Below are 109,427 nucleotides of genomic sequence, written 5' to 3'. Positions count from 1 at the left end.
AGAGACCAGATTGCCGCACGTGACAGCCGGATCGCCGGTCCAGCTTAACGCCTGCCCTGCGCGCAGGGTTCTGCGCCGCGCGAGGGCGTGCAGCGCTGCAAGCGCGTCATCCCCCAACCCTGAGCATAGCGACGTGTTGCGTGCAGCGCAGGCGGCACAGCGCGCCGGCAGGTCAGACGGCATTGCTAAACCGAGCCGCGTCACCGGTACGATAAAAATCAAGCGTCGCGGCAATGGCGCGCGCGTAGGGCCGTGCGTCGTCCGTCAGATCCAGCCGCGTGCCATGCCAGCGGATCAGCTTGGCATCTTCGAAGCGTAGCAGCCGGGCGCGAATGCCCTCGCGCTCGGGTATGTCGGTGAGGTCTGCAACGCCTTGGCACAGGATCGCCTCGATCGCGCGCCCGCGCACGCGGTCCTGCACCGTCCGACGCACACCTCTTGCCGTCGCGAAGCGCGCGGTTCGGACCGCGGCGTGCCAACCGCCGACGTTCTTGTCGTTCTGGAGCAGCCGGTCGGGAAACTGGGTTATTGCGCTTGCGCCCATCCCGATCAGCACATCCGCCTGATCTTCGGTAAAACCCTGGAAGTTTCGGCGAAGCGTGCCATCCGCCGCAGCGCGGGCCAGCGCATCACCTGGGACTGCGAAATGGTCGAAACCTATGCTGCGATAGCCCGCGGAGGTCAGCCGTTCATGCGCCTGCGTCGCTTGGCCAAACCGGGTCGCCGCATCCGGTAGCGCCCGCGCATCGATCCGGCGCTGGCGCGGAATCAGGTGAGGGACATGCGCATAGCCGAACACCGCCAGCCGCTCGGGCTCGAGCGCAAGCGCGGCATCGAGTGTTGCCGACAGCGCGGCTTCTTCCTGTCCCGGAAGGCCGTACATCAGGTCGAAATTGATCGAACTGACGCCCGCATCGCGCAGCAGGGCTACTGTTCGGACGATGTCCGCTTCGGGCTGAACCCGTCCGATCACCGCCTGCAAGGCGGGGTCGAAGGTTTGCACGCCCAGGCTGGCGCGTGTGACGCCGCTATCCGCGACCGCTGTCGCCCACCCGGCGTCGAAGCCGCGCGGGTCGAGTTCGACCGACAGCACCGCGTCGCTGACATCGAAGGCAGCAACGACATGATCGACCAGTGCGACGAACGCTTTCGGTGAAACGGCATTAGGACTGCCACCCCCGAACGCGATCCGCTTCACTTTGCCTTGACGAGCCAGCCGTGCCGCGACCAGCGTGATCTCGTCATGCAGCCGTGCGAGATAGGCGTCTAGACGCGCTGTCCGGTTCGCCGCGCCTGTATTGCACCCGCAATACCAACAGATCGCGTGGCAATAGGGGATGTGCAGGTAGAGCGAGACCGGCGTATCGCGGCCCACCGCATCGAGCGCCGCGGCCATGTCATCATGGCTAACGGTGCCACCGAATTCGGCAGCGGTAGGATAGCTGGTGTAGCGCGGTACTGGTCGGGCGAGCAGATCGGGATGGAAGGTCCACATGGTATCGCCAATTGCGACGAAACGCCTTTACCGACTTTGATCGTCGTCAAATCCGGCCTTGTTCGCGGTCAAGGCGAGGCGGGCATCCCGCGCCTACCCGGTTGCCCAGATCGAACCACAGGAGATCTGGCGATGAAGACGTTCAAGGGTATGGCTGCCCTGCTGGCACTGGCGGTCGCAGGCACAGCAGCGCCTGCTATGGCGCAGGCGGATGCCAAAGCCGTGCCGGATGCGGCGCGCGTGGGCATCCGCGCTGGAGACGTGCTGCTGCGCGCCCGCACCATTCTGGTCGCGCCCAACGAGGACTCGGGCAGCGTTCTGCCCGCATTTCCCGGTGAGCGCGTGAAGATAAACGACAGCTTCATGCCGGAGATCGATGCGACGTACATGGCGACCGACCACATCGGTTTTGAGCTGATCGCATCGACCACCAAGCACAAGGCGGGCGGCACCAGCGGCACCACGGGTAGCATCGGCAAGCTTGCCAGCACCTGGGTGCTGCCGCCGACGCTGACTGCGCAATATCACTTTACGCCACTGTCACATGTCCGCCCCTATGTCGGTGCGGGCATCAACTACACGATATTCTGGAACGAGAACGCGTCTGCGGGGCTGGAGGCGGCGGTCGGCCCCACTCGCGTCCACATGAAGGACAGCATCGGCTGGGCCGCGCAGGCCGGCATCGATGTCGATATCACGCCCAAGGTCTTCGTGAACCTGGACGTCAAGTATATCGACATCGATACGACGGTCCGGCTCGATACGACCGCGGCGGGGGCACAGCGGGTGAAGCTGGGACTTGATCCGTTAGTGTTCGGCGTGGGAGTAGGAATGCGGTTGTAACCGCCCGCCCCGCCCCGGCCAACAAACCTGTCCAGCGCAGTGACCACCGCGCCGGGCAGGACTTATCAGCATCCCCGGACGAAGATGCCGCGATCTTCAAGCCGTAACCGGCACCGACGCATCGATCGCGTCGGTTTGGCGATACGTCTAGCGCCCGTCACGCAGGACAAGAACGAGTCCTGTTAACGAGAGCGCGGCAAGGCCGAACCAGGTGATGCTGTAGATCAGGTGGTTGTTGGGAAAGACCAGCACCGTCATTCCGCCGCGCGGCCACACGGCGCTATCCTGGCCAGCATCCGCGTCGATGAAATAGGGAGCGGTCCACCGCAACCCGCGGGCGTGTGCGATCGCGGCGACGTCGCGCGAGAACCAGCGATCCTGCGCCGGCTGGTTCGTTCGCAGCATGCTTCCTCCCGACTCGCTTGTCCGAAGCAACCCGGTGATGCGCGTCATGCCATCCACCTGTTTGCGCGCCGCGGAGCCAGCGCGCTCCGTCGGCACGAAACCGCGATTTACCAGCACCACGAAGCCGGCGTCGCTCCGCAGTGGTGTCATCACCCAGAAGCCCGCACCGTCTTCGGTTAACGCCTGCACCAGCGTTTCGCGATCGTTGAGGAAGCGACCCCGGATCGCCACGTGGCGATAGGCGTCCCGTCGCGGCTCCATTGTCCGCCAAGTACCTGGCGGCGGAGCCGGCCGTGGCGGTGCGTGCACTCGCTCATCCACGGCCGCGATCAGCGCCAGCTTCCAGGCGCGGCGTTCGACCTGCCAGGTGCCGAGTGCCAGGAACCCTAGCGTGGCGAGCAGGCTTATTGCTGCGAGCGCGCGGCGCTTGCCCGCTTGCCTGCCCTTTCGTGCGCTCAGCGCACTGGCCCCATCGTACCACCCGGCATCGGCATCATGTTGGTGTTGAGGTGGTACATCACCCAGATCGACCCGCCGATAGTCAGGACGACGATCACCGCGGTGAAAAGGAAGGCGAGCAGTGTCCACCCGCCCTCAGACTGCGTATCGAGATGCAGGAAGCAGACGACATGTACGACGATCTGGATGAGCGCCATCGCGAAGATCAGCAGCGCAGTGGTCTGGGCATCGTGCAGCGCGCCGGACATCACCAGCCAGAACGGTATGGCTGTCAGCAGGATCGAGAGGATCGTGCCGATCCGGTAGCCGCGCCGGCTGCCATGCCCGTGCGGCCCGTCATGCGGATGCAGCGCTGGATCGAGAGGGGTGCTCAACGGAGGACTCCATACAAATAGACGAAGGTGAAGACACCGATCCAGATGATGTCCAGGAAATGCCAGAACATCGACAGGCACATCAGCCGGCGCTTCATCGGCAGGCTGAGGCCGTGCTGCCCGATCTGGGCGAGCATGGTGACGATCCAGATCAGGCCGACCGTTACGTGCGCGCCATGCGTGCCGACGAGCGTGAAGAACGCCGACAGGAAGGCGCTGCGCTGTGGCCCCGCCCCTTCCGCGATCAACTGAGAAAATTCGTACAGTTCGATACCGACGAACGCCGCGCCGAGCAGCCCGGTAACGGCGAGCCAGAAGCGGGTAGGACCCACCCGGCCCGCTTCCATGTGCGGCATCGCTTGCCCGAAAGTGATCGACGAGGCGAGTAGAAAGGCGGTGTTGAGCGCGACCAGCTTGAGGTCGAAGATCTCGCGCGGCACGGGCCCACCAGCGTAGCCAGTGCTCACCACGCCGTACATCGCGAACAGCGAGGCAAAGATGAGCGCGTCGCTCATCAGGTAGATCCAGAAGCCGAGCAGGGTGGCGCCGTTGCCGCCGTGGTCGTGGTCCTCTTCCTCGGCGAGGTGCCACGTCGGGGCCCTCGACTGTCCTGGCTGAAGAGCGTGATCGGTCATGTCAGATCCCTTCGGCAAGCGGCAGGCGCTTAGCTTCCGTCCGCGCGACCTCGTCGACGGGAATGAAATAGTCGCGCTTCATGTTGAATGTGTGCCCCACGGCCACCACCACGAGTCCGGCAAAACACAAGGCCGCCAGCCACCAGATGTACCACACCATCGAGAAGCCGAGGGCGAGTGCCAGTCCCGACAGGATCACGCCGGCCCCGGTGTTGCGTGGCATGTGGATCGGCCGGAAGCCACTGGCCGGGCGCTCGTAGCCGCGGTTCTTCATGTCGTACCAGGCGTCGAGATCGTGCACGACCGGCGTGAAGGCGAAGTTGTAGGCAGGCGGCGGCGAGGTCGTTGACCATTCCAGCGTCCGCCCGCCCCACGGATCCCCGGTCGTGTCGGCCAGTTCGTGACGCTTCACGAAGCCCATGATGATGCTCATCACGAAACCGAGAATGCCGATCAGGATGATCACCGCGCCGATCGCGGCGACGATGAAATAGGGCTGGAGCGTAGGGTCGTCGAAATGGTTGACCCGGCGCGTGGTGCCCATCAGCCCGACGATGTAGATCGGTGTCCACGCAATCCAGTAGCCCGCAACCCAGCCCCAGAACGCGACCTTGCCCCAGAACTCGTCGAGCTTGAAGCCGAAGGCCTTGGGGAACCAGTAGACCATGCCGGCGAACAGGCCGAACACCACGCCACCAATGATCGTGTTGTGAAAATGCGCGACCAGGAACAGCGAGTTGTGCAGCACAAAATCGGCAGGCGGAATGGCGAGCAGCACGCCGGTCATGCCGCCGACTGTGAACGTCAGCATGAAGGCGACCACCCACATCATCGGCAGGTCGAAACGGATGTCGCCCTTGTACATGGTGAACAGCCAATTGAAGATCTTGGCCCCGGTCGGGATCGCGATCACCATCGTGGCAATGCCGAAGAAGCTATTGACGCTCGGCCCTGCTCCCATCGTGAAGAAATGATGGAGCCAAACAAGGTAGGACAGGATGGTGATGACGACGGTCGCATATACCATCGACGAATAGCCGAAGAGCGGCTTGCCCGAGAAGGTCGCGGTGATCTCCGAATAGATCCCGAACGCCGGCAGGACCAGGACGTAGACTTCCGGGTGCCCCCAGATCCAAACCATGTTCCAGTACATCATCGGCGCACCACCAAGCTCGTTGGTGAAGAAGTTGGTGCCGACATAGCGATCGAGCATCAGCAAGAAGAAGGCAGCCGTCAGCGCCGGGAAGATCGCGATAGCGAGTACGTTGGAGCAGAGCGCCGTCCAGCAGAACACCGGCATCTTCATCATGGTCATGCCGGGCGCGCGCATCTTGATGATGGTGGCAACCATGTTGATCGCCGACAATGTGGTGCCGACCCCTGCAATCTGCAGTGACCACAGATAGTAATCCACCCCCGTGTCCGGACTGTAGGCCAGCCCCGCGAGCGGCGCATAGGACAGCCAACCCGTCCGCGCGAACTCGCCGACGAAGAGCGACACCATCGTCAGGATCGCGCCCGCGGCGGTCAGCCAAAAGCTCAGGTTGTTGAGAAAGGGAAAGGCAACGTCCCGTGCACCGATCTGGAGCGGCATGACGAAGTTGACGATGCCGACAACCAGCGGGATTGCCACGAAGAAGATCATGATCGTACCGTGGGCGGTGAAGATCTGATCGTAATGGTGCGGCGGCAGGTAGCCGGGGTTGCTCCCGAACGCGACGGCCTGTTGCGCGCGCATCATGAGCGCATCTGAAAACCCACGCAGCAGCATGATAATGGCCAAGATGATGTACATGACGCCGACCTTCTTGTGGTCGACGCTGGTGAACCATTCCTTCCATAGATAGCCCCACAGCCGGAAGCGCGTGATCGCACCGACGATGCCGAGGCCGAGCAGCGACACGACGAGGAACGTCGTGAACAGGATCGGTTCGTGGATTGGGAAGGATTCCCAGGTCAGACGTCCGAAGATCGTCTTGAGGAGGCTGTTGTCGGTCATGATGGTCCCGATTCGCTGGGGATCAGGTCCGCACGGCGCGCGGAGCGCTGGCGGCTGAGATGGGTTCGACGGCAGACATGTCGCGGTTGCGTTGGTCGCCGGGATTCTGAGGGCCGGGTGCAGCGCCCGGGCGTCCTGGCTTGGTGACGTTGGGGCCGGTGCCCTTGTCCTCCGGCGCCTTCTGCAGCGCAGGCGTCGGCTTTTCGCCATCGGGGGCGGTGTTGCGGCCCATCGGCATGCCGCTGCCGATCCGGCCGTTGGCAGGATTGCCGCCGCCACGCTTCATGTCGTGGGTCATGACGTCGATCATGCACGGCCTGGCGGGCGCCACGCAGCCGTTGAGCGCGCGGTTGAACAGTCCGGGCGACACGGATGAGAAGTGCACCACCGGCACCTTCTCGCTTGGCTTCTCCAGCACGACGTAGCTGGCCGGTGCAAGGCCGCCCTGCCCGCTTGCCTTCACCTGCGCGACCCAGGCCCGGAAATCGGCCGGCGCCATCCCACGCAGCTTGAAGCGCATGTCGGAATAGCCGCGGCCGGTATAATTGCCCGAATAGCCCCAGCTCTCGCCCGGCTTGTTCAGCACGGCGTTCAGCTGCGACTGCATGCCCGGCATGGCATAGATCATGCCGGCCATCGTCGGAGCGTAGAAGGTGTTGAACTGGCTCGTCGAGGTGATCGAGAAGTGGACCGGCACGTCCACCGGCAACGCCAGCTCATTGACGGTCGCGATACCCAGCTCGGGATAGATGAAGAGCCATTTCCAGTCGAGTGCGACCACCTGCACCTCGAGCGGCTTTGTGTTGGCGGGAACCGGCTGCCCCGCGGACAGTCGGGCGAGCGGCCGGAACGGATCGAGTAGGTGGGTGCTCGTCCAGGTCACAGCGCTCAGTGCAACGATAATCAGTAGCGGGATCGCCCAGATCGCCAGCTCCAGCGTGGTCGAATGATCGAAACCGGGGTCATAGGTCTTCTTCGCGTTGCCACGTCGATAGTGCCACGCGAACAGCACCGTCATCGCCATGACCGGCACGACCACCAGCAGCATGATCCCGGTCGAAAACAGGATTAGGTCACGTTGCTGGACGGCGATGTCGCCGGTTGGGTTCATGACGACCATGTCGCAGCCGCCGAGCAATGCCGGCATGGCGACCAATGGAAGGCGTGACGCCCATGGGATGAGGGGTGATCCTGATCTGCGCATGCCTCGCCGATAGTCCGGCACCACCTGCCCGCATTTGACCACGGTCAAAGTGCCGCGATTTGCTAGACGGTAGTGTCAGTCATCATCAGCGCGGATCGTCGCACGGCATGTGTCGGGGCAAGCCTCGCATCGGACGGGTCGGAACAGAGGACAAACGGATGGCAGCCAGAAACTTGAAGGCTGGGAATTCGACGCCGTTGGAGCGTGATGCCCGGTTGATCAATGCGCGCGACCATCGCGTCCGTCCTGGCGAGATCGCGGTCGGCGTCATCATCGGACGATCGTCCGAGTTTTTCGACTTCTTCGTCTATGCAATCGCCTCGGTGCTGGTGTTTCCGTCGCTGATATTCCCCTACGTCGATGCGCTCACAGGGACAGTCTACTCCTTCGCCATCTTTGCGCTCGCCTTCATTGCGCGGCCGTTCGGGGCGCTGCTGTTCATGTGGCTCGACCGCAAGCATGGCCGCGGGGTCAAGCTGACTGTCGCGATGTTCCTGCTCGGCGGATCGACCGCTGCGATGGCGTTCCTGCCCGGCTACGCGCAGATGGGCAGTGGCGCCGTGGCGCTGCTCGCGCTTTTCCGGATGGGTCAGGGTTTCGCGCTAGGCGGCACCTGGGATGGGCTCCCCGCCTTGCTGTCGCTCAACGCACCACCCGAACGCCGGGGCTGGTTCGCAATGATCCCGCAGCTGGGGGCGCCGGTCGGGTTGTTCGTCGCCACTGCGGTGTTTGCCTTCCTGCTGACCACGCTTACCACCACCGACTTTCTTGAATGGGGATGGCGCTATCCCTTCTTCGTGGCCTTCGTCATCAACGTGGTAGCGCTGTTTGCACGGCTCCGCCTGATCTCGACACCTGAGTTTCAGGAGCTATTCGAAAGCCGCGAACTCCAGCCTTCGTCGGTTTCCGAACTGTTCCGTAACCATGGCAAGGTCGTCCTGCTGGGTGCCTTTGCACCGCTTGCCAGCTTCGCGCTGTTTCACTTGGTGACGGTATTTCCGTTGTCCTGGTTCGTGCTCACCTCGGGCGAGCCGCCGGTGCGTTTTCTCAGCATCGAGATGGTCGGTGCAGCCGTGGGGCTTGTAGCCGTTGCCCTCTCAGGCATCCTCGCCGACCGTATCGGCCGTCGCAAGCTGCTCGGCATTTCCGCGGTGCTGATCGGTGCGTTCAGCCTCTTCGCACCGCGCCTCCTCGGCCAAGGAGCCGACGGTGAATGGATCTATATGATCTTGGGCTTCGTCCTCCTCGGCCTCTCGTTTGGACAGTCGTCGGGCGCGGTGAACGACCGCTTCCCGCCCCGCCATCGCTATACCGGTGCGGGCACTACAGCGACCGCGGCTTGGTTCATCGGCGCGGGGTTTGCGCCGCTTGCAGCACTGCTGCTGGCCAGCAACTTCGGGCTGATCGCGGTCGGTGTCTACCTTTTGTCAGGCGCGCTGTGCACGCTGGGAGCACTGGCACTTAACCGTGAGTGGGGAAGCAAAGTCGCCGGGTGATTGTGGCTTCGGAGACAAGACGCGCCGTCACCATCTCCTAATGTCGCAGAATGCATGACTTCCGCGACAATCCCGCGAAAGCCCTGTGTGGTAGGGACGTTAGGTGCCTCGCTCAGATGGTGATCTCGCCCTCGTCGCTACCATCCCAGTAGCGGATCGCCTTTGCATCGATACGAATCATCACGACACCGGGTGTGTCGATACCCTCGGGAAAGTACCGATCGAGATCCTTTGTCCAATGATCGGCGAACGCGGCTTTGTCTTCGATCAGCGCAGCGGCGCCTTCGACAGTTACAAACAGCGGGGGGCCGCCGAGCATGCCAACCGCACCGGTATAGCTAAGCGTAACGTGCGGATCGGCGCACAGGTCGGCAATCTTTCGCGAGTTCTGATAAGCGAAGAAGTAGCTGTCGCCTCGATATTCGACATTGCCGTTGTTGCTCATCGGGCGGGCTGTCAGGGTGCCGTTGGGTGAGCGAGTGGCCATCATTGTAAAGTCCAACTTTGCCATCTTCTTTGACAGGTCATCTAGGCTGAGGTTCGACATGGTGTTACTCCTTCAGTTTGGGCCAGGAAGTATGCTCAAGCGGTTATAACGAATGTAGCGACGTATCGGTCGCGCGAGCCAATGCGACCATCGGCTGAGGGTCCCCCGGTTTCTCATCCAAGTCGAGGGTGAGCATCCGGCGTTCATTCGGCCGCGATCTTGGCCGCGGCGGCAGCATATTCGACCGGCGTCAGCCAGCCAAGCGATGTGTGAGGACGGCTCTCGTTGTAGTCCCGTCGCCAGGCCTCGATCTTGGCCCTGGCGTCCTTCAGCGACAGGAACCAATGCGTGTTCAGGCACTCGTCCCGAAGGCGGCCGTTGAACGATTCCACGAAGGCATTGTCCGTCGGCTTGCCCGGCCGGCTGAAGTCCAGCGTGACGCCATTCTCATAGGCCCAGCGGTCGAGCGCCTTTGAGATGAACTCCGGCCCATTGTCCACCCGAATGGTCCGTGGCGCGCCGCGGATCGACGAGATCCGCGCCATCACCTCGACCACCTGCTCACCCTTAATGCCCTGGTCGACGTCGATCGCCAGCGCTTCGCGCGTGAACGCATCGACGACGGTCAGCGCCCGCAACCGCCGGCCATCGAACAGCGCGTCGGAGACGAAGTCCATCGACCACATCTCGTTGGCCGCCGATGCCGCAGGCTGCCGGTCTCGGTTGGCAGCGCTGACGTTGCGCCGGGGTTTCTTGAGCCGAAGGCTCAGTCCATCATCCCGGTAGAGCCGGTAGACGCGTTTGTCGTCTAATCGGTCAAGCCGTTTCCCAAGGTGCTCGTAGTCGATCTGCTTTTGCGCATCGTTGTCGTCTTCGAGGTCAGGACGGGTCCAGCCTCAGCATGGCGCCAGATCGCCGGCCTCTCGATGTGGTTCCCGTGTTCCAGATGGTCACGAAGCGAGTCACGAGATGGCCGTGGCCGCACCCTGGCAGGGCGGCAGCTCCAGAAGCGGGTATCAGGTCATGGCAGCCACCTTCGGGTCAAAGGCTCGCCCGTCGATCCACATCCGGTGCAGTATCACTGCCAGCTTGCGGGCCAGCGCAACGCGCGCCTTCCAGAAGCCCGATCTCCGGCCGATGGCGGCAGCCCAGTCCTTCAGCGGCAATGCCTGCGAGGTCCGCGACAGCATGACATTGGCCGCTTCGAACAATAGCTTGCGGGTGAGGCGATCTCCGCACTTGGAGATGCGGCCGTTGATGTCGACCTCGCCCGATTGGTAGCGGCGAGGGGTAAGACCGAGATAGGCGCCGACATCCTGCGAGCGTCGGAACCGGTGAGGATCCTCGATGGTGGTCATGAAGCTGACGGCCGTCAATGGACCGACACCGGGCATCGTCATCATCAAGCGGCAGGCGCCGCTTTGCCGGGCAACCCGCCCGAGCTGCTTTGCAATGGCAAGCTGTTGCTCCCGCAATGTGCCCAGCATCGCTAGCAGGCTCTCGAACAGTGCGGCGACGACCGGATCGTCCGGCAGCGTTGCCCGGACCTGACGTTCGAAGGTGCCACCCTTTCCGGGTCCGACCAGAATGCCAAAAGTCTTCGCCAGGCCGCGTATCTTGTTGATGAGCGCGGTGCTCATGCCGACCAGTTGGTCTCGCGTGATCAGGAGCGCGCGCAACCGGTGTGTCTCCATCGAGCGAACAGCGACCGGCCGGTACCAGCCCGAGCGGACCAGCCGTGCCAAACCAAACGCGTCGTTGCGGTCCGTCTTGTTCATCTGCAGCTTCAGCGCTGCCGCAGCATGCCTGGCATGAAGACACACAACCGGCAGCTCTCGCTCGGTTAATGCGTGCCACAACCACACGGTCATCGGGCCTGTCTCGATACCGATCCTCACGGCTCCTGCTGCCCTCAGCGCCAGCACGGCCGCGACAGCGTCGGGGTCCGTCCGCGACTTACCGTCCCATATGCGATCGCCCATTTCGTCCACGACGCAGATCGCGGTCTCCTTCATCGACACATCTAGGCCAACATAGCAGGTCATCTTCCATCCTCCTCTTCAGGGGACGACAGGCTATCCCAGGGAGCACCGCTCCTGATTACGCCATGTGGTTCACCAACCAGCCCTCCCTGCGCAGCAGGATGTAGATGCGGAAGTAGCCGTACCGCGTCCGCGTCGCGGCCAGATCGCGGATGCGCAGCATCAGCGGCGCCTGATCCGGGCGATGCGACACGTAGCGCACCGACGACCGGTCAACGCCCAGCGCCGAGCAGCTGCGCCGCTCGCTGACACCGTGGGACGCCTGGACGTGCGCGACGAGTTCGCGCCGTCGTCCAGGCGTCAGGGCTTTTTTGACAGCACGTCCTGCAGGATGTGCTTGTCGAGGCTCAGGTCCGCGACCAGCTGCTTGAGTTTGCGGTTCTCCTCCTCAAGTAGCTTCAGGCGACGCAGCTCGCCGACGCCGAGGCCGCCGTACACCTTCTTCCAACGGTAGAACGTCTGCTCCGAGATCCCCATCCGGCGGATCACCTCCGACACCGGCGTGCCCGTCTCTGCCTGCTTCAGCGCAAACGCGATCTGCTCCTCAGTGTGCCTCGTCTTCTTCATGTCCCAGCTCCTTGCCCGAAGGCTTCAAAGGGCCGGAAAACTCTCACTCAGCTTGGATGAAAAAACAGGGAGGACGTCAACCCCGCTACTACCCTTCGAACAATCCAGCCAAGTAACCTCAAGCGCGGCTGCGGTCCGCTTGTTTCGTATGTGCCTGAGTGCTCGACGCTGGGTAACAAGGTCGGCCTCGCTTTTAAGCATACTCGACAAGAAATGACGGGTGTGGCGATCTGGTATAACGGTCGCTTCTCTCGTATATTCGGAATGTCCGAGCAGGACATTGCGTCAAACACTGCGCCTCCAGCTCAGGACGTCCCGCTACGAAACCATTCGACTCTGCTGTCACTACAAATCGACTCAGAAGGCAAGGTTGTCCAATGTGCGGTCGCCAATGGGAGCGGTAGTGCCAGTTTGGATGCCAAAGCTTGTGAGGCAATGTCCGCGAAGGGCAGATTTGTACCTGCCACGGATAAAAGCGGCCGCCCGATACGCTCGGTCAAGCAGTTGCGTGTCACGTGGCCCATGGGCCAATAAGTTTGAGCGTCCCGGCTTACTGCCTCATTGCGATGTTAGTTTCGCCGTGCGCTCAAGCAAACGAGATGCCGGCGGACGATCGCTATCCGATCCTTCCGAAGATGACGCTAATTCGTGAGGATGCTCGCCCTTCTGCTAGCTTCATGCTGTCAACTCGGGAGGTGACATGGAAGCAATATCTCCAATCCGTTGATGGAGCGCGCTGCCCAATGCCGCAGACATCGTCGGGCAAAGATCAGGACGCTCTAAGCGCCCGGGACCCACGGATTAGAGACGATTACCCGGTTACTGGCGTCAGCGCGGAGCACGTGAGATGCTACATTGCATGGTTGAACCGGGCCACCAACTCGGCTTTCCGGTTGCCTACGCTCAGAGAGTGGCAGGTAGCCGCGCGGACTGCACAACCGCGTCTATGGTCATCTTGGGAAAGGGCAAGAGCTGCTTCCCTGGTGCGCTCGGACCCTCGCGCAAGCGTTCGCGAGGCTACAGTACAAGTCGTCGCCGGGGGACCTGCTACCTCTGAGGGCATCTTCGACCTTGAGGGCAACGCCGGGGAGTTGGTGTCCGATTTGCATCGCTTATCAGGACAGGAGCTGGAAAGGTGCGCGGGCGCGGAGCCGGACGTTCCGTTCGTCACAGGGCTCGGAGGGTACTCTGTCGAACGTGGCAGCGGCAGGGAAATTCCTAGTGACTTTCGGGCTGTCTCACACTCGATATGTGGTGGCGCAATGACCAGCGTCGGGTTCAGGCTTGCCGCTTCGCTGTTGCACGCACCGACCCACCCAAAAACGCGCTAAACTCGCGGCTATCCGCGAGAAGAGCATAGGATGGGTAGGTTGCCGCTTTCGGGAGCTGCCGTTGCGACGTTCAACGTCGCAAAGAGCGTTTTCAGTCTGGCCGCTTCGGCGGTGCCTGATCCGGCTTCTTCAGCCGTGGGTACATAACGGCAGCCATCATTAGCGTTCCGACCCCATAGGCAATTCGACCAAGAGCAAACGCGAGCAGCGCCACGCACACCAAAGTACCAGTCACGACACGTGCGTTTGTCATCGATTGATTCTGACGCATGGATAGGTCTTCATCAAGTGTCAGAACCGGTGCGGATCACCGTCCACCGCCTCTTGATGCGCTGCCAGAACAACAGCTTGTCAGAAACGTCGGAATGTTCGCTGTTGCGCGTTAGCGACCAATCGGCCTGTCCCGGTTGGGATCGAGAAAAAGGAAGCGAGCTTCGTTCCCAAATACGATTGCTAGAAAGCTCTTGCCTTAGCTGTCCGCAGCATCAGCCAAGCTCAAGCGGACACCACGCGCAGGGCGGACGCTATAGGGCGCGGGACAAATCGTGCGTTCGTAAGCAGACACGCCTTGATCTCCGCGCTGCGAAGCGGTTTGCTGAAGAGGTAACCCCGCAAATGGGTGCACCCGGCCTCAACCAGCGCCGCCATCTGTTCCGCTGTCTCGACGCCCTCGGCAACCACGCCCATGCCGAGTTTCGTCCCCAATCCCACGACCGCCTGAATGATTGCGGATGAGGCCTGGGAGGCGAGCATCTGCCGCACGAAGCTCTGGTCGATCTTCACCTTGTCGAACCGGAACCGCTCGAAGTAGCTGAGCGAAGAGTAGCCGACGCCGAAATCGTCCATCAGGATCTGGATGCCGAGCGTGCGCAGCTGGTCCAGCTCGCGGAACGTGTGGTCGATGTCGCGCAGGAACAGTCCTTCGGTCACCTCTAGCTGAAGGCGGCGCGGAGACAGGCCGCTGCTGGTCAGAACGTGGCGGACGACCTTGAACAGATCGCCTGCATGAATCTGCATCGGGGAGATGTTGACCGCGACTTTGATGTGTTCCGGCCAATCCGTCGCCTCCTCGCAGGCGATGCAGAGAATGCGTTTCCCGAGTTGCGCTATCAACCCGCCTTCCTCGGCAATCGAGATAAACAGGTCGGGTGGGATCGGCCCCCTGACCGGATGGTGCCAGCGGGCCAGGGCTTCCACGCTCGTGATCTGCCCGGTGCTAGCGGATACTACGGGCTGGTAGGCGAGCGTGATTTCTCCGCTGTCGAGGGCAGTGCGCAGGTCGCGCTCCAGCTCGCGGCGATCCTGAGTGGCGCGGTCCATCTCGGCGCTAAAGAAGCAGACGATCCCGCGGCCCTGCTGCTTGGCGCGATAGAGCGCCAGATCGGCGTGCTGGCGCAGCTCCTCGGTCGTGGTGGCATCACCGGGTGCAAGCGCGATGCCGATGCTGCTCCCAAGCTGGACAGTCGCCCAGCGGGTGACGATCGGCGATGCCAGCGTGGCGACGACGGTCGCAGCGAGGATGCGGGCGCGCTCGGCGGGTGCGGCGCCGGTAACGATCATCGCGAACTCGTCGCCGCCCACGCGGGCGAGCGTCGTCGTTGCGGTCGTAACGGCGCGAAGGCGATCGCCGATCTGCGCGAGCACCGCGTCGCCAGCGAGATGGCCGAACTGATCGTTCACCGCCTTGAAGCGGTCGAGATCAATGCTGATGAGGGCGAACGGCGCCTGCGCAGCGATCAGCCTGTCCATCTCGTCGACGAAGGAACCCCGGTTGCGCAGCCCGGTCAGCGAATCATAGTGCGCCAGGCGCTGCACTTCTGCCTGCGCTATTCGGGTTTCGGTCACGTCCTCGGACATGCCGACGATATATTCGCGCTCGCGGTTCGGCCCGTCGACGACGATGCGCTTGGTGCGCAGCGTTACAGGGTCACCGCCAGGGCGCTCGAACTGGCTCTCGAAGAGGTGGACACCCTGAAGCGCCAGGGCGGCCTCGTCGCGTTGCTCATAGCCGGCGCCTTGGGCGAACAGCTCAAGGTCGGTCTTGCCGACCATATCGTTCCGGGAACGGCCCGTCAGTTCCTCGCCGGCACGATTGACCAGCAGGTAGCGCTTGGTTTCCGCGTCCTTGACGAACAGCACCGCGGGAAGATGATCGACGACCGTGTCCAGGAATGCCTTGGCCTGCTCCCGTTCACGTTCCAGCATCTTGCGAGCCGAGGCATCCCGGATGATGCCGGCGAAGTTGTGACCTGTCGCTACCGATCCCCAACGGGCGAGCGATAGTTCGATCGGAAACTCGCTGTCGTCGAAGCGCTTGGCGGTCAGCTCGACAGACTTGCCGACCAGGGTCGTGGGACCGCCCGCGGAGGCGCGTGCGAAGCCGCGATGATGAGCGGAAGTATGAGCCGGGGGTATAATGATATCGAGGGAACGGCCTACCGCCTCGGCAGACGAATAGCCGAACATCGCCTCCGCAGCCCGGTTCCAGAACGTGATCGTGCCCTTGCCGTCGACACAGAGGATCGCGTCCGAGGTGACATTGACGACCTGGGTCGCGATCTCGCCGATCTGCCGATAGCGACGAGCCTCGATCAGGCCGATGACGATCCCGGCAAGATCGGCAAGCGCCCTGAGTTGGTCGGGCCGCACCTCAGCCCGTGGCTGGCGATCGAGGACGCACAGCGTGCCGAGACAATGGCCAGCCGAGGTGATGATCGGCGCACCGGCATAAAAGCGAAATCCGTCATGACCGAGGGTCAGTGGGTTCCCTTCACATCGTGCATCGGCGTGGGTGTCGAGGATGACGACCGGCTCGGCTGACTCCAGCGCCAGAATGCAGAAGGCATGTTCTCGGGGCGCTTCCGTATCTGGAATGCAGACGCGCGACTTGAACCAGGCGCGCCGGTCGTCGACCAGACTGACCGCTGCGCTTTCGCTGCCAAGCGCGAGAGCCGCCAGCCGTGTGACCTCATCGAAGTCCCGCTGGGTAGGCGTATCGAGGATCGCCATGCTCCAGAGCGCGGTGAGCCGACCCATCTCGGCCGCATCGCTCAGGGAGCTGGTGAAGGTCATAGCTGCATTAATGGCATTGGGGTGTTGGTAACTTATTAACGCGTCACCTTTGTCTGACTCCGCGTCGCCGGTCAGCCGGTGATCATCTCGCTAACCCGTCGTTCCAGTTCGAGGACGTTGAAGGGCTTGGTCAGCACCGCCATGCCCTCGTCAAGATGCCCGGCGCCCACCGCCGCGTTCGCGGCATAGCCGGTGACGAACAGGACCTTCAGGTCCGGTCGCGTGACACGACCGGCATCAGCGACCTGGCGCCCGTTCAAACCGCCAGGCAGCCCGACATCGGTGACGAGGAGATCGATCCGCTCGTCGGATTGCAGCAGCGCGACGCCCAACGGGCCATTGCTGGCCGTCAGCACACGGTAGCCGGCGTCACCCAGAATCTCGCCGACCAGCTCGCGAATCGCGGCTTCGTCCTCGACCAGCAGCACGGTCTGACCTTGCTCGGCACGATGCCGTACCGCTGGAGCCTGCTCCAGTTGGGCAAGGTCGTGGGTGCCGACGAGGCGGGGCAGATAGAGGCACATCGTCGTGCCCTGACCGACCTCGGAATAGATGCGGACCTGTCCACCCGATTGCCGGACGAAGCCGTAAATCATCGATAGACCCAGGCCCGTGCCCTCGCCAAGCGGCTTGGTGGTGAAGAACGGATCGAATACCCGCTCGATGACGTCCGGCGACATGCCGGTGCCGGTGTCGGTGACGCACAGCGAGACGTAGTCGCCTTGCGGCAGGTCCTGCGCGGCCGCAGCACGAGCATCGAGCGTCTTGTTGCCGGTCTCGATCGTCAGGCGACCGCCATCGGGCATCGCGTCGCGCGCGTTGATGCACAGGTTGAGCAGCGCATTCTCCAGCTGCGGCGCGTCGACCAGCACCGGCCACAATCCCGCCGTGGCGGCGAAATGCAGCTCGATCGAGGGGCCGAGCGTGCGGTCGATGATCTCCGACATGCCCGCAACGAGCCGGTCGGTGTCCGTCGCGACCGGCGCCAGCGTCTGGCGGCGCGAGAAGGCGAGCAGGCGCTGGGTCAGCGCCGCGGCACGCTGCGCGCCGGTCAGCGCCATGCTCATGTAGCGATCGAGCTTGTCGTACTGCCCTGCGGCGAGGCGGTGGCCGAGCAGTTCCAGCCCACCAGTCACCGCGGTCAGCAGGTTGTTGAAGTCGTGCGCCAAGCCGCCGGTCAACTGACCGACCGCTTCCATCTTCTGGCTCTGGCGAAGCTGGTCCTCGGCCTTGGCGAGCGCCTCGGCACGCAGCTGTTCCTCGGTCACGTCGCGGCCGATGGCGACGATGCGGCCGTCACCCGGCCCGGCCGTCCAGGAGATGGTGCGATAACTGCTGTCCTTGTGGCGGTAGCGGTTCTCGAAATTGCGGAGCGCGGCACCCTGCAGGATGCCGGCCGTGCCTTCCAGCGTATGGGTCAGATCGTCCGGGTGGATCAGGTCGAGGAGGCTGCTACCGGCCAGCTCTTCCTCCCTCCAGCCGAGCACCTCCGTCCAGGCCGGGTTGACGGCTTCCATGGTGCCATCGAAGCCTGCGATGAGGATGATGTCGGCTGACATCTCCCACAGGCGATTGCGGTCGGCCGTACGCTTGGCGATCTCGGTCGCGAGCTTCTGGTTCTCGGCATAGACGTGCTGGGCGCGTTCGAAGATGCCGGTCTGCTCGGGGCGAAACTCCACGTCCGGTGCGCCAGTGTTGACCGCCTCACGCAGCCGCTCAAGCTCGGTGACGTCGATTGGATGCTGGAGGATAAGCGTCACCTTGCCATCCGCATCGAAGACGGGAGCGTGGGTGATGCTCCAGAACCGCCGCTCCATCCCGCCGCCCTCGGCGTCAGGACGAGGCACGTCGAAGCGCAGCAGCGCCATTGTGTCGGGCCTTCCCGTCGCCTTTACCCGTTCGAAGGAGTCGACCGCCTGCCGTACGGTCTCGGCATCGCTCGGGAAGGCGTCCCACGCCCAGCGACCGAGGATCTCGGGAAGCTCGCGCTTGACCGAGTTCAAATAGGCACGGTTGGCACCGGCGATGTTGAGATCGCGGTCGAGTACCAGATAGGGGTTTGGCGACCCGTCGAAGAGGCCGGCATAGTCGAGGTCGGGAAGGCTCAAGGGGTACTCGTCTCGGTTGTCCCCTTTGTCATCAAACCCCTTGGGGCTCGGGAACGTCCGGAGAAGCGGTAGTCAGGATGGCATTGATATTGCGATAACTCCTTGTCCGGCAAGCCGCTGACGAGCGGCTGGAAGGCGACCGTCGGACCGCTATATGGTCGATCCAGAGGGGCAGGGTTGTGGCAGGATGCTGAGTTTCATTCCGAATGATGGCGAGTTGGCTAATCGGATTCGTCGCCACCCTTGGGAAGATACACCGCTAGGTCCGCTCACCTCCTGGCCGCAATCGCTGCGGACGCTGGTCAGCGTCATGCTGGAGGCGAACCAGCCGATGTTCATCGTCTGGGGCCCAGAGCAGATGCTGCTCTACAACGATCGCTACGTGTCGATCCTCGGGGGCAAGCACCCGGATGCGCTGGGCCGTCCCTTCCTCGAGGTCTGGCACGAGATCGAGGCCGACCTGCGTCCCCTCGTGGACGATGCCTATGCCGGCATCCCGTCGCACACCGACGACATCATGCTGATGATGGAGCGCAACGGCTACCCGGAGGAGACGCACTTCGCCTATTCGTATACCCCGATCCACCATCAAGGTGGCGGAATCGACGGCTTCTTCTGCCCCTGCATCGAGACCACCGAGCAGGTGAAGATGGCGCGGGCCGTTCGGGAGAATGAGGTCCGCAACCGCCAGATCATGGACAGCGCGATCGACTATGCGATCGTCGCCACGAACCTCGATGGCAACATCACCCACTGGAACGAGGGCGCGACGCGCGTGATCGGGTGGAGCGAGGAGGAGATGCTGGGCGGTCCGATCGACCGCTTCTTCACCCCCGAGGACCGGGCGGGCAATCGCCCGCGTGTCGAAATGGAGATGGCCCTCAAGACCGGCCGCGGCACCGACGAGCGCTGGCATTTGCGCAAGACCGGCGAGCGCTTCTGGGCGAGCGGTGAAATGACGGTACTGCGCGATGCGGCCGACCAGCCGGTGGGTTTCGTCAAGGTGCTGCGCGATCGCACCAGCGAACGGAAGGCTGACGAGCAGCTGCGCGAGCTGAACGCCACGCTGGAAGAGCGCGTCGCGGCCGAGGTCGACACCCGCATGCGCACCGAGGAGGCGCTACGCCAGTCGCAGAAGGTCGAGGCGATCGGGCAGCTGACGGGCGGCGTCGCGCACGACTTCAACAACCTGCTCACCGTTATCAAGGGATCGGTGGACCTGCTGCGCCGGCCGGACGTGTCGGAAGAGCGGCGCAAGCGCTACACCGATGCCATCGCCGACACCGCCGACCGCGCTGCCAAGCTCACCGGCCAGCTGCTGGCGTTCGCAAGGCGTCAGACGTTGAAGCCCGAAACGTTCGATGCCGGTGAGAGCGTCGGCGCCATCCAGAGCATGATCGGCACGCTGACGGGATCGCGCATCCGCATCGTCACCGACATCCCCGCCGGCGCGCATCCGATCAACGCCGATCGCAGCCAGTTCGACACCGCCATCGTCAACATGGCGGTCAATGCCCGCGACGCGATGGGCGGCGAGGGCACGCTGACATTCGGCATCGGCACGGCGACCGTCATCCCGCCGGTGCGCGCGCACGATGCGATACCCGGCGACTTCATCACCATAACCGTCCGTGACACTGGCGCCGGCATTGCGGCCGACCAGATCGACCGCATCTTCGAGCCGTTCTTCACGACCAAAGGCGTTGGTGAAGGCACGGGGCTGGGTCTCAGCCAGGTGTTCGGCTTCGCCAAGCAGTCCGGGGGCGAGATCATCGTCGAGAGCAAGCCAGGTGAAGGCGCAGCCTTCGTCCTTTACCTGCCGACGGCGACCGCGGCTGCGGACATGGCGGCCATCGAGGTCTCGCCAGCCAACGATGGTCGCGGCGCCGGCGCCTGCATCCTGGTGGTTGAGGATAACGCGGAGGTCGGCCGCTTCGCGACCGACGCGCTGGCCGAACTCGGCTACAAGACGCTGCTGGCCAACAACGGTGCGAGCGCTCTTGCCGAGCTTGCGTCCGATGCGAGCCGGTTCGAGATCGTTTTTTCGGACGTGGTGATGCCCGGCATGTCGGGGATCGAGCTGGGCGAGGAGATCAGGCGGCTCGACCCGAACCTGCCTGTCATCCTGACGAGCGGCTACAGCACGGTCCTCGCGGAGAACGGCACGCACGGCTTCGAGCTGCTGCGCAAACCCTATTCGATCGATGAACTCGCCCGCACCTTGCGGACGACACTGGATGAGAAGCGGAGCAGGGCTGCAAGCTGATCTTCCTGCTTATAGAAACGGTCGATTGGGAAATCTTCTGCCGCCTTGTGACCGCATCGCTACATCAATGTGCTTCCTAAAGAAGCCGGTCGGTAGGTGTCCTTCCCGCTTGGTTAGCCAAATAGCAGCGCGACCGCTGCTCTGGATGTGTACGTGTTCTCGGCCTTTCATGATCCGCGAATGCGGCATGGTAGCCCTCAGACGTCGAACGGCGGAACGATCTTAGGCGACAGCGCAACGTCGGCTCGCTACCAAGACTAAGCTACCTGCATAGAACGGGAAAATATGGAAAACGGCTTCGGTGCCCTGTCAAACATCGTCCGCGACCAGGAAAGCGCCATAATCATGCGCTGGCGCGAGCTGCTCGCCGCTGCCGGTGGTGGTGCAGGTCGCATGAAGGATGCCGAATTGGAGACGCAGTGCAGGGACTTCCTCACGGCGTTCGCCACCGGCCTTGGTGCCGGGGCCACGACCGCTGCCGACCCGGCCTTCTCTCCCGCCCGCGACCTGCTCGGCGAGGTGTCGCGGTCGCGCGCCATCCAGGGTTTCACCCCGACGGAGACGGCGACGTTCGTGTTCTCGCTCAAGGAGCCGCTCTTCGAGCAGGTCCGTACGAGCTACCCTGACGATGCCGATGCGGTCGCGAGCATCGGCTGGCAGATGTCGCAGATTCTCGACCAGCTCGGGCTTTACACCATGGAGGTGTACCAGCGCAGCCGTGAGGAGATTGTTCGGCGCCAGCAGGACGAGATCGCGGAGCTGTCGACCCCGGTCGTCAAGCTGTGGGACGGCATCCTGGCGCTGCCGCTGATCGGCACGCTCGATTCCGCCCGCACCCAGGTGGTGATGGAGAATCTGCTTCAGGCGATCGTCGACCAGAGCGCAGACCTCGCCATCATCGACATCACCGGCGTGCCGACAGTTGACACGCTCGTCGCACAGCATCTCCTCAAGACGATTGCCGCGGCGCGGCTGATGGGCGCGGACTGCATCGTGTCGGGTATCCGCCCGCAAATCGCCCAGACGATGGTGCATCTCGGCGTCGAGCTCGACGTGGTGTCGAAGGCAACGCTGGCCGACGCGCTGGCACTCGCCTTCCAGCGCACCGGGCGCAGCGTCGTCCGCAAGGCCCCCAAGGCCTGAGTCCGGTGGATCGCATTCCCATCCTCAAGCTTGGCCGGGCGCTGCTCGTCAGCATCCAGGTCGACATCCACGACCGCCTAGCCAAGGCGCTTGAGGAGGACCTGTCCGAGCGCATCGTCGCGACCGGCGCGCGCGGCGTGATGATCGATATCTCGGGTCTCGAGATCGTCGACTCCTTCATGGGCCGGATGCTCGACAATATCGCGGCGGTGTCGCGCCTGCTCGATGCCGACACTGTTGTCGTCGGCATGCGGCCGGCGGTCGCGATTACCCTCGTCGAGCTTGGCCTGTCCCTTAACGGCGTGAAGACGGCGCTCAACGTCGAGCGCGGCATGGCCCTGATCGGCAGCGGCCAATATGAGGAAGTCGTCGACGACGCTCCGGAGAGCGACGATGATCGCCACGACGGATGAAACGCTGCGGATCGATCAGTCCGACGATGTCGTGCGTGTCCGTCAGGCGGTCAGGGCCCAGGCCATCGCTGCGGGGCTGGGCCTTGTCGATCAGACCAAGATCGTGACCGCCGCGAGCGAGCTAGCCCGCAACACGCTGGATTACGGCCATGGCGGCACGGTGCGGATCGAGACCTTCACCGACCCCTTCCGCCGCGGCGTACGGCTGACCTTCGAGGATAGGGGTCCCGGCATCCCCAATCTCGATTTGGCGCTGACCGATGGCTACACTACGGGCGGCGGCCTGGGGCTTGGCCTCAGTGGAGCGCGGCGTCTGTGCAGCGACTTCGATCTTCACTCCGTGGTGGGCAAAGGTACGCGCATCACGGTTGCGCGCTGGAAGTAGGGTGCGCGCCATCGAAGTGCGTGACGCGTCGCAGGTCGCCGAAGCCCGGCGCGCCGCGGTCACCTTGGCCAGCACCCACGGCTTCGACGAGCAAGAGGCCGGACGGGTCGCCATAGTCGTGACTGAACTTGCGACCAACGTGCTCAAGCATGGCGATGGCGGCTCGCTGCTTATCGGAAGCTACGAGGACGTCTCGGGTGCAGGCGTCGAATGCCTGGCGCTCGACAAGGGCGTCGGCATGGCCGACGTCGCCGCCTCGATCCGTGATGGGCACTCGACCGCCGGAACCGCCGGTAACGGCCTCGGCGCGATCGTCCGCGGATCGCACGTGATGGACATCTACTCAAGTCCCAGTTGCGGCACCGCGATCCTGACCCGCTTCCAACGGGGATCGGACAGGCCGAACCGCCAGCCGGGCGACCCCGATTACGGCGCAGTCAACATTCCCCTGAGAGGCGAGGAAGCGTGCGGCGATACCTGGTGTCGCAAGCAGGATGACGCCGGCATCGTCTTCATGGTCGCCGATGGCCTCGGCCATGGTCCTTCTGCGGCCGAGGCGGCGCATGCCGCCGCACGGTCCTTCCAGGCGTCCGCACCGCTTCTCCCCAGCCAGATGCTGGCCGCCATGCACGGTGCCCTACGCCCGACACGCGGTGCGGCGATCGGTATCGCCCGGTTCGACGCGAACAAGCGGCAGATCGTGTTCGCAGGCGTCGGCAACGTCGCGGCGACCCTCGTCGATGACCATGGTGGCGTTCGCCGCATGATCTCGAACAACGGCACGATCGGCCACATCGCGCGCCACATGCGTGATTTCAGCTATCCGATCGAGCGCACGACCCTGGTCATTCTTGCCTCCGATGGGCTGGCGACGAGCTGGGATCTCGATGCCTATCCGGGCCTCCGGGCGCACCATCCCGCGCTCATCGCCGGGGTGTTGTGGCGTGATTTCAGCCGCGGGCGCGATGACGTGACGGTGTTCGTCGCGCGGGTAGAACCGTCATGAGTGTGACCAACATCCTGACAGTCGCACTGATCGAGGAGGGCGACATTGTCGTCGCGCGTCAGCGCGCCCGCCAGATCGCCGACCTCCTCGGCTTCGAGGCGCAGGACCAGACGCGGATCGCCACCGCCGTGTCGGAGATCGCGCGCAACGCCACCACCTATGGGGGTGGTGGTCGTATCGAGTTCGCGATCGGGCAGCTGCCGCACCCGAGCCTCGTCATGCGCGTGCGCGACAAGGGACCCGGCATCGCCGATGTCGAGGCGATCCTTGAAGGACGTTTCAAGAGCACGACCGGCATGGGGGTCGGCATCTCAGGCACCAGGCGGCTGATGGATCGCTTCGAGATCGACAGCCACGTCGGGCAAGGGACCAGCGTCCTGCTCGGAAAGCGGCTGCCGCAGAGCATCACCTCCGTCGACAACGCCAGGCTTGCCGAGATCGGTAGGGTGCTGGCGTCGACCGGCGCCTCCGATCCGCTGGTAGAGGCGCGCAAGCAGAACCAGGAACTGCTCCACGCGCTCGCCGAGCTGCGGGCGAAGCAGGAGGAGGCGGACCGGCTCAACGCAGAGCTGGAAGAGACCAACCGTGGCGTCGTCGCGCTCTACGCCGAGCTCGACGAGAAGGCGGCGCAGCTCTCCTCGCTCAATGCCCATCTCGAAGAGCGCGTGGCCACGGCGGTTTCGGACTGCCAGCAGGCCAACGACGCACTCCGCCAGGCACAGAAAATGGAGGCGGTTGGGCAGCTCACCGGCGGGATCGCTCATGACTTCAACAATCTCCTCCAGATCGTCACCGGCAACCTCGAGATGCTGTCGCGTCGGCTGCCGGAGGGCGACGCCAAGCTGCGTAGGGCGGCTGACAACGCCATGTCGGGGGCCCAGCGCGCGGCGACGCTGACGCAACGGCTGTTGGCTTTTGCGCGGCGTCAGCCGCTTGCGCCCAAGCCGCTCGATCCCAACCACTTGGTTGACGGCATGTCGGACCTGATGCGGCGGACGCTTGGCGAGACCGTCTCGATCGACACGCATCTGGCCGGTGATCTGTGGCGGGTAGAGGCCGACGCCAACCAACTCGAGAACGCCCTCCTCAACCTCGCCGTCAACGCCCGCGACGCGATGGCGCCGGGGGGTAAACTGACGATCACGACGGCCAACGGCATCATTGGCGAGGCCGACGCCGAGGAGGACGCAGCGCCCGGCCACTACGTGTCGCTGGCTGTGTGCGACACTGGCGCCGGCATGTCGGATGATACCATGGCGCGCGTGTTTGAGCCGTTCTTCACCACCAAGGAGGTCGGCAAGGGCACCGGGCTCGGCCTGTCGATGGTATACGGGTTCGTCAGGCAGTCAGGCGGGCATCTCAGGATCGAGAGCAGCCTCGGCCGGGGTACGACGGTGACACTGTACCTTCCGCGGTTCACCGGCACCTTGACCCCGGAAGAGGTCGCGCTGGCGCCGACGGCGACGCCAGCCCGGGCCGGCGAAACGGTGCTCGTCGTCGAAGACGACCCGGACGTGCGAGCCCACACCTGCGATGTTCTTGGCGAGCTAGGCTACGGCGTGATCGCCGTTGAGGACGGCGCGTCCGCCATTGAGATTATCGACGGCGAGCAATCGTTCGACCTCATCTTCACCGATGTCGTGCTGCCCGGCTCGCTCACCGGCCGGGACATCGCTGTTCATGCGCACACCGCGCGGCCGAACACACCGATCCTGTTCACGTCGGGCTACGCACGCGAGACGATCGTTCAGAATGAGCGACTGGAAGAAGGGGTCGAGCTGTTGTCGAAGCCTTTCACCTATGGTGATCTTGCATCCAAGGTTCGCAGCGCCATCGATCGCGCTTGTGGAGTTGCAGGTTAGTCGGAGCAAACGTCGCATACACCTTTTTACAGGTCACAAATGCGGTGCTGCGACCAAGGCGCACCGTCCGATTTGGAACCGTCAGCGAGACGGGGCGAGGGTTCTCGGAATTGATGGTTGATCGGGACGCTTACCAGTGCGGTCTGACCTTATGCCCGGAAGATCGTGAGCGGGGCGCCGGTGTGGACCTACATCAGCGCCGTGCACGTCCGCTTCAGCTTAGGCTCCGTCACGAGCTGATTCACGACCACATGCCCGTGCGCAGGACGAGGCCGACAGCGACAGTGATCGCTGGAACTCAGAGGCGCGGGCCCATCATTGGTTGGGAGGCTTTAACCGCTCGCCCAGGACGCGGCTCTCACGGGCCATCTGCTCTTCCATCATCGCCCAAATCTGACGCGCGGCAGCGCGATACCCCTGCCAGTCTTTTTCGATAGCGGCCGACGACCATACCGTCACATGCTCGCTCGATTTCAGCCGCTTCGCGGCGAAAGCGCGTTGCATCTCCGTCAGCTCGCCTCTCAGCCGCTCATCCGCAACCTGTCGTACTTTTGGCACAACCTCGTCGACCACAAATTTCGATCGTGCTGCGCTCGCCTTGCTCAGCCGCAGCCGTGCAGCTCCTAGCCCGGCTACGTCCGGCGTCACCGCCTCGCAGTGGTGTCGGATCTCTGCGATCCCCGCCCGGATATTTGCATGGTGCTCCCCCAGCTTCCGAAACATCGCCTCGTCGTGCATGGCCGTCATTCTTCCATCACATCAGCGCGCAGAAAAGCTGGTTTTTCACCTATCGCACCTTTGCGCTTGCGCAGGCTCAATCCGCCGTATGGAAGGGTTTACGATTGGGATGCTATTGCGAGAATGCGTGCAGTCTCGCAAAAAAATGCCGTCAGGCCCCGATGAAAGGGGAGGAGCGAGAGCCGAACGCGAGCATCAACCTCATTGCGGAGCACGGATGGGCCAGCCCACGCGATCCTCGATCGGAATGCTGCCGCCGCTTCGGCTTTCAATTCTACCTCCCTGCGGTAAGTGGCCGGCCTATTCAAAGGGGGAAAGAATGACGAGAATTTACCTCGCGGCGCTCGTCGCGATGTCGGCCTTCGGTTTGGCTGGCGCAACTCTGGCCCAAGTCACCCCAGCGCCAGCCGATGGCGACTTGGCCATCTATGCTCGGCCCCAACAGCTCGTGACGCTCCCGGACGGACGACGCATGAACCTGTATTGCACGGGAAAGGGGGCGCCCACCGTTGTCCTAGAAGGGGGATGGACTACGACAACGATGTGGTGGCGCACGATCCAGTCCCGAGTTGCCGCCACTACCCGGGTGTGTAGCTATGACCGCGCGGGATACGGTTTCAGCGATGCAGCCGCCCTGCCTCGTAGCGCCGCCCCGATCGCCAAGGACTTGGGATTGCTGTTGAAGGCAGCTCGCGAGCACGGGCCGTATATTCTCGTGGCTCATTCTCTGGGCGGCCTTGATGCCCGTCTGTTTGCCGTCGACCACCGGCGCGAGATGAAGGGCATGCTGCTGATCGATCCGACCGTTCCCGGCCAGGTCCCGAAGATGGGCGCCGTATCGACATCGTACAAAGCCGACATGGACGGGCTGACCGGGGCGGTCGCGCGGTGCTCGCAGGGCATCATCGCGGGCACGATCAAACCTGATACTCGCGAGAGCCGTCCCTGTGTCGACCCCGCAAGCAAGTCGCTTCCCGAAGCCATCAATGCAGCACATCGAGCGCAGCAGCTGACAGCTGGCTACCAGCGGACCGCCGCCTCCGAACTGCAAAGCCTGGATGTCTCGGGTCGAGAAGTCGAAGCGGCTCAGCGATCCTACGGTACAATGCCGTTGATCGTGATGACCGCTGGCAAATCCAACTTCAATCCGGATTTGGCAAAGGCGGACCAAGCCAAGCTCGATGCCACTTGGTTTGGCCTCCACGAGCAGGTCGCGAAGCTGTCGAGCAATGGCCAGCACCGGACCGTCCCCGAGGCTTCGCATTTCATTCCCAAGGACGACCCTGACGCCGTCATCGCTGCGATCGATGAACTGGTCCGCCAAGCCAGGTAAACCATGTGGTTGAACGGCGGCTTCGACAACGGAGCCGTCGTGATGCCACGGCAAGGAAGGGGCGCGTGCTGTTCCGTCTTCCCGCAAACGAACCTGTGATGGGAATCCCGCCGCGCCGATCGGGCTGACGGCCGCCTTCGGGACCCGCTTTCCCGAAATCTGTTCCCGAATGCATTTCCCGAAACTATCGGGTGAAGACGGAGAAACGGGAAAGCTACAACCTTCCCAAGCGGTGCGTTTCGGGAACGCGAACGACGCGGTGAGCGGCCAAGATCGTCCATGTTGCGATCAGTCGCTCGACCGCTGCGAAGACCCAGATCCGGACGTCCGCCTTCGCTTAGGCCATCCCCGAAAGCGGTCGTTCGTTCACGTGCCGCCGGGCGGCTGGAACTGGGCCGTGCGCTGACCGCCAGACCGCAAGCTGGACTGAGAGTTCAGCATCGTCGGCGACGGCGTCGACGATGCGCTGCATGTCCCTGTCGGTGCCCCCGAATTGCCGCCAGAGCGTATGCGCCGCGCGGAGCGCCGTCAGCCGATCCTGCCGGTCGGTTCGCTCGCGCACATCGAGGATAAGCCAGTCGATGTCGGCGAGGCTCAGTAGCACCGGCCATCCAAGATGCTGGACGAACCAGATGTTGAGCTCGCCATCGTCACGCGCATACAAGTCGATCTGGTCCGCAGCGAATCAGCGCCGTGTCGAGGAGGTGCGTGCATGTCTGTGACACAAGGCGGACGCCGGCTGCCTCGCCCACGCCAGTTCTTCAATCCGCGACAAACCGCGGCGATCTACGAAGACCCGGCGACAGGCTGGCGCGAGGGCGTGCCGCATCTTGCCTGGCTCTGGCTCCTGCTCTTTGGCGGCTTCTATCTTGCCGCGCGGATGGTGTGGCGCCCCGTGATCTTCATGGCCATCGTGTTCCTGGTTTCCTTTGTGATCTTTGGCCTGTTCTCCATCGTGGTCATGCTCGGCTTCTGGATCGCGGCGTCCACCCAGGCTCAGAAGCTTTTCCGCGACCATTACCTGCGTAAAGGCTGGCATGAGATCGACCCGTGGGAGCAGGATGAACATGGCATCGACGGCCTGATCTAGCCCCTGCGGCAAAGGCCATGAGCGTGACGAAGCTATCTGCCTTGCGTCACGCCGTGGTCGGACCGTTCAGCCGATGGAAGCGTGCCTCCGCCTTACCGCTCGCCGGGCGATCTCTAAACGCCCGGCATTGAACGCATTCACCATCGCCTGGACATCCGCCAGTCGGTTCTCGATCTCGGTCGCAGCCGATTTGATATCCCTGCGGGCGTCCGAACGTCCCTGCGCTGGCAAGCGCACGCACACCTGCACACTGTGATCATCGAGGATGGCGTGCAGCGGTTGCCTGGCCGCCGCGCTGTCGACGCCGATCTTCCACAGCCGGTGATCGCCACTCCAGTGAGCAAAGCTCGTACTTTCCGCACGATCCTCCCAGGTATAGCGATCATCGATCTCGCTCCACCCACTCGTCAGCATCAGCGGTTGGAGGAGCAACCGCTCAGCTATCACTGCCGATGCAGCCGCAGCTGTTTGCCTTGGCAGTAGCAGCGCGCCTTCAGCGATATCACGTTCCACCGCAGCCAGCGTGTCTCCCACGTGCTGCTCAAGGAACGCGGCCACTGGTCGATAGAGGATGGGCGAACCGATCAACTCGCAGGGCAGTATATCCGACGCCTCGTCATCTGGCGGTCGGAAGTAGGCCAGCCCCGGCAAGCGGGACGAAAGGGCGCCAGCAGTCGGAGCCTGACCGTCGACTAACGCGAATACCTCGCCAGCATCGAGCCAGCGGCAAGTCGTGCGATAACAGAGCTCCTCCGGCAAAGTGGTGAAACCGCTTTGCGTAAGCTCGCGGTTGATACGATCCAGATGACGTTGTTGATTGTGGAAGTCGCGCGTTGCTCGTTTACGCCCTTCTACTTGGCCCAGATCCGCGTCAAGCTCATCACGATAGACAATATTCTTGTTTACAGCACCCAGCCTTTGCTTTAAGTAAACAAGATTATGGCACCTCCTGCACGACCAGGCTCCAGTCACGAAGTAGAGCGCCTGCACGCGACTCTGGCAGGAAAGGCAATGAAAGCTTTTCCGAACAACATGAGGATTGCGCCGCGTGCCGCTGACCATAACCGTCAGCACATCTCTCGCTGCTGCGATATTGGCCGAGCCGATAAAGGTGTAATCCAGCGTCATGCGCGTTCCGTCGAGCGCAACAAGGCTGCCCTTACCTACGACAGCGCCCTGCTCGTCACGCCATTCGCATCGCTCGCTGCCTGAGCGCAGGCTGCGCTCCGCTTCCAGGATATCGATCGCCGGGAACGCCTCACAATGAGGCTTGCCGCGGCGGGTAGTGCCCTGCTTCATCCTGCGCTCCTGCGACCGCCTCCCTTTTTTATACTCCGATAGTTTCGGGGGCGGCGAATCTAAATCCTATTGCATGCACTCGGCGATGCCGTTCGCGCGCTTTCACGAAAACCGCGAGGACAGCACGTGCGCATGATGCACTACGTGCGGATTTGAGAGACGCATGGCAGGGGATTAGGGCAGTCGAGCAGCAGTTCAGGCGTCTATAGACGCCCGCATTCCCTCGCAGGGTACTGAGAAAATTGTGGAATTTGCCGCGTAGCGTGGAAGTCTGTCGACGAAGTGGCGGAGAGGGAGGGATTCGAACCCTCGGTACCCGTAAAGGCACGCCGCATTTCGAGTGCGGTACAATCGACCACTCTGCCACCTCTCCGCAGAAGACGTTTCCGGTGCGAACAGCGCCGGTCGGTCGGTCGAGGGCGCGCCTCTAACGGGTTCGCCATGCGGTGGCAAGCACCGTTCCGCTTGTGCAGCGCGGAAAGAGGCTTAAATTGATCGCATGCCCCGCCACGACCCAACGGTTACGCCCCCCTTCGTCGAGATCGATGCGCCCGCCATCGCGCACGCCCGCTTCTCGATCGGCGATGTCGTGCGCCATCGCCTGTTCGATTTCCGCGGCGTGATCTTCGATGTCGATCCGGTCTTCGCCAACACCGACGAATGGTATGAGGCGATTCCCGAGTCCGTGCGACCGAGCAAGGACCAGCCCTTCTACCATCTGCTCGCCGAGAACATGGAATCGAGCTACGTCGCCTATGTCAGCCAGCAGAATCTGGTGGCCGACGAAAGCGACGAGCCGGTCGATCATCCGGCGATTTCCGGCCTGTTCACCGATTTCGCCGACGGTCGCTACGCGCTGCGCCGCGAACATCGCCACTGAGGCGGCAGGAATCCGGCCCACCGGCAAAAACGCGCCGGCGGGAGGTTGACAGAAGGGTGCGTTTTCCTTAGCTGCCGCCGCTCATCCCGCCGGGCATATCCTGCGCGGGCACATGTTTTTTGGGAAGTGACTAGAGCCATGTTCGCAGTCGTGCGCACGGGCGGCAAGCAGTACCGCGTCGCCGCCGGAGACAAGATCGTCGTCGAGAAGCTGGACGGCGAAGCCGGCGCATCGATCACGCTGGGTGACGTCCTGCTCGCGGGCGAAGGCTCCGAGCTCAAGAGCGTCGAGGGTCTGACCGTCGCCGCTGAGATCGTCGCGCAGGCGAAGGGCGAGAAGGTCATCGTCTTCAAGAAGCGCCGCCGTCACAATTATCGCCGCAAGAACGGTCATCGCCAGAACCACACGATCCTCAAGATCGTTTCGGTCGGCTGAGCCCAGCACGCGCGAACAGGAGTAGAGCAGCATGGCACATAAGAAAGCAGGCGGTTCGTCGCGTAACGGTCGCGATTCGGCCGGTCGTCGCCTCGGCGTCAAGAAGTTCGGTGGTCAGGAAGCGATCGCCGGCAACATCCTCGTGCGTCAGCGCGGGACCAAATTCTATCCGGGTGCGAACGTGGGGATCGGCAAGGATCACACGCTGTTCGCGCTCGTCGACGGCCGCGTGGCGTTCCACGAGGGCAAGCTCGGCCGTAAATTCTGCTCGGTGCAGATTATGGCGGAAGCCGCTGAATAACATCGGGTAACCAGCCGGGTTGCCCACCAGGGTGACCCGGTCGCACCGCCCAGGCGGTGCCAACCAAATCAGGGAGGCGGGTCACCCCGGCCTCCCTTTTTTCTTGCTCCCGACCCCGACTGTCCCTGCCGCGTCACAGGCGCGTGGCAGCGGCGTGGCCAAGGAGAGAGCAAGAATGTTCGCCAGAACCAAGAGACTGACGCTGCGGCCCGCATGGCCGGAAGACGCCCCCGCGCTGGCCGAGGCGATCGGCCATGAAGGCGTCGCCCGCATGCTGATGCGCGTCCCCTTCCCCTATTCGATCGACGATGCGCACGCTTTCGCCGCCGGCCCGCGTGCGAACCACGAGCCGCGCTTCCTGATCCAGTCGCATGAGGCCGGCACCCCGACCTTGGTCGGCGGGATCGCGCTCACCGACTTCGGCGGCGAAGCGGGGGTGGAACTCGGCTATTGGCTGACGCCATCCGCCTGGGGCCGCGGCTATGCCACGGAAGCCGGCCGCGCCGTGCTCGATATCGCCCGTCACGCGCTGCCGCTGACGCGGGTCGGCGCCTGGCATTTCGCCGACAATCCGGCATCGGGCGCCGTGCTGCGCAAGCTCGGCTTCCGCGCCACCGGGCGGACGGTGATGAAGCGGTCGGTCGCACGGACGGAGGCGGCACCGGCGGTCAGCTACGCCCTCGACCTCGACGAGGACCAAAGCGAACCAATGCGAATCGCGGCGTAGCCGCGGCGGCTTCGCAAGCTTCGTGCTTGCAGAGACACCGCCGCCCAACCGGGCGGCCTCCCTTCGATCATTCCTCCCCGTAAGGGGAGGTGGCGCCGCGAAGCGGGGACGGAGGGGGAGGTAAACGACGCCCCGTGCTTGTGGACAAACCTCTCCACCACCCCCTGCGCGGTCGCCCCCCCTCCCCCGGCTGCGCCGAGAGAGGACTTCGATCAGCGAAACCCCTAAGCCGCCCGCGGCATCACCGCGGCCTCATAGTCACTCTCCGCCAGCCCGATCAGCGCGCGGTCGTCGTGCTTCCACGGATGGAAGCCCGGCAGGAAATAGGCCGCCCACACGCCCGCAACCTTGCGCGCCATGCCGGGATTGCCGAACGCATACCACGCCAGCCGCGCCCACACCCGCGGTCCGCTGAGCCCGTCCTGCCGCAGCAGTTCCAACATGCCGCGCGTCCGCCCGGTGAAGAAGCGCCAGGTGGTGATCAGCATCACCAACGCCTTGATCCGCCAGCGCCGGAATCGCGACCAGCCCTGCGTCGCGTGCAACCACGTGTCGTAGGCGACTCCCTTGTGCTCGATCTCCTCGGCGGCATGCCACAGCCACAGTGCCTTGGCCTGTTCCTCGCCGCCCGCCAGATGCCGCGGATCGGCGATCAGTTCATGCGCCAGCATTGCGGTGAAATGTTCGAGCGCGGTGGTCGCGGCAAGGCTGGCGATCGGCGGCCGCCCCTTGGTCAGCGCCAGCGCGGCATCCACATCGCGGTCGAGCAGCGTCACGTCGTAACCCTGATCGGTGACATGGCGGTTGAAGGCGACATGCTCGCGCGTGTGCATCACCTCCTGCTTGATGAAGGCGTTGATCTCCGCGGTCAGCTTGGGCGGCGTGCCCTCGCGGAACCGGCGCACGCTGTCGACGAAATAGCCCTCCCCCTTGGGGAAGGTCACCGACAGGGCGTTGTAGAAGGCGGTGGCGATCGGATCGTCATTCAGCCACCAGCGGCGCATGGCGATGCCGCGGCCGAAGCGGCGGTCGCGCGGCTTGATGACCAGATCGGCGGGCGTGGTTGCTTTCGCCATGGATTCCTCCAAACACAAAGGGGCGCTCGGCGTTACTTACATTTCTGTAAATAGGTCATCCTCCTGTCCACCGCAACCCTTGGCAAGCGCCTGTCCCCCGCCCAGAGCCGCGATGCCGCGTTGCAGGCCGCGCAGAGCCTGTTGATCGAAAGCGGCCCGCAGGCGGTGACGCTGAAGGCAGTCGGCGCGCGGATCGGACGGACACACGCCAACCTGCTGCACCATTTCGGCTCGGCCGAGGGGCTGCAGCAGGCGCTGATCGCGCGCATGGCGGGCTACATCACCTCGACGATCCGCGATGCCGTGCTGAACAACCGCGCTGCAGCCGGCGGGGCGGAGCCCGATCCGCGGGCGATCGTCGACCTCGTCTTCGACGCCTTCGACAGCGGCGGCGCGGGCGGGCTGGCAAGCTGGATGATCCTGTCCGGCAATCGCGATGCGCTCGATCCAATCCTGTCGGCGATCCACGATCTGGTCGATGAACTCGCCGATGGCGTGCAACCCGCCGAACGGCCGATCCAGGACGAAACGCTGCACCTGGTCCTGCTGGCGCTGGGCGATGCGCTGCTCGGTGCCGCCATGGCCCAGGCGCTCGGCCTGCCGCGTGGCAAGGCGCGCGATCTCGCGGTGGCGATGCTCGCGAGGTCGAACGCATCCGCCTGACCGGTCCGGCCTGACACATGGGCAATGGTGTTGTGGCACCAGCGCAATGCCCTGCCCCCTCCAGCGTGCGTGGCTTGGGGGCTATGCGGACCTATCGATCGGATGGGTCAATGATGCAGTCATTCAAGCGCCTGGCGTGCGGGATCCTGGGTCACAAGCGCGTGCGGCGTCGCCTCCGGTCGGACGGATCGCGATGGAAGTCGGCTTGCGACCGTTGCGGGACCCCGTTGGTCAAGGCGCAGGGCAACGGCAAATGGATGCCGCTCGATCGAGCCGACCAGACGGTGCGCTGATCCGCGCACCCGTACGGCTGACGCCGATCGATGTCGCGACGGGGGTCCGCGGCGCCGATCGGCGGCTACCGCGTCGTACCGCGATGTGTCGGGGATGACAGGTGCAGAGCGCGATAGTCGCCGGGCGTGATGCCATAGGCCTCGCGGAAGGCGCGGCCGAGATACGCGGCATCGCAGAAGCCCCAGCGTTCGGCGAGGACCGCGATCGTCTGCCGGTCGCCGCCATCGCGCAGCGTGTCGGCGACCCGCGCCAGCCGGCGTTCGCGGATATAGGCCTGCACGCCGCCTTGGTCCCGCAACAGGCGGAACAACGTCGAACGCGAAACGCCGAGTTCCCGGCTCAGCCGCGCGGTATTCAGCGAGGGCGAACCGAGGTTGCGCTCGATCGTGTCGCGCAACTGCACCAGCAGCCCGCGCTGATGCTGTTCGGCGTCGGCGGGCGCCGTGCCCAGGCTCGCCGTTACCGTCATCGCCAGGAGGTCGATAACCGTCTGCGCCAGCACCGGCCCCGCCGTGGCGGGCAGATGCGCGGCCTGATCGTGCAGCGATGCCAGATGGCTGACCAGCAAGGCCGCCTGTGCCGGCGGCACGACAAGGCCGTGCAGCCGCTCCATCGACGGCAGAAAGCGTTCCGCCACCTCGCGCGGCAGGGCGAAACCTGTGCTGACCGACGCCTCGGAGAAATGGTGCATCGGCCGCGCCATGTCGGCGAGCATGATCGACCCCGTCGGCGCGATCACCCGGCGGTCGCCGGTGTCGACGCGCGCGCCGCCGACGTGACGAACGTTGACCACCAGCTGGTCGAAATCGTCGGCGATCACCTTCGCCTGGCTGCGGTCCCAATCCTGCGCGGTGATCCGCGCCTGCCCGAGGCCGAGCGTGCCGAGATCGAGCCAATCCATCGCAACGGTAAACGGTTCGTGCGGCACGGTGTCGTAGCGCGTCGCGAGGCCGGCGACATCGGCATCGCGCCACATCGCGTAGCGATCGGCCTGCGGCAACGGCGTCGTGTCGAACACCGGCTGCCAGGCTAGGCGGGGCATCGGATCGGTGGCAGAAGGGTGCGTCATCGTCACTGTCGGAAACCTTAGCCCGCTCCGGCGGGACGGTCCATCACCTGCCGCCGATGCGGAGTCGATCGCCCGGCGCGCCCCGGGGGCTGGCCGTTCGCGGCCATCACGCTAAAGAGGCGCCATGCATTTCCTCGACCAGGCCAAGATCTTCGTCCGTTCCGGTTCGGGCGGCCCCGGCGCCGTCAGCTTCCGCCGCGAAAAGTTCATCGAATATGGCGGCCCCGACGGCGGCAGCGGCGGCAAGGGCGGCGACATCGTGTTCGAAGCGGTGGCCGGGCTCAACACGCTGATCGATTTCCGCTACACCCAGCACTTCCGCGCGCCCCGCGGCCATGGCGGATCGGGCAGCAACCGCACCGGTGGCGGCGGCGACGACCTCGTGATCCGTGTGCCGGTCGGCACGCAGGTGCTGTCGGAGGACAAGGACGAGGTGCTGCTCGACTTCACCCGCGTCGGCCAGCGCGAGGTGTTCCTGCGCGGCGGCGACGGCGGCCGCGGCAATGCGAGCTACAAGACCTCGACCAACCGCGCGCCGCGCCAGCACGGCACCGGCTGGCCTTCGGAAGAGGCCTGGGTGTGGCTGCGCCTCAAGCTGCTCGCCGATGCCGGGCTGGTCGGCCTGCCCAATGCCGGCAAGTCGACCTTCATCAACGCCATCACCAACGCGCAGGCGAAGGTCGGCGCCTATGCCTTCACCACCACCCGGCCGCAGCTCGGCGTGGTGCGCCACCGGCAACGCGAATTCGTCGTCGCCGACATTCCCGGCCTGATCGAGGGCGCGGCGGACGGCGCCGGCATCGGCGACCGCTTCCTGGGGCATATCGAGCGCTGCCGCGTGCTCCTACACCTGGTTGACGCCAACGATGCCGATGTCGCCGAAAGCTATCGCATCGTCCGCGCCGAGCTGGAGGCCTATGGCGGCGGCCTTGCCGACAAGCCGCATGTCGTCGCGCTCAACAAGATCGACATGCTCGACGACGAGTTGATCGAGGCGCTGTCCGCCGAACTGGCGGAGGAGAGCGGCACCGAAGTGATCCCGCTGTCCGGCGCGGCCGGCACCGGAGTCGACTGGGTGCTCGACCGCCTGCTCGACGCCATTCCCGCCGCCGAACCGGTCGGCGACGAGGACGAAGGCGAGGACGAGATCAGCTGGTCGCCGCTGGGCTAGGCGATTAGGGCCGAACCGGATACGATGGCATCATGTTCTCCTCGCCGTCCTATCCGCCCCTCACCGCAGACGACTTCCTCCGCATGACGTTCGGTGAGAAAAAGGCGGAACTGGACGTGGGTGTCATTCGGATGATGGCTGGCGGTACTGCGCGCCACGTCCAAATCCAAGGCAACCTCCTGCGGACACTCGGCGCCTTGCTGCGCGGCAGCGGCTGCAAGCCGTATCCGTCTAGCATGGCGACACGGACGCACGACCGCTCGATCCGCTATCCCGACGTCAGCGTCTTCTGCAATCGTACCGACCCGGCCAACGATGATGCCAAGGCGTTCGACGATCCGCGCGTGCTGTTCGAGGTGCTGTCCGCCGGCACCGCACGCACCGACCTCAGGGTGAAGCTCGACGAATACAAGGCTCTGGACAGCGTCGACACGATCGTGTTCGTCGACATCGCTACCGAGCGGCTCCGCATCATCCAGCGCACCGGGCCGCATGCCTGGCAGGATGAGAGTCACCATGCCCCCGTCGACCTGTCTCTCCCGGCACTCGGCTTGGTGGTGCCGCACGACGAAATCTTCGCGCGCGATTGATCCGTTCGCGGCCGTCGGGCTAACGGCGGCGTGTGATGCTGTTCGCTCCCCCCTCCTGCCCGCGGCTGATCGTGAAGGTCGGCTCGGCCCTGCTCGTCGCGCCGGATGGGGCGGTGCGGCGCGAATGGCTGGCGACGCTGGTCGCTGACGTGGCGGCGCGAGTGGCAGCGGGGCAGCAGGTGGCGATCGTCTCGTCGGGCGCCATCGCCCTCGGCGCGAGGCGGCTCGGCCTCGCCAAGGGCGGCCGCGCCAGCCTGGAGGATGCGCAGGCGGCGGCGGCGACCGGCCAGATCGCCCTCAGCCAGACCTGGGCCGAGCTGCTTGGCGGCCACGGCCTCACCGCGGCGCAGATGCTAGTGACGTTGGACGATCTGGAGGATCGGCGCCGCTACCTCAACGCCGCCGCGACGCTGAATCGGCTGCTCGGCCTCGGCGTCGTCCCGGTCATCAACGAGAATGACAGCGTCGCGACCGAGGAGATCCGCTTCGGCGACAACGACCGGCTCGCCGCCCGCGTCGCGCAGGCAGCCGGCGCGCAAGGGGTGGTGCTGCTGTCCGACGTGGACGGCCTGTACGATGCCAATCCGCACACCAACCCCGCCGCGCGCCATATCGCGCGGGTCGAGCGGATCGACGCCGTCGCCGCCATGGCCGATGCGGGATCGGCATCCGGCATGGGATCGGGCGGCATGGTGTCCAAGATCGCCGCGGCGCGGATCGCGACCGGCGCCGGTGCGCACCTCGCCATCGCCAGCGGGCGGCACGACCATCCGCTGGCCGGCGAACCGCGACACACGCTGTTCGTCGCCGAGCGCACCGCCCCCGCCCGCAAGGCGTGGCTGGCCGGCGGCCTGACCGCGCGCGGCCGCATCCACGTCGACGCCGGCGCCGCCCACGCGCTCGGTGCCGGCGGCAGCCTGCTCGCCGCGGGCGTGACGGAAATCGAGGGCAGCTTCGCGCGCGGCGATCTGGTGACGATCGAGGGACCGGGCGGCATCGTGGCTCGCGGCCTGTCGGAATATGACGCGGGCGACGCGACGCGGCTGATCGGCACGCGGTCCGACGAGCAGGCGGCGATCCTCGGCTATGCGCCGCGCGCCGCGCTGGTGCATCGCAACCACCTGGCACTGGTGTGATGGCCGACAGCACGCCGCAGCATCCCCCTGCCCGCGCAGGCATCGCCACCCTCGCCATCACCGGCGCCACCGGCTTCGTCGGCAAGGCCCTGGTCGACCGCGCGCTCGCCGCCGGCCACCCCGTCCGTGCGCTCACCCGCCGCCCGCAGCCACCGCGCGCCGGCGTGACCTGGATCGAGGGCGCACTCGACCGGGCAGACACCCTTCGCACGCTCGCCACCGGTGCCGACGCGATCGTCCACGTCGCCGGCGTCGTCAGCACGCCGACCCGCGCCGGCTTCGTCGCCGGCAATATCGGCGGCACCCGCGCGATGCTCGCCGCCGCCGCGCACGCCGGGGTACGCCGCTTCGTCCACGTCTCCTCGCTGTCGGCGCGCGAACCCGGCCTGTCGATCTACGGCTGGTCGAAGGCGGAGGCGGAGGCGCTGGTGACGGCGAGCGGGCTCGACTGGAGCATCGTCCGCCCGAGCGGCGTCTACGGCCCCGGCGACATGGAGATGCGCGACCTGTTCCGCGCCGCGCGGCTCGGCATCGCCCTGCTGCCGCCGCGCGGAATCGTGTCGCTGGTCGCGGTGGACGACCTCGCCCGGCTGCTGCTGGCGCTGGCCGTCAGCGACGAACCACCCACGATCTATGAGGTCGATGATGGCCACCCCCTGTCGCACGCCGCCATGGCGCAGGGGATCGCCCGCGCCGTCGGCCGCCGCCGCGTCGCCGCGCTGCACCTGCCCAGGGCGCTGCTGATGCTCGGCGCCCGCCTCGATCGCGCCCTGCGGGGCACGGGTGCCAAGCTCACCGCCGACCGGGTCGGCTATCTGGCGCATCCCGACTGGTCGGTGCGCCCCGCCTTGCGGCCGCCGTCCTCGCTCTGGACGCCGCGGATCGCCCTTGACACCGGCCTCGCCGATACCGCGCGATGGTATCGCGCCCACGGGCTGCTATAGCGCCGCAACCCTGCCGCATTTGGCCGCCATTCGGATGACCATCATGACCGACCGCACCCAGATCCTCGACACGATCAAGAGCCAGATCGAACCGTTCAACAAAAAGGGCGTCACGCTGACCGAAGCGACGACCTTCCAGGGCGATCTCGAATGGGACAGCCTGACGGTCATGGATTTCGTCGCCGCGATCGAGGACGAGTTCGACATCATCATCACGATGAACATGCAGGCCGAGATCGAGACGATCGGCCAGCTCGCCGATGCGGTCGCCAAGCTGAAGGCGGACGCATGACCGAAACCGGTCTCCAGCCCGAGGCGCTCGATCTCACCCCGGCCCCGGTGCCGGCCGAACGCGACCTCATGTCGAAGTTCGACGGCCTGATCGCCGAGCGGCAGGCGCTGATCGACACCGGCGTCACCGATCCATTCGCGATCGTCATGGACGAGGTGCGCTCGCCGACCGAGGCGGTGATTTCCGGCCGCGAGACGATCCTGCTCGGCACCTACAATTACATGGGCATGACGTTCGATCCCGACGTCATCGCCGCCGGGCATGCAGCGCTCGACCGGTTCGGTTCGGGCACCAACGGCAGCCGCATGCTCAACGGCACCTTCCGCGACCATATGGAGGCCGAGGCCGCGCTGCGCGACTTCTACGGCACCAGCGGCGCGATCGTCTTCTCGACCGGCTATATGGCCAACCTCGGCATGATCTCGACGCTGGTCGGCAAGGGTGAATACGTCATCCTCGACGCCGACAGCCATGCCTCGATCTACGACGGCTGCAAGCAGGGCTATGCCGAGATCGTCCGCTTCCGCCACAACAGCGTCGAGGATCTCGACAAGCGCCTCGGCCGCCTGCCCAAGGATGCTGGCAAGCTGGTGGTGCTGGAGGGCGTCTATTCGATGCTCGGCGACATCGCGCCGCTCAGGGAGATGGTCGCCGTCGCCAAGAAGCACGGCGCCATGGTCCTGTCCGACGAAGCGCACTCGATGGGCTTCTACGGCCCCAACGGTCGCGGCGTGTACGAGGACCAGGGGCTGGAGGGCGAGGTCGACTTCGTCGTCGGCACCTTCTCGAAATCGGTCGGCACCGTCGGCGGCTTCTGCGTCTCCAACCATTCGAAGTTCGAGGCGATCCGCCTCGCCTGCCGCGCCTATATCTTCACCGCCAGCCTGCCGCCGTCGGTCGTCGCCACGGCCGCCGCATCGATCCGCAAGCTCAGCACCGCGCATGCCAAGCGCGAACAATTGTGGGCCAACGCCCGCCAGCTGCACGGCGGCCTCAAAGCGCTGGGCTTCAGGCTCGGCACCGAAGCGCCGGACAGCGCCATCGTCGCGGTGATCCTGGACGATCAGGAACAGGCGGTGACGATGTGGCAGGCGCTGCTGCACGCCGGCGTCTACGTGAACATGGCGCGGCCCCCGGCGACCCCGGCGGGCACGTTCCTGCTGCGCTGTTCGCTCTGTGCCGAACACACGACGGCGCAGCTCGATGCCGTCATCGCGCGCTTCCAGGCGGCCGGACAGGCCGTTGGCGCCATCGGCTGACATCCGTCCCGTCGACGCCGTGCGTCTTTCCATGACCGCCGAATCGCGGTAGCATCGCTGCCGTGATGCGGGACGACGCCGAAACGGTCCCGGGGGGGGCCCTGGGTGGCGACGCGGCCTGGCGGACGATCACGCTCGTCGTGATGGGTCTGCTCGGCGCGGCGGTGCTGGTCGCGCTGATCGTCACGCTCGGCGTCGCCAACCGCCAGCGCGATCGCGCGCTCCAAGCGCAGGCGCACAGTTACGACGTGATGATCCTCGCCCGCACCGTGTCGGGCACGATCGCGCGCGCAGAGGCGTCGCTCGGCCGCTATGTCATCAGCGGCAAGACCGAGCAGGAACTCGGCCAGATCTACGTCGACCAGTGGCGCCTCGCCGGCACGCAGCTCGGCCGGCTGGAGCAACTGACGCAGCCGACCGGTGAACAGAGCGCCCGCGTCGCGCAGCTGCGCAATGCCTATATGCAGCGCGGTGAAGAGCTGTCGCTGACTGCGCTCAGCACCACCTACGGCAAGAACAGCCAGGCCCTCGCCCGCTATTACAAGGCGCGCCAGTCGCCGACGCTGACCGCGATCGACCGATCGCTCGACGAGATCATTTCAGGCGAACGCGCCCTGCTCGACGCGCGCACCGCCGATGCGATGCGCACCGTCAGCAAATCGAGCCGGATCGCCGGCGTGCTGGCGGTGTTCGGCGTCCTGATCGTCCTCGGCGCGCTGGTGCTCGGCTGGTTCACCTTGCAGGCGGTCGGCGAACGGGCACTCGCTCGCGCCGAAGCGGACGCGGAGCGCGAACGCGCGGAAGAGCTGGCCGCCGCCGTAGCGCAGGCGACCGATGAGTTGCGCTTGCAGGAAGCCAAGCTGCGCCAGATCCAGAAGATGGAGGCCGTCGGCCAGCTGACCGGCGGCATCGCCCACGACTTCAACAACATGCTGGCCGTCGTTCTCGGCGGCTTGGAACTTGCTAAACGGGCGGTGACGAGCGATCCGGCGGCGGTGGCCCGCCACCTCGACAATGCAGCCGATGGCGCCAATCGCGCCGCCGCCCTCACCCGCCGGCTCCTCGCCTTCAGCCGAGAGGAATCGTTGAAGCCGGAACCGATCCGGCCCGGCCAGCTCGTGTCCGGCATGTCGGAACTGCTCGACCGGACGCTGGGCGATGCGGTCACCGTCACCACCCGCGACACCGCACCCGCCTGGCATCTCCGCGCCGATCGCGTGCAGCTGGAAAATGCCGTATTGAACCTGGCGGTCAACGCGCGCGACGCGATGAACGGACGCGGCGACCTGCTGATCGCGACGGGCGCGGCAACGCTGGCCGAGCATCAGGTCGATCATTGCGCCGCGGGCGATTACCTGACGATCGCGGTGACCGACACCGGCACCGGCATGACGCCGGATGTCGTCGAGCGCGTCTACGAACCCTTCTTCACCACCAAGGAAGCCGGCAAGGGCACCGGCCTCGGCCTCAGCCAGATTTTCGCACTGGTCCGCCAGCTCGACGGCTCGATCGCGATCGATACCGCGCCGGGGCGCGGCACGACGGTGACGCTGTACCTGCCGCGCGATACCGCGGTGGAGACGCCGGCCGCGGCCGCGCTGGTCGAGATCGCGCCGGTCGCCCCTGTGCCGCACGAACTGGTCGTGCTCGTGGTGGAGGACGATCCCCGCGTGCTCGCCGCGACGATGGGGGCGCTGGAGGAACTGGGCCACCACGGCATCGCCTGCGATGCGCCCGCCAAGGCCGCGGGATTGCTCGCCGAACGGCCGGATGTCGACCTCATCATCTCGGACGTGCTGATGCCGGGTCAGACCGGACCGGAAATGATCGCCGCGCTCGGGCCGCGCTATCCCCATATCGCCGTGCTCTTCGTCACCGGTTTCGCGGGCGAGGCCAATGCCGCCGAATTCGGCGACCACCATCTGCTGCGCAAACCGTTCACGCTGACCGGGCTGGAGCGCGCGATCGGCGCGGCGATGGCGCGCGAGCGGCCTGCCCCGCCGCAGCAGATCGCCGCCGAATAGGCCTACGCCTTTTTAGCTGACGCCCCGCGCCGCCACGCCTATACGCGAGGCTCCCCGTCCCGGCCCGAGCCCCTGCCCGCATGACCTCCCTCGACCGCTACATGGCCCGGCTGATCGCGCTGCCGCTATTCTCGACGCTGACGATCGCCGCCATGCTGCTGGTCCTCGACCGCATCCAGCGCCTGTTCGTCTTCGTCGCGACGGAGGGCGGGCCGATCAGCGTGGTGTGGCGGATGCTCGCCAATCTGCTGCCCGAATATCTCGGCCTCGGTATCCCCATCGGCCTGTTGCTCGGCATCCTGCTCGCCTTCCGCCGCCTTGCCGCCAATTCCGAACTGGACGTGCTGCGCGCCGTCGGCGTCAGCTACACGCGGCTGCTGCGCGTGCCGTACATGTATGCCGTCATATTGGCGCTGCTGAACATCGCGATCGTCGGCTTCGTCCAGCCCAAGGCGCGCTATTATTACGAGCAGCTCCGCTTCGAACTGCGCACCGGCGCGCTGGGTGCGTCGATCAAGGTCGGCGAATTCACGCATTTCGGCGACCGCATGACGCTGCGCATCGAACAGAGCCACGACAAGGGTCGCAAGCTCGACGGCATCTTCGTCTATTACAATGACAAGGGCACCAGCTATTCGGTCACCGCGCAATCGGGCCAGTTCCTCGCGACCGACGATCCCAACACGATCATCTTCCGCCTGACCAAGGGAACTTTGGTCCACAAGGCGCCCAACTTCACCGTGCCGCGCGTGCTGACCTTCACCTCGCACGATCTGCCGATCCCGCTGCCGCGATACGAGAATTTCCGCCAGCGCGGCGGCCGCAACCTGGAATTCACGCTGCCCGAACTCGCCAAACTGGGCCATAGCTCGCACAGCGAGGAACAGCGCGACAGCAGCCGGTCCGAATTCCACTTCCGCCTGGTGGAGGTGGCGACGATGTTCCTGCTGCCGTTGCTGGCGGTGGCATTGGGCGTGCCGCCGAAACGATCGAGTTCCGGCTTCGGCGCGTTCCTAGCGATCGTGATGATCGTCGCCTATCACAAGGTGAACGAATACGCCGCCTCGATCGGCGAACTGGGCAGGGTCGATCCGCTGATCGCGCTCTGGGTGCCCTTCTGCATCTTCGCCGGCATCATCCTGTGGATGTACTATCAGATCGCCTATGTTCCCGGCGGTCAGCCGATCGGCGCGCTGGAGCGGGGCTTCTCCAAGCTCGTCAAGCTGTTCGTCCGCTACATCCCCGGCCGTGGCCGCAAGAAGGGCATGGCATGACCGCCTTCTTCCCCTCGCGCATCGTCTCTTTCTACATGGTGCGCCTGTTCCTGACGCGCACCTTCGGCCTGCTCGCCGCGCTCGTGCTGATCCTGCAGACGCTGGACCTGCTCGGCGAATCGGGTGCGATCCTGGCGCATCCCGGCAACACCCAGGCGCAGGTTTGGACCTATGTCGGCCTGCGCGCGCCGCAAATCATCGCATTTTTGCTGCCCTTCTCGGTACTGCTCGGCGCAATCGCCACCTTCTTCACCATGAACCAAAACAGCGAAGTCATCGCGCTTAAAGCCGCGGGCCTGTCGGCGCATCAGGTGCTTGCGCCGCTGCTGATCGCCAGCCTGGGCGTTGCCGGCATCAGCTTCGCCTTCAACGAACGCATCGTCAGCCGCGCGACCGCGACGCTCGATCAGTGGAAGGACGTCGATTACGGCGCGCTGCCGATCGATCGCGGCGAGCGGACCAACGTCTGGGTGCGCGACGGTGACGACTTGATCGCGGTGCAGCAGGTGCGCGGCCGCGGGCAGGCGACCCGGCTCGGTAACGTCACGGTCTATGACCGCACCGGCGGCGAGCTCGTCGCGATCATTCGCGGTGCTCAGGGCCGCCATGTCGGCAATGGCTGGGCGATCAGCCCGACCACCCGCTTCGACGTCGCGACCGGCAAGGTCACCAACCTCGGCACGGTGACCGTCGCGCCGGGCGTACGGCCCGACCAGTTCACGCTCGGCAACGTCAACCCCGATGGACTCGATTTCGCGCAGCTTGCCGCGGCGATCGGTGACCTGCGCGATGCGGGCCGCCCCACCAAGTCGCTGGAGGGGACCCTGTGGCATAAATTCTCGAGCCCGCTGTCGGCGGTGCTGATGCCGCTGCTGGGCGCGGTGGCGGCGTTCGGCATCGCGCGCTCCGGCCAGCTGTTCGTCCGCGCGGTGATCGGCATGGCATTGGGCTTCGCCTATTTCGTCGCCGACAATTTCGCGCTCGCGATGGGCAATCTCGGCGCCTACCCGCCCTTTCTCGCGGCCTGGGCCCCTTTCCTACTGTTCCTGCTGATCGGTGAAGCCGTGCTGATCCGCACCGAGGAGTAAGTAAACGGGCAGCGGATTATGTCCGTATCGAGCATTTCGTTAACCATGACGCATTACATCCCCAGAGCGCCGGCAGGGAGAGCCTGCACGCAACCGGGGACACGCAATGCCGATAGCATCAAGCGCGCAGCCTGCGCATGGCTGACCTGATCGCCCGCCAACAGACCGCGTCACTGCTCGCCAAGACGCAGGTCGCCGCCCGCTACGGCGGCAACGGTGTGGCTGCTGCGGCCGCTACCCCGACAGCCACCGCTCCGAAGGACAAGGTCACTACGCCCAAGGGCGACGTGGCGACCATCTCGCTCGGCGCACGAAGGGCTGCAGCGCAACTCGCGGATGCGAGGAAGGACTTCGGCGCGTTGACCAAGGAGGTGCGCGCCTCGCTCGACTCCCGCAGCCAGGGCAGCACCGGGTTGGAGGCGCTGTCCGGACGCGCGCTGGCGGCGATCGCGCTCGATCACGGCAACCTCTTTTCGCGAACCGAAGTCCTGGCGGCAAAGGCCGAGTTGCAGGCGCGCGAATGGGAGGGCGTGACGAGCGCGATGCGCAGTGGCGGCGGCCTCGCCGGTCTCGCCACGTATAGCCGGACGCTGGTGTCGGATTACGACACCATGAGCAGCGAAGAACGGCAGGCGCGCGGCTGGAGCGACCGCACGCGCTCCGCAGCGGCCGCTCTGGTCACGCAGACCCTGGGTCAGACCCAGCCGAGCCTGTTCGACCGAATGGACTGACAGCAATCCGCCCGACGGGAGAGCCGGGCCGATAGGGGAGAAGATCATGGAAATCACCAACACGACTGCGGTAACCGCGAAGGGCTCGACGACAGGTACGTCCGCGTCGACGACCACCGGCGCCTTCGCCAAGGCGCTGGCCACGCAAACGCAGACGGTCACCGCACGCAGCAAGACGACGAAATCCGCCCGGGTGATGCGGCCGATCATGGTTCCCAAGGCCGCTTCGCCGAAGCAGACCAGCGGCACGGCCACTACCCAGACGCCGATGGCCGCGGCGCAGACGCGGGCCGCTTATGGCGAAGGCACCCTCGCCACCATCCTCGCGCGCATCAGGCGGGTCTGATCCGCACCCGGCCGCGGTTCAGCGCGGCCGGAAGGTGCTGCGAACGATCTTGTTCACCAGCCCCGGCAAACCGGCATAGCTCGCCTTGTGATAGGGCGATCCGTGTTCCAGCGCCGCGGTGATGCGGCGGTGCGCCTCACCCAGGGCATGATAGGGCAGGCTCGGCAGTAGGTGGTGCAGCGCGTGGTAGCGCAGCCCGACCGGCGCCCACAATGCAGGCAGCAGCGCCGGCGGCGGCACGTTGACCGAGTCGAGATACTGCGCGGTCACCGACATCGGCTCGCCGTCATTCTCCCACAGATGCGCGACCAGCGTGCGGACCTGGTTGACCACGGCGACCCCGGATCCGATCGCCAGGGCGATCAGCACCGACCGCAGCGGAAACACGCCGGTCGCGGTCAGCACGACGACGGCGATCGCCCACAGGCTGGCCGCCGCCTCCACGCGGTTCCACATCACCCGCGCCTCGCCCTCGGGCGCACGACGACGGAACGAGGGGTTGATGGCGAGCGCCGAATACCGCTCCATCACCGTCGTGCGCAGCTTCGGCGACAGCAACGACAGGGGCGCCAGGATCGCATAACGGATCAGCAGTCCGATCGGCGCCAGCGCGGAGATGACGACGAACGCTGGCAGCGTCCACGGCTTCATCAGCGCCAGCGGCAGATATTCGGGATCCTCCGACGTACCGTAGCGCGTCTTGGCGTGGTGCAGGTTGTGCACCCCTTCATACATGAAGCTCGGCACCAGCATCGGCACGCCGACCAGCGCATTCCAGCCGCCACGGAAACGCGGCAGCGCGCTATGCTTCATATGGCTGACTTCGTGGATGAAGCTCAGCGCACGGTACAACGCCAGCGCCGACACCACGGCCGCCAAGACCATCACGCCCGTTTTTGCGGCCGTCACCGCGACCGCCAGCGCGCCATAGCCGACCACCACCGACGCGATCAGATCAGCCCAGTAGATGCCAGGGCGCGGCGCGATCAGATCGCGCGTCGCCTCGGCCGCCGCGCGCAGCATCGCCTTGTCGTCGGCGATCCGCTGGCGCGCGGGCCGCGGCGCGGCTTCTCCGGCAGGCGCACGGGAGAGAGTCAGCGAGCTTTCCATGACGTGATCCATTGCCTCCAGATAGTGGCGACAGCGTGGCATTCACAGGTCTGCGGTCGGCCAACCCGCCGCAACGTTCCGATCACAGATGACGGAAACGTCACTCGCATCATCCCCGCGACCTGCTAGATCGCACCACCAAAACGGAGGCCCCATGAGCGACCTGACGATCACGCCCGTCACCACCAAGAGCGAGCGCAAGGCGTTCGTCGACCTGCCGTTCCGCCTGTACGCGAATGATCCCGCCTGGGTGCCGCCGTTGAAGGGCGAGGCGCTCGGCCTCATCACTCCGGCGAAGAACGGCTGGTACAGCCATGCCAAGGCGCAGCTTTTCCTGGCGCACGACGGTGGCCGGCTGGTCGGCCGCATCTCGGCGCATATCGACACCTTGGCGCTGACCATGCCGGCGGAACAGGGATTCGGGCCCGGCGTCGGCTTCTGGGGCCTGATGGAGGCCGAGCGGGAGGATATCTTCACCGCCCTGCTCGCCAAGGCGGAGCAATGGCTGCGCGATGAGGGGATGACCCGCGCGCTCGGGCCGGTGTCGCAGTCGATCTGGGAAGAGCCGGGATTGCTCGTCCAGGGGTTCGACCATGCGCCGACGATCATGATGGGCCATGCGAAGCCGGAATATCAGGGCTGGATCGAACGCGCCGGCTACGAACAGGTGAAGCAGCTCTTCACCTACGAACTGGATATCACCCAGGAATTTCCGCCGATCGTGAAGCGGATCATCAAGTCCGGCGAGGCCAACAAGCGGATCGTCGTCCGCGAGGTGGACAAGCGCAAGTTCGAGGAGGAAGCGGCGATCATCCTCGCGATCCTCAACGACGCGTGGAGCGACAATTGGGGCTTCGTCCCGCTCACCCCGCCGGAGATCAAGGACGTCGGCGTCAAGCTGAAGCCGATCGTGTTCAACGACCTGATCCGCATCGCCGAGCTGGACGGCAAGCCGGTCGCCTTCATGATCACGCTGCCCGATCTCAACGAGGCGATCGCGCCGCTGGGCGGTTCGCTGCTGCCGTTCGGCTGGGCGAAGCTGCTGCTGTGGCTGCGGAAGCCCAAGGTGCGGACGATGCGCGTGCCGCTGATGGGGGTGGTAAAGGAATTGCAATCGTCGCGGATGGCGAGCCAGCTCGCCTTCATGATGATCGAATATATTCGCCGCGCCTCGGTGCAGCATTACGGCGCCAGCCGGGGCGAGATTGGCTGGATCCTCGACGACAACCAAGGGATGCGCTCGATCGCCGAGACGATCGAAAGCCGAGTGAACAAGGTCTACACGGTGTACGGCAAGGCGTTGTAATAAACTGCAAATCCTCCCCTGCGGAGCAGGGGAGGAGCTTTGGGTTACACCGTGAAGCTTTCCCCGCACCCGCAGGCGCCCTTGGCATTCGGGTTCTGGAACACGAAGCCGGCGGTGAAATCGTCCTCGACCCAGTCCATCGTCGATCCGACGAGGTAGAGGATCGATCCGCCATCGACGAACAAAGTGCCGCCCGGCGTCTCGATCCGCTCGTCGAAGGCCTTGGCCTCGGTGACGTAGTCGACCGAATAGGCAAGGCCCGAACAGCCGCGACGCGGGGTGGACAGCTTGACGCCGATCGCGCCCTCGGGCGCGCGCGCCATCAGGTCGGCGATGCGGGTGTCGGCCGCAGGAGTCAGGATCAGCGGCGCAGGGCGCTGGCGGAGTGTGGTGGCCATCAGTTCGTCTCCAAAGCCCCTCCTCTTCAGAGGAGGGGTTGGGGTGGAGGAGTCATCGAGCGCCGGTCTCGGTGAGACGTCCCCCACCCCCTACCCCTCCCCTGAAGGGGAGGGGCTAACATTGCTACAGCATACCCAGTTCGAGCTTCGCCTCATCGGACATCTTCTGCGGGTCCCAGGGCGGATCCCAGACGAGATTCACGTCGGCGAAGGCTATGCCCGGCACCGCGGCGACGCGCATCTCGACCTCGGCGGGCATCGACTCGGCGACCGGGCAATGCGGCGTGGTGAGCGTCATCGTCACCACCGCCTGCCCCTCGCCGGTCACCTCGACGCCGTAGATCAGGCCGAGATCGTAGATGTTGACCGGGATTTCCGGGTCGTAGATCTCCTTCAGCGCCTCGACCACGCCCTCGTAGAGCACGCCGCCCGGCTCGCCGGGGGCATCGCCCTGCGGCTTCTGCTGGAGGAAACCCGACAGATAGTCCCGCTCGCGCGGGGCATCCTCGACGCGCGCGCGCGGCGGCGGGGTCACCGCCTCCACTTCCTCGATACGGATCGTATCGCTCATCCGAATATCCTCGTTACCCTCTCGACGCCGCGGACCAGCGCGTCGATATCCTGCGGCCCGTTGTAGACGGCGAAGCTCGCCCGCGCCGTCGCATCGACGCCCAGCACGTCCATCAGCGGCTGCGCGCAATGGTGGCCGGCGCGGATCGCCACCCGGCCTTCGTCCAATATGGTGCCGACGTCGTGCGGATGCACCCCCTCGACCGCGAAGCTGACGATGCCGGCGCTGTCCTCCGGCCCGAACAGGCGGACCGAATTGAGCGACGACAGCGCGGCGCGGGCATCGCGGACCAGCGCCGCCTCGTGCGCATGGATGCGATCGACGCCGATCCCCTCGACATAGGCGACCGCCGCGGCCAGCCCGAGCGCGCCGACGATATGCGGCGTCCCCGCCTCGAACCGGCCGGGCGGCGGGGCGTAGGTGGTCTTGGCGAAGGTGACGCGGTCGATCATCGACCCGCCGCCCTGATAGGGCGGCATCTGCGCCAGCAATTCGCCCCTGCCCCACAGCACGCCGATCCCGGTCGGGCCGTAGAGCTTGTGCCCCGAAAAGACGTAGAAATCGCAGCCGATCGCTGCGACGTCGACGGCGAGGCGCGGCACCGCCTGGCAGCCGTCGATCAGGATCTTCGCGCCGACCCGATGCGCCAGTTCGGTGGCGCGTCGCGCATCGAGGACCGAACCCAGTACGTTGGAGACATGCGCCAGCGCGACCAGCTTGTGCTGCGGGGTCAGCATCGCCGCCATCGCATCCAGGTCGATGCGATGATCCGCGGTGAGCGGCACCACGTCGATCGCCGCGCCGACGCGTTCGGCTGCCATCTGCCACGGCACGATGTTGCTGTGATGCTCCAGCATCGACAGCAGGATGCGGTCGCCCGCCTGCAACTGCTGCGCCGCCCAGCTGTGCGCGACGAGGTTGATGCCCTCCGTCGCGCCGCGTACGAAGACGATCTCGTCCGGCGTCGCGGCGCCGATGAAGCGCGCGACCGTGCCGCGCGCCGCCTCATAGGCGAGCGTCATGTCGGCGGAACGCTGGTACACGCCGCGATGGACGGTGGCATAGGTTTCGCCATAGGCGCGGGCGATCGCGTCGATGACCGGCTGCGGCTTCTGCGCGGTCGCCGCGGTATCGAGATACGCCCAGCCGGCGGGGATCGCGGGGAAGTCGGCAAGCGTGTCGAGCGGGGTTTCGGCAGCGGTCATGCGGCCTCCCGGAGCGCGCGGAAGTTGGCGAAGTTTACGGCACGTCCCCCCCGAAATTCCTCCCCGGCACGGGGAGGGGGACCGCGACGCGCAGCGGCGTGGTGGAGGGGGGCTTCCCCAAAGAGGATCGCTTGTGGAGCCCCCCCTCCACCAGCTTCGCTGGTCCCCCTCCCCGTGCCGGGGAGGAATTGCATCGCACTCACAGCGCTTGCTCCAGCCACGCATCGGCATCCGCCGCGAACGCCTCGCGCACCTGCTCGTCCGCGATGCGGTCCAGCGCATCCGCCACGAACGCCCGCGTCAGCAGCGCCTTGGCCCGTGCTGCCGGGATACCACGGCTTTGCATGTAGAACAGTGCGCGGGCGTCGAGTTCGCCGACCGTCGCGCCATGCGCGCATTTCACGTCGTCGGCGAAGATCTCCAGTTCGGGCTTCAGGTTCACCGTCGCGGTGCGCTGGAGCAGCAGGCCGCGCAGCGACTGTTCGCCGTCGGTCTTCTGCGCGTCGCGCGCGACCTCGACCGCGGCGGCGAGGCTGACGGTGGAGCGATCGGCGGCGACTGCCCGCCACAGCTGGTGGCTCTGCCCGTTGGGCTTGGCATGGCGGACGCGCACGGCGCATTCCTGCCGCTGCGCATCGCGGGTCAGCAGCGCGCCGCCGAGCTCCGCATAGGCGCCATCGCCCTCCAGCGTCAGCGCGGCATCGAAGCGCGTGCCGGCCGCCGTGGCGCCGAGCGCGACGGAGACGAAACTCGCCGCCTCGCCGATCGTCACCTCGTCGCGGGTCGATACGAAGCCCGCCGACTGCACGACGCGCACCGACCGCATGACGCGGGCGCCCTTGCCGAGATCGAAGCGGGTCAGCGCGTTCGACCAGCCGGCGCCGGCATAGGTTTCCACCAGGGTCAGCACCGCATCCTCGCCGACCGTGATGACGAGCGGCATGTGGCTGTCCTCGCCGGCGTTGACGCGGACGATCTCCACGGTCGTGACGGTGCGGGGTGCGAGCGTCAGGCGATGCCCCTGCCCTGCGGCAAAGCGCGCGAGAGCGTGATCGCTGTCGATGGAACCGCTCTCGATCGACAGGTCGCCGGGGCGGCTGGAGTCGGTGTCGAGACGACCGTCGACGAACACGAGCCGATCCGCATCCGGCAGGATCGCCGCCGGCACCGCTGCCGGGGTCGGCGGCAGCCCGCGCGCGGCTTCCAGCGCGGGCATGTCGGCCCAGCGGAACAGCTCGTTGCGGGGAGTGGGCAGATCGAGGACGGCGGTCATGCGGCGAGGCCCGGCAGAGGATGTTCACGCGAACACGCGAAGACGCGAAGAGAAGAAGGGTTTCGTGCGCGCAGAGGCGCGGAGTCGCGTAGAAGAAGAGGAGAGATGCTGCCTGCGGCGCTCTCCGTTACATCCTCCCCGGCACGGGGAGGGGGACCAGCGAAGCTGGTGGAGGGGGGCCTCCGCAAGTGCTGCCGTGCGTGGAGAGCCCCCTCCACCACGCCGCTACGCGTCGCGGTCCCTCTCCCCGTGCCGGGGAGGATGTGGGCGGTCATCACGCCACCACCCCGGCATAGCCTTCACGTTCCAGTTCGCGCGCCAGGTCGGCGCCGCCGGAGCGGACGATGCGGCCGTCCGCCAGCACGTGGACGTGATCGGGCTGCACATAGTCGAGCAGGCGCTGATAGTGGGTGATGAGCAGCACCGCCTTGTCGGGCGCGCGCATGATGCGGTTGATGCCGTCGCCGACGATGCGCAGCGCGTCGATGTCGAGCCCGGAATCCGTTTCGTCGAGGATCGCGAACCTGGGATCGACGACGCCCATCTGCACCATCTCGTTGCGCTTCTTCTCGCCGCCCGAGAAGCCGACGTTGACCGGGCGCTTCAGCATCTCGGCGTCCATGTCGAGCTTCTTCGCCTCCTCGCGCGCGAGGCGGAGGAATTCGGCGCCCGACAACGGCTTTTCGTCGCGGGTCACGCGCTGGGCGTTCAAGGCCTCGCGCAGGAACTGAACGTTGCTGACGCCGGGGATCTCGACCGGATATTGGAAGCCGAGGAACAGGCCGGCGGCGGCGCGCTCATTGGGTTCGAGTTCGAGCAGGTCGATCCACCCATCTCCCGTTTGCCCTGAGCCTGTCGAAGGGCTCCGGTCGAGCGTGTCGCCTGCCCCGTGTGCTTCGACAGGCTCAGCACGAACGGCGGAAGGGCAGAACAGGACGCTGCCCCCCGTCACCTCGTAGCCGGGCCGGCCGCCGAGGACGTAGCCGAGCGTCGACTTGCCCGCCCCGTTCGGCCCCATGATCGCATGGATCTCGCCCGCGCCGACGGTGAGGCTGAGGCCCTTGAGGATCGGCTTGCCGTCGATCTCGGCGTGGAGGTTTTCAATTTTTAACAACTTTAATCCCCGGCACAGAACACTTTATCCAAATACCATCGCCGTCACTGACAACGCACCGCCAGCCTCGACCTTCATGTACAAGCCACTTAGGAAGCGCACGACCGGCCTGCCGATACAATTCGTCTACAGCATGCCTGAAACCTGCGGTGTCGATGACGCGCATCATTGATAGCTCGTCCACGTAAACTCGAGACCATCGTCACCCCGGACTTGTTCCGGGGTCCACTCCTCCACTCGGGCAGCGCTCCCTTGTGGCACGGTGGATGCCGGAACAAGTCCGGCATGACGGAGGGACTGGATCATCCGACGGAACCCTCCAACGAAATCCCCAGCAGCTTCTGCGCCTCGACGGCGAACTCCATCGGCAACTGTTGCAGCACCTCGCGCGCGAAGCCGTTGACGATCAGCGCGACCGCCGCCTCCTGATCCAGGCCGCGGCTCATCCCATAGAACAGCTGGTCCTCGCTGATCTTCGATGTCGTCGCCTCATGCTCGATCTGCGCGCTCGGGTTCTTGACCTCGATGTACGGCACGGTGTGCGCACCGCACTGGTCGCCCAAGAGCAGGCTGTCGCACTGCGTGAAGTTGCGGACGTTCTCCGCGGTCGGCGCGACGCGCACCAGGCCGCGATAGGTGTTGTCGGAGCGGCCGGCGCTGATCCCCTTCGACACGATGGTCGACCTGGTGTTCCGCCCCAAGTGGATCATCTTGGTGCCGGTGTCCGCCTGCTGGCGGTTGTTGGTCACCGCGACCGAATAGAATTCGCCGACGCTGTTTTCGCCCGCCAGCACGCAGCTGGGGTATTTCCAGGTGATCGCGCTGCCGGTTTCGACCTGCGTCCACGACACCTTGCTGTTCCGGCCCTGACAGAGCGCGCGCTTGGTGACGAAATTGTAGATGCCGCCAAGGCCGTTCTCGTCGCCCGGATACCAGTTCTGCACGGTCGAATATTTGATCTCGGCATCGTCCAGCGCAACCAGTTCCACCACCGCGGCGTGGAGCTGGTTCTCGTCGCGCATCGGCGCGGTGCAGCCTTCGAGATAGCTGACGTACGCCCCCTTGTCGGCGACGATCAGCGTGCGTTCGAACTGGCCGGTGTTCTCCGCATTGATGCGGAAATAGGTCGACAGCTCCATCGGGCAGCGCACGCCCTCCGGAATGTAGACGAAGGTGCCGTCCGAAAAGACCGCGCTGTTGAGCGTCGCGAAATAATTGTCGCGCTGGGGCACGACCTTGCCGAGCCATTTGCGCACGAGGTCGGGATATTCGCGGATCGCTTCGCTGATCGAGCGGAAGATGACGCCGGCCGCCTCCAGCTCCTTGCGGAAGGTGGTGGCCACCGACACGCTGTCGAACACTGCGTCGACCGCGACGCGGCGCTTGGGCTCCGACCCGTCCTCGACGCCGGCGAGCATCTTCTGCTCCTCCAGCGGGATGCCGAGCTTTTCGTAGACGCGCAGGATTTCGGGATCGACCTCGTCCAGGCTGCCGAGCTTCGGCTTCGCCTTGGGCTCGGCGTAATAATAGGCGTCCTGATAGTCGATCGGCGGCACGTTGAGCTTGGCCCAGTCCGGCGCCTCCAGCGTCTGCCACAGGCGGAAGGCCTTGAGGCGCCAGTCGAGCATCCATTCGGGCTCGTTCTTCTTGGCGCTGATGTAGCGGACGGTGTCTTCGCTCAGCCCCTTGGGCGCGAAGTCCTGCTCGATGTCGGAGGTAAAGCCCCATTCGTAAGTCTTGGAGACGGCCGCATAGGCTTCGGCGTTCTTGGTGGCCATGGTTACACCTGTTCGGGAACGCGCGCGGGCGAGGCCGGCGCGCGGGAGAGATGGGCGAGGGAGACGCCGGCGAGCGCACCGCGCACCGCTTCGTTGACGACGCCCCAGTGCGGGCGGACCTGGCAATTGCCCTCGATGGCGCAATCGTGGCGACTGCCCTCGACGCAGGAGGTCAGCTGGATCGGCCCCTCCACCGCCTCGACGATATCGGCGAGGCTGATCGCCGAGGGGGGACGCGACAGGCGGAAGCCGCCGCCGGTGCCGCGCGCGCTTTCGATCAGGCCGGCAGCGGAGAGGCGGCTGACCAGCTTCTGCGCGGTCGGCAGCGGCACGCCGGTTTCCTCGGCGAGCAGGGTCGCATTCAGCCGCCCCGCCCCGCCGCAATGGCGCGCGGCGGCGGACATCATCACGACCGCATAATCGGCGAGGCTGGAAAGGCGCATGGCTCCGAACTGTATGTCGCGCGCGGCTGTTGAGAACCGGTCGCAAATCGGATCAATTCGATCCGATTGCCAGATAGGCTTTTGTGCGCCGCGGTCAAGCGCGGGAAAGGCGATCAGTGTGAGTGGATGCAGGCTCCGCCCCCCGCTTCGTCATCCCGGCGAACGCCGGGACCCATGGACGCACTCGGCTGGCGATGGCGTATATTCGGCATGCTCATCCCCTCCATGGGTCCCGACGTTCGTCGGGATGACGGGAGGGGCACTTTGACGTCTGCGCCCCGCGATGCGATGGGCATCGCCATGTCCTATGCCTTTCGTCCGCTGCTCTTCGCCCTCGACGCCGAGCGGGCGCATGCTTTGACCCTCAAGGCGCTGGCGGTGCGCGCCAGGCTGCCCTCCCCGGCGGTACGTCTCGACCCCCGGCTCGCGACGCGGATCGGCGCGCTCGCCTTCGCCAATCCGCTCGGCGTCGCGGCGGGGCTCGACAAGGACGGCGTCGCGATCGAGGGGCTGTTCGGCCTCGGCTTCGGCGCGGTGGAGATCGGCACGCTCACGCCCGTGCCGCAGGCGGGCAACCCCCGCCCGCGCCTGTTCCGGCTGGTCGCCGACCGCGCCGTGGTCAACCGGATGGGCTTCAACAACGGCGGCCTCGACGCCGGCCTCGCCCGCGCCAAAGCGGCACGCCGCGGCACCGGACGGCTCGGCATCAACGTCGGCGCCAACAAGGATGCGACCGACCGCATCGCCGATTACGTCGCCGGCGTGTCAGCGGCGGCACCGATCGCCGATTACGTCACGATCAACATTTCCTCACCGAACACGCCGGGCCTGCGCGACCTCCAGCACGGGGCGGCGCTCGCCGAACTGCTGGCGGCCTGCACGGAAGCGCGCGGCGACACCCCCCTCTTCCTCAAGATCGCCCCCGATCTCGACGCAGGCGCGATCGACGGCATCGTCCGCGCGGCGATCGAGCAGCGGATCGACGCCATCGTGATGGGCAACACCACCGTCTCGCGCCCGCCGCTGCGCTCCCCGCATGCCGCCGAGACGGGCGGCCTGTCGGGCGCGCCGCTCGCCGCGCTCGCCCGCCAGCGGCTCGCCGACGTACGCAGCGCGAGCGGCGGCGGCATCGCGCTGGTCGCCGCCGGCGGGATCGACAGCGGGGCGGAAGCCTATGCCCGCATCCGGGCAGGTGCCGCCTTCGTGCAGCTCTATTCGGCGCTGGTCTATGCGGGGCCGGGACTGGCGCGGCGCATCCTCGCCGATCTTGCCGCCTGCCTTGCCCGCGACGGCTTCGCGCGGGTGGAGGACGCCGTCGCGGCGTAACCGCTTGCCCTCGCCGGGCCAGCCGTTAGGTTTTGCAGCGATGAAGACCCTGATCGCGCTCGCGGCGGCCTCGTTCGCCTGCACCCCCGCTCTGGCCAAGGCGCCGATCGTCAAGGCCCCGATCGCCAGGGCGCCGGGCATGGTCAGCGCCGCCGACCCGCGCGCGGTCGCCGCCGGTGTCGAGATCCTGAAGGCGGGCGGCACCGCCACCGATGCGGCGATCGCGACGATGCTGGCGCTGAACGTCGTCGAGCCGCAGAGTTCCGGCATCGGCGGCGGCAGCTTCTGGGTCAGCCATGCGGCGAAGAGCGGCAAGGTGACGACGATCGACGCGCGCGAAACCGCGCCTCACGCGGCCACCCCGCGCTGGTTCTACACCGCGGACGGCACGCCGCTGACCCATGCGGAGGCGGTGCCGGGCGGGCGCAGCGTCGGCGTGCCGGGCGCGCTGCGCGGCATGGCGCTGGCGCACCGCCAGTCCGGCCGGCTGCCCTGGGCGCGGCTGTTCCAGCCGGCGATCCGGCTGGCGCGTGACGGGTTCAAGGTGAGCCCGCGCTTCCGCAATTCGGCGGAATCGTTCGGCGGGCATCTGACGCCGGAGGCCGATGCCACGTTCAAGGTCGGTGCCGACGGCATCCTGCGCAATCCCGCGCAGGCGGCGCTGCTGACCCGGATCGCGGCGCACGGCCCCGACAGCTTCTACGTCGGCCCGCAGGCGCAAAAGCTGGTGACGACGGTCAACACCGCCACGCGCAACCCGTCGCAGATGACCACCGGCGATCTCGCCAGCTACGAGGCGAAGCCGCGCGATCCCGTCTGCGTGCCGTATCGCAGCTACCGCATCTGCGGCATGGGGCCGCCCTCGTCGGGCGGGGTCACCGTGCTGATGATCCTCAAGCAGCTCGAGCGGTTCGACATGGGCAAGCTCGGCAAGGATTCGCCGGTCGCCTGGCACCTGTTCGCCGAAAGCTCGCGCCTCGCGTACGCGGACCGCAACCTGTACGTCGGCGATCCCGATTACGTGCGCGTGCCGATCAAGGGCATGCTCGATCCCGCCTATCTGGCATCGCGCTCCGCCTTGATCTCCCCCGACACGACGCTGGCCAAGGTCACCGCCGGGACGCCGCCGGGCGCGCCCGCCCGCACGCCGGCGCCGGTCAGCGAGGTCGCCGGCACCACCGACCTCGCCGTCGCCGATCGCGACGGCAACGTCGTCGAGGTGACGACCACCGTCGAGGGGCCGTTCGGGTCGGGGCTGGTGGTCGACGGCACCGTGCTCAACAACGAACTGACCGATTTCGACATCGTGCCGGTGGATGCAGGTTACCTCGTCGCCAACCGCGTCGAGGGCGGCAAGCGGCCGCGCAGCTCGATGGCGCCGACGATCGTCTATGACGCATCCGGCAAGGTCCGCCTCGCGGTCGGCGCGGCGGGCGGGTCGACGATCATCGCGCAGATCGCCAAGGCGCTGATCGGCGTGCTCGACTGGAACCTCTCCGCGGAGGATGCGATCCGGCTCGGCCTCGTCTACGCGGCCGGGCCGGTCGCGACGCTGGAGGCGGGAACGCCCGCCGCCGCCCTGCAACCGGCACTGGCGAAGCTCGGCGAACGGACGCAGGTCGCGCCATTGGGGCTGAAGGCGAATGCGATCGAATGGCGCGGCGGCCGCTGGGTCGGTGCCGCCGACCCGCGCAGCGAAGGCGTCGCGATCGGCGAGGACGGCCGCATCGCCCGGCCGCAGCCGATGGCACCGGTCGCCAACCGCCCGTCCGAATGAATGCGGCAGGCCGGCGAACGGCCGCCCCCTCCCCGGGAGAGAGACCCATGCGTAGCCTCGAATATTTCCCCAACCTCGTCACCCTGTTCTTCACCCGCGCGCGCGAGAAGGGCGACGCGCCGTTCCTGTGGAGCAAGACCGGCGGCCAGTGGGTGGCGATCAGCTGGGCCGAGGCGGCGCGCCAGGTCGCGAGCCTCGCCGCCGGCCTGCAGGCGATCGGGATGAAGCCGGGCGACCGGGTGATGCTGGTCAGCGAGAACCGGCCGGAATGGGCGATCTCCGACCTCGCGATCATGGCGGCGGGCTGCGTGACGGTGCCGACCTACATCACCAACACCGAGCGCGACCATACGCATATCATCGCCGATTCGGGCGCCTGCGCGATCATCGTCTCCACCGACAAGCTGGCCAAGACGCTGCTGACCGCAGTGCTGCGGTCCAACCAGGGGCAGACGGTGATCGGCATCGACCCGATGCGCGCGCCCTCGGGCAGCATCGACTTCCACGACTGGCGCCAGCTGATCGCCGACCATCCGACCGACCCGGAGGTGACGGCCGCGCAGGCGACGTTCGGCCGGGGCGATCTTGCCTGCATCATCTACACCAGCGGCACCGGCGGCGCGCCGCGCGGGGTGATGCAGCACCACGGCGCGATCCTGCACAACGTCAAGGGCTGCGCCGCGGTCATCTCCGAGGATTTCGGCTGGGACGACGAGGTGTTCCTGTCCTTCCTCCCCCTCTCCCACGCCTATGAGCATACCGGGGGGCAGCATTTCCCGATCGGATTGGGCGGCCAGATCTATTACGCCGAGGGCCTCGACAAGCTCGCCGCCAATATCGAGGAGGTGCGCCCGACGATCATGTTCGTCGTCCCCCGCCTGTTCGAGGTGCTGCGCACCCGGATCAGCAAGGCGATCGAGAAGCAGGGCGGCATGTCCGCCTACCTGCTCGACAAGGCGCTCGACATCGGCGCCAAGGAGAACGAAGGCCGCGTGCGCTTGTCCGACCGGCCGGCGCAGTTGCTGGTCCGCACCCTCTTTCGGCCCAAGATCGCGAAGAAGTTCGGCGGCCGGATGAAGGCGATGGTGTCCGGCGGCGCGCCGCTGACGCCGGAGGTCGGGCTGTTCTTCCAGGCGCTCGGCCTCACCTTCCTGCAAGGCTATGGGCAGACCGAGGCGGCGCCGGTGATCTCGTGCAACCGGCCCAGGGTCGGCGTGCGGATGGACTCGGTCGGCCCGCCGCTCGACGATACCGAGGTCAGGATCGCGCCCGACGGCGAGATCCTGGTGCGCGGCGAACTCGTCATGCACGGCTATTGGCGCAACCAGGCGGAAACCGACCGCGTGCTGAAGGACGGCTGGCTGCACACCGGCGATATTGGCGAATTCGACGACAAGGGTCGCCTGAGGATCACCGACCGCAAGAAGGACCTCATCATCAACGACAAGGGCGAGAATGTCGCACCGCAGAAGATCGAGGGGATGCTGACGTTGCAGCCCGAGATCGTGCAGGCGATGATCGCCGGCGACCGGCGGCCCTATATGGTCGCGCTGGTCGTGCCCGACCCCGAATGGACGCAGGAATGGTGCGCGGCCAACGGCACCTCCTGCAAGTTCGAACGCCTTGCCGAAAACAGCGAATATCGCACCGCCATCGGCCATGCCATCGAACGGGTGAACAAGGACCTGTCGGTCACCGAACGCATCCGCCGGTTCGTGCTGGCCGATGCGCCCTTCGCTATCGAGAACGAGCAGCTGACGCCGAGCCTGAAGATCCGCCGGCACGTGATCCGCGGCGTATACGGCGAGCGACTGGACGCGCTGTACAAGGGGTGAAACCGACGAAATGAGCGGCGGGGACGCCGCTCACACTCCCTCGCCTACTTCCCCTTCTTCGGCAGCACCGCGAGCGTCCAGTCCTTCTCCGGAACCAGATACTTCGCCGCCGTCGCCTGCAGCACGTCGGGCGTCACGTCGCCGAAGTCGCGGCCGAGATGGCGGATGGCATCGAACCGCCGCTCGTCATAGGCGCCGCCCGACAATTCGCGTAGCCAGAACAGGCTGCTGGTCGAGGCGCGGGCGTAATATTGCTGCAACGGCCCCTTGATGCGGGCGAGCTCGTCCGCGCTCACCGGGTTCTTGGCGAGGTCGGCGGCGATCTCGCGTGAGAGGCGGAAGAACAGCGGCACGTTGGCGGGCGCGACCTGGCTGATCGCCATCAGGCGGCCGCCACCGGGCAGGCCCTTGGGCCATTGGCTGGCGACGCCGGGGCTGTAGCTCGCCCCCGCGGCCTGGCGCATCCGCTCGAACAATCGGTCGCTGAACACCTGCGCCAGCACGTCGAGACGCCGCGACTCCGCGATGTCGGCGAGGCCGGCACCCGTCGGCCAGGCGATCACTGCACTCGCCTGGTTATCGGGGCCGTTGTGGTAGCGGAGCACCGGGGTCGCGACATGCGCCGGAAAGTTGACCGGCGGCGGCGCCGTATCGGTGACGGTGCGCGGCGGCAGCGCGCCCAGGCTCTTCGCCACCGCGGCGATCGCCTCGTCCGTCTTCACGTCGCCGAACACGTCGACCTCGATCGGCCCGCTCGCCAGCAGCGGCGCCCAGAACGCCTTGAACCGGGCCGGCGTCAGCGCATCCACCGCCTTGGCATCCGGGGTCTGCCAGCGCGGATCGCCGGCATGCAGCAATCCTTCCAAGTCGCGCGACAGCACGCCATCGGCCGAGGAATCATAGCCGGGGATCGCGGTGAGCGCCGCCGACTTGGCCCGTGCGACCGGCGCCGCATCCCAGCGCGGCTGGCCGAGCTTCGCCGCGACCAGGGTCAGTTCGTCGGCATAATCCTTGGGGCTGGAAAGCGCCGCGATCGAGAAGGTATCCTCGTCGATCCCGAAATCGAGGCCGAGCTGGCGACCGGCGGTGAGCTGGTCGAGGTCGTTCTGGCCGAGATTGCCGATGCCGCTTTCCATCAGGGCGAGGTCGCCGGCCCAGGCGGGACTCGGCCGATCGGCGGGCAAGGCATTGTAGCCGCGCCCGAAGCGCACGCGCACGAACACGCGGCCGGTGTCGTCGGGGTTGGCGAACACCAGCATGCGCACGCCGTTGGAGAACACCACCTTCTCCGCCGGCAGCCCCGGAATCGGCGTGCGGCTGGTGACGGTGGCCGGGGCGCCGAGCGCCGGCAGCTTGCTGAAATCCACCGCCGCCTGCGCGGCGCGCTTGATCGTCAGCGTCGATACGTCCGCCTTCAGCGCGGCGGCGAGCTTTTCCGCCGTGCCCTTCTCGGCGGTGCGGGTGTTGACCAGGGCGCGCGTCGCATCGCCGCGGAAGATCTTCTTGGTGGAGGCGAGCACGGCGGCGGGATTGAACATTCCCTTGGTCTTCGCATCGACCAGGATATCGTAGCTGTTCTGCGGCGCGGTCACCGTTTCGCGGATGTCGAGCGCACCGGCCATGTCGTCGGCCTGCTTGGCGCTCGCCTCGACCCGCGCGGTTTCGACGCCGTTGCGCATCGCGACCTCGTAATCGGCATATTCGCGATCGATCTCCGCCTGGGTCGGCGGCGATTTCTCCGCATCGGCGATCACCGCGCGCACGTCCTTCAGCGCCTGTTCCCACTGATCGCCGACCGGCAGGATCGTCACCGTCGTCATGTTCGCCGACCGCGACCGGTCGTCGAGGTCGACGCTCGCCTGCACGAAGCTGGCGCCGGCGCGCGCGCGCCGCTCCAGGCGGCGGCTGATGACCTTGGCGGCGATGGTGTCGACCATCCGCTTCTGGTTGAACAGCTTGGTGTCGTCATTGTACTGCCAGGGCCGCATCACGCCCATCAGCACCAGCGGCGGCAGGCCGGGTTCCACGATGGTCGCGGAGGTCGGCTGCTTGGCATCGGGCTTGCCGAAATCGGGATCGGCGGGATTGGCGCCATGGCCCTGCCAGCCGGCGAAATGCTTGGTGACCAGCTGGGCGAGCTGGGCTGCATCCATATCGCCCGAGATGATGACGACCGCGCGTTCGGGGCGATACCAGCGATCGTGAAACGCCTTGATGCTGGCGCCGGTGGCGGCGTCCAGCGTCTCGACGGTGCCGATCGGCGACCGGTCGGCGAGCGGCTGCCCGGCGAAGAACAGGCCGTTCATCGCATCCTGCAACTTCACCTGCGGCCCGGGCTGTTCGCGACGTTCCGCGAGGACGATCGGCCGCTCGGCCGACACCGCGGCATCGGTGAGCGTCGGCTGCGCGATCATCCCCGACAGGATCTTGAGGCTTTCGTCGATCGTCTCGGGCGTCGCGGACGGCAGGTCGAGCTTGTAGAGCGTCTGCGTCGGCGTGGTGGAGGCGTTGCTGTCCGACCCGAAGGTCGCGCCGAACCGCTGCCACACCCGCTTCGCCTCGCCGTCCGGCACATATTCAGACCCGCGGAAGGAGAGATGCTCGATGAAGTGCGCGTAGCCCCGCTCGCTGTCCTTTTCGTTGAGCGAGCCGGCATCGATGCGGACCCGGATCGAAATCTGCCCCGGCGGCACGTCGTTCTTGCGTACCGCATAGCGCAGGCCGTTGGGCAAGGTGCCGAACACCCAGGCGGGGTCGTGCGGCAGGTCGCTGCCCTTGTAGAGCCATGGCGCTGGATCGACCTTGACCGCCGGCGCCGCCGCGGCGGGTGCAGCGGATGCCGGTGCCTTGGCGGGGGGTGCCTTGGTCTGGGCGACGACCGCCGAGGTAAGGGCGAGAACGAGAACGGGCGCGAACGCGCGGGGAAGGAACGCCATGACCCGCCTGTAGCGATTGCCGCCGCCCGCCGCCAGCATCGTGCCCCATCCTCCTCGTTTCGGACATCATTTCGCCCCGGTACGGGGTTAGCAGGCAGGCGACGGCAGCGGCCCCGGGGGAAACGGCGGGCCGAATTCGATGATGGTGCATGCGATGACGACCCGAACCGAAGAGACGCCGCCCGCAATGTGGCGGAAATCCGGCAGCGCGCCGGAGGTGCGGCAGCAGCAGCGGGGGCGGCCGCGACCGATGCAGGCCGAGCGCGGGCGACCGCTCATCATCCGCGTCGGCAAGCATCTGCGCGGCGTGTTCGACCGGCTGATCGCGGCATCGTCGCTGGTCGCCAACGATCCGGTGCTCGACGTCCGCGACTTCGCCTGGACCGCGCTGCTCCGCGACCATTGGCGCGAGATCCGCGACGAGGCGATGCGCGTCGTCGCCCACGGACAGGCGCCGAGCCTCGCCACCATTTCCCCTGATCACCGCTCGATCGCGGAGGTCGACAAGTGGCGATCGTTCTTCCTGTGGGGCTACGGCTATCCGATCCCCGACAATCTGGCGCGCTGCCCGGCGACGCGTGCGCTGGTCGAGCGGATCCCCGGCCTCAACAGCGCCTTCTTCTCGATCCTCGCCCCCGGCACGCACATCCCGGCGCATCGCGGCGTGACCAAGGGGCTCATCACCTGCCACCTCGGCCTGATCGTGCCGCGCGACGGCGACGTCCGGATGCGCGTCGCCGACCGCGTCGTCCGCTGGTCGGAGGGCGAGACGCTGGTGTTCGACGACACCTACGACCACGAGGTGTGGAACGACACCAGCGGCACGCGCGTGGTGCTGCTGGTCCAGTTCGAGCGGCCGCTGAGGAATCCGGGCAAATGGTTCGCCGACCTGTTCATGGGCTTCGTCAAGCGATCCGCCTTCGTGCAGGAAGCGCGCGCCAACATCGGCAGCTGGAACGCCGCGGTGAAGCAGCTGGAGGTGTGACGCTCAGTCCTCCCCAAACGGGGAGGTGGCGCCGCGCAGCGGTGATGGAGGGGCAGCCACAGGCCGTGGTCCTGCTTGGCTGCCCCTCCACCAGCTACGCTGGTCCCCCTCCCCGTTTCCGGGAAGGATTGAGGGTGCGAAACAATCCCTTTTCCCTCCCGCGCTTGATCGCCTCGCGTCCACGCGCCACATGGGCGCCATGCTGATCGAGACCGAAACCACGCCCAATCCGGCGACCCTCAAGTTCCTGCCCGGCCGCATCGTCATGGATGCCGGCACGCGCGACTTCGCGACGCCCGAGGAAGCGGAGGCGAGCCCGCTCGCCGACATGCTGTTCGCATTGGGCGACGTGACGGGCGTGTTCTTCGGCCGCGACTTCGTGTCGGTCACCGCCGCGCCGGGCGTCGAATGGCCGGGCCTGAAGCCCGACGTGCTCGCCATCCTGCTCGACCATTTCGCCGCCAACATGCCGCTGTTCCGGCAGGGCAGCGCCGGCTTCAGCGTGCCGGCGGACGACGAGATCACCACCGACGATCCCGCCGATGCGGAGATCGTCGCGCAGATCCGCGAGCTGATCGACACCCGCGTCCGCCCCGCGGTGGCGAACGACGGCGGCGACATCGTCTACCGCGGCTTCGACAAGGGCAAGGTGTTCCTGCGCATGCACGGTGCGTGTGCCGGCTGCCCGTCGTCGACCGCGACGCTGAAGAACGGCATCGAGCAGCTGCTGAAATATTATGTCCCCGAAGTCACCGAAGTGAGGGCCGTCTGATGCGCCACCCCCTGTCCGACGACGCGCTCGACCGCATCTTCCGCACCGCCCGCAGCTACAACGGCTATACCGATCAGCCGGTCGCCGAGGATCAGCTGCACGCGATCTGGGACCTGATGAAATGGGGCCCGACCAGCGCCAACCAATTGCCCGCCCGCCTGGTCTGGTGCGTCAGCGAGGACGCGAAGGCGAAGCTCGCCGCCTGCGTTTCCGACACCAACGCGTCCAAGATCCTGAAGGCGCCGGTCAGCGTCATCATCGCGATGGATGTGGAATTCCACGAGCATCTGCCCGAACTATTCCCGCACACCGATGCCAAGGCGTGGTTCGACGGCAACACCGAATTGCGCACCGCCTCGGCCTTCCGCAATTCGACGTTGCAGGGCGCCTATTTCATCATCGCCGCGCGCGCCCTCGGCCTCGATACCGGGCCGATGTCGGGCTTTGACCAGGGTGCAGTCGACAAGGCGTTCTTCGCCGATCGGCCGGGCGTGCGCTCCAACTTCATCTCCACCCTGGGCTATGGCGACCCGGCGAGCGTCTACGACCGCCTGCCCCGGCCGGCGTTCGATCGGTTCAACACGATCGCTTGAGGACTCGCGCGCATCGCGCCTCTTGTTCCACCGGCCGCCGTGCCGCAAAGCAGCGCGACGACCATGACCGACGCCTCCCGTACCCTCGTCATCGATACCGCCACCGCCGCCTGCTCGATCGCGCTGATCGCAGGCGGCACGGTGATCGCCGCGCAGCATCGCGAGGTCGGCCGCGGCCATGCCGAACAGCTGCTGCCGATGATCGCGGACCTGCCGGACGGCGGCCGCGCGGGGCATATTCTGGTCGACGTGGGACCCGGCAGCTTCACCGGGCTGCGCGTCGGCATCGCCGCGGCGCGCGGGCTGGCGCTCGGCTGGGGCGCGCGCGTGCAGGGCTATTCCAGCCTGTCGCTGATCGCCGCGGTCGCCTTCGCCGCCGGCCGTGAGGGCGAGATCGCGGTGATGCTGGAGGGCGGGCATGGCGAGGTGTTCATGCAGGCCTTCGCCGCCGGCCCCCGCCCCCTCGATACGCTCGCCTCGTTGAAGCCGGAGGCGGCGATCGCCGCGCTCGCCGGGCGCCATCCGGTCGGCAACGGCGTGCGCTGGCTGCAACAGGTGGCGCCCGACCTGCACGGCACCCCCGCCCTGCCCCGCGCCGCCGATGCGCCGCTGCTGCCGCCCGACCTCGCGACCCTGCCGCCGCGCCCGCTCTATGGCCGCGCGCCCGATGCCAAGCTGCCGGGCGGGAAGGCGCCGGCCTGATGGCGACTCGCCAGGTCCTGCTGCGCACCGGCGACGCGCGCGACGTCGCCACCGTCGATGCGCTGATGAGTGCCGCCTTCGACCCGCGCTACGGCGAGGCGTGGACGCGCAACCAGTGCATGGGCGTGCTCGCCATGCCCGGCGTGCGGCTGACGCTGGCGCTGGTCGCCGACGTGCCGGCGGGCTTCGCCATGGTGCGCAGCGTCGCCGACGAGGCCGAGCTGCTGCTGCTCGCGGTCGATCCCGCGCATCGCCGCCGCGGCATCGCCACCGCCCTGCTGCGCGCGGTGATCGCCGAGGCGCAGGCGGGCGGCATCGCCGACCTTCACCTCGAGGTGCGCGCCGGCAATGCAGCGGTCGACCTGTATATCGCACAGGGCTTCGCCAAGGTCGGCGAACGGCGCGGCTATTATCGCGGCAAGACCGGCCAGGCGTTCGACGCGCACACCTATCGGCGGCCCGTCTAGGCGGTACCGGCAGGCGACCGCCGTCATTATTGCGAGTCGGTTTCGCTTTTCGCAACAAGCACGATCCACTACATTGCGCCCATGCCTCGCAAGATCGACCTCGAAGCCCTGTGCAACCAGAAGGGCCTGCGCATCACCGAACAGCGGCGCGTGATCGCCCGCGTCCTGTCGGAGGCGGAGGATCATCCCGACGTTGAAAAGGTCTACGAGCGCGCCTCGGCGATCGACCCCGGCATCTCGATCGCCACCGTCTACCGCACCGTGCGCCTGTTCGAAGAGGCCGGCATCCTCGACCGGCACGATTTCGGTGACGGCCGCGCCCGCTACGAGCCCTCGCCCGAGGCCCATCACGATCACCTGATCGACGTCGAGACGGGCAAGGTCATCGAATTCGTCGACCCGGAACTCGAACAGCTGCAAAAGGCGATCGCCGAAAAGCTCGGCTTCCGCCTCGTCGACCATCGCATGGAATTGTACGGCGTCAGCCTCGACCGCAAGGCTTGAGGCGCCGCGTGCGTCCGGCCGCGGTCGCGGCATGAGGGGCGTCGCGTGATGGGCAACGTGCGCCTCACGCTGCGACTGGCAGCGCTGATCGGCACGTTGCTGGTCGCGCTGGCGCTGCACGGCCTGTGGCGGGCGTTTCGCCTACCCTCGCCATGGCCGCGCCGCTTCCTCGGCAGCGTGGCGCGCATCGCCGGTGCGCGGGTGCGCGTGATCGGCACGCCGCTGAGAGGCGATGTCGTGTTCCTCGCCAATCACCTCAGCTGGATCGACATCCTCGCCATCGCCGGCGCCACCGGCAGCGCCTTCGTCGCCAAGGGCGAATTGCAGGGTGTGCCGCTGGTCGGCTGGCTGTGCACGCTCAACCGCACGATCTTCGTGACGCGCGAGGACCGGTTGCAGGTGACCGCACAGATCGCCCGCCTGCGCACGGCGCTGGCCGAAGGGCGCGGCGTCACCATCTTTCCCGAAGGGACGACGGGCGACGGTACCACGCTGCTGCCCTTCAAGGCCGCGCTGCTCGCCGCGCTCGACCCGCCGCCGCCGGGCGTATGCGTGCAGCCGGTCCGGGTCGATTACGGGACGGCGACCGGCGAACTCGCCTGGATCGGCGACGAACCCGGACAGTCCCATGCGCTGCGCGTGCTTCGCCGCCGCGGCACCTTCCCGGTCACGCTGCACATGCTGCCGCCCTTCGACCCGGCCGCCGCCGGCGGTCGCAAGGGCATCGCCGCCCGGGCGCGCGCGGCGATCGCGGAATAGGCCGCCGTCTGCCGCGGCTCAGCGTACCCCCGGCCCGAAGGAATAGGACAAGGCCACGCCCCCCGACAGCTGGTTGCGCGACCCGAAGGCGCGCACCACCGGCGACCGGCCGGGGTCGGCGACCAGCCGGTCGTATTTGGCATAGCCGACCAGTCCCCAGCGCGGGGTAAGCTGCTTCAGCGCGCCGGCCGTCGCCCCCACCGCCTGCACGCCGCCACCCGCATCGAACGCCGGCAGTCCCGATCGCACCGCGTCGGCAGGGGCGACGCCGAAATAGGCGCGATTGTAGCGCGCGCTCGCCAGCGTCAGCCGCGGCCCGATCGACAACAGCCAGCGATCGGCATCGCGCATGACGTAATCGGCGCTCAGCACGGCGATCAGCCCCTTGTGCCCACCCAGCCCTTGCCGCACTTCGCCGCGGACCCGCACGGCATCGGTCACCGCATATTGCGCGAAGCCGCCCGCCTCCACGGTGAAGCCGACCGTCGGCAGCACGCCGCCGACATCGCGGCTGCGCCGCCGCCCGACGAAGCCGGCCGATGGCCCCAGTTGCAGGCGCGCATCGCGGCGCAACAACGGAAAGCCCACGCTCTCATCCGGCGCCTCGAAGGCGAAGGGGGTGTCGCCGCGGGTCCGCGACACGTCGATATAGGGGCGAAGGCTCACCGAATCGGCGCCGGGATAGGTCGGCTTCACCTGCGGCCCCAACGCGACACGCGTGCGTCGCGGCGCGCTATCGTCAGCCTCCTGAGCCCGCGCCGGCGCGCTGGAGAGCGAGGCGCCGGTAACGGCCAGCAAGGCAAGGGTCGCGGAGCGGGTCATGTCCATGACCCCGGAACCTACAACTTTCGCACGCTTTGGCGAGTCGCCGCCGGCGTCGCCCGCTTATTTCGCTTGCAGCGTGGCTGCCCGCGGCAACGCGCCGGTGACCGGATCGAGCGTATCGACCTTGCGATGATAGCAGGCGAGCACGGTGGCGGTCGCATCGTTGCCCTCGCGCACGCAGGCGCGCACCAGGGCGCAGCCGATCCGATCGATGCGGGGATCACCGCTGGAGGCGTCGGCATGACACCAGCGGAACAGCGCGCCGTCACTGGCATAATGCAGCCGCATCACCCGCAGCCTGCGCGCGACCACGACGATATCGTCCTCCCGAGCCTCGGCCCGGCGCTCGGCCGGGGCTACGGCACGCGGCCCTTTCGGTGCCGGGGAATCATCGGTCACACCCGGTTGCGGACCGGATGGCAGCGGCTCTTCCGGGCGGCCCGGATCCGCCCGGATCAGCGGCTCGGCCGGCGTCGCCACCGGCACGGGCGTTGGCACGGGTATCGGCGCCTGCGCCCCCGCACAGTCGCCGACGCGGCGGGCGGTGACACGCCAACGCAACTTGCCCCCATCCAGACCCCGCACATCGTTCTCCAGAAGGTAGTCCGCATCGAGGCCGAGTTCGGCGATACGGGCGCGCAGGCGCGTGGTTCGCGTGATCGCGACGCCGGCCGGCGAGGCGATCATGCAGCGGCGGTTGCCCCGCACGCGGTTGCGCGCGATCGACAGCGTCAGGCGCGAACAGCTGGCGGTGCCGTCGAACATCGCGCGCTCGCCGACAAGCTGATCCAGGATCGCACGCGTATCGCCCTCGGTGATGCAGCGCTGCCAGCTTTGCCCTGGGCGCGGCGGCGGCATGCGCTGTCCCGGTGGAGGATCGAAGAGGATCGGGCTCGACTGAAAGCGCCATAGGCCGGCCACCATCCGCGGCGGTGCGCCCTCGACGACGATATCCGGCCCGCTCGCTGCATCCTGCTGGGCCGCGAGCGCCGCAGCGGACGCGCCCGCGACGATCCCGATCGAGACCCAGGCCACGCGGCTCTTCATCGATCCCTCTCCCTTGCGCGCAGCATTCCATGGATCGCGGCGGGGAACCAGCAAGTCATCGGCGAGCTCGGCCTGGCCGGAACACCTTCAACGTCGGGTCGTTACCGCCCCGCAATAGGGAGAAGATCATGCGCAAGGTGTTGATTTGCATTAATGTTCTGGCGCTCGCCGGGGCATCGGCCGGCGCGATGGCGCAGGATTCGGGCAGCATGACCGCCGCCCAGGTCGGCGCCGCGCCGATGACGGGTACGCCCGCCCAGAATTACGTCGCCTGGGCCGCCGACAGCGACATGTACGAAATCCAGTCGAGCAAGCTCGCCCTGTCCAAGGCGAAGAACCAGGCGACCAAGGATTTCGCGCGCGAGATGATCGCCGATCACACGCAGACGACCAAGTCTCTGATGGCGGCGCTGCCCAAGACCGAGCCCAAGGTGATGAAGCCCGGCAAGGCGCTGTCCGAACCCAATGCCGCCAAGATCGCGGCACTGAAGGACGCCTCGCCCGACGCCTTCGACGCGCTCTACATGCAGCAGCAGGCCGAGGCGCACAAGGCGGCCTGGTCGCTGCACAAGGGCTATGCCACCGATGGCCAGGACCCGGCGCTGCGCCAGGTCGCGACCACCGCGGTGCCGATCATCGAAAAGCACCTGGCGCATGCCAAGGGCGGCGCGGGTGGCGCGATGGGCGGGATGTAATCCGGCTCCGGGCTCCCGCACCGGCGGGAGCCCGGTCGTTCGGGCGGGTAGCGATCCGCCTCTCGATCCTGTATGCGCCGCGCCATGAGCGCTGCGGACAAACCCCGGATCTTTCACGTCAAGTCGTTCGGCTGCCAGATGAACGTCTACGACGGCGAGCGCATGGCCGAACTGATGACGGCGGACGGCCTCACCGCGACCGCGGATGCCGAAGCCGCCGACCTCGTGGTCCTCAACACCTGCCACATCCGCGAGAAGGCGACCGAGAAGGTCTATTCGGATATCGGCCGTCTTCGCAAACACGGCCGCACGCCGATGATCGCGATCGCCGGCTGCGTCGCGCAGGCCGAGGGCGAGGAGATCGTCCGGCGCGCCAAGGTGGACGTCGTCGTCGGCCCGCAGGCCTATCACAACCTCCCCGACCTCGTCGCAAAGGCCGCTGCCGGTACGCCAAGCCTCGATACCGACATGCCGCTGCTGTCGAAGTTCGGCAGCCTGCCGGCGCGCCGCCGCGTCGGCCCTTCCGCCTTCCTGACCGTGCAGGAGGGCTGCGATAAATTCTGCACCTATTGCGTCGTTCCCTACACCCGCGGCGCGGAGGTCAGCCGGCCGTTCGCCGCGATCGTCGACGAGGCGAAGGCGCTGGTCGATGCCGGCGCGCGCGAGATCACGTTGCTGGGGCAGAACGTCAACGCCTGGGCCGACGACACACGCGGGCTGCACGACCTGATCCGGGTGCTCGACCGCATCCCCGGCCTCGCCCGCATCCGCTATACCACCAGCCACCCCAACGACATGACGCAGGGGCTGATCGACGCGCATGGCGACGTCGAGAGCCTGATGCCGTTCCTCCACCTGCCGGTGCAGGCGGGCAGCGATCGGGTGCTGAAGGCGATGAACCGCAGCCACACGCGCGATTCCTACCTGCGCCTGCTCGACCGCATTCGCGCGGTGCGACCCGATATCGCGCTGTCGGGGGACTTCATCGTCGGCTTCCCCGGCGAAACCGAAGCCGAGTTCGCCGAGACGCTGAGCCTCGTCGACGCGGTCGGCTATGCCCAGGCCTATTCGTTCAAATACAGCCCCCGCCCCGGCACGCCCGCCGCCGACATGGCCGGCGCGGTGCCGCCGGAAGTGATGGACGAGCGGCTCCGGCGGCTACAGGCGGCGCTGGGGCGCGACCAGCTGGCGTTCAACGCGGCCAGCGTCGGGCGCACCTGCGACGTGCTGATCGAGCGTCGCGCCAAGCTGCCCGGCCAGATGCTCGGCAAGTCGCCCTGGCTGCAATCGGTCCACCTGATGACCGATGCCGCGATCGGCGACATGGTGACGGTCGATATCCTGTCGGGCGGCCCGGTGTCGGTCGGCGGTGCGGAGCGGGTGCGCGCCGCCGCCTGATCCGCGCCTGATGCAAGCGAACGGTTTTGCGGCTTTCCTTTCGCCCGGCCGCATCCCACATTCGGTCCTCAGCCATTCCGGCATGAAAGGACCGCATGAGTCGCAAGCCCGTCCCCGCCCGCTCCGGTGAACGCAGCCGGGCAGAGGTGTTGTTCGACAAGCCCCAGTTGCTCGCCACGCTGTTCGGGCAATACGACCAGAATCTGGTGGCGCTCGAAAACCGGCTGGGGGTCTATATTACCGCGCGCGGCAATCGCGTCGGGCTGGAGGGTACGGCAGAGAATGTCGCGCTCGCCCGCGACGTGCTGCAAGACCTCTACCACCGCCTGCAGCGCGGCGAAGAGGTCGACACCGGCCTCGTCGATGCCTCGATCGCGATGGCGTCCGAACCGACGCTCGACGGCATCGTCAGTACCGAACGCAGCGGCATTCCGTCGATCATGATCCGGACGCGCAAGAAGACGATCGTGCCGCGCACCCCGGCGCAGGCGCACTACATGCGCGAACTGACCACCAACGACATGATCTTCGCGCTGGGGCCGGCGGGGACGGGCAAGACCTATATCGCCGTCGCGCAGGCGGTGTCGCAGCTCATCACCGGCAGCGTCCAGCGCCTGATCCTGTCGCGCCCGGCGGTCGAGGCCGGCGAAAAACTGGGCTTTCTGCCCGGCGACATGAAGGAGAAGGTCGATCCCTACCTGCGCCCGCTCTACGACGCCCTCCACGATTGCCTGCCCGCCGAGCAGGTCGAGCGGCGGATCGCCAGCGGCGAGATCGAGATCGCGCCGATCGCCTTCATGCGCGGGCGGACGCTGGCGGATGCCTTCGTGATCCTCGACGAGGCGCAGAATACGACCCCGGCGCAGATGAAGATGTTCCTTACCCGTTTCGGGCAGAACAGCCGCATGGTGATCTGCGGCGATCCCAACCAGACCGACCTGCCCGGCGGTGTCGGCGCATCGGGGCTTGCCGATGCGACGATGCGGCTCGACGGCGTCGAGGGTATCGCGATGACGCGCTTCACCGCCGCGGATGTCGTCCGCCATCCGATTGTCGGGCGGATCGTCGAGGCATATGAGGGGCCGAACGGTTGACGCAACCGTATATCCTTGCCACCTTGGCGGGATATACGGGAGGTGACGATGGCGTCGCTCTACATCAAGAATGCGGACACCGCCGATCTGGCGCGCGAAGTCGCCGACTTGCTCGGAACGAGCAAGACCGCGGCGGTTCATGATGCCCTGCTCCAGCGCAAGCGTGAGCTGGAAAAGGCTCGCACGCTGACGATCCACGAACGGATGGATGCCTGGCGCAAGGCCAACCCGCTGGGACGAGACACCGGGTTCGTGGCGGACAAGGCGTTCTACGATTCGCTGAACGATGAGGACGACGATTGAACGTGTTCGTCGACGCATCCGCGATGGTGGCGATGATCGTCAAGGACGAGGATCATCGCATCCTGGAAGCGAAGTTCGGCGCGGCCAGCATCACGCTGTGTTCGGCCATTTCGCTATGGGAAACGGTGCGCGCCCTGTGCAAAATCCGCGGCGTCGCAATCAAAGAGGCGTCCGATGAAGCGGATCGGTTCGTCACGGATTTCGATGTCCGGCTGGTCCCGATCGGTGATGCGGAACGCGTTGGCGCGATCCAGGCTTATGCCCGCTACGGCAAAGGCCACCACCCCGCCTGCCTCAACATGGGCGATTGCTTCGCCTATGCCTGTGCCAGGACAAACGACGCCAGGCTGCTCTACAAGGGCGACGATTTCTCGAAGACGGACCTTGCATGATCCACATCGAACTCACCCGCGAAGAGCCCTGGCCCGACGGCACCGATTGGGACGCGCTGGCCGTCCGCGCTGCGCGTGCCGCGATCGAACGCACGCCGCATGGCGACCTCCTCACCACCGCCGCGGTGGTGGAGATCAGCGTGCGGCTGACCTCGGACGAGGACGTGCACGCGCTCAATCGCCAGTACCGGCAGAAGGACAAGCCGACCAACGTCCTCTCCTTCCCGATGGTGCAGCCGGACCTGATCGACACGGTCAGCCAGAACAGCGACGACGGCGAACTGTTGCTCGGCGACATCGTCCTCGCCCACGGCGTCTGCGTGGCGGAGGCGCAGGACAAGGGCGTCACCGTCGAAGAGCATGCCACGCACCTGCTGGTGCACGGCACGCTGCATCTGCTAGGCTACGACCATCTGGACGATGACGAGGCCGATGCGATGGAGGAGATCGAGCGTCAGGCGCTCGCCACGCTCGGCATCGCCGACCCCTATTTGATACGAGAGGACTGATACCGCCGCCATGGCAGACGACCGAAGTAGCGCCGGCAACGGCGACCTCCACGAATCCGGCATCTGGCGAGGGCTGAAAACCCTCATATTCGGCGGCGCGCAGGAAGAATCCCTTCGCGACCAGTTGGAAGAGGCGATCGACCGGCACGAGGACGATCCCGGTCCCGATGCCAAGGGCGACCTCACTCCGCTCGAGCGGCAGATGGTGCGCAACCTGCTCCACTTCGGCGAGCGCGATGCGGGCGATGTCGGCGTGCCGCGGGCCGATATCATCGCGGTGGAGGAAGGCACCACCTTCGCCCACCTGGTGCAGATCTTTGCCGAGGCCGGCCACAGCCGCCTGCCCGTCTATCGTGGCGAGCTCGATACGATCATCGGCATGGTGCATATCAAGGACGTGTTCGCGATCCTGGCGACCGGTGCCGAGCACCCGGCCAGCATCGCCGGGCTGATCCGCGAGCCGTTGTACGTGCCGATGAGCCGCGGCGCGCTCGACCTGCTCGCCGACATGCGCCAGCGCCATGTCCATCTGGCTATCGTGCTCGACGAATATTCCGGCACCGAAGGCCTCGTCACGATCGAGGACCTGATCGAGGAGATCGTCGGCGAGATCGAGGACGAGCATGACGAGGCACCCACCGCACTGCTGGTGCCGATCGACGATGGCGCCTGGGAGGCGGACGCACGCGCCGAACTGGAGGATGCCGCCGAACTGATCGACATCCGGCTGGGCGAGGCGGATAGCGACGTCGATACGCTGGGCGGCCTTGCCGCGGTGCTCGCCGGCCACGTGCCCGCGATCGGCGAATGCGTCGACCATCCCAGCGGCTGGAAGTTCGAGGTGCTCGACGCCGACGAACGGCGCATCCACCGCCTGCGGCTGCACCCGCCTGTCGTGCGCGAGGTGGAAGAGGCCTGACCATCGCCAGTCCGCTGCTCGCCGCCACTCAGCCGCCGTTCATCGAAGCGGACCATCCTGCGACGAAACGACAGGGGAGATGGATGGCATGCGACACGGAACCTGGCTCATCGTTGCGGTGGCGATGCTGGACGGTGGCATGGCTCATGCGCAGGCATGGAGCACGATCGATACCGGTCCCGTCCGGCCGCCGAAGGAAGACTGGCAGACGATCAGCAGCTTGCCGCCTACGGCTCCGGTCCATTCAGAGCTCCGCCGTACTCGCCGGATGATCGACGGCGCGCGACGCGCCGGTCAGCTGACCCGTGACGAGGCGCGCGAGTTCCGGCGCGAATCGCGGCGGATCGATGCCATGGCCGGTCGCTCCGGCGGCAGCGAGGCGGACCGGCAACACGCCCAGGCCGCAGCCCGCGCGCTGGAAAGCAGGATCAACGCCAAGCGCGGCATCCCGCCCCGCTGATCGCCTCACCCGATCACACCTTTCGCGATTAAGCGTTTTCCCGATCAGCCGGACTGCGATAGCAATCGCAACATGACCACGGCACGGTGCGTTCACCCCGCCGCGGCCCGACCGAATCGAGGAGAGACAAGCCATGGACGCGATCACCGAAGGCAGCCCGATCAACGATCCCAAAAAGCAGCCGCTCGCCATGCGCCGCCTGCTCGGCCAGACCGCCAAGGACTGGTGGCCTGAAGCGCTCTCGATCGACATCCTTCATCAGAAGGGCGTCAGCGGCAATCCGATGGGCGACGACTTCGACTATCGGAAGGAATTCCTCAGCCTCGACTACGACCAGCTGAAGGCCGATCTCACCGCGCTGATGACCCACAGCAAGCCGTGGTGGCCGGCGGATTACGGGCATTACGGCCCCTTCCTGATCCGCATGGCCTGGCATTCGGCCGGCACCTATCGCACCGGTGACGGCCGCGGCGGCTCCTCGGCCGGCCAGCAGCGGTTCGCGCCGCTCAACTCGTGGCCGGACAACGGCAACCTCGACAAGGCGCGCCGCCTGCTCTGGCCGATCAAGCAGAAATATGGCCGCAAGCTCAGCTGGGCGGACCTGTTCATCCTCGCCGGCAACGTCGCGATTGAATCGATGGGCGGGCCGACCTTCGGCTTTTCCGGCGGGCGCGAGGACGTCTTCGAGCCGGAGAAGGACGTCTATTGGGGCACCGAGGAGGAATGGCTCGGCCAGACCCGGATCGACGAGGAAGCCGGCCTCGCGCTCGAAAGCCCGCTCGCCGCGATCCAGCACGGCCTCATCTACGTCAATCCGGAAGGTCCCGGCGGCTGCCCGCATCCGCAAGGGTCGGCGCGTGACATGAAGGAAACCTTCGCGCGCATGGGGATGAACGACGAGGAAACCGTCGCGCTCACCGCCGGTGGCCATACCTTCGGCAAGGCGCACGGCGCGGGTGATCCGAAGCTCGTCGGCAAGGAGCCGGAGGGCGCCGACATCGCCTCGCAGGGCCTCGGCTGGGCATCGACGCACGAGAGCGGCATGGGCGATCATACCATCACGTCGGGCATCGAAGGCGCCTGGACGCCGACGCCGATCACCTGGGACATGAGCTATTTCGACATGCTCTTCGACCATGAATACGAGCTGGTGAAGAGCCCGGCCGGTGCGCACCAGTGGCAGCCGGTCGGCAATCCCGACGAGACGCTGGCGCCCGCCGCGCACACCGCGGGCAAGCGCGTGCCGACGATGATGACCACCGCCGACATGGCGCTGAAGGTAGATCCCGCCTACAATGCGATCTGCCAGAAATTCCGCGCCGACCCGGCCTATTTCGCCGACGTATGGGCGCGCGCCTGGTACAAGCTGACCCATCGCGACATGGGGCCGAAGATCCGCCTGATCGGCCCGGAAGTGCCGCAGGAGGAGCTGATCTGGCAGGATCCGATTCCGCTCGCCGACTATCCGCAGATCGAGGCGGGCGACATCGCCGACCTGAAGGCGGCGATCGCCGATGCCGACCTGTCGATCGAGGACCTCGTCACCACCGCCTGGGCCTCGGCCTCGACGTGGCGCGGATCGGACCATCGCGGCGGTGCCAACGGTGCACGCATCCGCCTCGCCCCGCAAAAGGATTGGGAGGTCAACCAGCCCGAGCAGCTTGCCCGCGTGCTGGCGGTGTATGAGGGCATCAAGGCCGACTTCGACGGCAAGAGCGCGAAGAAGGTATCGCTCGCCGACCTGATCGTCCTCGGCGGTTCGGTCGGGATCGAAGCGGCGGCCAAGGCGGCCGGCAATGCGATCGAGGTGCCGTTCACGCCGGGCCGGACCGACGCCTCCGCCGAACAGACCGATGCCGAGGGCTTCGACGTGCTCGAACCGCGCGCCGATGGCTTCCGCAACTATCTGCAGGTCAAGTTCAACGTGCCGACCGAGGAGCTGCTGGTCGATCGCGCCCAGTTGCTCGGCCTGTCGGCGCCGGAGATGACGGTGCTGGTCGGCGGCCTGCGCGTGCTCGGCGCGAACCATCCCAAGGCCAAGAACCACGGCGTCTTCACCGACCGTCCGGGCCAGCTGACCAACGACTTCTTCGTGAATTTGCTCGACATGGGCACCGCGTGGAAGCAGATCAGCGACGAAAGCGACGAGGAGTTCGTCGGCACCGATCGCGAGACGCACGAGCAGAAGTGGACCGCCTCGCGCACCGATCTGGTGTTCGGCTCCAATTCACAGCTGCGCGCGCTGGCCGAGGTCTATGCCGCGTCGGATGCGGGCGAGATGTTCGTCCGGCACTTCGTCCAGGCCTGGACCAAGGTGATGAACGCGGATCGCTACGACCTGCTTTACGGTTCCGAGGCGTAAGCGCACGCCGGCATCCGCCGGCATGACACAGGGCCGTCGGCGCTTCCCCTCTGGCGCCGGCGGCCTTTTCGTATCCGCCCCTTCCGCCCGCCGCCAGGCGTGCCTATCGTAGGGGCATGCTGAAGCACATCCTGCGCGTCGCCGCGCTCGTCGTCGTCATCGCGGTGGCGGTGGTCGTCTATCTCGCCTGGCCGGACACGGCGCAGGTGCCGTTCGACCGCGTCACCGGCAAGCGCCCCGCGATCACCGAGGCGCGCGTGCAGACGATCCCGACCGTGAAGGTCGCCGATGTCGTCGGCTGGCAGGGCAACGAAGCCCCCACCCCCGCCGCCGGACTGACGGTGCGGGCCTTTGCCAAGGGCCTCGACCATCCGCGCTGGCTCTATCGCCTGCCCAATGGCGACGTGCTGGTCGCCGAAACCAATTCGCCGCCGCGCGATGGCGGCGGTATCCAAGGCTGGGTGATGCGCCATCTGCTCGGCAAGGCGGGCGCCGCGGTGCCGTCGGCCAATCGCATCACCCTGCTGCGCGACGCCGACGGCGATGGCGTGGCGGAGGAACGCCATGTCTTTATGACCGGCCTCAACTCGCCGACCGGCATGGCGCTGCTCGGCGGCCAGCTCTACGTCGCCAACACCGATTCGGTCGTGCGCGTGCCCTATGCCGAGGGCACGACGCGGATTACCGCCAAGCCCGAACTCATCGTCAGGCTGAACGGCGGCGGCAACCATTGGGCGCGCACGCTGATCGCCGCCCCCGACGGTCGTACGCTCTACGTCGGCGTCGGATCGTCGTCCAACATCGCCGAGAACGGTCTGGAGGCGGAGAAATTCCGCGCCAACATCCTTCAGGTCTATCCCGACCAGAAGACGTTCCGCATCTTCGCCTCCGGCCTGCGCAACCCGCAGGGCATGGCGATCAGCCCGTTCAACAACCAGCTGTGGACGGTGGTCAACGAGCGCGACATGCTGGGATCGGACCTCGCGCCCGATTACCTGACGCAGGTCGAGCTGGGCGACCAGTTCGGCTGGCCCTGGTTCTACTGGGGTGGCTATCCCGATACGCGCGTCGACCCGCAGCGCCCGGACCTGCAGCAATATGCGAAGCGCCCCGATTACGCGCTCGGGCCGCACGTCGCCGCACTCGGCCTCACCTTCTCGGGCGACGTGACGCTCGGGGATCGCTTCGCCAGCGGCGCGTTCATCGGCGAACACGGTTCGTGGAACCGCAAGCCGGTGTCGGGCTACAAGGTGGTCTTCATCCCCTTCGCCCCTCGTGGCTTCCCGGTGGATGGTGCCAAGCCGGTCGACGTGCTGACCGGCTTCCTGGACAAGGACGGCAAGGCGCGCGGGCGCCCGGTCGGCGTGATCGGCGACAAGGCGGGCGGCCTGCTGGTGGCCGACGACGTCGGCAACACGATCTGGCGGGTGTCGCAGGCGAAATAGGCGTGCGTACCGCCGTGGCAGCCCTGATCCCCGACGGGTCAGGGTTACACCTGGGTGCACAGCACTGGTCGAGCCCGAACCGTTTGCCCTGAGCCTGTCGAAGGGCGGACCGCCACGAGCAATAGGCTCGCGGCACCGTGCCCTTCGACAGGCTCGGCACGAACGGATGGAGCCGGCCGCCTTCTACCGTCTAGCGCACGTCGCGGAGCGGCATCGGAAGACCTCTGCCGCTCCCAAACGCCTCTGGGCGCCAGGAGGCGCTTATTGCGCCGGCGCAGGCTCGGTAAACTTGATCGCGGTGCCGGTGGCATTGGTCTTGCCCCAGCTGACCGCGGTCACGTGCGAATTGCCGTAGCGCGCGTTGATGACCGCATCCGCGCCCATCTTCTCGGCGCGCTCCCACAATTCGCGGAAGATCTTGGCCTCCGATGAGGCTTTGCTGAAGATCGTCGCCTTGCGCACGCCTGCCTTGACCTCGCCGATCACGCGATACGGCCGGTCGGCGATGTCCCCTGCGAAGACGGGAACGCCAGCCTCGGGATTGACGACGGCATAGGTCTTGCCGTCCTTCGCCGACGCAGCCGGCGCCACGGCCAGCATCAGAACGACGGCCGCGATCGATCCGGGATATGTCATGATTGCCTTCCCCCCATGCGCCCGTTGATCCGGACGCCGCAGGATGGTCGCAAAGCCACGCCAGCCAGTCAAGACTGGGGCCATTACGGCCCTGCATGCAGGAGAGGAAGCGGCCCGATCCGCCGCGTCAGGAACCGAATGGTGGAGCCGAGGGGGATCGAACCCCTGACCTCTGCAATGCCATTGCAGCGCTCTCCCAGCTGAGCTACGGCCCCATCCGTTCCGGGAGGCGCCCCACTAGCGGGGGCGCCGGAGCATGGCAAGCGCTGTTTTCGCGCATGCCATGCTTATCCACAATTAATGTTCGTCGTCGTCATTGGGCGCTTCCACGCCCAGGTCGTCGTCACCGCCGAGATCGACCTCGTCGTCCGCCGAAGGCTCTTCCTCTTCGCCCAGCGCTTCCAGATCCTCGTCCTCACCCTCGAGGTCGCGATCCGCCTCCTTGGTGTCCGGCTTGATCTGCTCGAACGGCAGCGGCTGCTTGGATTTCAGGATCGGTTCCGGGTTCCACGTCGTGCCGCAGTTGATGCAGGTGACGGGATCGTCCTTTTCGAGGTCGTAGAAGCGCGTGGCGCATTTCGGACACGTACGCTTCGTGCCCCATTCCGGCTTGATCATGCCGTATAGTGCCTTTCGGAATTGGGTTTCGCCGGGCAGAACGTCCCCTTGGGGTCGCCCCGGCCCTGCGAGGTGGGCGGCGCCTTGCCATAGCGCAAGGTGGCTGTCAAAGCCCTCGGCCCTATGGCGCATTCCTCCCCTCCCCAGCCGCGCAGCATCGCGCCGCGCGGGCCGCTCACCGGCACGCTCACCGTTCCCGGCGACAAGTCGATCAGCCACCGGTCGCTGATGTTCGCGGCGCTGGCGGTCGGCACCAGCCGGATCAGCGGCCTGCTGGAGGGCGAGGACGTGCTCGCCACCGCCGCCGCGCTGCGCGCGATGGGCGCGACGATCGAGCGCACCGGCGACGGCGAATGGCGGGTCGACGGCGTCGGCGTCGGCGGGTTGCTGCAACCCGCGCAGGCGCTGGACATGGGCAACAGCGGCACCTCGACCCGGCTGCTGATGGGCCTCGTCGCCAGCCACCCGATCACCGCAACCTTCACCGGCGATGCCTCGCTGTCCGCCCGGCCGATGGGCCGCGTGATCGAGCCGCTGGCGCAGATGGGCGCCGACATCACTGCCAGCCCCGGTGGCACGTTGCCGCTGATGGTGCGCGGCCTGACCCCGGCGGTGCCGATCACCTACACGCTGCCGGTCGCCTCCGCGCAGGTGAAGTCGGCGGTGCTGCTCGCCGGCCTCAACACCCCCGGCCTCACCCGCGTCATCGAACCGGTGGCGACGCGCGACCACAGCGAGCGGATGCTGCGCGGCTTCGGTGCCGACCTGACCGTCGAGGACAGCGACGCAGGCCGCGTCATCACGCTGCGCGGCGAGGCGGAGCTGAAGCCGCAGACGATCACCGTGCCCGGCGATCCCTCGTCGGCCGGTTTCTGGCTGGTCGCCGCCTCGATCGTGCCGGGTTCGGACCTCGTGGTGCGCAACGTCGGCCTCAATCCGACGCGCACCGGCCTGATCGCGGCGTTGCGGCTGATGGGCGCCGACATCACCGAACTGGACGCGCGCGAGGTCGGCGGCGAGCCGGTCGCTGACCTGCGCGTCCGCCACGCTCCGCTCACCGCGATCGAGGTGCCGCCGGATCTCGCGCCCAGCATGATCGACGAATATCCGGTGCTGTTCGTCGCCGCCGCCTTCGCCACCGGGCGCACGGTGGCGCGCGGCGCGCATGAATTGCGGGTCAAGGAATCGGACCGGATCGCCGCGATGCGCGCCGCGCTGGAGGCCTGCGGCGTGTCCTGCGAGGAATATGACGACGGTCTTGCCGTCACCGGCACCGGCGGCGGTGCCATTCCGGGCGGCGCGACGATCGCCTCGCTGCTCGACCACCGTATCGCGATGAGCATGAGCGTTGCCGGCCTGCACGCCGCAGCGCCGGTCGCGATCGACGATGCCAGCCCGGTGGCCACCAGCTATCCCGTGTTCTATCAAACGCTTGACGCAGTGACGGGAGCGTAGATGATTATCGCGGTGGATGGCCCGGCCGCATCGGGCAAGGGCACGATCGCACGGGCGCTGGCGCGCCATTACGGCTTGCCGCACCTCGACACCGGCCTGCTCTATCGCGCGGTGGCGCTGACCGTCGAGCGGCTGGAGCTCGATCCGGCGCGGGAAGCGGACGCGGTCGCCGCCTGTGATTTCGACGAGAGCCTGCTCGCCGATCCCGCGTTGCGCAGCGATCCGGTCGGCCAGCGTGCCTCGATCGTCTCCGCGCATCCGCTGGTACGTGCCGCACTGCTCCAGCGGCAGAAGCGCTTCGCCCGCCAGCCGGGCGGGGCGGTGCTCGACGGGCGCGACATCGGCACGATGATCGCGCCCGACGCCGACGCCAAGCTGTTCGTCAAGGCGAGCGCCCATGTCCGCGCGACGCGCCGCCACAAGGAACTGACCGGCCACGGCGCCGACGTCGCCTTCGACCAGGTGCTCGCCGATATCCGCGCCCGCGACGCACGCGATTCGGCGCGCTCGGTGGCGCCGCTGACCATGGCCGCCGACGCCGCGCTGCTCGACACGAGCGCGCTGACCATCGAGGCGAGCGTCGCCCGGGCGATCGCGCTGGTCGATGCGCGGGTGGCGGGGCGCGGTTAGAGCGCCAGCGCCATCCAGATCGCCATAGCGATCATCATCAGGTTCTCGGTCAGCGACAGGAAGCCGAGCGGCACGTTGCTGCCCCCGCCGACGCAGGCGCATTTCAGCTCGCGCCGGTCTACATACACCGCCTTGACCACCGACACCGCGCCCACCGTGCCGATGAACAGCGCGATCGGCACGGACAGCCACGTCAGCACGCGCCCGATCATCAGCACGCCCGCCAGCCCCTCGGCGAAGGGATACAGGTAGGAATAGCGCACCCAGCGCCGCGCCAGCAGGTCGTAGTTGAGGAACATCGTCGCAAAGCTTTCGATGTTCTGCAGCTTCATCAGCGCCAGCACCGCCATGCTGAAGCCGATGAACCATTCCGCGCCGCGTACGGTCAGCGGCGTGCCGTAGACGCCATAGCTCGCCGCCGCGGCCATCAGCGCGGTCATCGCGAACAGCGCCAGCACTGGCGTATAGCTGGTCGCCTTGGGATCGGGCACCGACTTGCCGAAGAAGCGCCGTACGTCGTCGTAGCCGCCGATCCGCTGGCCGCCGATGAAGGTCTGCGGCGTCGTCTTGACGCCATGCTCCGCCTTGAACGCGTCGGTCGCCTCGCGCGTCGTCAGCCACTTGTCCTCGACCGCATAGCCCTGCCGCCGCAACAGGTCCCGCGCCTTCAGGCCGAAGGGGCAGATGTGCGTCGGCATGACCATGCGATAGAGGGTGGCGACGCGGGGTTCGGCGGAAGCGGTCATGGCAAGCGGCCCTGGCTGGAAACATCCGATATGGGGACGGTGGAGCCGACATGAAAAGGCCCCCGCTCCGTGTCGCAGCGGGGGCCGTTTCGGGTCACGTGGCGGATAAAGATCAGGCCGCGTCGAACCGTTTGCCTGCCTCGTCCCAGTTCACCACGTCCCACCACGCCTTGAGGTAGCCGGGGCGGTCGTTCTTGTAGGTGAGGTAATAAGCGTGTTCCCACACGTCGTTGCCGAGGATGGGCGTGCCCTTGTCCTTGGCGTCGTCCATCAGGGGATTGTCCTGATTGGGGGTCGAGGTGACCTTGAGCGCGCCGGACGCATCCTTGATGATCCAGGCCCAGCCCGAACCGAACTGGCCCGCGCCCTTGGTGTTGAAGTCTTCCTTCAGCTTGTCGAGCCCGCCATAGGCGTCGATCGCGTCCTTCAGCGCGCCGGACGGCTGGGTCGAACCCTTGGGGCCCATGATCTTCCAGAAGAAGTCGTGATTCCAATAGCCGCCGCCGTTGTTGCGGACGAGCGCGGGCAGCGACGAGATGCGGCCGAGGATGTCCTCGATCGACAGGCCTTCCAGCGACGGATCGGCGGCGACGCCTTCGTTCAGCTTGGCGGTGTAGGCCGCATGGTGCTTGTCGTGGTGAAAGGTCATCGTCTCCTTCGAGATGACCGGTTCCAGCGCATCATAATCGTAGGGCAGCGGCGGCAGTTTGAATGCCATGGCATGATCTCCTTTTTGGAAGAAACGGGGTCGTCCCCGCCTCAACGCGAGACGCGGCCTAACGCTCCCACGCCGTTACGCAAGCGTGATGAACAGGGCTTCGCCGGGGTGGCGGTCGAAGCCTGTACGTCAGGGCATGAGGACGTCCTTTGATCCACATTCACCGTTCGTCCTGAGCTTGTCGAAGGACATGAGCCCCACCTGTGCTTCGACAGGCTCAGCACGAACGGTTCTATGTCATGTCATGGACGCTCTAGCCGCCCGCGTTGATGAGATCGTGCCGCCGTAGCGCGTGGCGAAGCTGGTCGTAGCTGAGGCCCAGTGCCTCGGCGGTGACGCGCTGGTTGAAGCGGTTCTCGGCAAGCGCGCGGGCGAGCAGTTCGCGTTCGAAGCGGGCGACGCGCGATTTGAAGTCCGAAGGGCCGGTGTCGCAGGCGACCACGGGATCGTCCTCCACCTGGGGTGCCGCGGCGGAGGCGGGCGTGCCCTCCTGCGCCGAACGCGCGGGCGCCTGCCCCTGCGGGCGATAGGGTGAGGCGAAGGGGTCGATCTCGATCGAATCCACCGCGCCCTCGCCATCCCAGCGATACACCGCGCGCTCGACGACGTTGCGCAACTCGCGCACGTTGCCCGGCCAGCGGTGGGTCAGCAGCTGGTCGATCGCCCGCGGTCCGAAGCCGGGCCAGCGCTCCCAGCCGATCTCCGATGCCATCCGCCGTCCGAAATGATCGGCCAGCACCGCGATATCGCCAGCCCGCGCGCGCAGTGGCGGCAACGTCACCACCTCGAACGACAGCCGGTCGAGCAGGTCGGCGCGAAATTCGTGGGCATCGACCTTGTCGGGCAGATGCTCGTTGGTCGCCGCGACGATGCGCACGTCGACGCGCAGCGGCCGCGACGATCCGATCCGGTTGATCTCGCCATATTCCACCGCGCGCAGCAGCCGGTCCTGCGCCGCCATCGAGAGCGTGCCGAGTTCGTCGAGGAACAGCGTGCCGCCATCCGCCTCCTCGAAGCGGCCGGCGCGCGCCTTGGTCGCGCCGGTGAAGGCGCCTGCCTCATGGCCGAACAATTCGGCCTCGATCAGCGATTCGGGCAGCGCCGCGCAGTTCATCACCACCAGCGGCTGGTCCCAGCGCGGCGACAGACGGTGAAGGCGCTCCGCCACCAGTTCCTTGCCGGTGCCCCGCTCGCCGATCACCAGCACCGGCCGGTCGAGCGCCGCCGCCCGGCTCGCCCGCTCCAGCGCGTCCAGAAAGGCGCCCGATTGCCCGATGACCTGTGTCGTCCGCTGCATCGCCAACATCTGGCGTAAAACACCAAGCTTGTGCAAGCATTCATCCGTGGTTCATGCGAATAATACACCCGAAACGCCCGGAAAACTGCCGTTTTCGCAATTGGCACGCCTCCTGCAATGCTCCTGGCATACCGCATCGAGCGGTCCACAGGTTCAAGGCTCAGGAGGTTCCCATGTTCAACACCGAGATCGGCCGCAAGCTCACCGCCATCGTCTGCACCGTCCTGTTCAGCGCGACCTGCGTCGCCGGAGCGGTCGGGCCGGCGACGGGGTATAGCCAGGCCGTCGAGACGGCCGCCCGCCAGACGGCGTAAGCGGCCCCAAACCGGGGCGGGCCACAATCCCTCGCCCGTCCCGGCCATGTTTTCACGCGAGGAGCATCAACACCGATGGGCATCTTTTCCCGCACCCGCGACATCGTCGCCGCCAATTTCGCCGACCTGCTGGAAAAGGCGGAAGACCCGGCGAAGATGATCCGCATGATCATCCTCGAAATGGAGGAAACCCTGGTCGAGGTCCGCGCCTCCGCGGCGCGCACGATCGCCGACCAGAAGGAAATGCGCCGGCACATCAACAAGCTGGATCAGTTGCAGGCGAGCTGGACCGAAAAGGCCGAACTCGCCCTCTCCAAGGATCGCGAGGATCTGGCCAAGGCGGCGCTGGTCGAGAAGCAGAAGGCCGCCGACATGGCCGAACAGCTGATGATCGAGGTGAAGTTGCTCGACGATGCGCTGCGCGCGTCGGAGGAGGATATCGCCAAGCTCCAGAAGAAGCTCAGCGAAGCGCGCACCAAACAGTCCAACGTGCAGACCCGGCTGGAAAGCGCCAACAACCGCTACCGCCTGCGCGAGATGTACGCCGGCCCCAAGACGCACGAGGCGTTCAGCCGCTTCGACGTGCTGGAACGCCGCGTCGACGACGCCGAGGGTCGCGCCGAGGCGATGGGTCTGGGAACGGGTCCCAAGACGCTCGAAGAGGAAATTGCCGAGCTCCGCCAGAGCGACAAGGTGGACGCCGAACTTGCCGCGCTGAAGGCGCGCCTCAACCGGGAGGGGTGAGATGGAAGAAATCTTCGTCCCGTTCATCGCGATCACGACGCTCTTCCTCGGACTTCCCTGGCTGATCTTTCACTACATCACGAAGTGGAAGCAGGCGCCGAAGATCACCGTCGAAGACGAGAAGCTGCTCGACGAGATGTTCAATCTCGCCCGCCGCCTCGAAGATCGCCTCAACACCGTCGAGCGGATCGTTGCCGCCGACAACCCCGACTTCAAGCCGAGCCTGAGCGCTCCGCAAGCCCAATATCAACTCGATCGGAGAAATTGAGATGGCCGCCCGCACCAAATTCTACCTCGACCCGCAGGACGGCAAGTGGAAGGGCGTCTGTGCCGGCATCGCCGACTATACCGGCGTCGACGTCCTCTGGGTCCGCCTGGCCGCGGCCGGCCTGATCGTGGTCGCCCAGCAATGGTGGATCATCCTTGCGTATTTTGTGATCGCCTGGGTCGCCGACGACAAGCCGAACAGCCTCTACGACACGCCGGAAGACGCCAAGTTCTGGCAGGGCGTCCGCTCCAATCCCAAGCGGTCCACCGCCGAGGTGCGCAGCAAGTTCCGCGACATCGATCGCCGGCTCGCCGACATCGAGCTGCACTACACCAGCCGCAACAGCCGGCTGGCCGAGGAAATCGACAGCCTGCGCTGAGCCGGGCTGGCCAAAGGGGAAGAAAACGATGTCCGACCTTGCTCTGCTGATCCCGATCACCGCCATCGCCATCGGCCCGGTATCGTGGATCGCGAACAACTGGCTGCGCGCCAAACATGGTTACGCACCGCTGGACTACAGAAGCCGCCGCCGCCGGGGCAACTCCCAGGACGGCGGGGACCTCGAGGCCGAGCGCAAGATCATGCTGCTGACCAACGAGAACGACAAGCTGACCGGCCAGGTCGGCCGCCTGGAGGAGCGGATCGCCGTCCTCGAACGCATCGCCACCGATCCCGCCGAGCGCACCGCCCGCGAGATCGAAGCGCTCCGCGACAAATAAGGGACCGCGAGATGAACCCCGAGCATTTCTTCTGCATGGGCCTGGGCGCGCTCATCACGCTCGCCGTCCAATATTACGGCCGGCGCAAGGTCCGCCAGGCGATTGCGGCACCCGACGTCGAGGCCCGACGCGACATCCAGCTGCTCGATGCCGAGAACGTGCAGCGCATCGGCCAGATCGACCGGCTGCAGGAGCGGCTGGCGACGGTTGAGAGCATCGTCACCGATCGGGCACACCGTTTGGCCTCCGAGATCGACTCCCTCCGGATCAAGGCGAACTGACATGTCTCCTTTGCTGATTCCGATGCTGGCCTTGTCGATCCCGATCGTCGCGATCATCGGCGGCGTCTTCATCAAGCCCTGGTTCGCGCTCCAGGAGCGCCGCATGGAGATCGAGGCGAGCATGGTCGCCGAAAAGGCCGCGCAATATGCCGCGCAGACCGAGCGGCTGGAGGAGCGCGTCCGCGTCCTCGAACGCATCGTGACCGATCGCGGTGCCGATCTGGCGCAGGAGATCGAGGCGCTGCGCGACGAGCGCCCCGCCGCTCGCCTGCCGATCAACTGAGCCCTAGTCGAAAGGCCTGACCCATGAATCCCGCAGAGATGATCGTCGCGATCGTGGCGCTGGTGGTGATCGGCGGTGTGCTCCGCACCCGCTTCGCCGCCCACGCGCCCCGCGACATCGCGGCATCGCCGTCCGATCCCGACGCGCGCCGCCTCGCCTACGAAGTGCAGCAACTGAAGGAGCGCATCCAGGTGCTGGAGCGCGTCATCACCGACAACCGCCGCAGCGTCGATCTCGACTCCGAGATCGAACGGCTGCGGAACCGCTGAGGAGGCGGACCATGACCGACCCCAATGTGTATCTCACCGTGTCGCTCTCGTCGCTCGCCGGGCTGGCGATGGTCACCAGCGCAGGGCTCTCGGGCTGGCGCAGCTGGCTGGCGCTGAAGCACCAGCAGCTCGACCAGATCGACGAAGCGCTGCCCCCCGCGCCCTCCGCCGGATCGCGGATCGAAATCGCCGACCTGAAGGAGCGCATCCGCAAGCTGGAGGCGATCGCCGCGGGCGTCGAGCTGTAGGGACGAGCAGGCGGCGCCACCGCCCGCTTGCCCCCTCCCCGCCCCGCCTGTACCGCGCCTGCCATGACCAGCATCGCCGATATCCGCGAAGAGTATGAGTTCCTCGATGCCGACGACCGCTATCGGCTGCTGATCGACCTCGGCCGTGCGCTGGAACCGATGCCGGATGCGCTCAAGACCGAAACGACGCTGGTGCGCGGCTGCTCCGCCTCGGTGTGGGTGTATCCGACCCGGCGCGAGGACGGCACGCTGCATTTCCTCGCGGACAGCAATGCCGCGATCACCAAGGGGATCATCGCCCTCGTCCTGCTGACCGTGCAGGACGCGACGCCCGAGACGATCGTGGCCGCCGATATCGAGGGCGCACTGGCGCCGTTCGATCTGCGCAACCAGCTGAGTTCCAACCGGACGCAGGGCATCCCCAACATGATCGCGCTGATCCGCGAAACGGCGGCGCGCTACGTTTGAAGGGAGCGATGACGAGGCGACAGGGCGGATTGCCGATCCACGCGGATCTCTTCGTTCGAGACAAGCGATGGGAGTCTCACCTGTGCTTCGACAGGCTCAGCACGAACGGGGGTGGCTGGCGTGCCCGACGCCAAGCGATCCGGGTGCCGTGAGCGGACGCCAACAATACGCGTCTGCCCTGAGCGACGCCAAATAACACCCGCTCGCCATGAGCCGACGCCAAACAAGGCCCGCTCGCCCTGGGCGGACGCCAAACAAGGCCCGCTCGCCTTGGGCGGACGCCAAACAATCCCCGTTCGCCCTGAGCCTGTCGAAGGGCTGCTCTCCACGAGCTTCACGCCCCGATAGCTCCACTACGGCGCCAGCCGCGCCGCCAGTTCGGCCACATCCGCGCCCTCACGCACCACCAGCCAGCGCTCGGGCGCGCGGCTGTCGACCAGCACGACGCCTCCCTTGGGGCATATGCCGAGGCAGCGCGTCTCCACCACGCCCAGTGCCGCCTTGCGCCCCGACTTCAGGCCCAGGATCTTGCGCAGCACCTTGGCGAGCGGGCGACGCCCCTTCTTGCCGAAGCCGCCATCGAGCTTTTTCGAACATCTGCCGCAAACGAGCACGGCACCCCGCCAGTCGCTGCGAACGGCGGTCAGCTGGGACGCCACTCGCGTCGCTCCTCCGCCGTCCGCAACACCTCATAGGCGGCCTGTACCGTCTGGAAGCGCACGGCCGCCTGCGCATCGCCCGGCCGCACGTCGGGGTGATTCTCCTTGGCGAGCCGGCGCCATGCCGTCTTCACTGCGTCGAAATCGGCGTCGCTCTCCAGCCCCAACGCCTCCAGCGCGCGCAATTCGTCGCGCGAGCGGCTGCCGTCGCCGGGGCCGCCCCACGCATAATGGCTGGCATTGGCATAGCCGGATGCGGTGCGGCTCTCCGACGCTTCGCGGGCGGCGGCGTCCTCGGCCGACAGCCCTTCGAAATAATTCCAGCCGCGATTGTATTCGGCGGCGTGCGCTTCGCAGAAATACCAACGGTCGGGGCTGTTGGGCGATTTGGGCGCCGGGCAGTTGCCGGGCGCCTCGCAGCCATGACGGTCGCAGAGCCGCACGGTCGTCGCCTCGCGCGCCGAGCCATAGCCACGCCAGCGGGGAAAACCCCAATCGTTCGAACGGGACGGACTGCGCGCCATTCCGGGTCACATAAGCGCTGTGCGGCGCGGGGCAACCTCGTGTCGCTCAGTGCGGCATCCTGAACACGACGTTTCGTGTTTCCGCACCGCACGCCAGTGCGCCTTCCGGCCGATAGGTCTTGGCGAAGGTCGACGTGCTCGCCGTCTCCGCCCCGGCTTTGGTGAAGATGAACGGTGGATAGGACACGATCGCGCGGGAATTGAGCACCTTGCCGTTCGCCGCGATGTCGAACTGCGTGCGGGTGAACCCTTCGAAGCCCCAGGACTGCGCCTCCTCGGGGAAGGCGCCGCCGGTGCGCACCATCTTGGGTGCATCGCCCACCAGCGCGCACTGGCTGGCGGTCAGGCCGGACTTGGCGAACGCCGCCTTGGCCGCCGCATCGTCACCACGCTGCTGGGCCAGCGAGGCGAGGCGGATCAGCGCGCCCGCGCGCAGCGGATCGGTCGGTGGCAAGGCGGGGTCGGCGACCACCTGATCGAGCAGCGTGGCCACCCGGTCGCTGCCGCTACGCTCGCGATCGGCGAGCAGCAGCCGGATCGCCGCACGCGAGCGCGGATCGCCGGCGTAGGGCGCCTGTTCCAGCAGCGGCGCGACCGTGCGGCGGAACGTCGCCGGACGCCAGATGTCGGCACTGGCGTTGAGGCGCGTCTCCAGATCGAGCGCGAGCTGGGCCGTCGCCGGCGCCTTGCTGGCTTGCGCGAGTTGCAGCGCCGTCGCCGCGAACGCCGTCTTCTCCTCGCGCGGCACCACGGGCGAACGGATGAGCGCGACGAGCGGCGGGAGCGCGGCCGGCCCGCTGCCCGCCGCCGCCAGGGCGGCGCGCTGCGCGGCGAGCGCCTGCGCCGGGTTTTCGGGCTCGTCGGGGATCGGCGCACCACGATCGGCCGACCACGCGATCAGGCTGTCCATCAGCCCATCGGTGATCGACGGCCGCGGGAAGGCGGCGTTGCAGCGCAGTTCCACCCGCGCATTGTAGCGCAGGAACTTGGGCATCGCCTCCGCCTGCTCGCGGCTCCACGACCATTGCCGCACCGCGCGCGCGAAGGCGAGCGCCACCGCAGGCCCACCGGCCGCATAGATCGGTTCGGCGAGCAGCACGCTGCCGTCGTCGGCGACGGAGAATTGCACCACCGCCATGTCGGCCGGCTTCAGCCCCGCCTCGCCGCCGCAATCGGGCGGGGCCATTGCGGCGCCGATGTTGAAGTTCCCCGACGGAACGCGGCCCGCGCCGGTCATCGCCATATATTCGCGCGCATCGTCTTTGTTCCCGGACAGCAGCAGCGCCAGCGCCGCGTTGGAGCGGGCCGCGGCATCGCGCAGGTCGGTCTTCCTGGTCAGGCCGCCGAGCAGCTTCACCGCCGCCTTGGCCTCGCGCGTCGCGCGCGGCAGGTCGCCGGTGTTGAGCGCCAGGATCGCGCGGGCGGAGGCGAAATCGGCCAGCAGGGGATTGTCCACCTTGTTCGCCGCGATGACCGCATCCGCACGGGTCACTGCGGCCGCCGCGGCGGCGGGATCGGTGAAGGTCGCGGTCTGGATCAGGCCGCGCAGGGCGCCGAGCGTCTCGGCCGGCCCGCCCGCTTCCTGCTCAGCATGGCGATAGGCATCCGCCGCGGTCGCGAAATCGGTGCTCGCCTGCGCCACACCGGCAAGATTGGAGTAAGCGTCGTACCGATCCTGGCGCAACGTCCGGTCGCCGGTCGGCAACAGGGCCAGTCCGGCCCGCGCCGCAGCCACGGCCTCGTCACGGCGATCGAGCGCGATCAGCACCGCGCTCTTGCGGACCAGCACGATGCCGCGGCTGCGCGGATTGCCTCCGACCCGCGCCTCCAGCGCCTGCCACGCGGCCAGCCCGGCGGCCTTGTCAGGCCCCGCGGACAGCTTTTCCGCAGCCTCGAACGCCTGTTGCACGCTGAGGGCCGGTTGCTGCTGCGCCGCCGCGAGGCCACCGATCGCCGCGCCTGCCAGCGCCATCGCCATCACCACCGTGCGCATACCGTCCCCCCCCCCCTATGCCCGGCGCGAGCGTGGAACAGGCAAGCGGGAAATGCCAGAGGGTCTGTAAGCCGGGTTCTGTCCTTTCCCACATAGGGAAATGAGCGACCATTCCTCTAGGACGGCACTTGCGCGCCGCCTCCAGCAACCAACCCGGACGACGAGCTGGAACGAAGCCCGTATGCCGTCCCTATTCGGTTTTGCTCCCGGTGGGGTTTGCCATGCCGCTTCCGTTACCGGTCGCGCGGTGCGCTCTTACCGCACCCTTTCACCCTGGCGTGGCCGAAGCCGTCGCCGTCTGCTCTCTGTGGCACTGTCCCTGGGGTCGCCCCCGCCGGGCGTTACCCGGCACCGTCGTTCCGCGGAGCCCGGACTTTCCTCGCGCACCCGAAGGTGCCCGCGGCCGCCCGACCCTCTGACCCGCGGGTCCTTACTCATCCCCCTGCGGTTTGGGAAGCAGCAGCGCGAGCAGGATCATCCGGCATTCGGCGTCGATCTCGCCATCGATCAGCTCGGGGCGGAACCGGCGCTGGAACGCCATGATCGCCGCCATCGGCTCGGCGACGTCATAGCCGAACCGCTCCAGCGCCAGCAGGAATCCGCCCTGCGTCCACTGCGGGTCCATCAGGTTGCGCGTCGGCCGCGGCAGCGCCAGCCGCAGCCTGGCGAGCCGCGCCCAGGGAAACAGCTCGCCGGGGTCGCGCTTGCGGGTCGGCGCGATATCCGAATGGCCGACCACGTTGCCGCGGGTGATGCCGTGCCGCTCCTTGATCGCCGCGACCAGCGGCACCAGCGCGTCGATCTGTTCCTCGGCAAAGGGGCGATAGCCCCATTCGTGCCCCGGATTGACGATCTCGATGCCGACGCTCGCCGAATTGACGTCGGTCACCCCGCGCCAGTGCGATCGGCCCGCATGCCACGCGCGCTGCGTTTCCGCGACCAGCCGGCAGACGGTGCCGTCCTCCTCGACCAGGTAATGCGCCGACACCTTCGCTTCGGGATCGCGCAGCCGCGCCAGCGCGGACGGTCCGTCCTGCATTCCGGTGTAATGAAGCACGATCATGCTGATCGGCAGCGTCCGCTCGTCGAAGTTCGGCGAGGGCGTGTCGAGGATGGTCATGCTCACGTCTTAGCCGAGCCTGCCGGCACGCGTAAGGGGGACTTAGGCGGCGACCCGTCCCGTCTTGGCCAGCGCGCCGGTGCGCTCGTAGAAGCCGCGCAAGGCCCGGCTCGGTTCGAAGGCGGTCGTCTGCCCGATCACCGTCTCGCCGGCGCCCAGCACCAGGATGCCCCCCGGCCGCACCGCCCCGGCGAAGCGGTCGAAGACCTGCGCCTTGGTCCCCGCCGACAGGTAGAGCAGGACATTGCGGCACAGCAGCACGTCGAATTGCCCCGCCAGCGGCCGGTCGGCGACCAGATTGTGCCGGCGCACCGACACCAGCCGGGTGAGCTCCGGCCGCGCCGCCCAATCGGCGCCATCCGATTCGAACCAGCGCATCATCCGCCGGATCGGCAGGCCGCGCTGGATCTCGAACTGGCTGTATTTGCCGGCACGAGCGCGCACCACCGCGGCGTCGGAGACGTCGGTGGCGACGATCTCCGGCATCGGCCGCCCGGCTTCCGCCCGCTCGGCGAAGAGCATGGCGAGCGACAAGGGCTCCTGCCCGGTCGAACAGCCGGCGCACCAGATCCGCGCGCGCCGCCCCTGCGCTTCCGCTGCCTCGACTGCCTGCACCACCATGTCGAACACCGGCGCATCGCGGAAGAACGAGGTTTCGCCATTCAGCAGCGCATCGACGATCTGGTCGCCGACGCCGGCATCCTGCCCGTCGAGCAGCAACGCCACCAGCTGGTCGAGCGTGTCGAGCCCGCGCTCGCGCAGCAACGGCTTCAACGCGGTGTCGACCCGCCACGACCGGTAGCTGGAGATCTGCTGCCCGGTCCGCGCCTCCAGCAAGGCGCCGAAGACGTTGAGCGCGACCTGGGATGGCGCCGCGCCGGTCATGGCCGCGCCCTTGCCGCGGCCAGCCGGCCGATCGCCTCGGGGCTCATCACCGCATCGGCATAGCCGCCGTCGGCGACCGCGCGCGGCATGCCCCAGATCACCGAGCTCGCCTGATCCTGCACCACCACGCATCCCCCCGCCTGATGCACCTGCCGTGCGCCCTCGGCACCGTCGCGGCCCATGCCGCTCAGCACGACGGCGAGCATGCGCGGGCCGAACACCCCGGCCATCGAGGCGAACATCGGGTCGACCGACGGCATGCAGCCGCTGGCGCTCGGTTCGGCGCTGAGCCGGATTGCGGTCGATCCGTCCGCCAGCGGCACGCAGCGCATGTGCGCCTCCCCCGGTGCGACGACGATGCGGCCGGGGCGCAGCCGCAGCCGGTCGACCGCCACCTCGCACGGCCGGTTCGCGATCACCGCGATCTGCGCCGCGAAATAGGGCATGAAGGATGCGGGCAGATGCTGGGTGATGAGGATCGGCAGCCGGAACTCCGCCGGGATCGCGCGCAGCATCAGGGTGAGCGCGTGTATGCCGCCGGTCGAGGCGCCGATCGCCACCACGTCGTAATCCTCGCTCGCGGCGCGCGGCTTCGGCGCGGGCGGGCGCGGGGCCGGCATCGGCGGTGCCGGCGGCGCATCGCCGTCGCTCAGCCGGTCGAGCTTGTCGATCAGCGCGTCGCCGAACTGGCCCATGCGCTCGCCGGTGCCCGGCTTCAGCAGCGTGTCCGCCGCGCCCAGCGCCAGCGCCTGCACCGTCGTGACGGCCCCTTCGCTCGCCTGGCCGGAGACGATCAGCACGCGGGCGCCCTGCCCGGCGGCGATCAGGTCCGGCAGCGCGGTCAAGCCGTCGACGCCGGGCATCTGCACGTCGAGCAGCACGAACGCGACCCGCTCGCGCGCCAGGAACGTCAGCGCCGCGGCCGCGGTGCTGACGCTGGCTGCGACGACGAAGCGGCCGGTCGCACCGATGATCCGCTCCATCACGGCACGCGCCACCGCCGAATCGTCGACGATCAGGACGCGCGGGTGGGGCGGCTCCGCCAGCAGGGATCGCGACGCGGTCGCCATCGGGGTTCTCCCCGCCTCAGGCCATGCCGACGATCTGGAGCTTCGATTCCAGCGTGTCGCGGTCGAACGGCTTCATGACATATTCGTCGGCGCCCGCCTCGATCGCGGCGCGGATATAGGCCATGCCGTTTTCCGTGGTGCAGAACACCACCTTGGGGCGCGAGGCGATGCTGGCATCGCGCAGCGCGCGCAGGAAATCCATGCCGCTCATCACCGGCATGTTCCAGTCGAGCAGGATCACGTCGGGCGGCGAGGCGAGGCAGGCGTCCAGCGCCTCGCGGCCGTCGCACGCCTCGGTGACGGTGAAGTCCAGCGTTTCCAGGATGTGGCGGGCGACCTTGCGGATCACCTTCGAATCGTCGACGACGAGGCAGGTCTTCATGGATGGGCTTTCTTCACGAGCGGGTAATCGCAAGGGATGGTGGTAACGGCCAAGCGTAAGCGTCGCGTTAAGCCGCGAGCGCAGGCTGGGGCACGAGCGCCGCAAGATCGACGATCAGCATGGGTTCGCCGTCGCGCTCGACCAGCCCGACGCCGACATCGGCCCAGCCGCGATCGAGTGCGAGGCCGGACGAGAGCGGCTGGCGTTCGAACAGGGCGACGTCCTCCAGCGAATCGACCAGGATCGCATAATGATGCCCGTCGACGCGGGTGATGACCGCGCGCCGGCCGGTGTCCGGCGAAGGTTCGAGGCCCAGCGCGGTGCCGGTGTCGATCACCGTCACCACCCGGCTGCGCAGCGCGACGAGCCCGCGCACCGCCGCTTCGGTCCGCGGCACCGCGACGACATCGGCGATATCGACCACCGAATCGACCTGTCCGGTTTCGATCGCGACGCCGCGCCCGGCGATATGAGCGATCAGGAACAATTCCATCAGCGTGCCTCCACCGCATGCGCCAGCGCATCGAGCAGACCGGCGCGATCGTAACGATAGACGCTGCCGGTCCCCGCCGCGGCGGCGACCTCGCGCCGCAGCCGGACGATGTTGCGCGCGGCGGCGGGCGCGACCGGCGCATCGTCCATCACCAGCGCGACATCGGCAGGCCCGTCGGCCGGGGGCTGCGCCACGCAGCGATAGCCCGACGCTTCCAGCATCGGGCGCAGGAACGTTTCCATCCAGCCGCTGCCGTCGGCCTGCAGCCAGCACAGCCGCCGGCCGGCATTGCCCAGCGATTCGCCCGCGAACAGCGCATGGGCGTCGAGCAGTTCGACCTGTTCGCCCTCGATCATCACCACGCCAGCGACCGGCCCCGCCCCGCGCGCCGGGGCGATGGCGGTCGGCAGGTGGACGATCTCGACGGGTTCGTGGATGGCATAGGCGATCTCGCTCATCCCGTCGGTCAGGCGCAGCACCGGCACCTCCGCCCGCTCGCCGATCGGCGCGGCGGAATGCAGCGGCACCAGGTTGCTACCGATCGCCAGGCGCATCTGCCCGGCGGTGAAGCGGATCGCGTCGGTCGCCACCGGCTCCACCCGGTCGATCACGGCGAGCGGCAGCACGCGACGCTGGCCGTCCAGATCCTCGAACATCAGCGCCGCGACGCCTTCGGCATGGTCCGGCGCCTCCTGCTCCTCGTCGGCGGCGGTACTGCGATGGAACCGCAGGCCCGCCATCGTCGCGATGCCGGACCCGTCGAGCAGCAGCATCGGCAGGCCCGAATCGGGCAGCGTCTGCCCGGCATAGACGCCCGTCGCCATCACCGCGGGCGCGGCGGGTTTCACCACCAGTTCCTCGGTATCGATCACCTGGTCGATCGCCAGCGCATAGTCGCCATCGCGGGTGGAGACGATCGCCAGCGTCCGCTCGTCGCCGTCGCCGATGCCGAGCAGCCGGCCGAGCGACACCAGCGGCAGGCGCCGCCCGCGCACCGTCGCGACCTCGGCGTCGCCGATCCGGTCGATCCGCACCGCCTCGCCGCGCACGCGCAGGATCTCGTCCACCGACTGGCGGGCGATGGCGAAGCGCTGACCGCCGACGCCGACGACGATGGTCGACATGATCGACAGCGTCAGCGGCACGTAGATGACGATGGCCAGCCCCTTGCCCGGCTGGTTGGCCAGGTGGACGCGGCCGCCGATATGCTCGATGTTGGCGCGCACCACGTCCATGCCGACGCCGCGACCCGAAATGGCGGTGACCGCATCGCGGCTCGACAGGCCGGCGTGGAAGATCAGGTCCAGCCGCGCCGCCATGTCCATCGCCGCCAGTTCGGCCTCGCCGAACAGCTTCTGCGCCTTGGCCTTGGCGACGAGCCGGTCGACATCGATGCCGCGGCCGTCGTCGGCGATCTCGATCAGGATCTGGTTGCCCGATTGGCGTGCCGACACCAGCAGCCGCCCCGCCTCGCGCTTGCCTGCGGCGCGGCGGTCGGCCGGTGGCTCGATGCCGTGGTCCACCGCGTTGCGGATGATGTGGACCAGCGGATCGCGCATCAGCTCGATCATCTCGCGATCCAGTTCGACGTCGGACCCGTCGATGGTCAGCGCGACCTGCTTGCCCAGTTCGGCCGCGGTATCGCGCACCATGCGCGGCAGTGCCGAAAAGAGCGCATCGATCTTCTGCATGCGGGTGCGGGTGACGGTGTCGCGCATCTCGGCGACGGTAAGCGACAGCCGCTCCAGCGCCGCCTCGACCTGCGGGTCGACCTGTTCGTCGCGCAGCCGGCGGGCGAGCTCGTTGCGGGCGAGCACCATCTCCGACATGCCGCTCATCATCCGGTCGAGCAGGTCGACGTTGAGCCGCACCGATCGGTTGGCGGTGCGTACCACCGCGGCAGGCTGCGCCTGCGCGACGGGCTGCGCATCCTCGGCCAACGCGGCGATCAGCAGGTCCTCGCTCGAATCGTCCAGCGCCGCGCCCGAATCGATCGCCTCGACGATCTCGCCGATCCGGTCGACGATCGCGAGCACCGCGTTGACCAGGTTGGTGTCGGGCGCGCGATGGCCGTCGCGCACCGCCGCCAGCACGTCTTCGGCGGCATGGCTCAGCCGCGCGAGCCGCGGCAGGTCCAGGAACCCGCAGCTGCCCTTCACCGTGTGGACGAAGCGAAAGATCGCATCCAGCCGCGCGCGGTCGGTCGGCGCCGCTTCCCACGCCACGATCTCTCCGGACAGCGATTCCAGAGTCTCCCGCGTCTCGGCAATGAATTCCTGCAGCAGGTCGTCCATAGTCCCCCGCGATTGTCGCAGCGGGGTGATGGCCGATCAGGGGTTAAAGGGGCGTTTACTGGCGCCTCGCGGTCAGCCGCCCGCGAAGCTCGCGCCGAAGATCATGACATTGTCGGCAGGCTCGCTGATCTGCACCGAACCACCGGCCTGCGTCGCCAGCGTATGGACAAGATAGGCGGCCGCGGCGCGCGGGGTCACGCCCGTCTCGCGCTCGCCGTCGGTCAGCGTCTGGCGCAATTCGGGATCGAGGATGATCCGCGGCCCCTCGATCTTGACGACGACCTCCAGGTGGCCGCCATTCTCCTCGCCGCCGACATCGAGCGTGCCGCCGCGGACCAGCGCCTCGCTGGCGATCAGCGCCAGGTTGAGCATCACCTTCAGTGCGGGCTTCGACAGCGTCTCCGCCTCGACCCACCAGTTGAAGGTGGTGCGCTTGTTGTCGGCGAGCAGCCCCTCGATCGCCGTCTTGCCCTCGCGACTGTCGACCTGTTCGCCGAAGCCGCCCGCCGCACCGAAGGCGAGGCGGAAGAACTTGAGCTTGTTGGCGGACGCGCGGGCGCTTTCGCTCAACAGCTGGAACACGCGGTCGCGCATGTTGGGGTCGTTCTCGTCGCCGAGCAGCTCCAGCCCGTTGTTGAGCGCACCGACCGGCGAGAGCAGGTCGTGGCACAGCCGCGAACACAGCAGGCTGGCGAAATCGACCGGGCTGACGGACATGCAATTCCCCTGAATGATCGCGCACAGATGTGGCGGGGTTGAGTCGCGGACGCAAGCCGGGTCCGTTCGGGCCGGCGCGGTCAGCCGCGCAACGCGACCTCTTCGAACCGTCCTGCCACCGGTCCCCCGTCCACCGCGCGCCAGGCGCGCACCTCACCCCCCGCCGTGATCAGCCACAGCGAACCGTCGGGCGCGGCGGCCGCGGCGTCGCGCGGCGACGGCACGGCGTGGCCGCTGGGATGCGAATGATAGTGGCCGACGACCGCCGCCGCCCCGTTTCGCGCCGCCCGGTGCGCGGCCAACAGCGCGGCGGGATCGATCTCGAAGTGCCGCGCCGGATCGGCGGCGACGTTGGCGCACGCCGCGACTGCGGTGATCGCGTGCGGCGTGCCGAACAGCAATCCGCACACCTCGGCCTGCGGAGATGCGGCCGCCGCATCGACGATCTGCTGGAGGAGCGCGCTTGCAATCTGCACCGTCATCCCCACATCGCTATCGTATGGACCGGGGGGTTTCCATCATCGAAGCGACGATCGCGCCACAATCCGACGGATGGCGTCTGGATCGTGCGCTGGCCGAGGCGGTGCCCACCCTGTCGCGCGAGCGGCTAAAGGTGCTGATCGCCAGCGGCGCGGTGACCCGCGACGGGCAGATGGTGCGCGATCCGGCCAAGCGCGCCAGTGCCGGCGACCGGCTGGCGGTGGCGGTGCCCAACCCGACGCTGCCGCACAACGAGGCGCAGGATATCCCGCTGGTCGTCGCCTATGAGGACGAGCACCTGATCGTCATCGACAAGCCTGCCGGTCTGGTCGTGCACCCGGCGGCGGGCAATCTCGACGGAACGCTGGTGAATGCGCTGCTGCACCATTGCGACGGCAGCCTCTCCGGGATCGGCGGCGTCGCGCGCCCCGGTATCGTTCACCGCATCGACAAGGATACGTCGGGGCTGATGGTCGCCGCCAAGACGGACCGCGCACACGAGGGGCTGGCCCGGCAGTTCCACGATCACAGCATCGACCGGCGTTATCGCGCGATCGTCGGCGGCTTTCCGCGGCCGGCGGAAGGCAAGGTCGACGCCCCGCTCGCGCGCTCGGCGACCAACCGCAAGAAGATCGCCATCGTCGCCGGCGGCAAGCGCGCGGTGACGCATTATCGCACGATCGAGCGACTGCACGAGGCGGCGCTAATCGAATGCCGGCTGGAGACCGGGCGGACGCACCAGGTGCGCGTCCACATGGCGTCGATCGGTCATGCCTTGCTTGGCGACCCGGTTTATGGTAGAACAAAGAGTGCTCAAAAGGCGCTTCTCGAAGCCCTCGGTTTCCGCCGGCAGGCCTTGCACGCGGCGCATCTGGGGTTCATCCATCCGGTGAAAAGCACCGCTTTGGCCTTCGATAGCCCGATGCCTGCTGACATGCAGGAACTGTTCACCGAGCTTCACGTATAGGGTCGAGCCGTTCGTTACCGCGCTGCGGTAGGAATGCCTCCGCAAGACAAGGGAGATCAGATCATGGCAGCCCGCAGCAACGTCCCTGCGACGATTCCTGCCCTCGGCGGAGAGCAGAGCCTCAACCGCTATCTCGCCGAGATCAAGAAATTCCCCATCCTGCAACCCGAGCAGGAATATATGCTCGCCAAGCGCTTCCAGGAGCATGGCGATACGGAGGCGGCGGCGCAGCTCGTCACCAGCCACCTGCGCCTCGTCGCCAAGATCGCGATGGGCTATCGCGGCTATGGCCTGCCGACGTCCGAACTCATCAGCGAGGGCAACATCGGCCTGATGCAGGGCGTCAAGAAGTTCGAGCCCGACCGCGGCTTCCGCCTCGCCACCTATGCGATGTGGTGGATCCGCGCCTCGATCCAGGAATATATCCTGCGCTCGTGGAGCCTGGTGAAGATGGGTACCACCGCGGCGCAGAAGAAGCTGTTCTTCAACCTCAGGCGGATGAAGTCCAAGCTCGACGCGTTCGAGGACGGCGACCTCAAGCCCGAACATATCACCAAGATCGCCACCGACCTGGGCGTCGCGGAAAGCGATGTGGTCAGCATGAACCGCCGCATGGCGATGGGCGGCGACACGTCGCTCAACGTCTCGATGCGCGAGGATGGCGAGGGCCAGTGGCAGGACTGGCTGCAGGACGATGCGCCGTTGCAGGACGCGGTCGTCGCCGACCAGCAGGAGGCGGACGTTCGCCACACCATGCTGGTCAGCGCGATGGACGACCTCAACGATCGCGAGAAGCACATCCTCACCGAACGCCGCCTGACCGACGATCCCAAGACGCTGGAGGAGCTGAGCCAGGTCTATGGCGTCAGCCGCGAACGCGTCCGCCAGATCGAGGTGCGCGCGTTCGAGAAGCTGCAAAAGGCGATGATGCGCATCGCCGGCGAAAAGCGCCTGCTCGCCGCCGCCTGACGTGACGGCGGCGAACGGCCTCACCGTCGTCGTCGGCGGCGGTGCGGCCGGCATCGCCGCCGCGCGCCGCCTGTACGATGCGGGCGCAGAGGTGTTGCTGATCGAAGCGGGCGACCGGCTGGGCGGTCGGGCGCGGACCGAGGCGCTGGTGCTGCCGGATTGGCGTAGCTGCGCGGCTCTACCGCAATATGCATCATCGTCCGCTCCTGCCGTCACCTCAGCTTTCGCTGGGGTGACGGGTGCGGGTGCCGGTGCGCATGACACCGTCACCGTCGATTTCGGCTGCGGCTGGCTCCATTCCGCCGGGCGTAATCCCTGGACTGCCATTGCCGAACACCGGGGCGTGTCGATCGACCGATCGTCGCCCAATTGGGGCGTGCAATGGCGCGACCTCGGCTTTCCGCCAGCGGAACAGCACGCCTTCGGCGCAGCGTACGAGCGTTTCGAAACCGCCGCTCATGCCGCGATGGGCGGACCGGATCAGCCGCTCTCCGCCTTCGTGGCGGCGGACGATCCGTGGCGACCGATGATCGATGCCATCTCGGGCTATGCCAATGGCGCGCCGCTTTCCCGCGTGTCGCTCCACGACTGGGCGGCCTATGAAGATGCGGCGACCGAAGACAATTGGGCGATCCCCTCCGGCTACGGCCGGTTGATCGCACGTTACGCGGAGGGCCTGCCCGTGCGCCTCGATACGCCTGTGACCCGCATCGACCGCAGCGGGCAAACGATCCGCCTCGACACACCCGCCGGCACGATCACGGCGGATCGCGTGATCCTCGCCATCCCGACCACGGCTTATGCCGCCATCCGCTTCGACCCGCCGCTCCATGGCAAGCAGGACGCCGCCGCATCGCTGCCGCTCGGCCTCGCCGACAAGGTGTTCCTGGCGGTCGATCGCCCCGAATGGCCGGCGCATGCCCATCTCACCGGCAACCCGCACAGCAGCTGCACCGCCAGCCACCGCCTGTCGCCCTTCGGCCTGCCGATCATCGAAAGCTTCTTCGGTGGATCGTGCGCGGAAGCGATGCCCGATCGGACTGCGGCGATCGCCTTTGCGATCGAGGAACTCGTCGCGCTGCTCGGTGCCGATTGGCGTCGCCGCCTCGCGCCGCTCGGTGCGACCCGCTGGCGCGAAGCGGCGTACATCCACGGCAGCTACAGCCATGCCGCCGTCGGCCACGCCGGTGCCCGCGCCGTACTTGCCGCGCCGGTCGACGACCGCCTGTTCTTCGCCGGCGAAGCCTGCTCCTCGAGCGATTTCTCCACCGCGCATGGCGCCTACGCGACCGGCGTAGCGGCAGCGGACACGATCCTGGGCTTGAAGGGCGCCACGACCGCACCGTAAGGATCGGCCATGCTTCGCATCCTCCGCATCCTCGCCAAGATCGCGCTGGTCTTCGTGATCGTCAGCGTGCTCTGGGTCGGCCTCTACCGCTTCGTGCCCGTCCCCTTCACCTGGACGATGGCGGGCGACCTGCTCTCCGGCCGCAGCGTCACCAAGCAGTGGATGCCCCTGTCGGCGATGGACCCCGACATGCCGCGCGCCGCCATCGCCGGGGAGGACGCCCGCTTCTGCGAACATCACGGCTTCGACTGGAAAGGCATCGCCAGCGCTGCCTACAGCAACGCGCAAGGCAAGCGCCTGCGCGGCGGCTCCACGATCAGCCAGCAGACCGCCAAGAACGTCTTCCTGTTCCAGGGCGGCGGCTACATCCGCAAAGCGTTCGAGGCCTATTTCACCGTGCTGATCGAAACCCTGTGGGGCAAGCGGCGGATCATGGAAGTCTATCTCAACGTCGCGGAGACGGGCATCGGCACCTATGGCGCCGACGCGGCGGCGCTCCGCTATTTCCACCACGACGCCTCGCGCCTGTCGCCGACCGAAGCGGGCCGCATCGCCGCGGTGCTGCCGCTTCCCAAGAAGCGCGAGGCGATCGATCCGCATGGCTTCGTGCGGCGGCACGGCAACGCGCTGTCGCGCTATGTCGGCGTGGTGCGGCGTAGCGGTCTGGATGCCTGCCTGAAATAGCACCGGCGACTCGCCCATGCGGGATGCGTGTCACCCGCGCTTCGCGATCTGGGACGGACACTCGCCCCAGCGGGACGCCCTCGCCACCCGCGCGCTGGCCGATGGCGAGGAGAGGTGCCGGCCTTATTTGGTCGCGCCGTCGATCGCACCGCCAGCCTTGTCCGCCGTCTTCTCTACGCTCTTCGCGGCCGAGGTGATCGCGTTGTTCTTCGCGGTTTCGCTGCCCTGGCGGACGAACAGGAAATAGCCGCCGATCAGCACCGCGATCAGCAGCACGATGGCGATCGCCACGCCGCCACCGCCGCCGCGACGCTCGATCACCGTCGTATGGGTCGAGCCGTTGGGCGTTTCGACGATCCGTTCTTCGACCATGATTGCTCCTCCTGTCGTTATGATGGAGGCAGCAACGCCATATCGGGCAGCCTTGTTCCCCGATCGTAACGATCGGTTCAGAACGGCAGCTTGAAGCCCGGTGGCAGCGGCAAGCCGCTGGTCATCTTGGACATTTCCGCACCCGACGCCGCATCCGCCTTTGCCCGCGCATCGTTGAACGCCGCCGCCAGCAGGTCCTCGAGCATCTGCTTCTCGGACACTTCGATCAGCGAATCGTCGATCGCGATGTTGATGATGCGGCCCTTGGCGCTGGCCTTCACCTTGACCAGCCCGCCGCCGGACACGCCCTCGACCTCGATCGTGTCGAGCTGGTCCTGGGCCTTCTGCAACTCGCTCTGCACGTTCTGCGCCATGGCGAGGATTTCATCGAGGTTCTTCATGCGATACTCCGTTTGCCGGGCCAGCTTTCCAGTTCCGCCTCCGGGAAGGCCGCGAATGCCGCCTTCACCAAAGGCGTATCGAGGATCGCCTGCCGCGTCGCCTCTTCTGCCGCCTTGTCCTGCTCGCGCAAGGTAGGCGCGCCGGGCGCATCCTCCAAGGCGATCTTCCAAACCTGCCCCGTCGTCTTCTTGAGCGCATCGGCGGCGTCGCGCAGCGTATCGGCGGACATCGGCCGCGATCCGCTGAGGATCAGTTCGGGCGCCTCGTAACGGACCACGCGCGCGCCATAGCCGAGCTGCGCGGCGACCGCGTGGTGCCCCTTGTCCTCCAGCATCGCGACGAGACCGGCGAAATCGGCGGGCACCCCCGGCCGCTCGGCCGCGGCCGGTGTGCCCTGCGCCGGTGCCGCTGGAACGCCAGCCGCGGCCGGAGCCGCTCCGACCTTGCCAGTCGCGATCTGCCGCGCGAGTTCGCCGGGATCCGGCAACGACGAGGCATGGATCGCGCGCAGCAGCGCCATCTCCGCCGCCTCGATCGGCAGCGCCGCCTTGGCGACCTCGTCATGCCCCTTCAGGAACAATTGCCACAGCCGGTGGAGCGCGGGGAAGGACAGTTTGGCCGCCCACTCGGCCCGCGCCGCGCGTTCCTCGGCAGCCTGCGCCGGGTCCTCCGCCGTGCCGACCTTGGCGAGCGTGATGCCGTGCACCGTCTCCAGCATCGCGCGCAGTACCGATTGCGGATCGACGCCATAGTCATACTGCCGGCGCAGGCTGGCGAGCGCCGCCGCCGCATCGCCGGCCAGCACCAGCGCCAGCAGGTCGCGCACCGCGCCGCGATCGGACAGGCCGAGCATCTGCCGCACCGCATCGGCGGTCACCGCGCCGCCTTCAAGGCCTGCATGCGCGATCCCCTGGTCGAGGATCGACAGCCCGTCGCGTGCCGATCCCTCCGCCGCGCGTGCGATCAGCATCAGCGCCTCCGCTTCCGCCTCGACGCCCTCCTCGCGGCAGACGAAGGCGAAATGCGCCGCCAGCTGCTCGGCGGAAATGCGGCGCAGGTCGAACCGCTGGCAGCGCGACAGCACGGTGATCGGCACCTTGTTCACCTCGGTCGTGGCGAACAGGAATTTGACGTGGGCGGGCGGCTCCTCCAGCGTCTTCAAGAGCGCGTTGAACGCGTTCTTGGACAGCATGTGGACCTCGTCGACGATATAGATCTTGTAGCGCGCCGACACCGCCGCATAGCGCGCCGCGTCGATGATCTCGCGCACGTCGTCGACACCGGTGTGGCTGGCGGCGTCCATTTCGATCACATCGATATGCCGCCCCTCCGCGATGGCGCGGCAGGGTTCGCAGACGCCGCACGGATCGATCGTCGGCCCGCCCTGCCCGTCCGGACCGATGCAGTTCAGCGCCTTGGCGATCAGCCGCGCGGTGGACGTCTTGCCCACGCCGCGCACGCCGGTCATCAGGAAGGCGTGCGCCAGCCGGTCGCGCTTGATCGCATTGCCCAGCGTCGTGACCATGGCATCCTGCCCGATCAGTTCGCGAAACGTCTGCGGACGGTATTTGCGCGCCAGCACGCGGTAGGGGGTCGCCTGTGCCGCAGGTTGCGGCGGTTCGCCCAGATCGAAGGAATCGGCCATTGCCTGCCCCATATAGGCGCAGCCACGCGCGCTGTCGAAGGGCAGGGTCGATGAGGCACGACGGTTTGCCGCCCCGCCTCCCCTGCCCTAGATACGCGGCGACATGACCCCCGTACTCGGCGTAACCTCCTCCATCCTCGGCCAGCCCTGGCACTGGCGCAGCCTCGCCGCGGACGCGCGCGACGGCTTCGGCGCCGACGACCTCGTCACGCAGCTGCTGCTCGCCCGCGGGGCGCCGCGCGAGGCGCTCGAACAGCATCGCGCGCCGTCGATCCGCGGCTTCATGCCGGACCCTTCCGTGTTCCGCGACATGGATCGCGCCGCCGAACGGCTCGCCGATGCGGTGCAGCGTGGCGAACACGTCGCGGTGTTCGGCGACTATGACGTCGATGGCGCCACCTCGGCCGCGCTGATGATCCTGATACTGCGCGACCTCGGCATCGAGGCGCGCGCCTATATCCCCGATCGCCTGCTCGAAGGATATGGCCCGTCGGGCGATGCACTGGTCCGGCTGGCGAGCGAGGGCGCTTCGCTGATCGTCACCGTCGATTGCGGCGCGCAGGCGTTCGAGGCGCTGGCGATGGCCCATGCCCACCCGGTCGACGTGGTCGTGGTCGACCACCATAAATGCGCTGCCGCCTTGCCGCGCGCGCACGCGCTGGTGAACCCCAACCGGCTGGACGAGGACGAGGGCGCCGCGCACGGCCATCTCGCCGCGGTGGGTGTCTGCTTCCTGCTCGCCGCCGCGCTGGTCCGCACCTTGCGCGGGCGCGGCTTCTTCGCGGATCGGCCGGAGCCGCGGCTGATCGATCATCTCGATATCGTCGCGCTCGGCACCGTCGCCGATGTCGCGCAACTGCGCGGTCTCAACCGCGCCTTCGTCGCGCAGGGGCTGAAGGTGATGGCGCAGCGTCGCAATATCGGCCTTGCCGCGCTGATCGCCGCATCGCGGCTGACCCGCGCGCCGACGTGTAGCGACCTCGGCTTTGCGCTCGGCCCGCGGATCAACGCCGGCGGGCGGGTCGGACGTGCCGACCTGGGCGTCCGCCTGCTCACCACGCGCGACCCCGACGAGGCGCGGACCATCGCCGAGGAACTGGACCGCCTCAACGAGGAACGCCGCCTGATCGAAACGGGCGTGCAGCAGGCCGCCGACGCGCTGCTCCGCACCGATCGCAGCGTCGCCGTGGTTTCCGGAGAAGGCTGGCATCCCGGCGTAATCGGCATCGTTGCGGGACGGCTGAAGGAAAAACTCGGCCGCCCGGCGATCGTCATCGCGATCGACGACGCCGGCCTCGGCAAGGGCTCCGGCCGGTCGATCGCCGGCGTCGACCTCGGCGCGGCGGTGCTCGCCGCCAAGGATCACGGCCTGCTCGTCGCCGGCGGCGGCCATGCCATGGCGGCCGGGCTGACCGTCGCCGCGGATCGCATCGCTGAATTCAGCGCCTTCCTCGAAGAGCGCCTCGCCGCCGCCGTCGAGCGCGCGATCGGCGAGCGTGCGCTGCTGGTCGACACGGTGCTGGCGCCGGGCGGCATCAATCCCGCCCTCATCGAATCGCTCGAGGTCGGCGGCCCCTACGGCATGGGCTGGCCGGCGCCGCGGATTGCCGCCGGGCCGGTGCGGATCATCAAGGCCGACGTGGTCGGCAACGGCCATGTCCGAACGATCGTCGCCGGCGACGATGGCCGCAGTTTCAAGGCGATGGCCTTTCGCGCCGCGGACACTCCGCTCGGCCAGGCACTGCTGGGTGCCGCACCGCACCGCCGCCTGTGGCTCGCCGGCCGCGCCAAGCTGGACGATTGGGGCAGCCGCCCCGCCGCCGAACTGCACATCGAGGACGCCGCCTGGGCAAATTGACGAAAAGCCCCTTGACCGACCGCCGCCCCCCCTCTAGCAGCACCCCCGCTGGCCCCTTCGTCTAGCGGTTAGGACGCGGCCCTTTCACGGCTGAAACACGGGTTCGATTCCCGTAGGGGTCACCACTTCCCAACTTCAATGGCGGGAATGGTGGATTGAGATACATTCTCCCGATGCTCAGGTCTCCGGTGGCATAGGCAGGTTTCCTGGCGGCGCCGGACCGGACACGACGCTGCCATCCGCCTATCCTCCCCCGGCCTATCGTTTGGATGTGCCGCAACGCCCGCGCGTCGACCGTGAGCGGTCCTCGGCACACGTCCAATCGCTAGTTCTGCGGCTGTGGGGCGGAGGGCAAACCGAGCAAAGCCTCGCAGCCGATAAGGTCGATGGCGTGCTGCACATGGCAGCCGGCCATGATTATGCCCTCCGCATCGATGATCTCCAATGCCGTTTGAAGATAATCCAGCGCTTCCTTGGTGCGAATATTCATCTTCCCATCCATTTGGGAGAAGCCTTAGCGCCCGGCTGCGAGCCGATGCGTGCCGTACCGGTGAGATTGCCCGCGCGTGCCGATCGAAAGGCTGCCAAACCCGGCGGCGAGGGCTCTGTTCGCGTCATCGCGAGGCGGCGGCGGGGGCCGGGCACTATCTACCGTCGTCATCTTTTGCCTCCCGCCACAGACTGTTCCTTGTAAGACAATCGAGCGGGGCGTTTCCGTAATACAAATTTTCGTACGACGATGATGCGCACGTGCTTTGTCGGACGGGTACGGAAAGAAGCAGCAACAAACGGCGCTGGACCCCCGCGGTCACAGTCGCGCGAGCATGCTGGTTGAACGCGTGGAAGACGGCGAGATCGACAGTGGATCGGCGTCGGTCCGCCTCAACGACGCTGGTGCCCTCCGCGCCGCTCACCTCCGCCGCCTTGATCGCCGGCGTTGCGCGGGCGCTCGTAGGGTGGTGCTCCGGCGCGATCCGCAGGCCGCGGCCGAGGTGACGCTGGCGCCGCCCAAGGGCCAGCACGGCGGCGAGCACCTTTTCATCGATCCGCGCACCGGTTCCGTGCTCGGCCAAACCACCGGCGACGGCTTTTTTAGGGACGGTGAACAGGCAGCTGGAGAATCCGGCCGCAACGGTCCGTTATTGCCGCGACATCGGCTGATCGCCTCGGCTAGAGCGGCGGCGTGATCGTCGCCCTGGTCTTCGTCGCCGCCTTC

Annotated in this window: 115 protein-coding genes, 3 tRNA genes, 1 other RNA gene and 3 pseudogenes (2 of these 122 only partly in view); 69 read left to right on the top strand and 53 right to left on the bottom strand. The window is 67.0% G+C overall.

Translation table 11 applies throughout. The features are described from left to right. Positions 1–183, bottom strand: the 5' portion of a protein-coding gene (locus AC4GY7_RS09250) for a Crp/Fnr family transcriptional regulator (RefSeq protein ID WP_491113149.1). The gene continues 507 nt to the left of window position 1, outside the view; only the first 183 of its 690 coding nucleotides appear in the window; it begins with the start codon at positions 181–183; its stop codon lies beyond the left edge, outside the window. Continuing rightward, complete coding sequence (gene hemN, locus AC4GY7_RS09245; RefSeq protein ID WP_491113147.1) at positions 173–1,495, bottom strand: oxygen-independent coproporphyrinogen III oxidase; 1,323 nt, start codon at positions 1,493–1,495, stop codon at positions 173–175. Before hemN ends, AC4GY7_RS09250 begins: the two co-directional genes overlap by 11 nt. Positions 1,496–1,621: 126 nt before the next feature. Here hemN and AC4GY7_RS09240 point away from each other — a divergent pair, with 126 nt between their 5' ends. Then, complete coding sequence (locus AC4GY7_RS09240) at positions 1,622–2,338, top strand: OmpW/AlkL family protein (protein WP_491113730.1); 717 nt, start codon at positions 1,622–1,624, stop codon at positions 2,336–2,338. 147 nt (positions 2,339–2,485) lie between these two features. Here the strand turns inward: AC4GY7_RS09240 and AC4GY7_RS09235 are convergent, their stop codons facing one another. From AC4GY7_RS09235 to cyoA, 5 genes are read right to left on the bottom strand one after another with little or no spacing between them, the layout of a single operon-like run. After that, entirely contained in the window at positions 2,486–3,145 is a 660-nt protein-coding gene (locus AC4GY7_RS09235; protein ID WP_491113728.1) for an SURF1 family protein, read from the bottom strand. A gap of 53 nt (positions 3,146–3,198) precedes the next feature. Further along, entirely contained in the window at positions 3,199–3,576 is a 378-nt protein-coding gene (gene cyoD / locus AC4GY7_RS09230) for a cytochrome o ubiquinol oxidase subunit IV (RefSeq protein WP_491113145.1), read from the bottom strand. Beyond that, the gene (gene cyoC / locus AC4GY7_RS09225) at positions 3,573–4,211 is read right to left on the bottom strand and encodes a cytochrome o ubiquinol oxidase subunit III (RefSeq protein WP_491113143.1); all 639 of its coding nucleotides are present in this window, start codon (positions 4,209–4,211) and stop codon (positions 3,573–3,575) included. Before cyoC ends, cyoD begins: the two co-directional genes overlap by 4 nt. 1 nt (position 4,212) lies before the next feature. After that, positions 4,213–6,210: a cytochrome o ubiquinol oxidase subunit I gene (gene cyoB / locus AC4GY7_RS09220; RefSeq protein ID WP_491113141.1), complete on the bottom strand. Its 1,998-nt coding sequence runs from the start codon at positions 6,208–6,210 to the stop codon at positions 4,213–4,215. A gap of 22 nt (positions 6,211–6,232) precedes the next feature. Further along, complete coding sequence (cyoA, locus tag AC4GY7_RS09215; protein ID WP_491113139.1) at positions 6,233–7,357, bottom strand: ubiquinol oxidase subunit II; 1,125 nt, start codon at positions 7,355–7,357, stop codon at positions 6,233–6,235. Between the two features lie 215 nt (positions 7,358–7,572). Here cyoA and AC4GY7_RS09210 point away from each other — a divergent pair, with 215 nt between their 5' ends. Beyond that, positions 7,573–8,910 (top strand): MFS transporter, encoded by a 1,338-nt coding sequence (locus AC4GY7_RS09210; protein ID WP_491113137.1) that lies wholly within the window; start codon positions 7,573–7,575, stop codon positions 8,908–8,910. 112 nt (positions 8,911–9,022) lie between these two features. On the opposite strand, the gene AC4GY7_RS09205 is transcribed toward AC4GY7_RS09210, so the two are convergent. From AC4GY7_RS09205 to AC4GY7_RS09190, 4 genes and pseudogenes are all read right to left on the bottom strand, one after another. Next, the gene (locus tag AC4GY7_RS09205) at positions 9,023–9,457 is read right to left on the bottom strand and encodes a pyridoxamine 5'-phosphate oxidase family protein (RefSeq protein ID WP_491113135.1); all 435 of its coding nucleotides are present in this window, start codon (positions 9,455–9,457) and stop codon (positions 9,023–9,025) included. Positions 9,458–9,600: 143 nt separating this feature from the next. Further along, positions 9,601–10,212, bottom strand: a pseudogene (locus AC4GY7_RS09200) (IS3 family transposase); the annotation flags it as partial. Between the two features lie 201 nt (positions 10,213–10,413). After that, positions 10,414–11,442 carry an IS110 family RNA-guided transposase gene (locus AC4GY7_RS09195; RefSeq protein ID WP_491113133.1) on the bottom strand — a complete coding sequence of 343 codons (1,029 nt, stop codon included), beginning with the start codon at positions 11,440–11,442 and terminating at the stop codon, positions 10,414–10,416. Positions 11,443–11,506: 64 nt separating this feature from the next. Further along, positions 11,507–12,006, bottom strand: a pseudogene (locus tag AC4GY7_RS09190) (transposase); the annotation flags it as partial. Positions 12,007–12,219: 213 nt separating this feature from the next. Here AC4GY7_RS09190 and AC4GY7_RS09185 point away from each other — a divergent pair. After that, complete coding sequence (locus AC4GY7_RS09185; RefSeq protein ID WP_491113131.1) at positions 12,220–12,540, top strand: energy transducer TonB; 321 nt, start codon at positions 12,220–12,222, stop codon at positions 12,538–12,540. A gap of 32 nt (positions 12,541–12,572) precedes the next feature. Then, positions 12,573–13,337, top strand: coding sequence for a formylglycine-generating enzyme family protein (locus tag AC4GY7_RS09180; RefSeq protein WP_491113726.1), 765 nt, complete (start codon positions 12,573–12,575; stop codon positions 13,335–13,337). A gap of 495 nt (positions 13,338–13,832) precedes the next feature. Here the strand turns inward: AC4GY7_RS09180 and AC4GY7_RS09175 are convergent, their stop codons facing one another. Together AC4GY7_RS09175 and AC4GY7_RS09170 are read right to left on the bottom strand one after the other, a co-directional pair. Beyond that, positions 13,833–16,409, bottom strand: coding sequence for a sensor domain-containing phosphodiesterase (locus AC4GY7_RS09175; protein ID WP_491113129.1), 2,577 nt, complete (start codon positions 16,407–16,409; stop codon positions 13,833–13,835). 71 nt (positions 16,410–16,480) lie between these two features. Further along, on the bottom strand, positions 16,481–18,517 hold the full coding sequence (locus tag AC4GY7_RS09170; protein WP_491113127.1) for an ATP-binding protein: 2,037 nt from the start codon (positions 18,515–18,517) through the stop codon (positions 16,481–16,483). Positions 18,518–18,734: 217 nt separating this feature from the next. Between AC4GY7_RS09170 and AC4GY7_RS09165 the strand changes: the two genes are divergently transcribed. The 6 genes from AC4GY7_RS09165 to AC4GY7_RS09140 all read left to right on the top strand — a co-directional run bounded on the left by AC4GY7_RS09165 (position 18,735) and on the right by AC4GY7_RS09140 (position 25,592). After that, positions 18,735–20,783, top strand: a complete 2,049-nt coding sequence (locus AC4GY7_RS09165; RefSeq protein ID WP_491113125.1) for a PAS domain S-box protein — start codon at positions 18,735–18,737, stop codon at positions 20,781–20,783. A gap of 285 nt (positions 20,784–21,068) precedes the next feature. After that, complete coding sequence (locus AC4GY7_RS09160) at positions 21,069–21,926, top strand: STAS domain-containing protein (protein WP_491113123.1); 858 nt, start codon at positions 21,069–21,071, stop codon at positions 21,924–21,926. 5 nt (positions 21,927–21,931) lie between these two features. Continuing rightward, positions 21,932–22,339 (top strand): STAS domain-containing protein, encoded by a 408-nt coding sequence (locus AC4GY7_RS09155; protein ID WP_491113121.1) that lies wholly within the window; start codon positions 21,932–21,934, stop codon positions 22,337–22,339. Next, positions 22,320–22,724 (top strand): ATP-binding protein, encoded by a 405-nt coding sequence (locus AC4GY7_RS09150; protein WP_491113119.1) that lies wholly within the window; start codon positions 22,320–22,322, stop codon positions 22,722–22,724. The genes AC4GY7_RS09155 and AC4GY7_RS09150 overlap by 20 nt, the downstream gene beginning before the upstream one ends. A gap of 1 nt (position 22,725) precedes the next feature. Continuing rightward, positions 22,726–23,730 carry a SpoIIE family protein phosphatase gene (locus tag AC4GY7_RS09145; protein ID WP_491113117.1) on the top strand — a complete coding sequence of 335 codons (1,005 nt, stop codon included), beginning with the start codon at positions 22,726–22,728 and terminating at the stop codon, positions 23,728–23,730. After that, a complete protein-coding gene (locus tag AC4GY7_RS09140) occupies positions 23,727–25,592 on the top strand; it encodes an ATP-binding protein (protein WP_491113115.1) in 1,866 nt (621 codons plus the stop codon). The genes AC4GY7_RS09145 and AC4GY7_RS09140 overlap by 4 nt, the downstream gene beginning before the upstream one ends. 315 nt (positions 25,593–25,907) lie before the next feature. Here AC4GY7_RS09140 and AC4GY7_RS09135 read toward each other — a convergent pair whose 3' ends face one another. Further along, positions 25,908–26,339: a hypothetical protein gene (locus AC4GY7_RS09135; RefSeq protein ID WP_491113113.1), complete on the bottom strand. Its 432-nt coding sequence runs from the start codon at positions 26,337–26,339 to the stop codon at positions 25,908–25,910. A 310-nt stretch (positions 26,340–26,649) separates the two neighbouring features. Between AC4GY7_RS09135 and AC4GY7_RS09130 the strand changes: the two genes are divergently transcribed. Then, complete coding sequence (locus AC4GY7_RS09130) at positions 26,650–27,663, top strand: alpha/beta fold hydrolase (RefSeq protein ID WP_491113111.1); 1,014 nt, start codon at positions 26,650–26,652, stop codon at positions 27,661–27,663. 337 nt (positions 27,664–28,000) lie between these two features. On the opposite strand, the gene AC4GY7_RS09125 is transcribed toward AC4GY7_RS09130, so the two are convergent. Further along, on the bottom strand, positions 28,001–28,327 hold the full coding sequence (locus AC4GY7_RS09125; protein ID WP_491113109.1) for a hypothetical protein: 327 nt from the start codon (positions 28,325–28,327) through the stop codon (positions 28,001–28,003). Positions 28,328–28,375: 48 nt separating this feature from the next. Between AC4GY7_RS09125 and AC4GY7_RS09120 the strand changes: the two genes are divergently transcribed. Further along, on the top strand, positions 28,376–28,753 hold the full coding sequence (locus AC4GY7_RS09120; RefSeq protein ID WP_491113107.1) for a hypothetical protein: 378 nt from the start codon (positions 28,376–28,378) through the stop codon (positions 28,751–28,753). Between the two features lie 66 nt (positions 28,754–28,819). Here the strand turns inward: AC4GY7_RS09120 and AC4GY7_RS09115 are convergent, their stop codons facing one another. Together AC4GY7_RS09115 and AC4GY7_RS09110 are read right to left on the bottom strand one after the other, a co-directional pair. Beyond that, positions 28,820–30,052: a hypothetical protein gene (locus tag AC4GY7_RS09115; RefSeq protein WP_491113106.1), complete on the bottom strand. Its 1,233-nt coding sequence runs from the start codon at positions 30,050–30,052 to the stop codon at positions 28,820–28,822. 283 nt (positions 30,053–30,335) lie between these two features. After that, a tRNA-Ser gene (locus tag AC4GY7_RS09110) sits at positions 30,336–30,425 on the bottom strand. A gap of 126 nt (positions 30,426–30,551) precedes the next feature. Here AC4GY7_RS09110 and hspQ point away from each other — a divergent pair. The 4 genes from hspQ (at position 30,552) to AC4GY7_RS09090 (ending at position 32,395) form a co-directional block, all read left to right on the top strand. Further along, the gene (gene hspQ / locus AC4GY7_RS09105; RefSeq protein WP_443583716.1) at positions 30,552–30,932 is read left to right on the top strand and encodes a heat shock protein HspQ; all 381 of its coding nucleotides are present in this window, start codon (positions 30,552–30,554) and stop codon (positions 30,930–30,932) included. A 138-nt stretch (positions 30,933–31,070) separates the two neighbouring features. Then, complete coding sequence (gene rplU / locus AC4GY7_RS09100) at positions 31,071–31,367, top strand: 50S ribosomal protein L21 (RefSeq protein WP_017979337.1); 297 nt, start codon at positions 31,071–31,073, stop codon at positions 31,365–31,367. 31 nt (positions 31,368–31,398) lie between these two features. Next, positions 31,399–31,668 carry a 50S ribosomal protein L27 gene (gene rpmA / locus AC4GY7_RS09095; RefSeq protein WP_037534549.1) on the top strand — a complete coding sequence of 90 codons (270 nt, stop codon included), beginning with the start codon at positions 31,399–31,401 and terminating at the stop codon, positions 31,666–31,668. Positions 31,669–31,843: 175 nt separating this feature from the next. Beyond that, complete coding sequence (locus tag AC4GY7_RS09090) at positions 31,844–32,395, top strand: GNAT family N-acetyltransferase (protein WP_491113102.1); 552 nt, start codon at positions 31,844–31,846, stop codon at positions 32,393–32,395. 224 nt (positions 32,396–32,619) lie between these two features. On the opposite strand, the gene AC4GY7_RS09085 is transcribed toward AC4GY7_RS09090, so the two are convergent. Next, positions 32,620–33,471: a metal-dependent hydrolase gene (locus AC4GY7_RS09085; RefSeq protein ID WP_491113100.1), complete on the bottom strand. Its 852-nt coding sequence runs from the start codon at positions 33,469–33,471 to the stop codon at positions 32,620–32,622. A gap of 63 nt (positions 33,472–33,534) precedes the next feature. Here AC4GY7_RS09085 and AC4GY7_RS09080 point away from each other — a divergent pair, with 63 nt between their 5' ends. Then, a complete protein-coding gene (locus AC4GY7_RS09080) occupies positions 33,535–34,134 on the top strand; it encodes a TetR/AcrR family transcriptional regulator (protein WP_491113724.1) in 600 nt (199 codons plus the stop codon). A gap of 358 nt (positions 34,135–34,492) precedes the next feature. On the opposite strand, the gene AC4GY7_RS09075 is transcribed toward AC4GY7_RS09080, so the two are convergent. After that, on the bottom strand, positions 34,493–35,497 hold the full coding sequence (locus tag AC4GY7_RS09075; protein WP_491113098.1) for a helix-turn-helix domain-containing protein: 1,005 nt from the start codon (positions 35,495–35,497) through the stop codon (positions 34,493–34,495). Between the two features lie 124 nt (positions 35,498–35,621). On the opposite strand from AC4GY7_RS09075, the gene obgE reads away from it, so the two are divergent. The 11 genes from obgE to AC4GY7_RS09020 all read left to right on the top strand — a co-directional run bounded on the left by obgE (position 35,622) and on the right by AC4GY7_RS09020 (position 46,352). After that, positions 35,622–36,668, top strand: coding sequence for a GTPase ObgE (gene obgE / locus AC4GY7_RS09070; RefSeq protein WP_491113096.1), 1,047 nt, complete (start codon positions 35,622–35,624; stop codon positions 36,666–36,668). Between the two features lie 32 nt (positions 36,669–36,700). Then, positions 36,701–37,258, top strand: a complete 558-nt coding sequence (locus AC4GY7_RS09065) for a Uma2 family endonuclease (protein ID WP_491113094.1) — start codon at positions 36,701–36,703, stop codon at positions 37,256–37,258. 35 nt (positions 37,259–37,293) lie between these two features. Next, on the top strand, positions 37,294–38,394 hold the full coding sequence (proB, locus tag AC4GY7_RS09060) for a glutamate 5-kinase (protein WP_491113092.1): 1,101 nt from the start codon (positions 37,294–37,296) through the stop codon (positions 38,392–38,394). Then, complete coding sequence (locus AC4GY7_RS09055) at positions 38,394–39,338, top strand: NAD-dependent epimerase/dehydratase family protein (RefSeq protein ID WP_491113090.1); 945 nt, start codon at positions 38,394–38,396, stop codon at positions 39,336–39,338. Before proB ends, AC4GY7_RS09055 begins: the two co-directional genes overlap by 1 nt. A gap of 43 nt (positions 39,339–39,381) precedes the next feature. After that, positions 39,382–39,630 carry an acyl carrier protein gene (locus AC4GY7_RS09050; RefSeq protein WP_443583724.1) on the top strand — a complete coding sequence of 83 codons (249 nt, stop codon included), beginning with the start codon at positions 39,382–39,384 and terminating at the stop codon, positions 39,628–39,630. Beyond that, complete coding sequence (gene spt, locus AC4GY7_RS09045) at positions 39,627–40,889, top strand: serine palmitoyltransferase (protein ID WP_491113088.1); 1,263 nt, start codon at positions 39,627–39,629, stop codon at positions 40,887–40,889. Before AC4GY7_RS09050 ends, spt begins: the two co-directional genes overlap by 4 nt. A 65-nt stretch (positions 40,890–40,954) precedes the next feature. Further along, on the top strand, positions 40,955–42,913 hold the full coding sequence (locus AC4GY7_RS09040) for an ATP-binding protein (RefSeq protein ID WP_491113086.1): 1,959 nt from the start codon (positions 40,955–40,957) through the stop codon (positions 42,911–42,913). A gap of 80 nt (positions 42,914–42,993) precedes the next feature. Further along, entirely contained in the window at positions 42,994–44,187 is a 1,194-nt protein-coding gene (gene lptF, locus AC4GY7_RS09035; RefSeq protein WP_443583727.1) for an LPS export ABC transporter permease LptF, read from the top strand. Further along, positions 44,184–45,275, top strand: coding sequence for an LPS export ABC transporter permease LptG (gene lptG / locus AC4GY7_RS09030; RefSeq protein ID WP_443583728.1), 1,092 nt, complete (start codon positions 44,184–44,186; stop codon positions 45,273–45,275). Before lptF ends, lptG begins: the two co-directional genes overlap by 4 nt. Before the next feature lie 137 nt (positions 45,276–45,412). Beyond that, positions 45,413–46,006 carry a hypothetical protein gene (locus AC4GY7_RS09025; RefSeq protein ID WP_491113083.1) on the top strand — a complete coding sequence of 198 codons (594 nt, stop codon included), beginning with the start codon at positions 45,413–45,415 and terminating at the stop codon, positions 46,004–46,006. A 46-nt stretch (positions 46,007–46,052) separates the two neighbouring features. Next, entirely contained in the window at positions 46,053–46,352 is a 300-nt protein-coding gene (locus tag AC4GY7_RS09020) for a hypothetical protein (protein ID WP_491113081.1), read from the top strand. 18 nt (positions 46,353–46,370) lie between these two features. Here the strand turns inward: AC4GY7_RS09020 and AC4GY7_RS09015 are convergent, their stop codons facing one another. Continuing rightward, positions 46,371–47,462: a fatty acid desaturase family protein gene (locus tag AC4GY7_RS09015; RefSeq protein WP_491113079.1), complete on the bottom strand. Its 1,092-nt coding sequence runs from the start codon at positions 47,460–47,462 to the stop codon at positions 46,371–46,373. Positions 47,463–47,616: 154 nt separating this feature from the next. On the opposite strand from AC4GY7_RS09015, the gene AC4GY7_RS09010 reads away from it, so the two are divergent. Further along, positions 47,617–48,768 (top strand): N-acetyltransferase, encoded by a 1,152-nt coding sequence (locus AC4GY7_RS09010; RefSeq protein WP_491113078.1) that lies wholly within the window; start codon positions 47,617–47,619, stop codon positions 48,766–48,768. A gap of 44 nt (positions 48,769–48,812) precedes the next feature. Here AC4GY7_RS09010 and AC4GY7_RS09005 read toward each other — a convergent pair whose 3' ends face one another. The 8 genes and pseudogenes from AC4GY7_RS09005 to AC4GY7_RS08970 all read right to left on the bottom strand — a co-directional run bounded on the left by AC4GY7_RS09005 (position 48,813) and on the right by AC4GY7_RS08970 (position 55,550). After that, positions 48,813–49,166, bottom strand: coding sequence for a HesB/IscA family protein (locus AC4GY7_RS09005; RefSeq protein WP_491113076.1), 354 nt, complete (start codon positions 49,164–49,166; stop codon positions 48,813–48,815). Positions 49,167–49,290: 124 nt separating this feature from the next. After that, positions 49,291–49,737, bottom strand: a complete 447-nt coding sequence (locus AC4GY7_RS09000) for an SUF system Fe-S cluster assembly protein (RefSeq protein WP_491113074.1) — start codon at positions 49,735–49,737, stop codon at positions 49,291–49,293. Beyond that, positions 49,734–50,942, bottom strand: a complete 1,209-nt coding sequence (locus tag AC4GY7_RS08995; protein WP_491113071.1) for a cysteine desulfurase — start codon at positions 50,940–50,942, stop codon at positions 49,734–49,736. The genes AC4GY7_RS09000 and AC4GY7_RS08995 overlap by 4 nt, the downstream gene beginning before the upstream one ends. A 199-nt stretch (positions 50,943–51,141) precedes the next feature. Continuing rightward, on the bottom strand, positions 51,142–52,215 hold the full coding sequence (locus AC4GY7_RS08990) for a SufD family Fe-S cluster assembly protein (protein ID WP_491113070.1): 1,074 nt from the start codon (positions 52,213–52,215) through the stop codon (positions 51,142–51,144). Positions 52,216–52,489: 274 nt separating this feature from the next. Then, positions 52,490–53,167, bottom strand: coding sequence for a Fe-S cluster assembly ATPase SufC (sufC, locus tag AC4GY7_RS08985; protein ID WP_491113723.1), 678 nt, complete (start codon positions 53,165–53,167; stop codon positions 52,490–52,492). Further along, positions 53,150–53,269 (bottom strand): annotated as a pseudogene (locus AC4GY7_RS08980) (ATP-binding cassette domain-containing protein); the annotation flags it as partial. The gene sufC and the pseudogene AC4GY7_RS08980, both read right to left, overlap by 18 nt. A 362-nt stretch (positions 53,270–53,631) precedes the next feature. Then, positions 53,632–55,107 (bottom strand): Fe-S cluster assembly protein SufB, encoded by a 1,476-nt coding sequence (gene sufB, locus AC4GY7_RS08975; RefSeq protein ID WP_491113068.1) that lies wholly within the window; start codon positions 55,105–55,107, stop codon positions 53,632–53,634. 2 nt (positions 55,108–55,109) lie between these two features. Further along, positions 55,110–55,550 (bottom strand): SUF system Fe-S cluster assembly regulator, encoded by a 441-nt coding sequence (locus tag AC4GY7_RS08970; RefSeq protein WP_491113067.1) that lies wholly within the window; start codon positions 55,548–55,550, stop codon positions 55,110–55,112. 300 nt (positions 55,551–55,850) lie between these two features. On the opposite strand from AC4GY7_RS08970, the gene AC4GY7_RS08965 reads away from it, so the two are divergent. The 3 genes from AC4GY7_RS08965 to AC4GY7_RS08955 are packed head-to-tail and all read left to right on the top strand — an operon-like array spanning position 55,851 to position 60,488. Next, entirely contained in the window at positions 55,851–56,876 is a 1,026-nt protein-coding gene (locus tag AC4GY7_RS08965) for a quinone-dependent dihydroorotate dehydrogenase (RefSeq protein ID WP_491113722.1), read from the top strand. Between the two features lie 40 nt (positions 56,877–56,916). Beyond that, the gene (gene ggt, locus AC4GY7_RS08960; protein WP_491113065.1) at positions 56,917–58,653 is read left to right on the top strand and encodes a gamma-glutamyltransferase; all 1,737 of its coding nucleotides are present in this window, start codon (positions 56,917–56,919) and stop codon (positions 58,651–58,653) included. 47 nt (positions 58,654–58,700) lie between these two features. Then, positions 58,701–60,488: an AMP-dependent synthetase/ligase gene (locus tag AC4GY7_RS08955; protein WP_491113064.1), complete on the top strand. Its 1,788-nt coding sequence runs from the start codon at positions 58,701–58,703 to the stop codon at positions 60,486–60,488. Between the two features lie 44 nt (positions 60,489–60,532). Here AC4GY7_RS08955 and AC4GY7_RS08950 read toward each other — a convergent pair whose 3' ends face one another. Next, positions 60,533–63,424 (bottom strand): M16 family metallopeptidase, encoded by a 2,892-nt coding sequence (locus AC4GY7_RS08950; RefSeq protein ID WP_491113062.1) that lies wholly within the window; start codon positions 63,422–63,424, stop codon positions 60,533–60,535. Between the two features lie 250 nt (positions 63,425–63,674). On the opposite strand from AC4GY7_RS08950, the gene AC4GY7_RS08945 reads away from it, so the two are divergent. The 7 genes from AC4GY7_RS08945 (at position 63,675) to AC4GY7_RS08915 (ending at position 68,206) form a co-directional block, all read left to right on the top strand. After that, positions 63,675–64,409 carry an aspartyl/asparaginyl beta-hydroxylase domain-containing protein gene (locus AC4GY7_RS08945; protein WP_491113720.1) on the top strand — a complete coding sequence of 245 codons (735 nt, stop codon included), beginning with the start codon at positions 63,675–63,677 and terminating at the stop codon, positions 64,407–64,409. A gap of 199 nt (positions 64,410–64,608) precedes the next feature. Next, positions 64,609–65,181 carry a NifU family protein gene (locus AC4GY7_RS08940; RefSeq protein WP_491113060.1) on the top strand — a complete coding sequence of 191 codons (573 nt, stop codon included), beginning with the start codon at positions 64,609–64,611 and terminating at the stop codon, positions 65,179–65,181. After that, a complete protein-coding gene (locus AC4GY7_RS08935) occupies positions 65,181–65,774 on the top strand; it encodes a malonic semialdehyde reductase (protein WP_491113058.1) in 594 nt (197 codons plus the stop codon). The genes AC4GY7_RS08940 and AC4GY7_RS08935 overlap by 1 nt, the downstream gene beginning before the upstream one ends. Before the next feature lie 63 nt (positions 65,775–65,837). Beyond that, the gene (tsaB, locus tag AC4GY7_RS08930) at positions 65,838–66,476 is read left to right on the top strand and encodes a tRNA (adenosine(37)-N6)-threonylcarbamoyltransferase complex dimerization subunit type 1 TsaB (protein WP_491113056.1); all 639 of its coding nucleotides are present in this window, start codon (positions 65,838–65,840) and stop codon (positions 66,474–66,476) included. Then, positions 66,476–66,943: a GNAT family N-acetyltransferase gene (locus tag AC4GY7_RS08925; RefSeq protein ID WP_491113054.1), complete on the top strand. Its 468-nt coding sequence runs from the start codon at positions 66,476–66,478 to the stop codon at positions 66,941–66,943. Before tsaB ends, AC4GY7_RS08925 begins: the two co-directional genes overlap by 1 nt. 81 nt (positions 66,944–67,024) lie before the next feature. Next, positions 67,025–67,447 (top strand): Fur family transcriptional regulator, encoded by a 423-nt coding sequence (locus tag AC4GY7_RS08920; protein WP_038661510.1) that lies wholly within the window; start codon positions 67,025–67,027, stop codon positions 67,445–67,447. Between the two features lie 48 nt (positions 67,448–67,495). Next, a complete protein-coding gene (locus AC4GY7_RS08915; RefSeq protein ID WP_491113718.1) occupies positions 67,496–68,206 on the top strand; it encodes a lysophospholipid acyltransferase family protein in 711 nt (236 codons plus the stop codon). Between the two features lie 18 nt (positions 68,207–68,224). On the opposite strand, the gene AC4GY7_RS08910 is transcribed toward AC4GY7_RS08915, so the two are convergent. Both AC4GY7_RS08910 and AC4GY7_RS08905 read right to left on the bottom strand, forming a co-directional pair. Then, positions 68,225–69,028: a MipA/OmpV family protein gene (locus AC4GY7_RS08910; protein WP_491113052.1), complete on the bottom strand. Its 804-nt coding sequence runs from the start codon at positions 69,026–69,028 to the stop codon at positions 68,225–68,227. Positions 69,029–69,091: 63 nt separating this feature from the next. Further along, positions 69,092–70,078, bottom strand: a complete 987-nt coding sequence (locus AC4GY7_RS08905) for a hypothetical protein (RefSeq protein ID WP_491113050.1) — start codon at positions 70,076–70,078, stop codon at positions 69,092–69,094. Positions 70,079–70,206: 128 nt separating this feature from the next. Between AC4GY7_RS08905 and AC4GY7_RS08900 the strand changes: the two genes are divergently transcribed. The 10 genes from AC4GY7_RS08900 (at position 70,207) to AC4GY7_RS08855 (ending at position 79,655) form a co-directional block, all read left to right on the top strand. Further along, positions 70,207–70,773, top strand: coding sequence for a DUF4142 domain-containing protein (locus AC4GY7_RS08900; RefSeq protein WP_491113048.1), 567 nt, complete (start codon positions 70,207–70,209; stop codon positions 70,771–70,773). A gap of 72 nt (positions 70,774–70,845) precedes the next feature. Continuing rightward, positions 70,846–72,171: a tRNA (N6-isopentenyl adenosine(37)-C2)-methylthiotransferase MiaB gene (miaB, locus tag AC4GY7_RS08895; RefSeq protein WP_491113046.1), complete on the top strand. Its 1,326-nt coding sequence runs from the start codon at positions 70,846–70,848 to the stop codon at positions 72,169–72,171. A 95-nt stretch (positions 72,172–72,266) separates the two neighbouring features. Continuing rightward, positions 72,267–73,265 carry a PhoH family protein gene (locus AC4GY7_RS08890; RefSeq protein ID WP_491113044.1) on the top strand — a complete coding sequence of 333 codons (999 nt, stop codon included), beginning with the start codon at positions 72,267–72,269 and terminating at the stop codon, positions 73,263–73,265. A 48-nt stretch (positions 73,266–73,313) separates the two neighbouring features. Further along, positions 73,314–73,568 carry a type II toxin-antitoxin system VapB family antitoxin gene (locus AC4GY7_RS08885; protein WP_491113043.1) on the top strand — a complete coding sequence of 85 codons (255 nt, stop codon included), beginning with the start codon at positions 73,314–73,316 and terminating at the stop codon, positions 73,566–73,568. A gap of 2 nt (positions 73,569–73,570) precedes the next feature. Continuing rightward, positions 73,571–73,960 (top strand): type II toxin-antitoxin system VapC family toxin, encoded by a 390-nt coding sequence (locus AC4GY7_RS08880; RefSeq protein WP_491113716.1) that lies wholly within the window; start codon positions 73,571–73,573, stop codon positions 73,958–73,960. Beyond that, positions 73,957–74,469: an rRNA maturation RNase YbeY gene (gene ybeY / locus AC4GY7_RS08875; protein ID WP_491113042.1), complete on the top strand. Its 513-nt coding sequence runs from the start codon at positions 73,957–73,959 to the stop codon at positions 74,467–74,469. Before AC4GY7_RS08880 ends, ybeY begins: the two co-directional genes overlap by 4 nt. 10 nt (positions 74,470–74,479) lie before the next feature. Then, positions 74,480–75,388: a hemolysin family protein gene (locus AC4GY7_RS08870; protein WP_443583757.1), complete on the top strand. Its 909-nt coding sequence runs from the start codon at positions 74,480–74,482 to the stop codon at positions 75,386–75,388. A gap of 88 nt (positions 75,389–75,476) precedes the next feature. Next, positions 75,477–75,848: a hypothetical protein gene (locus tag AC4GY7_RS08865; protein ID WP_491113039.1), complete on the top strand. Its 372-nt coding sequence runs from the start codon at positions 75,477–75,479 to the stop codon at positions 75,846–75,848. A gap of 133 nt (positions 75,849–75,981) precedes the next feature. Continuing rightward, the gene (gene katG / locus AC4GY7_RS08860; protein WP_491113037.1) at positions 75,982–78,210 is read left to right on the top strand and encodes a catalase/peroxidase HPI; all 2,229 of its coding nucleotides are present in this window, start codon (positions 75,982–75,984) and stop codon (positions 78,208–78,210) included. A 116-nt stretch (positions 78,211–78,326) separates the two neighbouring features. After that, a complete protein-coding gene (locus tag AC4GY7_RS08855) occupies positions 78,327–79,655 on the top strand; it encodes a PQQ-dependent sugar dehydrogenase (protein ID WP_491113035.1) in 1,329 nt (442 codons plus the stop codon). Positions 79,656–79,916: 261 nt separating this feature from the next. Here AC4GY7_RS08855 and AC4GY7_RS08850 read toward each other — a convergent pair whose 3' ends face one another. The 3 genes from AC4GY7_RS08850 to AC4GY7_RS08840 form a co-directional block, all read right to left on the bottom strand. Then, positions 79,917–80,255 carry a heavy metal-binding domain-containing protein gene (locus AC4GY7_RS08850; protein WP_491113714.1) on the bottom strand — a complete coding sequence of 113 codons (339 nt, stop codon included), beginning with the start codon at positions 80,253–80,255 and terminating at the stop codon, positions 79,917–79,919. A gap of 175 nt (positions 80,256–80,430) precedes the next feature. Continuing rightward, positions 80,431–80,506: transfer RNA gene (locus AC4GY7_RS08845), tRNA-Ala, on the bottom strand. An 82-nt stretch (positions 80,507–80,588) separates the two neighbouring features. After that, positions 80,589–80,909 carry a TIGR02300 family protein gene (locus AC4GY7_RS08840; protein WP_443584132.1) on the bottom strand — a complete coding sequence of 107 codons (321 nt, stop codon included), beginning with the start codon at positions 80,907–80,909 and terminating at the stop codon, positions 80,589–80,591. Between the two features lie 123 nt (positions 80,910–81,032). On the opposite strand from AC4GY7_RS08840, the gene aroA reads away from it, so the two are divergent. Together aroA and cmk are read left to right on the top strand one after the other, a co-directional pair. Next, positions 81,033–82,364, top strand: coding sequence for a 3-phosphoshikimate 1-carboxyvinyltransferase (gene aroA, locus AC4GY7_RS08835; protein WP_491113033.1), 1,332 nt, complete (start codon positions 81,033–81,035; stop codon positions 82,362–82,364). Continuing rightward, positions 82,365–82,994 carry a (d)CMP kinase gene (gene cmk / locus AC4GY7_RS08830; RefSeq protein ID WP_491113031.1) on the top strand — a complete coding sequence of 210 codons (630 nt, stop codon included), beginning with the start codon at positions 82,365–82,367 and terminating at the stop codon, positions 82,992–82,994. It begins immediately after the preceding gene. Here the strand turns inward: cmk and AC4GY7_RS08825 are convergent. The 3 genes from AC4GY7_RS08825 to pspF all read right to left on the bottom strand — a co-directional run bounded on the left by AC4GY7_RS08825 (position 82,991) and on the right by pspF (position 85,755). Beyond that, positions 82,991–83,740 (bottom strand): MauE/DoxX family redox-associated membrane protein, encoded by a 750-nt coding sequence (locus AC4GY7_RS08825; protein ID WP_491113029.1) that lies wholly within the window; start codon positions 83,738–83,740, stop codon positions 82,991–82,993. The genes cmk and AC4GY7_RS08825 overlap by 4 nt on opposite strands. 112 nt (positions 83,741–83,852) lie before the next feature. After that, the gene (locus tag AC4GY7_RS08820) at positions 83,853–84,458 is read right to left on the bottom strand and encodes a superoxide dismutase (protein ID WP_491113027.1); all 606 of its coding nucleotides are present in this window, start codon (positions 84,456–84,458) and stop codon (positions 83,853–83,855) included. 253 nt (positions 84,459–84,711) lie between these two features. After that, positions 84,712–85,755: a phage shock protein operon transcriptional activator gene (gene pspF / locus AC4GY7_RS08815; protein WP_491113025.1), complete on the bottom strand. Its 1,044-nt coding sequence runs from the start codon at positions 85,753–85,755 to the stop codon at positions 84,712–84,714. Positions 85,756–85,928: 173 nt separating this feature from the next. Here pspF and AC4GY7_RS08810 point away from each other — a divergent pair, with 173 nt between their 5' ends. The 10 genes from AC4GY7_RS08810 to AC4GY7_RS08765 all read left to right on the top strand — a co-directional run bounded on the left by AC4GY7_RS08810 (position 85,929) and on the right by AC4GY7_RS08765 (position 89,349). After that, positions 85,929–86,069: a hypothetical protein gene (locus AC4GY7_RS08810; RefSeq protein WP_443583767.1), complete on the top strand. Its 141-nt coding sequence runs from the start codon at positions 85,929–85,931 to the stop codon at positions 86,067–86,069. A gap of 75 nt (positions 86,070–86,144) precedes the next feature. Next, positions 86,145–86,813, top strand: coding sequence for a phage shock protein PspA (gene pspA, locus AC4GY7_RS08805; protein WP_491113023.1), 669 nt, complete (start codon positions 86,145–86,147; stop codon positions 86,811–86,813). A gap of 1 nt (position 86,814) precedes the next feature. Beyond that, on the top strand, positions 86,815–87,081 hold the full coding sequence (pspB, locus tag AC4GY7_RS08800; RefSeq protein ID WP_491113021.1) for an envelope stress response membrane protein PspB: 267 nt from the start codon (positions 86,815–86,817) through the stop codon (positions 87,079–87,081). Position 87,082: 1 nt separating this feature from the next. Further along, complete coding sequence (pspC, locus tag AC4GY7_RS08795) at positions 87,083–87,460, top strand: envelope stress response membrane protein PspC (protein WP_491113019.1); 378 nt, start codon at positions 87,083–87,085, stop codon at positions 87,458–87,460. A 28-nt stretch (positions 87,461–87,488) separates the two neighbouring features. After that, positions 87,489–87,800, top strand: a complete 312-nt coding sequence (locus tag AC4GY7_RS08790) for a hypothetical protein (RefSeq protein ID WP_491113017.1) — start codon at positions 87,489–87,491, stop codon at positions 87,798–87,800. An 11-nt stretch (positions 87,801–87,811) separates the two neighbouring features. Continuing rightward, on the top strand, positions 87,812–88,081 hold the full coding sequence (locus AC4GY7_RS08785; RefSeq protein ID WP_443583772.1) for a hypothetical protein: 270 nt from the start codon (positions 87,812–87,814) through the stop codon (positions 88,079–88,081). 1 nt (position 88,082) lies between these two features. Next, on the top strand, positions 88,083–88,364 hold the full coding sequence (locus AC4GY7_RS08780) for a hypothetical protein (RefSeq protein ID WP_491113016.1): 282 nt from the start codon (positions 88,083–88,085) through the stop codon (positions 88,362–88,364). Between the two features lie 38 nt (positions 88,365–88,402). Further along, the gene (locus AC4GY7_RS08775) at positions 88,403–88,633 is read left to right on the top strand and encodes a hypothetical protein (protein ID WP_491113015.1); all 231 of its coding nucleotides are present in this window, start codon (positions 88,403–88,405) and stop codon (positions 88,631–88,633) included. 11 nt (positions 88,634–88,644) lie between these two features. Beyond that, positions 88,645–88,881, top strand: coding sequence for a hypothetical protein (locus AC4GY7_RS08770; RefSeq protein WP_443583775.1), 237 nt, complete (start codon positions 88,645–88,647; stop codon positions 88,879–88,881). A gap of 63 nt (positions 88,882–88,944) precedes the next feature. After that, positions 88,945–89,349 (top strand): SufE family protein, encoded by a 405-nt coding sequence (locus AC4GY7_RS08765; RefSeq protein WP_491113013.1) that lies wholly within the window; start codon positions 88,945–88,947, stop codon positions 89,347–89,349. 353 nt (positions 89,350–89,702) lie between these two features. Here the strand turns inward: AC4GY7_RS08765 and AC4GY7_RS08760 are convergent, their stop codons facing one another. From AC4GY7_RS08760 to AC4GY7_RS08705, 12 genes are all read right to left on the bottom strand, one after another. Next, positions 89,703–90,008, bottom strand: a complete 306-nt coding sequence (locus AC4GY7_RS08760; RefSeq protein ID WP_491113012.1) for a (2Fe-2S) ferredoxin domain-containing protein — start codon at positions 90,006–90,008, stop codon at positions 89,703–89,705. Continuing rightward, on the bottom strand, positions 89,993–90,532 hold the full coding sequence (locus AC4GY7_RS08755; protein WP_491113010.1) for a J domain-containing protein: 540 nt from the start codon (positions 90,530–90,532) through the stop codon (positions 89,993–89,995). The genes AC4GY7_RS08760 and AC4GY7_RS08755 overlap by 16 nt, the downstream gene beginning before the upstream one ends. A gap of 46 nt (positions 90,533–90,578) precedes the next feature. Then, positions 90,579–92,525, bottom strand: coding sequence for a hypothetical protein (locus tag AC4GY7_RS08750; RefSeq protein ID WP_491113008.1), 1,947 nt, complete (start codon positions 92,523–92,525; stop codon positions 90,579–90,581). 51 nt (positions 92,526–92,576) lie between these two features. After that, an RNA gene (gene rnpB / locus AC4GY7_RS08745) (RNase P RNA component class A) lies at positions 92,577–92,944 on the bottom strand. An 11-nt stretch (positions 92,945–92,955) separates the two neighbouring features. Further along, positions 92,956–93,645 carry an N-acetylmuramoyl-L-alanine amidase gene (locus tag AC4GY7_RS08740; RefSeq protein WP_443583780.1) on the bottom strand — a complete coding sequence of 230 codons (690 nt, stop codon included), beginning with the start codon at positions 93,643–93,645 and terminating at the stop codon, positions 92,956–92,958. Positions 93,646–93,687: 42 nt separating this feature from the next. Next, positions 93,688–94,530 (bottom strand): CheR family methyltransferase, encoded by an 843-nt coding sequence (locus AC4GY7_RS08735; RefSeq protein ID WP_491113007.1) that lies wholly within the window; start codon positions 94,528–94,530, stop codon positions 93,688–93,690. After that, positions 94,527–95,600, bottom strand: a complete 1,074-nt coding sequence (locus AC4GY7_RS08730) for a chemotaxis protein CheB (RefSeq protein ID WP_491113006.1) — start codon at positions 95,598–95,600, stop codon at positions 94,527–94,529. Before AC4GY7_RS08730 ends, AC4GY7_RS08735 begins: the two co-directional genes overlap by 4 nt. A 16-nt stretch (positions 95,601–95,616) precedes the next feature. Continuing rightward, positions 95,617–95,982: a response regulator gene (locus tag AC4GY7_RS08725; protein ID WP_443583783.1), complete on the bottom strand. Its 366-nt coding sequence runs from the start codon at positions 95,980–95,982 to the stop codon at positions 95,617–95,619. A gap of 67 nt (positions 95,983–96,049) precedes the next feature. Continuing rightward, positions 96,050–96,475, bottom strand: a complete 426-nt coding sequence (locus AC4GY7_RS08720) for a chemotaxis protein CheW (protein WP_443583784.1) — start codon at positions 96,473–96,475, stop codon at positions 96,050–96,052. Further along, entirely contained in the window at positions 96,475–98,769 is a 2,295-nt protein-coding gene (locus tag AC4GY7_RS08715) for a chemotaxis protein CheA (RefSeq protein ID WP_491113005.1), read from the bottom strand. The genes AC4GY7_RS08720 and AC4GY7_RS08715 overlap by 1 nt, the downstream gene beginning before the upstream one ends. Before the next feature lie 72 nt (positions 98,770–98,841). Next, positions 98,842–99,486, bottom strand: coding sequence for a histidine phosphotransferase family protein (locus tag AC4GY7_RS08710; RefSeq protein ID WP_443583786.1), 645 nt, complete (start codon positions 99,484–99,486; stop codon positions 98,842–98,844). Positions 99,487–99,566: 80 nt separating this feature from the next. Then, a complete protein-coding gene (locus AC4GY7_RS08705) occupies positions 99,567–99,968 on the bottom strand; it encodes a Mov34/MPN/PAD-1 family protein (RefSeq protein WP_491113004.1) in 402 nt (133 codons plus the stop codon). 17 nt (positions 99,969–99,985) lie between these two features. On the opposite strand from AC4GY7_RS08705, the gene AC4GY7_RS08700 reads away from it, so the two are divergent. The 4 genes from AC4GY7_RS08700 to mtgA all read left to right on the top strand — a co-directional run bounded on the left by AC4GY7_RS08700 (position 99,986) and on the right by mtgA (position 103,934). Beyond that, positions 99,986–100,933 (top strand): RluA family pseudouridine synthase, encoded by a 948-nt coding sequence (locus tag AC4GY7_RS08700; protein WP_491113003.1) that lies wholly within the window; start codon positions 99,986–99,988, stop codon positions 100,931–100,933. Positions 100,934–100,996: 63 nt separating this feature from the next. Beyond that, positions 100,997–101,902: an RNA polymerase sigma factor RpoH gene (gene rpoH, locus AC4GY7_RS08695; RefSeq protein ID WP_491113002.1), complete on the top strand. Its 906-nt coding sequence runs from the start codon at positions 100,997–100,999 to the stop codon at positions 101,900–101,902. 1 nt (position 101,903) lies between these two features. Further along, the gene (locus AC4GY7_RS08690; protein WP_491113001.1) at positions 101,904–103,250 is read left to right on the top strand and encodes a flavin monoamine oxidase family protein; all 1,347 of its coding nucleotides are present in this window, start codon (positions 101,904–101,906) and stop codon (positions 103,248–103,250) included. A 9-nt stretch (positions 103,251–103,259) separates the two neighbouring features. Next, on the top strand, positions 103,260–103,934 hold the full coding sequence (gene mtgA / locus AC4GY7_RS08685; RefSeq protein WP_491113000.1) for a monofunctional biosynthetic peptidoglycan transglycosylase: 675 nt from the start codon (positions 103,260–103,262) through the stop codon (positions 103,932–103,934). 123 nt (positions 103,935–104,057) lie between these two features. Here the strand turns inward: mtgA and AC4GY7_RS08680 are convergent, their stop codons facing one another. From AC4GY7_RS08680 to AC4GY7_RS08670, 3 genes are all read right to left on the bottom strand, one after another. Beyond that, on the bottom strand, positions 104,058–104,306 hold the full coding sequence (locus tag AC4GY7_RS08680) for a hypothetical protein (RefSeq protein WP_491112999.1): 249 nt from the start codon (positions 104,304–104,306) through the stop codon (positions 104,058–104,060). A 77-nt stretch (positions 104,307–104,383) separates the two neighbouring features. Further along, positions 104,384–104,707: a YbaB/EbfC family nucleoid-associated protein gene (locus tag AC4GY7_RS08675; RefSeq protein WP_443583793.1), complete on the bottom strand. Its 324-nt coding sequence runs from the start codon at positions 104,705–104,707 to the stop codon at positions 104,384–104,386. Next, on the bottom strand, positions 104,704–106,353 hold the full coding sequence (locus AC4GY7_RS08670; RefSeq protein ID WP_491112998.1) for a DNA polymerase III subunit gamma/tau: 1,650 nt from the start codon (positions 106,351–106,353) through the stop codon (positions 104,704–104,706). Before AC4GY7_RS08670 ends, AC4GY7_RS08675 begins: the two co-directional genes overlap by 4 nt. Before the next feature lie 103 nt (positions 106,354–106,456). Here AC4GY7_RS08670 and recJ point away from each other — a divergent pair, with 103 nt between their 5' ends. Both recJ and AC4GY7_RS08660 read left to right on the top strand, forming a co-directional pair. Then, positions 106,457–108,211 (top strand): single-stranded-DNA-specific exonuclease RecJ, encoded by a 1,755-nt coding sequence (gene recJ / locus AC4GY7_RS08665; RefSeq protein ID WP_491112997.1) that lies wholly within the window; start codon positions 106,457–106,459, stop codon positions 108,209–108,211. Between the two features lie 50 nt (positions 108,212–108,261). Next, positions 108,262–108,336: transfer RNA gene (locus AC4GY7_RS08660), tRNA-Glu, on the top strand. Between the two features lie 200 nt (positions 108,337–108,536). On the opposite strand, the gene AC4GY7_RS08655 is transcribed toward AC4GY7_RS08660, so the two are convergent. Continuing rightward, positions 108,537–108,701 (bottom strand): hypothetical protein, encoded by a 165-nt coding sequence (locus tag AC4GY7_RS08655; RefSeq protein WP_491112996.1) that lies wholly within the window; start codon positions 108,699–108,701, stop codon positions 108,537–108,539. A gap of 334 nt (positions 108,702–109,035) precedes the next feature. Between AC4GY7_RS08655 and AC4GY7_RS08650 the strand changes: the two genes are divergently transcribed. Continuing rightward, positions 109,036–109,398: a hypothetical protein gene (locus tag AC4GY7_RS08650; RefSeq protein WP_491112995.1), complete on the top strand. Its 363-nt coding sequence runs from the start codon at positions 109,036–109,038 to the stop codon at positions 109,396–109,398. Beyond that, positions 109,395–109,427 carry the 5' portion of a TSUP family transporter gene (locus tag AC4GY7_RS08645; protein ID WP_491112994.1) on the top strand. 1,032 nt of this gene lie beyond the right edge of the window, so 33 of the gene's 1,065 nt are visible here — the first part of the coding sequence; the start codon lies at positions 109,395–109,397; the stop codon falls past the right edge of the window. The genes AC4GY7_RS08650 and AC4GY7_RS08645 overlap by 4 nt, the downstream gene beginning before the upstream one ends.

The sequence above is a fragment of the Sphingomonas sp. SP5 genome, assembly GCF_058313455.1.
The sequence above is the reverse complement of the archived record's forward strand: the minus strand, read 5'-3'. Positions and strand labels throughout refer to the sequence as shown.

What these genes read in the sequence shown, in the direction of transcription:
- ggt (WP_491113065.1), top strand. Translation starts at nt 56,917, where the DNA reads ATGAAGACCCTGATCGCGCTCGCGGCGGCCTCGTTCGCCTGCACCCCC.
- lptF (WP_443583727.1), top strand. Translation starts at nt 42,994, where the DNA reads ATGACCTCCCTCGACCGCTACATGGCCCGGCTGATCGCGCTGCCGCTA.
- AC4GY7_RS08730 (WP_491113006.1), bottom strand. Translation starts at nt 95,600, where the DNA reads ATGGCGACCGCGTCGCGATCCCTGCTGGCGGAGCCGCCCCACCCGCGC.
- mtgA (WP_491113000.1), top strand. Translation starts at nt 103,260, where the DNA reads ATGCTTCGCATCCTCCGCATCCTCGCCAAGATCGCGCTGGTCTTCGTG.
- AC4GY7_RS09115 (WP_491113106.1), bottom strand. Translation starts at nt 30,052, where the DNA reads ATGAAGCAGGGCACTACCCGCCGCGGCAAGCCTCATTGTGAGGCGTTC.
- AC4GY7_RS08850 (WP_491113714.1), bottom strand. Translation starts at nt 80,255, where the DNA reads ATGCTGGCCGTGGCGCCGGCTGCGTCGGCGAAGGACGGCAAGACCTAT.
- AC4GY7_RS08710 (WP_443583786.1), bottom strand. Translation starts at nt 99,486, where the DNA reads ATGTCCGTCAGCCCGGTCGATTTCGCCAGCCTGCTGTGTTCGCGGCTG.
- AC4GY7_RS09000 (WP_491113074.1), bottom strand. Translation starts at nt 49,737, where the DNA reads ATGAGCGATACGATCCGTATCGAGGAAGTGGAGGCGGTGACCCCGCCG.
- tsaB (WP_491113056.1), top strand. Translation starts at nt 65,838, where the DNA reads ATGACCGACGCCTCCCGTACCCTCGTCATCGATACCGCCACCGCCGCC.
- AC4GY7_RS09075 (WP_491113098.1), bottom strand. Translation starts at nt 35,497, where the DNA reads ATGACGCACCCTTCTGCCACCGATCCGATGCCCCGCCTAGCCTGGCAG.
- AC4GY7_RS08765 (WP_491113013.1), top strand. Translation starts at nt 88,945, where the DNA reads ATGACCAGCATCGCCGATATCCGCGAAGAGTATGAGTTCCTCGATGCC.
- AC4GY7_RS08890 (WP_491113044.1), top strand. Translation starts at nt 72,267, where the DNA reads ATGAGTCGCAAGCCCGTCCCCGCCCGCTCCGGTGAACGCAGCCGGGCA.
- AC4GY7_RS08650 (WP_491112995.1), top strand. Translation starts at nt 109,036, where the DNA reads ATGCTGGTTGAACGCGTGGAAGACGGCGAGATCGACAGTGGATCGGCG.
- AC4GY7_RS08670 (WP_491112998.1), bottom strand. Translation starts at nt 106,353, where the DNA reads ATGGCCGATTCCTTCGATCTGGGCGAACCGCCGCAACCTGCGGCACAG.
- AC4GY7_RS09180 (WP_491113726.1), top strand. Translation starts at nt 12,573, where the DNA reads ATGTTAGTTTCGCCGTGCGCTCAAGCAAACGAGATGCCGGCGGACGAT.
- AC4GY7_RS08855 (WP_491113035.1), top strand. Translation starts at nt 78,327, where the DNA reads ATGCTGAAGCACATCCTGCGCGTCGCCGCGCTCGTCGTCGTCATCGCG.
- AC4GY7_RS09005 (WP_491113076.1), bottom strand. Translation starts at nt 49,166, where the DNA reads ATGGCCACCACACTCCGCCAGCGCCCTGCGCCGCTGATCCTGACTCCT.
- rplU (WP_017979337.1), top strand. Translation starts at nt 31,071, where the DNA reads ATGTTCGCAGTCGTGCGCACGGGCGGCAAGCAGTACCGCGTCGCCGCC.
- AC4GY7_RS09135 (WP_491113113.1), bottom strand. Translation starts at nt 26,339, where the DNA reads ATGACGGCCATGCACGACGAGGCGATGTTTCGGAAGCTGGGGGAGCAC.
- AC4GY7_RS08705 (WP_491113004.1), bottom strand. Translation starts at nt 99,968, where the DNA reads ATGACGGTGCAGATTGCAAGCGCGCTCCTCCAGCAGATCGTCGATGCG.
- AC4GY7_RS09120 (WP_491113107.1), top strand. Translation starts at nt 28,376, where the DNA reads ATGTCTGTGACACAAGGCGGACGCCGGCTGCCTCGCCCACGCCAGTTC.
- AC4GY7_RS09130 (WP_491113111.1), top strand. Translation starts at nt 26,650, where the DNA reads ATGACGAGAATTTACCTCGCGGCGCTCGTCGCGATGTCGGCCTTCGGT.
- AC4GY7_RS08715 (WP_491113005.1), bottom strand. Translation starts at nt 98,769, where the DNA reads ATGGACGACCTGCTGCAGGAATTCATTGCCGAGACGCGGGAGACTCTG.
- cyoA (WP_491113139.1), bottom strand. Translation starts at nt 7,357, where the DNA reads ATGCCGGCATTGCTCGGCGGCTGCGACATGGTCGTCATGAACCCAACC.
- AC4GY7_RS08770 (WP_443583775.1), top strand. Translation starts at nt 88,645, where the DNA reads ATGACCGACCCCAATGTGTATCTCACCGTGTCGCTCTCGTCGCTCGCC.
- AC4GY7_RS08945 (WP_491113720.1), top strand. Translation starts at nt 63,675, where the DNA reads ATGCAGGCCGAGCGCGGGCGACCGCTCATCATCCGCGTCGGCAAGCAT.
- hspQ (WP_443583716.1), top strand. Translation starts at nt 30,552, where the DNA reads ATGCCCCGCCACGACCCAACGGTTACGCCCCCCTTCGTCGAGATCGAT.
- AC4GY7_RS08925 (WP_491113054.1), top strand. Translation starts at nt 66,476, where the DNA reads ATGGCGACTCGCCAGGTCCTGCTGCGCACCGGCGACGCGCGCGACGTC.
- AC4GY7_RS08900 (WP_491113048.1), top strand. Translation starts at nt 70,207, where the DNA reads ATGCGCAAGGTGTTGATTTGCATTAATGTTCTGGCGCTCGCCGGGGCA.
- AC4GY7_RS08680 (WP_491112999.1), bottom strand. Translation starts at nt 104,306, where the DNA reads ATGGTCGAAGAACGGATCGTCGAAACGCCCAACGGCTCGACCCATACG.
- AC4GY7_RS09195 (WP_491113133.1), bottom strand. Translation starts at nt 11,442, where the DNA reads ATGACCTGCTATGTTGGCCTAGATGTGTCGATGAAGGAGACCGCGATC.
- AC4GY7_RS08735 (WP_491113007.1), bottom strand. Translation starts at nt 94,530, where the DNA reads ATGACCGGCGCGGCGCCATCCCAGGTCGCGCTCAACGTCTTCGGCGCC.
- AC4GY7_RS09010 (WP_491113078.1), top strand. Translation starts at nt 47,617, where the DNA reads ATGAGCGACCTGACGATCACGCCCGTCACCACCAAGAGCGAGCGCAAG.
- AC4GY7_RS08780 (WP_491113016.1), top strand. Translation starts at nt 88,083, where the DNA reads ATGTCTCCTTTGCTGATTCCGATGCTGGCCTTGTCGATCCCGATCGTC.
- AC4GY7_RS08905 (WP_491113050.1), bottom strand. Translation starts at nt 70,078, where the DNA reads ATGAAGAGCCGCGTGGCCTGGGTCTCGATCGGGATCGTCGCGGGCGCG.
- ybeY (WP_491113042.1), top strand. Translation starts at nt 73,957, where the DNA reads ATGATCCACATCGAACTCACCCGCGAAGAGCCCTGGCCCGACGGCACC.
- AC4GY7_RS09050 (WP_443583724.1), top strand. Translation starts at nt 39,382, where the DNA reads ATGACCGACCGCACCCAGATCCTCGACACGATCAAGAGCCAGATCGAA.
- AC4GY7_RS08820 (WP_491113027.1), bottom strand. Translation starts at nt 84,458, where the DNA reads ATGGCATTCAAACTGCCGCCGCTGCCCTACGATTATGATGCGCTGGAA.
- AC4GY7_RS08755 (WP_491113010.1), bottom strand. Translation starts at nt 90,532, where the DNA reads ATGGCGCGCAGTCCGTCCCGTTCGAACGATTGGGGTTTTCCCCGCTGG.
- cyoB (WP_491113141.1), bottom strand. Translation starts at nt 6,210, where the DNA reads ATGACCGACAACAGCCTCCTCAAGACGATCTTCGGACGTCTGACCTGG.
- hemN (WP_491113147.1), bottom strand. Translation starts at nt 1,495, where the DNA reads ATGTGGACCTTCCATCCCGATCTGCTCGCCCGACCAGTACCGCGCTAC.
- pspA (WP_491113023.1), top strand. Translation starts at nt 86,145, where the DNA reads ATGGGCATCTTTTCCCGCACCCGCGACATCGTCGCCGCCAATTTCGCC.
- AC4GY7_RS08910 (WP_491113052.1), bottom strand. Translation starts at nt 69,028, where the DNA reads ATGACCCGCTCCGCGACCCTTGCCTTGCTGGCCGTTACCGGCGCCTCG.
- katG (WP_491113037.1), top strand. Translation starts at nt 75,982, where the DNA reads ATGGACGCGATCACCGAAGGCAGCCCGATCAACGATCCCAAAAAGCAG.
- AC4GY7_RS08865 (WP_491113039.1), top strand. Translation starts at nt 75,477, where the DNA reads ATGCGACACGGAACCTGGCTCATCGTTGCGGTGGCGATGCTGGACGGT.
- AC4GY7_RS09040 (WP_491113086.1), top strand. Translation starts at nt 40,955, where the DNA reads ATGCGGGACGACGCCGAAACGGTCCCGGGGGGGGCCCTGGGTGGCGAC.
- AC4GY7_RS08810 (WP_443583767.1), top strand. Translation starts at nt 85,929, where the DNA reads ATGTTCAACACCGAGATCGGCCGCAAGCTCACCGCCATCGTCTGCACC.
- pspC (WP_491113019.1), top strand. Translation starts at nt 87,083, where the DNA reads ATGGCCGCCCGCACCAAATTCTACCTCGACCCGCAGGACGGCAAGTGG.
- AC4GY7_RS09140 (WP_491113115.1), top strand. Translation starts at nt 23,727, where the DNA reads ATGAGTGTGACCAACATCCTGACAGTCGCACTGATCGAGGAGGGCGAC.
- AC4GY7_RS09210 (WP_491113137.1), top strand. Translation starts at nt 7,573, where the DNA reads ATGGCAGCCAGAAACTTGAAGGCTGGGAATTCGACGCCGTTGGAGCGT.
- cyoC (WP_491113143.1), bottom strand. Translation starts at nt 4,211, where the DNA reads ATGACCGATCACGCTCTTCAGCCAGGACAGTCGAGGGCCCCGACGTGG.
- AC4GY7_RS09185 (WP_491113131.1), top strand. Translation starts at nt 12,220, where the DNA reads ATGACGGGTGTGGCGATCTGGTATAACGGTCGCTTCTCTCGTATATTC.
- pspF (WP_491113025.1), bottom strand. Translation starts at nt 85,755, where the DNA reads ATGCAGCGGACGACACAGGTCATCGGGCAATCGGGCGCCTTTCTGGAC.
- AC4GY7_RS08915 (WP_491113718.1), top strand. Translation starts at nt 67,496, where the DNA reads ATGGGCAACGTGCGCCTCACGCTGCGACTGGCAGCGCTGATCGGCACG.
- pspB (WP_491113021.1), top strand. Translation starts at nt 86,815, where the DNA reads ATGGAAGAAATCTTCGTCCCGTTCATCGCGATCACGACGCTCTTCCTC.
- proB (WP_491113092.1), top strand. Translation starts at nt 37,294, where the DNA reads ATGCTGTTCGCTCCCCCCTCCTGCCCGCGGCTGATCGTGAAGGTCGGC.
- AC4GY7_RS08970 (WP_491113067.1), bottom strand. Translation starts at nt 55,550, where the DNA reads ATGCGCCTTTCCAGCCTCGCCGATTATGCGGTCGTGATGATGTCCGCC.
- obgE (WP_491113096.1), top strand. Translation starts at nt 35,622, where the DNA reads ATGCATTTCCTCGACCAGGCCAAGATCTTCGTCCGTTCCGGTTCGGGC.
- rpmA (WP_037534549.1), top strand. Translation starts at nt 31,399, where the DNA reads ATGGCACATAAGAAAGCAGGCGGTTCGTCGCGTAACGGTCGCGATTCG.
- recJ (WP_491112997.1), top strand. Translation starts at nt 106,457, where the DNA reads ATGACCCCCGTACTCGGCGTAACCTCCTCCATCCTCGGCCAGCCCTGG.
- AC4GY7_RS08740 (WP_443583780.1), bottom strand. Translation starts at nt 93,645, where the DNA reads ATGACCATCCTCGACACGCCCTCGCCGAACTTCGACGAGCGGACGCTG.
- AC4GY7_RS08870 (WP_443583757.1), top strand. Translation starts at nt 74,480, where the DNA reads ATGGCAGACGACCGAAGTAGCGCCGGCAACGGCGACCTCCACGAATCC.
- AC4GY7_RS09055 (WP_491113090.1), top strand. Translation starts at nt 38,394, where the DNA reads ATGGCCGACAGCACGCCGCAGCATCCCCCTGCCCGCGCAGGCATCGCC.
- spt (WP_491113088.1), top strand. Translation starts at nt 39,627, where the DNA reads ATGACCGAAACCGGTCTCCAGCCCGAGGCGCTCGATCTCACCCCGGCC.
- AC4GY7_RS08675 (WP_443583793.1), bottom strand. Translation starts at nt 104,707, where the DNA reads ATGAAGAACCTCGATGAAATCCTCGCCATGGCGCAGAACGTGCAGAGC.
- AC4GY7_RS08940 (WP_491113060.1), top strand. Translation starts at nt 64,609, where the DNA reads ATGCTGATCGAGACCGAAACCACGCCCAATCCGGCGACCCTCAAGTTC.
- cmk (WP_491113031.1), top strand. Translation starts at nt 82,365, where the DNA reads ATGATTATCGCGGTGGATGGCCCGGCCGCATCGGGCAAGGGCACGATC.
- AC4GY7_RS09025 (WP_491113083.1), top strand. Translation starts at nt 45,413, where the DNA reads ATGGCTGACCTGATCGCCCGCCAACAGACCGCGTCACTGCTCGCCAAG.
- aroA (WP_491113033.1), top strand. Translation starts at nt 81,033, where the DNA reads ATGGCGCATTCCTCCCCTCCCCAGCCGCGCAGCATCGCGCCGCGCGGG.
- lptG (WP_443583728.1), top strand. Translation starts at nt 44,184, where the DNA reads ATGACCGCCTTCTTCCCCTCGCGCATCGTCTCTTTCTACATGGTGCGC.
- AC4GY7_RS08790 (WP_491113017.1), top strand. Translation starts at nt 87,489, where the DNA reads ATGTCCGACCTTGCTCTGCTGATCCCGATCACCGCCATCGCCATCGGC.
- AC4GY7_RS08990 (WP_491113070.1), bottom strand. Translation starts at nt 52,215, where the DNA reads ATGACCGCCGTCCTCGATCTGCCCACTCCCCGCAACGAGCTGTTCCGC.
- miaB (WP_491113046.1), top strand. Translation starts at nt 70,846, where the DNA reads ATGCGCCGCGCCATGAGCGCTGCGGACAAACCCCGGATCTTTCACGTC.
- AC4GY7_RS09175 (WP_491113129.1), bottom strand. Translation starts at nt 16,409, where the DNA reads ATGACCTTCACCAGCTCCCTGAGCGATGCGGCCGAGATGGGTCGGCTC.
- AC4GY7_RS09160 (WP_491113123.1), top strand. Translation starts at nt 21,069, where the DNA reads ATGGAAAACGGCTTCGGTGCCCTGTCAAACATCGTCCGCGACCAGGAA.
- AC4GY7_RS08935 (WP_491113058.1), top strand. Translation starts at nt 65,181, where the DNA reads ATGCGCCACCCCCTGTCCGACGACGCGCTCGACCGCATCTTCCGCACC.
- AC4GY7_RS09085 (WP_491113100.1), bottom strand. Translation starts at nt 33,471, where the DNA reads ATGGCGAAAGCAACCACGCCCGCCGATCTGGTCATCAAGCCGCGCGAC.
- AC4GY7_RS08920 (WP_038661510.1), top strand. Translation starts at nt 67,025, where the DNA reads ATGCCTCGCAAGATCGACCTCGAAGCCCTGTGCAACCAGAAGGGCCTG.
- AC4GY7_RS08700 (WP_491113003.1), top strand. Translation starts at nt 99,986, where the DNA reads ATGGACCGGGGGGTTTCCATCATCGAAGCGACGATCGCGCCACAATCC.
- AC4GY7_RS08995 (WP_491113071.1), bottom strand. Translation starts at nt 50,942, where the DNA reads ATGACCGCTGCCGAAACCCCGCTCGACACGCTTGCCGACTTCCCCGCG.
- AC4GY7_RS09020 (WP_491113081.1), top strand. Translation starts at nt 46,053, where the DNA reads ATGGAAATCACCAACACGACTGCGGTAACCGCGAAGGGCTCGACGACA.
- AC4GY7_RS09090 (WP_491113102.1), top strand. Translation starts at nt 31,844, where the DNA reads ATGTTCGCCAGAACCAAGAGACTGACGCTGCGGCCCGCATGGCCGGAA.
- AC4GY7_RS08885 (WP_491113043.1), top strand. Translation starts at nt 73,314, where the DNA reads ATGGCGTCGCTCTACATCAAGAATGCGGACACCGCCGATCTGGCGCGC.
- AC4GY7_RS08840 (WP_443584132.1), bottom strand. Translation starts at nt 80,909, where the DNA reads ATGATCAAGCCGGAATGGGGCACGAAGCGTACGTGTCCGAAATGCGCC.
- AC4GY7_RS08725 (WP_443583783.1), bottom strand. Translation starts at nt 95,982, where the DNA reads ATGAAGACCTGCCTCGTCGTCGACGATTCGAAGGTGATCCGCAAGGTC.
- AC4GY7_RS08720 (WP_443583784.1), bottom strand. Translation starts at nt 96,475, where the DNA reads ATGGAATTGTTCCTGATCGCTCATATCGCCGGGCGCGGCGTCGCGATC.
- rpoH (WP_491113002.1), top strand. Translation starts at nt 100,997, where the DNA reads ATGGCAGCCCGCAGCAACGTCCCTGCGACGATTCCTGCCCTCGGCGGA.
- AC4GY7_RS09065 (WP_491113094.1), top strand. Translation starts at nt 36,701, where the DNA reads ATGTTCTCCTCGCCGTCCTATCCGCCCCTCACCGCAGACGACTTCCTC.
- AC4GY7_RS08655 (WP_491112996.1), bottom strand. Translation starts at nt 108,701, where the DNA reads ATGAATATTCGCACCAAGGAAGCGCTGGATTATCTTCAAACGGCATTG.
- AC4GY7_RS08950 (WP_491113062.1), bottom strand. Translation starts at nt 63,424, where the DNA reads ATGGCGTTCCTTCCCCGCGCGTTCGCGCCCGTTCTCGTTCTCGCCCTT.
- AC4GY7_RS09015 (WP_491113079.1), bottom strand. Translation starts at nt 47,462, where the DNA reads ATGGAAAGCTCGCTGACTCTCTCCCGTGCGCCTGCCGGAGAAGCCGCG.
- sufB (WP_491113068.1), bottom strand. Translation starts at nt 55,107, where the DNA reads ATGGCCACCAAGAACGCCGAAGCCTATGCGGCCGTCTCCAAGACTTAC.
- AC4GY7_RS08965 (WP_491113722.1), top strand. Translation starts at nt 55,851, where the DNA reads ATGTCCTATGCCTTTCGTCCGCTGCTCTTCGCCCTCGACGCCGAGCGG.
- AC4GY7_RS08785 (WP_443583772.1), top strand. Translation starts at nt 87,812, where the DNA reads ATGAACCCCGAGCATTTCTTCTGCATGGGCCTGGGCGCGCTCATCACG.
- AC4GY7_RS08750 (WP_491113008.1), bottom strand. Translation starts at nt 92,525, where the DNA reads ATGCGCACGGTGGTGATGGCGATGGCGCTGGCAGGCGCGGCGATCGGT.
- AC4GY7_RS08825 (WP_491113029.1), bottom strand. Translation starts at nt 83,740, where the DNA reads ATGACCGCTTCCGCCGAACCCCGCGTCGCCACCCTCTATCGCATGGTC.
- AC4GY7_RS08955 (WP_491113064.1), top strand. Translation starts at nt 58,701, where the DNA reads ATGCGTAGCCTCGAATATTTCCCCAACCTCGTCACCCTGTTCTTCACC.
- AC4GY7_RS09205 (WP_491113135.1), bottom strand. Translation starts at nt 9,457, where the DNA reads ATGTCGAACCTCAGCCTAGATGACCTGTCAAAGAAGATGGCAAAGTTG.
- AC4GY7_RS09150 (WP_491113119.1), top strand. Translation starts at nt 22,320, where the DNA reads ATGATCGCCACGACGGATGAAACGCTGCGGATCGATCAGTCCGACGAT.
- AC4GY7_RS08775 (WP_491113015.1), top strand. Translation starts at nt 88,403, where the DNA reads ATGATCGTCGCGATCGTGGCGCTGGTGGTGATCGGCGGTGTGCTCCGC.